Annotated in this window: 73 protein-coding genes; 48 read left to right on the plus strand and 25 right to left on the minus strand. The window is 66.8% G+C overall.

Annotated features, from left to right (window positions below; genetic code table 11):
- The first annotated feature begins 325 nt into the window (after positions 1-325).
- Positions 326-643 carry a PE domain-containing protein gene (locus tag ACWELJ_RS05975; RefSeq protein ID WP_452365059.1) on the plus strand — a complete coding sequence of 106 codons (318 nt, stop codon included), beginning with the start codon at positions 326-328 and terminating at the stop codon, positions 641-643.
- A 22-nt stretch (positions 644-665) separates the two neighbouring features.
- Here ACWELJ_RS05975 and ACWELJ_RS05980 read toward each other — a convergent pair whose 3' ends face one another.
- From ACWELJ_RS05980 to ACWELJ_RS06015, 8 genes are all read right to left on the minus strand, one after another.
- The gene (locus tag ACWELJ_RS05980; RefSeq protein WP_452365060.1) at positions 666-953 is read right to left on the minus strand and encodes a hypothetical protein; all 288 of its coding nucleotides are present in this window, start codon (positions 951-953) and stop codon (positions 666-668) included.
- Positions 954-1,031: 78 nt separating this feature from the next.
- A complete protein-coding gene (locus tag ACWELJ_RS05985) occupies positions 1,032-1,778 on the minus strand; it encodes a hypothetical protein (protein WP_452365061.1) in 747 nt (248 codons plus the stop codon).
- Entirely contained in the window at positions 1,760-7,207 is a 5,448-nt protein-coding gene (locus tag ACWELJ_RS05990) for a WXG100-like domain-containing protein (RefSeq protein ID WP_452365062.1), read from the minus strand. The genes ACWELJ_RS05985 and ACWELJ_RS05990 overlap by 19 nt, the downstream gene beginning before the upstream one ends.
- 156 nt (positions 7,208-7,363) lie before the next feature.
- On the minus strand, positions 7,364-7,816 hold the full coding sequence (locus tag ACWELJ_RS05995) for a hypothetical protein (RefSeq protein ID WP_452365063.1): 453 nt from the start codon (positions 7,814-7,816) through the stop codon (positions 7,364-7,366).
- An 84-nt stretch (positions 7,817-7,900) separates the two neighbouring features.
- Entirely contained in the window at positions 7,901-8,419 is a 519-nt protein-coding gene (locus ACWELJ_RS06000) for a YbaB/EbfC family nucleoid-associated protein (protein WP_452365064.1), read from the minus strand.
- Positions 8,420-8,422: 3 nt separating this feature from the next.
- Positions 8,423-8,731, minus strand: a complete 309-nt coding sequence (locus tag ACWELJ_RS06005) for a hypothetical protein (protein ID WP_452365065.1) — start codon at positions 8,729-8,731, stop codon at positions 8,423-8,425.
- Positions 8,732-8,781: 50 nt separating this feature from the next.
- Positions 8,782-9,891, minus strand: a complete 1,110-nt coding sequence (locus tag ACWELJ_RS06010; protein WP_452365066.1) for a hypothetical protein — start codon at positions 9,889-9,891, stop codon at positions 8,782-8,784.
- 67 nt (positions 9,892-9,958) lie between these two features.
- Positions 9,959-11,458, minus strand: coding sequence for a hypothetical protein (locus ACWELJ_RS06015; RefSeq protein ID WP_452365067.1), 1,500 nt, complete (start codon positions 11,456-11,458; stop codon positions 9,959-9,961).
- A gap of 92 nt (positions 11,459-11,550) precedes the next feature.
- On the opposite strand from ACWELJ_RS06015, the gene ACWELJ_RS06020 reads away from it, so the two are divergent.
- The 4 genes from ACWELJ_RS06020 (at position 11,551) to ACWELJ_RS06035 (ending at position 14,956) form a co-directional block, all read left to right on the plus strand.
- Positions 11,551-11,775: a hypothetical protein gene (locus tag ACWELJ_RS06020; RefSeq protein ID WP_452365068.1), complete on the plus strand. Its 225-nt coding sequence runs from the start codon at positions 11,551-11,553 to the stop codon at positions 11,773-11,775.
- Positions 11,772-12,212 carry a hypothetical protein gene (locus tag ACWELJ_RS06025; RefSeq protein ID WP_452365069.1) on the plus strand — a complete coding sequence of 147 codons (441 nt, stop codon included), beginning with the start codon at positions 11,772-11,774 and terminating at the stop codon, positions 12,210-12,212. The genes ACWELJ_RS06020 and ACWELJ_RS06025 overlap by 4 nt, the downstream gene beginning before the upstream one ends.
- Positions 12,213-12,294: 82 nt before the next feature.
- A complete protein-coding gene (locus ACWELJ_RS06030; RefSeq protein WP_452365070.1) occupies positions 12,295-12,579 on the plus strand; it encodes an immunity 49 family protein in 285 nt (94 codons plus the stop codon).
- Positions 12,580-13,000: 421 nt separating this feature from the next.
- Positions 13,001-14,956 (plus strand): serine/threonine-protein kinase, encoded by a 1,956-nt coding sequence (locus ACWELJ_RS06035; RefSeq protein ID WP_452365071.1) that lies wholly within the window; start codon positions 13,001-13,003, stop codon positions 14,954-14,956.
- Positions 14,957-15,042: 86 nt separating this feature from the next.
- Here the strand turns inward: ACWELJ_RS06035 and ACWELJ_RS06040 are convergent, their stop codons facing one another.
- The 5 genes from ACWELJ_RS06040 to ACWELJ_RS06060 form a co-directional block, all read right to left on the minus strand.
- Complete coding sequence (locus tag ACWELJ_RS06040) at positions 15,043-15,264, minus strand: hypothetical protein (RefSeq protein WP_452365072.1); 222 nt, start codon at positions 15,262-15,264, stop codon at positions 15,043-15,045.
- Between the two features lie 63 nt (positions 15,265-15,327).
- A complete protein-coding gene (locus tag ACWELJ_RS06045; RefSeq protein ID WP_452365073.1) occupies positions 15,328-15,831 on the minus strand; it encodes a YbaB/EbfC family nucleoid-associated protein in 504 nt (167 codons plus the stop codon).
- A gap of 2 nt (positions 15,832-15,833) precedes the next feature.
- On the minus strand, positions 15,834-16,154 hold the full coding sequence (locus tag ACWELJ_RS06050) for a hypothetical protein (RefSeq protein WP_452365074.1): 321 nt from the start codon (positions 16,152-16,154) through the stop codon (positions 15,834-15,836).
- Positions 16,155-16,227: 73 nt separating this feature from the next.
- Positions 16,228-17,769 carry a hypothetical protein gene (locus ACWELJ_RS06055; RefSeq protein WP_452365075.1) on the minus strand — a complete coding sequence of 514 codons (1,542 nt, stop codon included), beginning with the start codon at positions 17,767-17,769 and terminating at the stop codon, positions 16,228-16,230.
- 102 nt (positions 17,770-17,871) lie between these two features.
- Entirely contained in the window at positions 17,872-18,726 is an 855-nt protein-coding gene (locus tag ACWELJ_RS06060) for a hypothetical protein (RefSeq protein ID WP_452365076.1), read from the minus strand.
- 267 nt (positions 18,727-18,993) lie between these two features.
- Here ACWELJ_RS06060 and ACWELJ_RS06065 point away from each other — a divergent pair, with 267 nt between their 5' ends.
- Positions 18,994-25,173 carry an alpha/beta hydrolase gene (locus ACWELJ_RS06065; RefSeq protein WP_452365077.1) on the plus strand — a complete coding sequence of 2,060 codons (6,180 nt, stop codon included), beginning with the start codon at positions 18,994-18,996 and terminating at the stop codon, positions 25,171-25,173.
- Positions 25,174-25,178: 5 nt separating this feature from the next.
- Entirely contained in the window at positions 25,179-25,538 is a 360-nt protein-coding gene (locus ACWELJ_RS06070; RefSeq protein WP_452365078.1) for a hypothetical protein, read from the plus strand.
- Between the two features lie 45 nt (positions 25,539-25,583).
- Here ACWELJ_RS06070 and ACWELJ_RS06075 read toward each other — a convergent pair whose 3' ends face one another.
- Positions 25,584-25,754 (minus strand): hypothetical protein, encoded by a 171-nt coding sequence (locus tag ACWELJ_RS06075; RefSeq protein ID WP_452365079.1) that lies wholly within the window; start codon positions 25,752-25,754, stop codon positions 25,584-25,586.
- Positions 25,744-25,995: a hypothetical protein gene (locus ACWELJ_RS06080; protein WP_452365080.1), complete on the minus strand. Its 252-nt coding sequence runs from the start codon at positions 25,993-25,995 to the stop codon at positions 25,744-25,746. Before ACWELJ_RS06080 ends, ACWELJ_RS06075 begins: the two co-directional genes overlap by 11 nt.
- 175 nt (positions 25,996-26,170) lie before the next feature.
- Between ACWELJ_RS06080 and ACWELJ_RS06085 the strand changes: the two genes are divergently transcribed.
- The 19 genes from ACWELJ_RS06085 (at position 26,171) to ACWELJ_RS06175 (ending at position 43,886) form a co-directional block, all read left to right on the plus strand.
- Positions 26,171-27,016 carry a helix-turn-helix domain-containing protein gene (locus ACWELJ_RS06085; protein ID WP_452365081.1) on the plus strand — a complete coding sequence of 282 codons (846 nt, stop codon included), beginning with the start codon at positions 26,171-26,173 and terminating at the stop codon, positions 27,014-27,016.
- A gap of 12 nt (positions 27,017-27,028) precedes the next feature.
- On the plus strand, positions 27,029-27,379 hold the full coding sequence (locus tag ACWELJ_RS06090) for a DUF397 domain-containing protein (protein WP_452365082.1): 351 nt from the start codon (positions 27,029-27,031) through the stop codon (positions 27,377-27,379).
- Between the two features lie 60 nt (positions 27,380-27,439).
- Positions 27,440-27,823, plus strand: coding sequence for a hypothetical protein (locus ACWELJ_RS06095; protein WP_452365083.1), 384 nt, complete (start codon positions 27,440-27,442; stop codon positions 27,821-27,823).
- 405 nt (positions 27,824-28,228) lie between these two features.
- Positions 28,229-28,990: a hypothetical protein gene (locus ACWELJ_RS06100; protein WP_452365084.1), complete on the plus strand. Its 762-nt coding sequence runs from the start codon at positions 28,229-28,231 to the stop codon at positions 28,988-28,990.
- 34 nt (positions 28,991-29,024) lie between these two features.
- Positions 29,025-30,746 (plus strand): hypothetical protein, encoded by a 1,722-nt coding sequence (locus ACWELJ_RS06105; protein WP_452365085.1) that lies wholly within the window; start codon positions 29,025-29,027, stop codon positions 30,744-30,746.
- Positions 30,743-31,531 carry an ESX secretion-associated protein EspG gene (locus ACWELJ_RS06110; protein ID WP_452365086.1) on the plus strand — a complete coding sequence of 263 codons (789 nt, stop codon included), beginning with the start codon at positions 30,743-30,745 and terminating at the stop codon, positions 31,529-31,531. Before ACWELJ_RS06105 ends, ACWELJ_RS06110 begins: the two co-directional genes overlap by 4 nt.
- An 85-nt stretch (positions 31,532-31,616) precedes the next feature.
- A complete protein-coding gene (locus ACWELJ_RS06115) occupies positions 31,617-31,982 on the plus strand; it encodes a hypothetical protein (protein WP_452365087.1) in 366 nt (121 codons plus the stop codon).
- 23 nt (positions 31,983-32,005) lie between these two features.
- Positions 32,006-32,293, plus strand: coding sequence for a YbaB/EbfC family nucleoid-associated protein (locus tag ACWELJ_RS06120; RefSeq protein WP_379105180.1), 288 nt, complete (start codon positions 32,006-32,008; stop codon positions 32,291-32,293).
- A gap of 108 nt (positions 32,294-32,401) precedes the next feature.
- Positions 32,402-32,716, plus strand: a complete 315-nt coding sequence (locus tag ACWELJ_RS06125) for a hypothetical protein (protein WP_452365088.1) — start codon at positions 32,402-32,404, stop codon at positions 32,714-32,716.
- Entirely contained in the window at positions 32,713-34,044 is a 1,332-nt protein-coding gene (locus tag ACWELJ_RS06130; protein WP_452365089.1) for a hypothetical protein, read from the plus strand. Before ACWELJ_RS06125 ends, ACWELJ_RS06130 begins: the two co-directional genes overlap by 4 nt.
- Positions 34,045-34,078: 34 nt before the next feature.
- On the plus strand, positions 34,079-34,393 hold the full coding sequence (locus ACWELJ_RS06135) for a PE family protein (RefSeq protein ID WP_452365090.1): 315 nt from the start codon (positions 34,079-34,081) through the stop codon (positions 34,391-34,393).
- 15 nt (positions 34,394-34,408) lie between these two features.
- The gene (locus ACWELJ_RS06140) at positions 34,409-35,443 is read left to right on the plus strand and encodes a PPE domain-containing protein (RefSeq protein WP_452365091.1); all 1,035 of its coding nucleotides are present in this window, start codon (positions 34,409-34,411) and stop codon (positions 35,441-35,443) included.
- Positions 35,440-36,228: an ESX secretion-associated protein EspG gene (locus ACWELJ_RS06145; RefSeq protein WP_452365092.1), complete on the plus strand. Its 789-nt coding sequence runs from the start codon at positions 35,440-35,442 to the stop codon at positions 36,226-36,228. Before ACWELJ_RS06140 ends, ACWELJ_RS06145 begins: the two co-directional genes overlap by 4 nt.
- Positions 36,229-36,321: 93 nt before the next feature.
- Entirely contained in the window at positions 36,322-36,624 is a 303-nt protein-coding gene (locus tag ACWELJ_RS06150) for a WXG100 family type VII secretion target (protein WP_452365093.1), read from the plus strand.
- A gap of 68 nt (positions 36,625-36,692) precedes the next feature.
- Complete coding sequence (locus tag ACWELJ_RS06155; protein WP_452365094.1) at positions 36,693-37,007, plus strand: hypothetical protein; 315 nt, start codon at positions 36,693-36,695, stop codon at positions 37,005-37,007.
- Positions 37,008-37,125: 118 nt separating this feature from the next.
- Positions 37,126-38,685 carry a type VII secretion protein EccB gene (gene eccB, locus ACWELJ_RS06160; protein WP_452365095.1) on the plus strand — a complete coding sequence of 520 codons (1,560 nt, stop codon included), beginning with the start codon at positions 37,126-37,128 and terminating at the stop codon, positions 38,683-38,685.
- A 226-nt stretch (positions 38,686-38,911) separates the two neighbouring features.
- Positions 38,912-40,090, plus strand: a complete 1,179-nt coding sequence (locus ACWELJ_RS06165) for a DUF7373 family lipoprotein (protein WP_452365096.1) — start codon at positions 38,912-38,914, stop codon at positions 40,088-40,090.
- On the plus strand, positions 40,087-41,967 hold the full coding sequence (locus ACWELJ_RS06170; RefSeq protein WP_452365097.1) for a serine/threonine-protein kinase: 1,881 nt from the start codon (positions 40,087-40,089) through the stop codon (positions 41,965-41,967). The genes ACWELJ_RS06165 and ACWELJ_RS06170 overlap by 4 nt, the downstream gene beginning before the upstream one ends.
- Entirely contained in the window at positions 41,964-43,886 is a 1,923-nt protein-coding gene (locus ACWELJ_RS06175) for a serine/threonine protein kinase (RefSeq protein WP_452365098.1), read from the plus strand. Before ACWELJ_RS06170 ends, ACWELJ_RS06175 begins: the two co-directional genes overlap by 4 nt.
- 270 nt (positions 43,887-44,156) lie before the next feature.
- Here the strand turns inward: ACWELJ_RS06175 and ACWELJ_RS06180 are convergent, their stop codons facing one another.
- Complete coding sequence (locus ACWELJ_RS06180; protein WP_452365099.1) at positions 44,157-44,360, minus strand: DUF397 domain-containing protein; 204 nt, start codon at positions 44,358-44,360, stop codon at positions 44,157-44,159.
- Positions 44,350-45,252 carry a helix-turn-helix domain-containing protein gene (locus ACWELJ_RS06185; protein ID WP_452365100.1) on the minus strand — a complete coding sequence of 301 codons (903 nt, stop codon included), beginning with the start codon at positions 45,250-45,252 and terminating at the stop codon, positions 44,350-44,352. The genes ACWELJ_RS06180 and ACWELJ_RS06185 overlap by 11 nt, the downstream gene beginning before the upstream one ends.
- A gap of 412 nt (positions 45,253-45,664) precedes the next feature.
- Between ACWELJ_RS06185 and ACWELJ_RS06190 the strand changes: the two genes are divergently transcribed.
- A complete protein-coding gene (locus ACWELJ_RS06190) occupies positions 45,665-45,889 on the plus strand; it encodes a hypothetical protein (protein WP_452365101.1) in 225 nt (74 codons plus the stop codon).
- 554 nt (positions 45,890-46,443) lie between these two features.
- Here the strand turns inward: ACWELJ_RS06190 and eccE are convergent.
- Positions 46,444-48,141, minus strand: coding sequence for a type VII secretion protein EccE (gene eccE / locus ACWELJ_RS06195; RefSeq protein WP_452365123.1), 1,698 nt, complete (start codon positions 48,139-48,141; stop codon positions 46,444-46,446).
- A gap of 542 nt (positions 48,142-48,683) precedes the next feature.
- The gene (gene eccA / locus ACWELJ_RS06200) at positions 48,684-50,519 is read right to left on the minus strand and encodes a type VII secretion AAA-ATPase EccA (protein WP_452365102.1); all 1,836 of its coding nucleotides are present in this window, start codon (positions 50,517-50,519) and stop codon (positions 48,684-48,686) included.
- A 210-nt stretch (positions 50,520-50,729) separates the two neighbouring features.
- On the opposite strand from eccA, the gene eccD reads away from it, so the two are divergent.
- The 4 genes from eccD to ACWELJ_RS06220 are packed head-to-tail and all read left to right on the plus strand — an operon-like array spanning position 50,730 to position 59,215.
- Complete coding sequence (gene eccD / locus ACWELJ_RS06205; protein WP_452365103.1) at positions 50,730-52,151, plus strand: type VII secretion integral membrane protein EccD; 1,422 nt, start codon at positions 50,730-50,732, stop codon at positions 52,149-52,151.
- Positions 52,148-53,623: a type VII secretion-associated serine protease mycosin gene (mycP, locus tag ACWELJ_RS06210; RefSeq protein WP_452365104.1), complete on the plus strand. Its 1,476-nt coding sequence runs from the start codon at positions 52,148-52,150 to the stop codon at positions 53,621-53,623. Before eccD ends, mycP begins: the two co-directional genes overlap by 4 nt.
- Before the next feature lie 18 nt (positions 53,624-53,641).
- Positions 53,642-57,664 (plus strand): type VII secretion protein EccCa, encoded by a 4,023-nt coding sequence (eccCa, locus tag ACWELJ_RS06215; protein ID WP_452365105.1) that lies wholly within the window; start codon positions 53,642-53,644, stop codon positions 57,662-57,664.
- A gap of 48 nt (positions 57,665-57,712) precedes the next feature.
- Entirely contained in the window at positions 57,713-59,215 is a 1,503-nt protein-coding gene (locus ACWELJ_RS06220; protein WP_452365106.1) for a serine/threonine protein kinase, read from the plus strand.
- 299 nt (positions 59,216-59,514) lie between these two features.
- Here ACWELJ_RS06220 and ACWELJ_RS06225 read toward each other — a convergent pair whose 3' ends face one another.
- Together ACWELJ_RS06225 and ACWELJ_RS06230 are read right to left on the minus strand one after the other, a co-directional pair.
- A complete protein-coding gene (locus tag ACWELJ_RS06225) occupies positions 59,515-60,198 on the minus strand; it encodes a GNAT family N-acetyltransferase (RefSeq protein ID WP_452365107.1) in 684 nt (227 codons plus the stop codon).
- Positions 60,195-61,058, minus strand: a complete 864-nt coding sequence (locus ACWELJ_RS06230; RefSeq protein ID WP_452365108.1) for a GntR family transcriptional regulator — start codon at positions 61,056-61,058, stop codon at positions 60,195-60,197. Before ACWELJ_RS06230 ends, ACWELJ_RS06225 begins: the two co-directional genes overlap by 4 nt.
- A gap of 154 nt (positions 61,059-61,212) precedes the next feature.
- Here ACWELJ_RS06230 and ACWELJ_RS06235 point away from each other — a divergent pair, with 154 nt between their 5' ends.
- Positions 61,213-61,719 (plus strand): DUF4254 domain-containing protein, encoded by a 507-nt coding sequence (locus tag ACWELJ_RS06235; RefSeq protein WP_452365109.1) that lies wholly within the window; start codon positions 61,213-61,215, stop codon positions 61,717-61,719.
- A gap of 100 nt (positions 61,720-61,819) precedes the next feature.
- Here ACWELJ_RS06235 and ACWELJ_RS06240 read toward each other — a convergent pair whose 3' ends face one another.
- A complete protein-coding gene (locus ACWELJ_RS06240; RefSeq protein ID WP_452365110.1) occupies positions 61,820-63,643 on the minus strand; it encodes a serine/threonine-protein kinase in 1,824 nt (607 codons plus the stop codon).
- 270 nt (positions 63,644-63,913) lie between these two features.
- The gene (locus ACWELJ_RS06245; RefSeq protein ID WP_452365124.1) at positions 63,914-65,215 is read right to left on the minus strand and encodes a MinD/ParA family ATP-binding protein; all 1,302 of its coding nucleotides are present in this window, start codon (positions 65,213-65,215) and stop codon (positions 63,914-63,916) included.
- A 2,961-nt stretch (positions 65,216-68,176) separates the two neighbouring features.
- Here ACWELJ_RS06245 and infA point away from each other — a divergent pair.
- The 13 genes from infA (at position 68,177) to ACWELJ_RS06310 (ending at position 78,535) form a co-directional block, all read left to right on the plus strand.
- Positions 68,177-68,398: a translation initiation factor IF-1 gene (gene infA / locus ACWELJ_RS06250; RefSeq protein WP_040804562.1), complete on the plus strand. Its 222-nt coding sequence runs from the start codon at positions 68,177-68,179 to the stop codon at positions 68,396-68,398.
- 119 nt (positions 68,399-68,517) lie between these two features.
- On the plus strand, positions 68,518-68,631 hold the full coding sequence (gene rpmJ, locus ACWELJ_RS06255) for a 50S ribosomal protein L36 (RefSeq protein ID WP_033085975.1): 114 nt from the start codon (positions 68,518-68,520) through the stop codon (positions 68,629-68,631).
- Between the two features lie 179 nt (positions 68,632-68,810).
- Complete coding sequence (rpsM, locus tag ACWELJ_RS06260) at positions 68,811-69,182, plus strand: 30S ribosomal protein S13 (protein ID WP_326309472.1); 372 nt, start codon at positions 68,811-68,813, stop codon at positions 69,180-69,182.
- Between the two features lie 9 nt (positions 69,183-69,191).
- Positions 69,192-69,605, plus strand: coding sequence for a 30S ribosomal protein S11 (gene rpsK / locus ACWELJ_RS06265; protein ID WP_213557959.1), 414 nt, complete (start codon positions 69,192-69,194; stop codon positions 69,603-69,605).
- A gap of 21 nt (positions 69,606-69,626) precedes the next feature.
- Entirely contained in the window at positions 69,627-70,232 is a 606-nt protein-coding gene (gene rpsD, locus ACWELJ_RS06270) for a 30S ribosomal protein S4 (protein WP_452365111.1), read from the plus strand.
- Positions 70,233-70,351: 119 nt separating this feature from the next.
- The gene (locus ACWELJ_RS06275) at positions 70,352-71,410 is read left to right on the plus strand and encodes a DNA-directed RNA polymerase subunit alpha (protein ID WP_379280322.1); all 1,059 of its coding nucleotides are present in this window, start codon (positions 70,352-70,354) and stop codon (positions 71,408-71,410) included.
- Between the two features lie 52 nt (positions 71,411-71,462).
- Positions 71,463-71,960, plus strand: coding sequence for a 50S ribosomal protein L17 (gene rplQ, locus ACWELJ_RS06280; protein ID WP_452365112.1), 498 nt, complete (start codon positions 71,463-71,465; stop codon positions 71,958-71,960).
- A 69-nt stretch (positions 71,961-72,029) separates the two neighbouring features.
- Positions 72,030-72,965 (plus strand): tRNA pseudouridine(38-40) synthase TruA, encoded by a 936-nt coding sequence (gene truA / locus ACWELJ_RS06285; protein ID WP_452365113.1) that lies wholly within the window; start codon positions 72,030-72,032, stop codon positions 72,963-72,965.
- A 275-nt stretch (positions 72,966-73,240) separates the two neighbouring features.
- Positions 73,241-74,209, plus strand: a complete 969-nt coding sequence (locus ACWELJ_RS06290; RefSeq protein ID WP_452365114.1) for a helix-turn-helix domain-containing protein — start codon at positions 73,241-73,243, stop codon at positions 74,207-74,209.
- Between the two features lie 229 nt (positions 74,210-74,438).
- Positions 74,439-75,419, plus strand: coding sequence for an AraC family transcriptional regulator (locus tag ACWELJ_RS06295; protein ID WP_452365115.1), 981 nt, complete (start codon positions 74,439-74,441; stop codon positions 75,417-75,419).
- A gap of 81 nt (positions 75,420-75,500) precedes the next feature.
- A complete protein-coding gene (locus ACWELJ_RS06300; protein WP_452365116.1) occupies positions 75,501-76,355 on the plus strand; it encodes a nitrilase-related carbon-nitrogen hydrolase in 855 nt (284 codons plus the stop codon).
- Between the two features lie 100 nt (positions 76,356-76,455).
- Positions 76,456-77,448, plus strand: coding sequence for an AraC family transcriptional regulator (locus ACWELJ_RS06305; RefSeq protein ID WP_452365117.1), 993 nt, complete (start codon positions 76,456-76,458; stop codon positions 77,446-77,448).
- A 79-nt stretch (positions 77,449-77,527) separates the two neighbouring features.
- Complete coding sequence (locus ACWELJ_RS06310) at positions 77,528-78,535, plus strand: nitrilase-related carbon-nitrogen hydrolase (protein WP_452365118.1); 1,008 nt, start codon at positions 77,528-77,530, stop codon at positions 78,533-78,535.
- A gap of 169 nt (positions 78,536-78,704) precedes the next feature.
- Here the strand turns inward: ACWELJ_RS06310 and ACWELJ_RS06315 are convergent, their stop codons facing one another.
- Positions 78,705-79,058, minus strand: a complete 354-nt coding sequence (locus ACWELJ_RS06315) for a metal-sensitive transcriptional regulator (protein WP_379105240.1) — start codon at positions 79,056-79,058, stop codon at positions 78,705-78,707.
- A gap of 94 nt (positions 79,059-79,152) precedes the next feature.
- Here ACWELJ_RS06315 and ACWELJ_RS06320 point away from each other — a divergent pair, with 94 nt between their 5' ends.
- The 3 genes from ACWELJ_RS06320 (at position 79,153) to ACWELJ_RS06330 (ending at position 82,002) form a co-directional block, all read left to right on the plus strand.
- Positions 79,153-79,968 carry an S-methyl-5'-thioadenosine phosphorylase gene (locus ACWELJ_RS06320; RefSeq protein ID WP_452365119.1) on the plus strand — a complete coding sequence of 272 codons (816 nt, stop codon included), beginning with the start codon at positions 79,153-79,155 and terminating at the stop codon, positions 79,966-79,968.
- Positions 79,969-80,156: 188 nt separating this feature from the next.
- A complete protein-coding gene (locus ACWELJ_RS06325; protein WP_452365120.1) occupies positions 80,157-81,416 on the plus strand; it encodes an NAD-dependent epimerase/dehydratase family protein in 1,260 nt (419 codons plus the stop codon).
- Between the two features lie 22 nt (positions 81,417-81,438).
- The gene (locus ACWELJ_RS06330; protein ID WP_452365121.1) at positions 81,439-82,002 is read left to right on the plus strand and encodes an NADPH-dependent FMN reductase; all 564 of its coding nucleotides are present in this window, start codon (positions 81,439-81,441) and stop codon (positions 82,000-82,002) included.
- A 6-nt stretch (positions 82,003-82,008) separates the two neighbouring features.
- Here ACWELJ_RS06330 and ACWELJ_RS06335 read toward each other — a convergent pair.
- Positions 82,009-83,038: type VII secretion protein EccE (locus ACWELJ_RS06335; RefSeq protein WP_452365122.1), on the minus strand; the 1,030-nt coding region annotated here is incomplete at its 5' end.

The following is an 83,038-nucleotide window of genomic DNA, read 5'->3' on the forward strand; positions in this document are numbered from 1 at the left end:
CATGTCCAGCAGGATCATGAAGTAGCCGGCGCAGAGAGCTCCCAACGCGCCCCACGGATTTCGTTCCGTCGCCACGGGACATCCCCCATTTCTTTAGTGCGCACCAACCTGGTGACCGGTGAGCACGGCGACGAGGTCGTGGGCGAGCTCGGCTACACGGGCGTGCCGGTGATCGGCGCGGTCGGGACCAACGGCCCGCGCCCCGCACAGTGATCGACGGTACGGACCAGTGATCGACAGCACGGATCTCGTGATCGACACCGCGGAAACCGGCTCGGTGTCCGTCGGTGCGACACGGTAGGATTCGCGGCGAAAGGGAGGGACGATGAGCGAATTCAACTTGGGCGGTGTGCGTTTCGACGCGGACACGGTGCTGGCCGCGGCCGCCGACCTGGAAGCCGTGGCGGATCGCCTGGAGGCCGCGCTCGGCGCGGACGCTCAGGCCCTGGCCGTGCCCGCCGCGGGCTCGGACAAGGTGTCGCTGTCCGCGGCCGAGACTCTCAGCGCCGTCGGCGCGTCCTTCGTGGATCAGAGTGGCGGCGGCGTGGACGAATTGCGCAAGCTGGCCGCGGTCGTCCGGCAGCAGGCCGCCGCCTTCGGCAAGGTCGAGGCCGACAACTCGACCGACTTCACGAACCTCTGATCGGCCGGCGCCGGTCCGGGGATCACTCCGATTCGCGTGAGCGAGACTCCATCTCGCTCAGCATCGCGTCCGTCCGCGCATGCCATCGGGCCGCGTTGCTGCCGTCCAGTTGACCGGCGAAGGCCTGGCGCGCGGTCGCCACGAGATCATCGGTGGCATTCGGATGCGCGCGGGCGATAGCCCGGAGTGCGGTCCGGGTCTCCTCGTCGAGCCCGGTCGAACTGCGCAGCCCCTGCCCTTCCAGTGCGCGCGCCAGCATGCTCTCGAAGTTCAGCTTCAGTTGTTCCTGGCTGGGACGGCCATGCCGCACGTCCGTCTCCTTCTGCTCCGGCGTCCGGACCATCGTATCGGGCGGGTTGTCGTCGCCGCGGCTCCAGCCGGCTGGGCGTCAGAGCGTGAAGTGACGGGGATCGCCGGAGGACAACCGCCAGTCGTCGGCGAGCAGCGAGTCCAGTGCCGCCTGGAGCAGTGCGTGCTCCGGGCTCCCCGCTTCGAGCCACCGTCCCCAGTTCACATCGAGGGTGAGGACCAGGATGCTGTCGAACCAGATCCTGAAGGTGACCGGTGGCAGGTAGGGCGCGGTATCGGGGAGCGGGCCGAGCCAGGTGGTTCCGTCCGCCTCGGTGGTCACGGGGACGGTCAGGGCGTCGTCCCACAAGGTGACCTGGAGGGAGTCCGGGTTCGGCGATTCGCCGGTCCGGATGAAGCGGGTAGCGGTACTCAGCGGGGCGACGCTCTCGAACATCACGAAATACCCTGGCGGGCAAGTGATCGTGTCCAGCGCCTGCCGGTAGGTGCCGATCAAGGCCGCATCGGTGAGGACCGGAAACCGTGTGACGACAGCCGGATCCGGGCCGTCGCCCGGCGGCACCGTCGTATCGGCCCGCAGCACTTCCCAATACTGGTCGGATGGCCGCGGGTCGTCCACATTGATGTAGGTGTCCTCGATCGCGCAGGTGAACCAGAGATCGAAGCCCGCGGGGCGCACGACATTCGAGAGATGGTCGCGCACGCGCAGCGCATCCGCGAACAACACCTCGGAGCTCTCGACCTCGGCGGGAAAGCCGCGGGTGAAGGTCAAACTCTCGCCGTGCGGCCGATACTCGCTGAAACCGATCACTGAACCTTTCTCCATCCATCACCGTCTCGGACGATCTGTCCCAGCAGGTTGCCATTCTCGTCCACGAAGCGGACGGCATCGAGATTGGCCAGGTTCGGGTGCAATTTCTTGTTGACGGTGAAACCTCGTGCCAGCTCGTCGAGCAGGTTCCCGGCCTTGCGGACAGTGCCGTTCGGGTCGACGATCTCATAGTCCCATCCGTTCGCGCCGAACCGACGTTCATTTCCGCCGCCCAGCGGCTGGACCCGTCCTTCCGGTGGCATCTCGGGCATGACCACCGTGGTCTCGGCGGACGGTATCCGGTCCGGCACCGGCGCTACGGCCTTGTCCGCCCCGTGCAGTGCGGCGCCGTGCATGCTCGTCGCCTGCTCGGGCAGATGTTTCATCCGTTCGATCTCGACACGTCGCTCGATCGTCGTCGACCCATTGTTCGTGGTGCGTTCGACGAGGATGTCGAACGACTTGTCGCCGGACACACCGGGATTGAAGCGGACGCTCAGCTCCGGGTCGTGCCGGACCTCGCGGGACAGGCGGTCGAGTTCGGTGAGCTCGGCGGCCTTGTCGAGCACCTGGTCCATATCGCTCACTCGGGCGCGCGGGACGGTCTCTCCCATCCAATCCTCGAGCCCGCCCACGTTGCCGCCATCGACTTCGCGGTTGACCAGGTCCGTGAACTTCCGTGCCAGGTCGGGGCGCCCGGCGTTCTCCAGCGCGGTCACGATGTCGCGGGCGTCGTCGTGGAAGTTCCCTGGGTATCCCGCGAGCTCCTTGATCGGCTCGGGCGCGGGCGGGTTCTCGCCGGGCCCGGCGACATCCTCCGGACGGGGCAGCAGATGCTCGTGGTTCTGCTCCACATACTCGGCGAGCGCCGCGTCGTGCTCGTTGAACGACTGCCACGCCCGGTCCGCCCGGTCGCGCAGGCCGATACTGTCGACGAGTTCGCCGAATTTCGCTCGTAGTACAGGCAATTCGGCGGCCCGCGCGGGATCGTTGGTGGCCGCGAAGATGTCGTTGACGTGCGCGCGGACCTGTTCGAATCGATCCTTCAGCTGCTCGTGGCCGGGAGCGACTTCGGCGGCGCGAGGCAGGAAGTCACGCGAGTATTCCGCGAGGTAGCCGGACATCGCCGGGTCGTGCCGGTCGAACAGCTGCCACATGGCGGCGCTGTTCTCGGAGTCACGCAGACCGAGACGGTCGAATTGCTCGGCGAATCGCTCCCGGAGGTCCGGCAGTTCGGCGGCCCCGGCGGGATCGGCGGCGGCACGGTCGATTTCCGTCGCCAGGCCGCGCAGGTTGTCGAAGCTGTCGCGAACCTCCGGTGTCAGTTCGCCACGGTCTCGCGGCTGTTCGGGCCGGGCCGGGTCAGGGGGCGTCGACCCGGGATCCCGAGTCGGTTCGCCGGGGATTCCGCTGCGCGCCCTGGCGCGTCTTTCCGGAGGCTCCTGCCCCTTCGGCGCGTGCTCGTCCGGTAGCCCCTGCTGTGTCGCCTCCCAGAATCGCCCGCTCACATTGCGTTTGAGTTCGGTGCTGAGCGCCGTTTCCTCCGGGTGCATGGCCCGGTTCTCGTCCTTGGCTAGGGCCTTGAAGTCGCGTTGCACCTCGTAGAGCGCGTGCTCGTAGCTGGCGACGGCGTCGATATGGCTCAGATGCAGGCGCAGTTCGGCGATGTGGCCGTTCTCCAGCTGGACCTTCATCTGCAGGTCGCGGTAGCCGGAGGGCGTGGGGCGGTCGAAGCGGTCCTCGAATTCGACGATCCGGACCCTGGGGTCGTTCTCGATCATCTCGAGTGCGCGGTAGGCGTCGGAGACGTGGTCGAAGACGATCTTCGCGCCGACCAGGTCGGTCAGACGGGAGACATCGCCGTCGTATCCCTTGACCTTGTCCCAGGCCCGGGTCTCGTCCTTGGGGGCCTCGCGCCAACCGGGTTTGCCCTCGGTCTCTCGCGCGATGTCGCGGACGACGTCGTTGAGCGCGTCCTGGGAGGGCCGCCAGATGTCGTACTGCTTGCGCAGGAACTCGCGCTGGTATTCGGGATCGTCGAGTCTGCTGTAGTCGAATTCGGGTTGCCTGCGCGCCGATTCGGGCACGTCGCTGACCGCGTCCCGGATCTCGTGCGACATCGCCCGCTCCGCCGGGGTCAGCGGCGTCGGCTCGATGTGAACCGGTTCCGCCAGCGCCGCTTCCGGTCCGCGCTCCGCGACCGCCTTGACGGCATCGTGCAGGACGGGCAGGCCATCGGGGTGGGTGAGCAGTGACGCCAGCGTCTTCGGGCGTTGCAGCAGCGAGTGTTCGAGGTGCTGGTCGTTCCGGAGCAGTTCGGCCAGCTCGGGATGCTGCGGCAGCAGATCCCGGATGACGGCGCTGACCGGTGTGTCGACACCGTTGATCGCGGTGGTGACGCCGAGTTCGTCGGCCCGGTCCAATGCCGCCGCGACGCGAGGCTGCTCCAGGTAGCCCTCGGCATCGGGTGCGGACGGGCCACCGGTCTCGCGCGACTCGGGCGCGGGACCCTCGTGCTCGCCACCCGGCTCGGAGGAACTGGGAGACTTACCTTTTCGCAGCCGCGGGTCCTGGATCGCATCGTCGGGACGATGCTTGAAGCCATCCGGCGTGCTCGCGTGGTCGCGGGCGCTGTCGAGGAGGTGGTGGTACAGGACCCGGGCGGGTTCGGTCGCGCCTTCGCCGTGATACCGGACGTCGGTGAACGCCTCGGCCACGGCCTCGGGGCCGTCGAATCTGCCGTTCTCGTCGAAGCTGTAGCCGCTGAGCTGATCCAGCCAGTCGTGGAACGCGTCCTTGTCCATCCCGCCGCGGGTGGCCTCGAAATGATCCGCGAGAGCCTTGTACGCGGTCAGCTCCGCGTGCTCCTGGGACTCGATGGCGAGCACATGCCCGAACTCGTGCACCAGCGTGGAGTGGATCGGACGGTCGGCGGACCCGGGGACCAGATGGCCGTCCGCCTCGTCTTCCGCGATCTCGCGGGCCATCCGTTCGGGATCGAGCGCGTAGTCCCGGTCCAGGACCACCTCGTCGGTGTACATGCGGCCGGACGGGCTGTGCCCTTCGTAGGTCGCCGCGTAGGTGCCGGGGTCGCCGATCGAGTCGATCGAGACCTTGCGCAGATCCACGTCCTTGTAGCGGGTCAGCATCTCGTCGATGGCGCGGGCGAATTCGCGCGCCACCTCGGGGTCGAGTTTCGGGTGGTCGAAGCCCGACACCTCGAGGCCCCACTTGTCCGCCAAGGCGTCCGCGACCTGCTGACTGTCCCGGTGCGACCATTCGTCTTCCGGCCGAGGCGACCAATCGCCGTCTGCCGGTCCGGGTTTCGACGAATCGGCCGGCGTGTGCGGATCGTGGGCGGCGAGGGCTTTCGAGTTCTCGCGAGCCTTCGAGCTGTCGCGGGTCTCGGGCTTCGCGGCGTCCGGGGTGTGCGCCCGCGCCTCATGGCCGCCCGTCGGCGTCACGACGAGAGCGGGTGCGAGGTCCGGGTGTGGTGGCGAGCTCGAGGCCGGATCGGTTTCGTGCGCCGCGTCGGCGCTGTCGGGACGCCCGCTCTCCGGGTGTTCGCGCTGAGTCTCGTGCCGCGGCTTGTCTCGCGGTTCCTGGTGGTCCCCTGCGTCCTTCGGTGTCTGCTCGCCGTCCTTCGGTGTCGGCTCAGTGCGATCCGATGTCGAATCCTGCGGCCGGTTCTCCTCGGTCCGAGGGTCCGTCCGCGATCGGTCCGGTTCCGGTGACTTGCCCGCTGGATCGCTTCGGTCCGTCGGCTTGCCCGCCGGAGACTGCTCTGGCTTCGCGCCGGATTCCGCTGGGGTCGCACGCGTGTGGCTGTCGGAGGCGACGTCGGCGGCTCGGGCTTCGGGACCGCGGCCCAGTGGCGCGGCTCGGTCCTGGGCGCCCGCGACGAGATTGCCGCGATGGTCGGTCGCGGCCGTTGTCGCGCGCGGCGCCTCACCGGCTTGTGGAGTGCCGGCACGCGGTGCGGTCGTGTCAGCGGGCTTGGGGGTTGCCTCGCCGAGCTTGGCGCCCGTCTCGCCCGCCTTCGGGCCCGCGTCGCCGAACTTGGCGCCCGCATCGCCCAGTTTCGCCCCGGTATCACCGGTTTTCGGGCCTACGTCGCCGGTTTTCGGCCCCGCATCATTGAGCTTCGTGCCCGCATCGTTGTGCCGCGGACCTCCGTCGCCCGTGGTCGGTGCGTTGGTCTGGAGATCATTGCGCGGGGCTTCCGCGGCGGGTGTGGCTCGCTCCCCGGTCGTGGCGTCGGCCGGGGCGTGGCTGACCGGTTGTTCGGACGCCGAGGCAGGGTGAACATCGTGCGGCGGTGCACCGTGTTCGGGCTGCTCGCCCGCCACCGTGGTCTCGGGTGCGGGGGCGCGGACCTCGGGTTCGGGGGTATGCGGGGTACTGCCGTCGGGACCGCTCCTGGCCGTGGTCGCCGGTTCGCTGGGAGCGCTGTGGCCGTTCTCCAGACCATGGTTGGCTCCGCCGCCGACACCCATGGCCAGGCCGCCGATCAGCAGCTCGGTATGGAACGTCTTGTCGACCTTGCTCCAGTCGCCGCCGTTGTCGTAGAGCTGGGTCGCGAGCCCGGTCCCGTACATGCCGAGGGCGCCCATGCCGCCGCCGACGCCGCCGGCGATGGCTCCGCCCAGCTTCGACGGAAGCCGCGTATCCCGCAGCAGGTCTCCCACTTTCGCGTGGAACGGTGCGCCGACAGCGCCGCCCACTCCCCACTGGAGACTGGTCTGGAAGGTCTGCTTCAGGTTGAAGCCGTCGTCGCGGTGGCCCTCCAGGATCTGGATGAACTGGGTACCGGCATCGAGCCCCGCCCCCATCGCGCCCGCGCCGAGACCCGAGATCAGCGACTTTCCGCCGTACTTCAATGCGGTGTTGAGCAGCGGCCGCGTCGCCGCCTGCGCCGCGAGCTTTTCGCCCAGCGGCACCGTGATCTCGCGCAGCAACGGCTTGGCGAGGGCTTCCAGGGCGGCCCGGGCTCGGAGCAGTCCGATCCGCTCCATGACCTGTTCGGCGAAGATGCGCAAGGTTCCGCGCGCGGTGAGCAGCACTTCCGGTACGAGTGCCTCGCCGAACAGGGTCATGCTCAGCTGGAGCACGGTGTACAGCGTGAGCAGCGCGAAGATCTCCGACTGGATCTTGGCGTACTCGATTTCCGTTGCGGTGGCGCGCGTATCGTGGCCGAGCTGGTTCAAGCATTCGACCAGCTTCTGGATGGAATAGTCCTTGCCGTCGAACAGCGTCGCGAGCTCGGCGCTGACCTGCACCGCGCCGTCGCTGTCGTAGAACTGGGGGAGCTTGCCGGTGACGGCCCGCAGGTCGGGTTCGAGCTTTTCCAGGTCGGCGGCGGCCTGTTTCCAGGCGTCACCCAGATCGAACAGTGCGTCCTGATCGCCCTTCGGATAAGACATTCCGAAGTTGAGGGCCGCCATCAGCCAGTTCGGTAGGTGGTCTCCAACCCAGGTCCATCCGGACAATCATCGGCCTCCACTTCACGGCTGATCGTAAGGTCCGGGCTCCCAACCGGATTGGAAGAATCTTCGCGTCACCCTACCCAGAGTGCTTCTGCCGGTCCAATTCTCGCGAGATTACCGGGCGTCGCCCACCCAGGTATAGCGGAAGGTTGGGGCCTCGCCCGCGGTACGCCGGGCGAACTCCTCTTCCCAGATCCGAAAAGTCGTGCGGTAGAGGCCGGCGATCCGATCCCGCTCCTCGGGGACGATTCGCCGCCTTTCCCGCTCGGCCCGATCGAATATCGCCTCCACCTCGCGGTACATATCGAATACCGGGCCGTCGCCGCGGAGATACGTGCTGCGCGCTTCTTCGGTCGCGCGGATGAAACGTTCTTCGGTCAGCTCCGAGAAGTCCAGGTCCGCACCGGGTTCCAGGACCGCGTCGATATCCTCCGCCGACGCCGGTTCGAAGGCGCCGGTCCGGATGTTCAATCGCTGACCGACGACCATGCCGTGTTCGGGTTCCTCGAGGCGAATGGTGCCGTTGCGGAACCGGAAGAAGGATGGCGACTCTTTCAACCAGAGCATTGCGCCTGCCTTTCGGGATCTTCCGCGCGGTCGAGGCACATCATCGCATCGGCGGGCGTCGCGCGATCATTGGCCCGGCGTCGATCACCAGCCGGGTGTCGCGGCATCCGAATGCGCTCGGGCCTGGGGATCGTGCTCGAACTCCTCGACATTCTCGAATCGCGGTCCGGAATCGACATCGGGTTCCCGGCGTTCGGCGGCATTCGGCGGCGCCATCGAAACTTCCGGGGGAGTGGGCATCATGGCCTGGATATCGGGCATGAGCGGAAAGACCTCGGACAGTGTCGGCATCTTGGCCTTCTCGGCCTGCAAGGCCGCCAGGATCTCGTCCGACTTCTGCCTTACCTGGACTGCGGCTTCCTGCGCGGCCGCGGTGACGGCGGCGGCGATCTCGGAATAGGTCAGTTCGTCGATGTCATCGGAGAATTCGGTCTTGATGACGGCGCCGTCCGCATTGACGGTGACCGTGACCCGTCGCCCACCGGCCCGTGCGCTGGCCGTCAGCCGGGCTCGGTCCCGCTGCGCTCGCGCGACGGCGGCGAAACTGCTCTGCACCATCTCGGCCAGGTCGGCCAACTGCGCTTTCGCGGCCTCGTTCGTCATGGATCAGAAGCCGTTCTTGTTGGCTTCTTCCATGTTCTCGAACTTGGTCGCGGCATCGCGCAGGCCCTTCGAGTATTGCGCCAGCAGCGTCGTCTTCGACCCGAGCGCGGCCAGCAGACCGGGCTTGCGCGCGTCGTATCCGCTCTCGCCTTCGGCGAACTTGTCGCCGAATTCGTCATGACCCCAGACGCCCTCATGAGCGTTCGCGGCCGCGGTGATCGCGTTGAGAATGCCCGTGACCTTGGTGTTCACATCATCGAGTCCACCTGCGACGGAACGCATTCCGGCGATCTCGACCTCAACCTTGCTCATGTCGAACCCCCAATGTTCATCCAGCCATCAGGTTGCGATCATATACGCGTCTACTCGGCGACACCTGCCAAGATCAGCTGAAAATAGGCGCTGTCGAGATCGATCTCCGGGCCCACCAAGGACCGGGACAGCAGTGTGCGCGTCACGGCGCCGGTCTCGGCCGCGGCGATCAGCGCGGTGAGCCAGGACGACGCGTTGCCGCCGAGTACCTGTATCAGCACGTCGTACACGGCATCTTCGTTCCATACGCCGGGGAGCGCGTCCTGTACGACATGCGCCTCCGGGGACTCGCCGCGGTACCACGCGTGGCCATCCCACCAGTAGCAGAACGACATCAAACCGTTCGCCGCCCTGGGGCTCAATACCGGATCGGCGACCCAGCCCGGAGCTCCCCGATAGAACTGCGGCATTGTCGCGCCGCCGTTGTACACGGCATCCAATTCCGGTGCGTTCCATATTCCGCCGGAAAGCACCGCCCTCCCGTGGGGCAGCCGATGCAGCGTCGAGCCGCTGCGAGTCCGGCCCTCGAACCAGCCGAGGGCGCTCGTAACTCGCGGTCCGAGCGGGGATTTCACAGCCACGAACGCGGCGGAGACCACCGCCCACCGCGCCCACAGGACCGGGAGCGGCGGAAGTCCCTCTCCGGCCGGAACCGCCGACCACCCGCTCGTGGTGTCGGCGTGCGTGGCCGCGAAGGCGGCACTCGGTGTCCGCACCTGCCGATCACCGTGCCCGATGTACGCGGCCAGCCACACCGGTAGCCGATCACGCGGATATTCCAGCAGGTCGGCGAGGTACGCCTGCGGGGGGAACAGCTGCTGGTCGGGGAAAGGCTCAGTGCCGTAGTCGTATTCGATCCGTGCTGGACCGGTCGTGGTGACGGCGGCGAGAAACCGCCACCAGGGACCTTCCGCCGACGCCGCCGCCAGATGCCGAGCTTCCCGCAGCAATTCGACCGCACGCCGCGACAGCGGCACCTGCGCCGCCCGCTGTCCGTCCGACACGATGACCTGCGCGGCCTCATCCGTGACGGTCATCGCGACGGCCGCTTCGAGCCGATCGAACCCGTCCGGGATCATGGCGAGAAGTTCGTCGGCTATCTGGTCGGCCACCTGTTCCGCGGTGCTGCCCGATTCGGGCGCGGCGATCGTCGCGGCCATTCGGAAACCGACATCCGGCGACTCAGCAGTCGAATTGTCCTGACTCACACTGTCCCTCGCTATCCACTCAGCTTCCGGTGATCACCTGAATAGCAGCCCGCTGAGCCGCCTCGCCGACCTCCCCAACCCGAAACCCGCGATTCGCGATGTGCCGCACAAACTCCGCCTCCGGCGCCAGCCCATGCTTGTGCAGATAGTGCGGCACCGCGCCCGCCCACACCCACACCCCGTCGGTCCGGAAGTTCAACGGCACATCCCGATCCCCAGGCGCGAACTCATCCTGCTCGAAGCTTCGCGCCGCCAACACGATCGGTGCCGACTCCAGATATGCCAGCACCGCCGTTCTCGTATTCCCCTCCACCGCAGGCCGATCCACGACGGGCCGCCCGCCGGCATCCTTGCCGTCATAAACGCGCGCCATCCGCGGCGGCTGCACGGCAGTCTGCGCCGGCTCGATCTTGACGGTCGTCTCCACGGTAGGCCCGGATTGCACGGGCGCGAAGGGATTGGCCGGGGGAGTGGATGCGAACGGATTCGCCGGCGGAACGGGCGCGAAGGGATTGGCCGCCGGTGCGAACGGGTTGTGCGCGGCATTCATCGGTGCGTAGCTCGCCCGAGGTTGGACCGCCACCCGTGGTCGCGCCGACTGCGCCACCAGCCCCGCAACGGTCGCGGCAAAGGACATCAGCAGCGCCAGCACCATCATGATGAGGCCGATGTTGAGGTATTCCCAGAAGTTGGGCCCCATGATGGCGAAGGTGGAAGTCAGCCCGGTGATCTCGCCCGTGAAAATGAGCGCGGCGGCGGCCGCACCTGCCGGGCGCACGGCCGGATTCCGGGCGCCCGCACCCGCGAGTAGCGCGATCGCCACCACGGCCACGATGATCAGCACGAGCACGAAATGCACCAGAAGCAGCGGTGCCGATCCGTCCGAGTTCGTGCGCCAGATGGATCTGAAGCCCGAGCTGTCGCTGATCGCCGGCTTGAACGACCCCACCAGCTCAACGACCGCCGCGACAAGTAGGAACACGCCGCTGACCCGATCGGCTGCCCCACCGACTGCCGGATCGGTCTCCTGCGGCGCACCGCGTTTCGAGACCACGGCATCACGCAACCCGCTCACCAGCGTCGCGATCGCGACCAGCGTCGCCAGCGTGAGCACCCAGAATCCCGCCGCCGGTGAGATGTTCTCCTTGAATCCCTGCGCGTAGGCCATCACATCCACCGACGCGATCGACAACACCATCCCACCCGCGAACGCCGCGACCCACAACAAGACGCTGCGCCGAGCCCCCACCACGAGCAGTATCCCCGTCCCTCCCGCTACGAGCATGATGAGCACGTACGGCGCAGCGGAAAGCCAGTCGGCAAACCTAGGTCCTCCGCTCCCTTTCCAGACGGAGATTTCCCACGAACGACTTTGGAACTGAACGTTCGCCACCGGCAGCCACAACACCGCGAACACCAACGCCGCCGCCGCGATCAACAACCCCCCGGTGATCCGCCCCGCCCCCGCGGTCCCCGTTCCGCCGGCACCCGCAACGCCGTCATTCCGCATATAGCTCATAGCTCCGCCCATACCTCCCCGCGTGATCCTGCGACCCTAATTGCCCCGCTCTCCCGACGCCAACGAGAGCATCACCCGAGTAGGGTCCGACCATGGACCAGCAGGAGTTCGACCGCATCGCCCGAAAAGTCATGCAGCGTCGCAAGCCCCTCACCCCAGCCGACCAGGAACGAGCAGAAGCCATCCGTCGGCATACGGCCGACCTGGAGAACAAGGGCCGTCCCCAGGCCAGCGAGGATCAGATCAAGATCTGGCAGGCGTGGGGGGAGTCGGAGATTGCCCGAATCAACCGGGAACAGGGCGAGGCGAGTAGATGACGGAGTGTGATTCGGTTGAGCCGCTCGAACACTCCGAGGCCTTCGGCGCGATAGGGCGCGCGATCGCGGAGGATGCGCCGGACGGCTGGCAACAGCTTCGCCTGGACTACAGGGCGACCATTCAGATCGAGGCGGCTCGGATGCAGGCTGTCGATGCCGCTGGCCTGGTCTCCCATATCGAGGTACCCGATGCGGCTATGGACTGCCTCACGGAACTGCGTTCCGCGATGTATCAGCCGGGCACAGGCACCTGGTTCACCGCTCGATTCGTTTTGGACCTGGCCGGCGAGTACTCGGTGGAGTTCGACTACGAAAACGAGCCTGACTTCATACCCCAACTGACCGCCGGCGCGTACGCATTGGATCAGGAGTACTTCCCGCGGGACGCGGACCACACTCCAGATTGGCTGAGCGCCAAGCTGCGTGCGATCGAGTAGCCCGCAGCCGATTCGCGGGGCGGACTACTCGCCGCTCGGGTCGCTAGGCTCGGGTGCGCAACGTCAGGGGAGGGGTGCGCGGATGACAATCGTTTCATGGCAATTGCCGCTCTTCTACAGATTTGTCGAAGAACAGCGTGACGAGTTCAATATTGCTCTGGCACAAACTTTTCGGCTGCACAGTATGTTCTGGGCTTCGGACGAGGACGACCGCCGGAATCAACGTGCGGGCATGATCGCCGTGGGCCCACTGGCCATGGCCTGCCTGGCATTCGATGCCGATTTCGAGCTCGATGTCGAGTCCGACTACTTGCCCCGACACATCGTGCGGCGAACCTGGCTGGGCGAGGGGATGGGGCTTCCGTGAAGAGGGTTGAGCGGGAGGCGCTTCAGGCCATCGGCCGCGCCCTGATGGAGTCGGCGTCGGACAGCTGGGTTGAACTCCGGTACGAATATCGGGCAACGATCCAGATCGATGGCGATCGACTGGAATCCGTGTCGTCGGACGGTCTGATCAGCAGAGTTTCCGCCCCGTTCGCCGTCATGGAGCAACTCTCGGACCTCAGGTCCGCGATGTTCGAGCCGGAGGTCGGAACCTGGTTCACGGTGCGACTGGTGGTCGATTGTGACGGAGATTGCCGGGCCGACTTCGATTACGACTGTGAGCCCGGCTTCGTTCCGCAACTCACGGCCGGCGCCCTTGGATGTGCCGATCGCGGTGACGATCTGCACCCGGTTTCTCCGCCGCCTATGCTGTGCACGCATTGGATCGATCGCCAGGGGGGACAGTGGCTCAGCCAGTCGTTGGGCAGGCATTCGCGGAGTACACGCTGGACCGGATGCTCGGGCAGGGCGGGATGGGTGCCGTGTACCTGGCTCGCCATCCACGGCTCCCGCAACAGGTCGCACTGAAGCTGTTGGCCGAGGGGGTCTCATCAGACCCGGAGATTCGACGGCGGTTCGATCAAGAGGCGAATGCCATTGCGCGGTTGGACCATCCGAACATCATCGGGATTCATGATCGCGGCGTGCACGACGGGCATCTCTGGATTGCGATGCGCTATGTCGAGGGAGGCGATGCGTCCGGACTGAATCCCCGTGAAGTTTCCGTGGAGCGTGCGATTCGGATCGTCGCCGAGACCGCTGCGGCGCTGGACTACGCGCACAGCCGCGGTGTCCTGCACCGGGACGTCAAACCGGCGAACATTCTACTGTCAGCCGCGGATACGGGTCGGCAGGAGCGCGCGGTCCTCACCGACTTCGGGATCGCTCGCTTGCTCGACGCGAATACACAGCTGACGTCGACCGGAGCCTTCTCCGCGACATTGGCTTACGCGTCACCGGAGCAGTTGTCGGGCGAGGTAGTCGACCATCGAAGCGACCAATACTCGCTCGGTTGCACTCTTTTCGCGTTGCTTTCCGGACAACCCCCGTTCGTCGCGACCAACCCGGGACAGGTTGTCGCCGGTCACCTCAGTCGACCGCTTCCTCGTTTGAGTGAGATTCGCTGGGACGTTCCGCCCATGCTCGACGATGTCCTGGCTCGTGCGACCGCTAAACGGCCCGTCGATAGATTCGCGAACTGCGGGGAGTTCGCCGCGGCCGCCTACGCCGCGATCATGGCTTCTCGGCCGATGTCTCCGCAATCGAGATCGATGCCGACGATGGTGGCACCGCAACGCAGCGGTGCGGGGAGCGGGCCGAACGCCGGAGCGCCTGTGGCGGTTCCGCCGACGCAGAGATTGATGGGCGGATTGTTGGTCGCTGTCGCCGGCTTGTTCGCCGTCGCGTCATTGCTGACGCTATGCACCCGAAGCAGCAAGTCCCGCAACTACGGGACCAGAGTCGAGGTATGGGACTCCTGGCGGCACACAGCCATCCGCGGTATGGGGTGGGCGGCGCACCTACTTCTTGGTTCCTTTGCGCTTTGCGCAATCGCGGCCTGCTTGTCGGGTCTCTTGTTGCTGCTGGGTGCTGGCCGTAACCGTCGATGGGTACGAAGGTTCGGGGCGGTGGCCTCTGGCCTCGCATTCGGCACCGCCGCCACGGCGGTCCTCTTCGTCACGTCGATGCAGGCAAGCGACACCAACGAAATGACAGAGCGGCGATACGCGAACGGCTACACGGAAACGCTTGGAGCCTTCGCCACCACACCGAAGGCTGGATTCTGGGTACTGATAGTGGCTGCGATCCTGTCTGTAATCGCGGCTCTGTCAGGAATTCTCGCCACCCGATCTATTGGCGGGGATCGCCGTCGAGGTGCCGACATCGTGACTGCCCTCCTCCTGATTCCAGGAACCGGGCTCGCACTGGCCGGGTCGGTCACGACTGTGGACGAAAACCATCACCGCGGCCTGCCGACGGTTCTCGTTCCCGAGAACAGCGCATCGACATCCTGGCCGATGAGCGGGGCTCTGCTCCTCGTCGCGGCCCTCGTCCTCGTGGCGGCGATCGGATTGTGCAGCAACGCCGAACGCATGCGGCCGACCCTGCGATTGCTCGGTTGTCTCGCCGCCGGCGGTCTGGCTGGTGTGCTGGTGACCACTCTGCTGGAGGCGATCTCGCAGATGCTTTTGACTCACGACTGGCTGCTGCATTTCGATCCAAGTTTCTGGTGCAGCACCGCCGCGCTTGTCCTCGCGACCGGAGCCATGGTGGCAGGTCGAATCTCGGACGTGGGAGCTCCGGCGACGTCGCGCCGCCGACCTAGGGCGAGTGCTTCAGTCGCGCAGCACGTTCCGTGAGCTTTCGATACAGCTCCGCGCGCCGATGGGCGGCATTGCTTCCATCCAATTGCCCGCCGAATGCGTGGCGCGCGGCTTCCACGAGTTCATCGGTAAACCCCACGGTTGCGGGGGTCGAATTCGGTTCCGGAGATTTCATCGTGGAACTTGCTACCCGCGAGGACTTCTGGATCGGGTGAGGCGGCGCGCAATGTCTGTCGGGCTTCTTCAAAGATGTTCTTGTACTTTTCGAGCTCCTGAGCTATGGGCGGCACGATTCCCGCCTCTTCGGGCGTGGAGAAGGTTCTGCCGGCGATCTCTTTGCTCATCGCAGCCCGAGCTCATTGGCGCGGTCAGCCGTTGACGGACGATTCGAAGCTGCTTCCACGGAGTCACCAGTCGTCGGCGCGAATCCGTCCGGGTGTGATGTCGTCCAACTCCTCGACGTCGGTGAACGTCATCAGCGGCTGGTTGTTTTCCTGCCGCTCAGGGGAATTCGGGGGAGCGGTGGAGGCGGGGATGGGTTCGGGGATGCGTTCGGTGAGGTCGGGCATACCCTCGATGAGGTCGGACATCTTCGGCATGCGGCCGCGGCGTTCTTGGATCGGGCTCAGGAGTTCGGAGCTCTTGCGGGCCAATTCGGTGGCCGCGGCTTGGGCGGCTTCGGTGATGGCTTTGCCGAGCTCGAGGAGTGGGAGGTCTTCGAGTTCGGGGTCCAGGCGGGTTTCGATGACCGTGCCGTCGGCGTTCACGACTACGGTGACCCGCTTCTGCAGGGCGTAGCCGGTGGCCATGAGTTGGGCACGCTTCTGCTGCATTTCGCCGAGGACCCGCATTTGCTGCTGGAACTCGTCGATCATCGACGCCAGTTCGGCTTTCGCGCTCTCGTTCGTCATGGTTACTTGAACGCGCCGGCGTTGTTCTGGTCTGTGCCGTCGAGCTGCTTGCCGGACTTGGTCTGGCCGTCGGAGTTGTCTCCGGCGTTCTTGGCGAGGGTCTCGGAGAGTTCTTTCAGCGTCTTGCGGGCCGCCTTGTACCCGGACCCGTTCTCGGCGCCGGCGAATTGCTCACCGTAGGTGTCGTTGCCCCACGGTTCGCCCTTGCCGCCGAGGGAAGCCATGAGGCTGTCCACCACGGTGCGCAGTCGCTGGTTGACGTGGTCGGTCTTGACGGCCGCTTGTCGCAAAAGCTCCGGATCGACCTCGACTTTGTCCGTCATCTGGTACTACTCCTCCCCGTAAAACACTGGCGCCGACAGTAATTGGGCATCGCCGTCGATGCCACCGCGATATTCAGCCGCGCTGCCGTGTCCGCTCCCGGAAACGCTGCGTGAAGCCGGCGATGTACACGTTCGGCGGAACCGAGGACGACGACGCCTCGATCACCCCGTCGTCGGCCATGTAGTAGATGGCGCGGCCGATCATGATCTCGCCGGGCCGGGTGGGCACGAAAACCATCCAGCCGTTGTCGATTCGCTCGGCGGTCAGCTGGTCTAGGGGGTATCCGCTGGTGTCGGTCCCGCGCGTGAGGATGAAGCGGCGTACCTGTTCGATGGCGTCGATCCGGCTCAGCGGCGGCGCGGTGACGAAGGTCCGCAGGCCCGCCAGCGTGAACTGGTTGAGCGCCGAGTCCACGTCGTGGTCGGCGGGATCGAAGACCGCGGCCACGGTCTCGTAAGTCACCACGCCAGCCTGGGCCGCCGAAACCAGGTTCGCGACAGCGGATTTCGTGGTGTCGGTGATTGTCTTGCCGGCCGAGTCCATTACCTGCAGGATCGTGTCGACGGTCGAGCCGGTCGTCCAGATCCCAGGCACGGCGGCAGCCACCCCGGGGCCGAGTGGCGATTCGCCGCGGAACCACTGCCCGTCCTCCCACCAGTAGCAGAAGGTCAGCTGCCCGGTCGCGGCCCGCGGATTCAGCACCGCGTCGGTGACCCAATCCGGTGCGCCCGCGTACAGATTCGGCAGGGGAGCGCCGTCGTTGTAGACGGCATCGAGCTCGGGCGCGTTGAGCACCCCGCCCGAGATGACGGCCCGATCGCCGGGCAGTGCGTACAGTGTGCTCCCGCTCCGATTCGAGCCTTCGAACCAGGCCAGTGCGGGCAGTATCCGCGGACCGTGCGGAGCGTCCAGGGCGACGAACACCGCCGCGAGAGCCGTCCAGTTGGACCAAGCCAGCGGCAGTGGCGGGAAGACCTCGGTGGTCGCCTGCCCGCGGATCTCCTTGGCCCGATCTGACCGAGCCTGCTGGGCCGCGACCCGCGGCGAGCGCAGCAGCCGATCGCCGTGACTCACATACGCGGCCAGCCAGACGGGTAGTCGTTTGCGGGGATACTCCCGCAGGTCCGCCAGGTACGCCTCGGCCGGAAACAGCTGATCGTCCGGAAACGGCTCGTCGCCGTAGTCGTAGTCGGTCTGCACCTGGCCCGCGTTGTTGAGGCTGATTCGCATCCGCCACCACGGGCCCTCGCTCATTCGGGCCGCGATCTCGCGCTGCTCCTGCACGAGCAGCAGGACCGCTTCCGCCGGTTCGGCCCGAAAAGCCTGGTCCCCGGCCGAGTACACGACGCTCCAGGTCTTGACGGTGACGGTCCACGCGAAGGTGGCATCGACGCGCTCCCAGCCCTCCGGCGCCGCGGCCGCGAGTTCACGCGCGATGCGGTGGGTCAATGCCCGGGCTTGCTCGACGATCTGACCCTCGTCGGGTACGGATTCCGGTCCCGGATGCGACACGACACTGAACCCGATATCGGACTCCTGATTCGCCTGCGCGAACCCGGCCATGAACGACTTCATGAATTCGTCGTCCGGACTTCCCGCCTGAGGCCTGTCCACGCTTCGAGCTCCCCTCCTCGACCGCCGCACGTTCCACCCGGTCGGATACCTGTGCGACCTTACACATTCGAGGTGCTCGTGTCGGCCCCGGCCGAGGTTAGCTCAGTGTTCGCGGGGGCTGATGTGACCGTCGTCGCGGATGTGTAGCGCGTCCAGCCCTGCGGTGGGCCCACCGCTGATGGCGACGTCCCAGCCGCCCTCGGTGCGCTGCGGCGCGAAGGCCATGGCGTCGGTGTCGACGCCCGCGCCGACGAGGTACAACCGAACCCGGTCGGCGGCCTCCGATTCCAGCAGACCACCGGGCGGAGCGTCATGGACCGGCCAGGGGCGACGCCGCCGGAATCCGAGGCGTTCGATCTCGCGGCCCTGCTGTTCCTCCAGGTTCTCGCCGCGCCCGCGTGCCAGGATGCTCCACACCGCGTCGCGCTTGTCCCAGCGGTAGAAGAAGGCGCGGCTGGTCACCTGCAATCGCGCCGAGATCAACCCGGAGTCCTTGCGTTGCTGCACGTCGATGCGGGCGCTGTGCCCGTGTCGATCGTCGAGCAGAACCTCCAGATCGCGGCTCTTGGCCGACGAATCCTCCCGGGTCTTTGTCACCACGGTCGACGGCATGGCCGCGAATCGCCTTATTATGTCGTCGAATTCGGCCGGCGGGCCGGAGAATCGGGCGCTGATCTGGTGGATCCGCCCGTTGAAGCCCTTGTCGACGCGGTTGAAACCCTCCCCGACGAGAATGGCCTTGTCCCAGGTTTCGGCCCCGTCGAGCTCCGGTTCGAACCCCAAACCCTCGAGCAGCGAGACCAGCTCCCGGGCGCGGTGCCCGCCCTGCGCGATTACCGCCGCGGCTTGGCGTTTGCTGATCGGAGTCAACGTCGAGGCGAATCCGCCCCGATAGCCGGTGTACTCCTCGGAACCGATCCGGCGCACGCCCTGAGGAATGAACCACAGTGTTCGCACGGCGACATCCCTTCCGCGTCGGTCCGGCCCCGGAATCTTGCCGCCGACCATAGCCGATCAATAGCGGCATGGCGCCGCCCCAGTTGATCCTCGGCGCGTTCTATGGCAGCGTGGCGCGAGATCGCGAGCTGTCACGGCGTGAAAGGCGCTGCCGGGCAGCGGATCAGTAGAGCAGGTCAGCGCGTATTCGGGGGCGGTCGTGAGGTCACGGGGGTGTCTGGTTGAAACCGCTACCGGGCGAGTGATTCTCGTCGCAGGCGGTCAACGATGATCTGGGAGCCGCCGCTCGCGGGGACCCTCGGGTGGCTGGTCGGCATGAAATGGCCGGACGGCAACGAGGACTCGATGTGGGCGATCGCCGACGACTGGAAGTCCAGCGCCGAGGACTTGCGGTCGATAGACGCGGACATCGACGCGGCCATCGCGGCGGTGCGCGTGGCCTATCCCATCGGCGACGGCGGCGACCAGATCATCGCGCAGTTGCAGAGCATGCGAACCGGCGACCAGTCGATCGACAAACTCGCCGAATGGTTCGACACCATCGCCGGCACGGCGGAAAACACCGGAACCGAGCTCGAGTACACGAAGCTCATGTTCTACACCACGCTGGTCACGCTGGCCGCCGATATCGCCGCGGCCTGGCTCTTCCCGCCGACCGCGCCGCTGGCGGAAGGCGCGGCGATCGGCATCGGTCGCATCGCGGTCCGCATCCTGACGCGACGGGCGATCGATTTCCTCGGTAAAGAGGGACTCGAGGCCACCAAGATCTCGCTGATGCGGTTCGCCTTGAAGCAGACGCTCGTCGGCGGTGCGCTGGGCGCTTTGCAGGACGGCGGAATTCAGGCCTATCAGCATGAATTCGGCCGCCGGAGCGAGATCAATACGCAGCAGCTGCTGCTCTCGGCCGGTGGTGGGGCGGCCGGTGGACTCGTCGCGGCTCCCCTGGGCAAATGGCTTCCGCAAGCCATGGTCAACCGGATCGCCAAAGCGCCCATCAAGCAGATCACCGCGGAGAAGGCCGCCAATCTGCTCGGCGGCGGCATCGCGGGCGGGGTGGCCGGCCTCGCCGGCTGGGCGGTGAGCGGCGGCGTCACACACAACTGGCATTTCGATCCTCGCGTTGTCACCGCGGGTATCGCGGGCGGCACCCTGCCCGGCATGGCGCATGAGGGCAAATCGCCTTGGAAGGGAAGCCCGGACAAACTCGGGGTCACCAGCCCGAAGGTCGATGGCTCGCCGTTGGCGGTCATGGATAAGCAAGTCCACCCGTCTGCGGCCAAAGACATTGCGCTCACCGAGAATTCGACCCATGACGTGGCTCTGTCCCATGGGAAGGAAACGGGCGGAACGACTCCGGGTGAACATCCGCAGGGCAGACCCACGGATTTACAGCCACAACCCAGCGATTCGGGGAAGACCAGGGAGTCCCTCGCCGGTGTGCCCCAAACAGATCCAGTCACGCAGCTTCCCGTCCGCAACGGCCCGGTCGTCGATGCGCGACCGATGGAGAGCCCACAGCACCACAATCCCTCGCACGCGCCGGTCTCGGGTGAACCGAAGCCGGTTCCGGCGGCGGCTCCGCGGACGGAGACGCCGGTGGTTTCCCGGCCTGAGACCGCGGCGGCGCCGCGCGGGGATACACCGGCTCCTGCCCGCGCCGATGCGCCGGGCACCCATACCCCGCCCGCTGAACAGCGAGCATCTCCCGCGGCGATCCGTGACGCGGGGAGCCAGCCGGCACCGATGGCGGCTCGGGCCACCGGCCTCGAAGTACCCACCGGTCGCGTAAGCGAGCGCGCGGATCTCGCGGATCTCGCGGATCCCGGACGCACGGTCGAGTCCACCGCGCGCCCAGAGCGCCGCGAACTCGTCGGTGCCGGTGTCGGGCTCGAATCCCGCATCGGTGCGCGACCCGAGCATCCCGCTGGGGCGCCGGAACAGCATGGCCCGCGGCGCGTCGGCGATCCGACCCCCGATTCGCCGAGGCCCGGCGATCATCCCGTCGGCGACCAGAGCGCTCGTCATACGGGTGATCCCGCTGCGGAACGGCCTGTGCTGCCCGAGGATTCGCCGATTTCGGAGGCCGAGCACGCGCACGCGCGCGAAGCCCTCCAGCAACTGCACCCCGATGGCTCACCCGAGCATCTACTGCATCCGCAGGAAACCGATATCGCAGGCGCGCACAACCGGGCGACCGAGAACCATGAGTGGTGGCACGGTCTGACACCGGAGCAGCAGCACGCGATGATCAAGGCGCATCCGCACGAGATCGGCAACGCCGACGGCCTGCCGCCGCATGTTAAGGACGAGGCCAACCGGCTCGCTATCACGCGAGATCTGAACGCGCTGCACGAGCAGAATCCGCGCATCGACAAGTGGACGAGCCGGTTCACCGATCCGGAGAACTTCCGGCAGTGGAAGAACCTCGAATCCACGCGCAAGGCGCTGGAGGAAGCACACGATCTCGCGGCCGCGTACGTCGACAAGTTCGGCGGCGAAGAACCGCCGGTACACGTGCTGTCCTACGACTCCAAGGAGTTCAACGGCGAGGGCCGGGCCGTCGTGGCCTTCGGCGACACGTCGAAGGCATCGTCGGTCTCCTTCCATGTCCCCGGCATCACGACCACGGTCCGCAGTCTGGAAGGCAACCTGAAGAACGCCTTCAACCACATGTGGGAGACGGCGCAGCGCACCCAGGATCCCGACATGGTCGCCTCCATCGCGTGGATCGGTTACGACGCTCCGAGTGGATTCCCGAAGATCGTCCGCGAGATGACCGATACCCGGATGGCGCAACGAGGCGGGCAACTGCTGGCCCGAGATGTAGCCTCCTTCAGTCAAACTCGCCGATTGGGTGCGGAGCTACCCGGCGGTCACCCCACCCCCGACGTTCACCTGTTCGGCCACAGCTACGGTTCCACGACCACCAGCTTCGCGGGCGCGGGCGGCCGCCTGCACGGGGACATCTCCACCATCACTCTGCTCGGTTCGCCCGGAGCAGGTCCAGTCGGCCATGCCGCGGATTTCGGCATCGGAGCGCACAATGTATTCGTCGCCAGCTCCTCCCGCGACCCGGTGACCTGGATCGGCGCGAACACGCTCGGCGAAATCGGCCGTGTCGCACCGAAACTCGGCATGGGTCTGGGCATGGACCCCGCGATCGAAGCCTTCGGCGCCCGCCGCATCGCCGCCCAATTCCCCGGCGGCGTCCACACGTTGAGCGACATCTCGACGCACACCGGCTACTACAACCACATGGATGAGGGACGCGCCGTCCCGAGCGAATCCCTGCACAACTTCTCCCGGATCGCATCCGGCCAAACCCCGCACCTCCTACCGGAGTACTCCCGCCCTGGCCACGAAGACCTCAACGCCAGGCAACGCACCCTGGGCTCCAGCCCCCACGACCCGGCCCGCTTCCGCGCCCCCGAGACCGAAGGCCATCAGGGCGAACACCCCTACGGCTACGACGATCTGGTCCACGCCAACCGCACGCTGGACCCGCCCCCCACCGCTCCCGAACGCACCCACACCCAAACCAACGACTGCGGCCCCCAAGCCCTCCGCCAGGTCCAGGAACTGACCGGCAACCCCAATATCCACGTCCCCGACGACCCGACGATCGCCGACCACGGCATGACCGCCGCGGAACTCGAGAACGCGGCCGGCGCCCACCTGGACCGCCACGAAACCCTGGGTTCGATAGCCGACCAACTTCATCGACTCGGCGACGGCGCGACCGCCCTGGTCGTGGACGAATTCCACGGCCCCACAGATGCCAACGGAGTCGGCGCCCACGCGTACACCGTCACCAACGACGGCGGCCGCCTCGTAGTCCACGACAACGCTGTCCCCGGCGACTCCCATCCCTTCCCGCCGGACCACACCAACGTCAAATCGACTCACGCGATCGTCTATGACTCGCAGGGGAATCCGGTGCGGCCGCTCGAAACCGCCCCGCGGGAGAATCCTGTCGGTCAACGGCCGGAAGCCCGAATCGGTCAGCCGGATTCGCACCCTGAGGGGCTTGAGCACGCGAACCCTGCCCACGCCCCGGACGGCACCGAGCCCGCACGCCCGAAGCTGCCGGTCGAAGACAAGCCGTACTACGCGAACCCGCGCTACGAAGACCTTACGGCCTCGCACGAATACGCCGCGAAGAACAAGATCAGCCACGGCGAGGTCCAAACCATCCGAGACTTCGAGACCGGGAATCATCCCGAGATCTCCCGGCTCACCGATGCCGAACTGGACGCGATCCGCCGCAACCAGGGGTTCAACCTCAACGAGCCGGTCAACGACGGCACCCGCAACGGGAATCCCGCAACCTTGGCCGACCGCGATGTCGAAATCCGCACGCTGATGTCTGCCTACAACAAGCTTCCCGACTACGAGGGCATCGTCCACCGCTCGCTGCGCATCGATGACCCCGCAAAACTGAGGCAGTTCCTGGCCGACTACTCCGTAGGCAGCCGCCCCATCGATGCCGGCTTCGCCTCCTCCGACAAGGACAGTTCGATGCCGGGGGGAAACATCGAATTGACTATCGAGTCCCACACCGGAAAGGACATCTCCTGGGCAAGCCTGTCTCAGGACGAGGTTGTCTTCCCTCCGGGCACCAGGTTCGAAGTCATCCGCCGTGAGTTCATCGACGGCAACTACCACATCCAGCTCGAAGATCTAGGAAGGACACCGGATGGCCATCAGTCCCGAGGAGATGGAGCAGATAGCACGAGAAATGCTGGGGCCCACGATGAGGGACGAGATCGACGACCCGGAGATCCGGGCACGAGCCGACCGCAACACAGCGAGACTCCGCGAGAAGAACGCGAAGGGACGCCGCCCGGCCACCGAGGACCAGATCAAGATCTGGCAGGCGTGGGGCGAGTCGGAGATCGCCCGGATCAACCGGGAGCGAGGCGAGAACACCTAGCCGGCGAGGATTCCGCCGCACCCACCCGCGCCGTCGATCCCGAACAACGCTCGCCCAGCGCCCATTTCGACCCGGCACTGGAGCGGCCGTCCACACTGACCCCGCACCTGGCCTCACGTTTCGAGGAAATGCGGGCCGCCGCCACTGAGATCGCAAAGGCTCATTACGAGCCGGGGCGTGTCGCCGAATTGCCTACGCTCCGTGAGAAATTCGTCCAGATATTGGATCGCGCAGGGCTCATGGACCCACACGAGAGCGTGACTCCCTGGCGACTTCTCAAGGAATACGATCCCGCGCTCGCCCGCTACTTCGAGCAGCACCACGAGACCTTGCTGCCGAAGGCAACCGAACCCGCAACCCACCCCACCGAATCAGAAAACCGGCCAACCGAATCCGCCCCCCGTCAGAACGAACCCAACTCACACCAGGATTCGTCTCACGTGCTCCCGGATCACACCCCTGTCGAAGATCCGCTGTCTCACTTCGGGGAAAAGACCCCTGCGGGCCTGTCCCTCCACGACGAACCCGAACTGCGTGAGCTAGCCCGCCAGGTCCCCGAGGACCCTCGCTTCTTCACCATTGACGCCCACCTGACCGAACGCGGCACCGTCCTACTGGACGGTCGCGAATACACGATGGAACAGCTGGCCGCCCGCTTGAATTCACTCGGCTACGACGGCCGCCCCATCCGCCTGATCGGCTGCGACGCGGCGTCCACCGAAGCCGCCGCCCGCCTGGCGAAAGCCACCGGCAAACCCGTCCTTGCCCCCACCAAACCGGCCTGGACCGACCACGACGGCCGCGTCTACTCCTCCACCGCCGACGTCACCCCCGAAGGCACCCGCCGTCCCCGCATCCCACCGGATGGAGATTGGGAACTCGTCCGCCCCGACGGCACCAAGGCCAGGGTCTCCAGCGACGGCTTTGTCCCAGGCACCCGTGAGGAGGACAAGTACGGACTCGATCCGGACAGTGCGCGGGATAGGAGTGGGTCACTCGACGAGGCCGAACTGCGCCGGGTCACTGAAATCTATGAGGCTCTCGGCGAGGAGCCGCCCCGGGTGAACATCGGCGAGAACGACGCTGCCTACTCGGCTGGCGGCGCGCACACTATCGAGCGCCACGGCCCGGAAGTGCCGCTGAACAGGGTCGATGCTCCGCCGGGGGACCGGACCATCGAAGGCCGAATCTATGGTGATCAGCCCTGGGGCCCTCAGCAGAACTGGTCGTATCGCTGGACGGACGTGTCGACAATGAACCGCACGATCAACGACTACCTGAGGGCCAACTGGGAGAACATCCGCACCGATCTCGCTCTTAACGGCGAGCATTCGGCAATCTTCGATGCAGGGCACAGCGTTGGAGAGGGCTTCTACAACCAAGGTATGGGAGGGGTTGGGCCACGGTTGGCGCACTACACGCAGACCAGTCACGCCAAGGTAGTCCTGACTCTGATCCCGGGTACCCCGCCCTCGTTCATGGTACTCACCGCATTCCCTTCCGGATTACCCTGATCGTTATGGAGATTCCTGAAGCGTTGCGTGCACGGGCGAACCAGCCACCGCCCCCCGCGATTGATCAGGTTCGTGAGTTCCTGAGTAGTTATGTTGCGGACTCTGTCGGTCTGGACGAGGTACGCGCGAACATGGCCCGATTGGCGCAAGTCAACCGAAGGACCGTGGAGCGCAAGGCGGAGGCCATCGAAGCGTTGCTGGCCACTCCTCAGCCAGAGGGCACGCTGTCGTGGATGGTGGCCGCTGACGGAAACTGGGTTCTTGACGACGAGACCTCCGATGCTGCGGCGGAAGCCTGGCTCCGCGACATCGCTGCACTCATCTGGAGTGTCCTTGCCGAAACAGATAACCGCAATAACGACTGACCGCGTTTGTGGCACACGAAGGCGGGCTAAACCGTCGCGCCTCGGTCAGGGGGTGAATGGGTGGCCGCGGTGGTTTTCGCAGTCCAGGCGTGCGCGGATCTCGGCGACAGTCGTGCCCCGGATCGGGTGTCGACGGGATCGGCCAGCAGAGAACGGCCAGCCGAGGACGGTGCCGAAGCCGGTGCCGATGAGCAGGCAGGCAACTTCACTGATCATCGCCTTCTCCTTCATGATTCGCGCCGCTGCGAGAGCTGACGGTGTGCATTCTGAGCTCTTCGAGCGCGTGGCCGCCTACTTGCAGAAGGGTCTGTAGCGCCGCGCTGCTGACGAAGAGTTCGAAGTCTCCGTGCTCACCGAAGATGAGTGTGACCGCGTGGTCCTCGGCGTGTACGACGGTGCGGATGGGGCATCGGTCGTCGGCGCTGGCCCAGCTGCCGACCTTCAACTGCTCGAACATGGCCGTCCTTTCGACGGTTCGGGCTGGTGCGCAAGCAATCTGAGATCAGGATTAGCGTGAGATGTGGCGAGCGCCACACCTCAAGAATAGGCTGATATATCAGCCAATTCAATGGGTGCGTCTGAATGATGTTGATCGGCAAGGTGATTCGTTGTGCGTACGAAGGGAAGGCGAGATGGGGGAACGTTCCGATCCATCGGCTTTGCGATTCCTGATTGGGCATGAGTTGCGGGTCGCTCGTGAGCGCGCCCGGGTCAAGCAGAGTGAGGCCGCGAAGACGATCGGGTGCAGTCAGCCGAAAATCGTTGCGATGGAATCCGGGAAGTATCTGCAGCAGCCCGATGACGTCACCGCACTGCTGAAGCTGTATGGCGCTGATGTGGCCCAGGTCGACCGGCTCGCGTCACTGGCCGGTCAGGCCGATCAGAAGACCTGGTGGGCACCGTTTTCCGAGGTGCTACCGAACTGGTTCAAGACCTTCGTGGGCCTGGAGGGTCTGGCCCGAAGCCAATTCATCTATCAGACCGTCACATTCACCGGGCAGCTGCAGACCAGCGCCTATGCGACGGCACTGCATGAGGGTAGCCCGCTGGTCGCCTCGGTGGATGTGCCGCAGATCGTGCGGGCCAGAATGGCTCGGCAGCGGCTGATCGGCGCCCGCCCGATGGGCTTGAGCTCCGTCATCGAGGAAGCGGTCCTCGACCGAGTGGTCGGCACCGCGGTCACGATGCGCGAGCAACTCGCGCACCTGTCGCGGCTGATGAAGCATGACCACATAGACATCCGCATCCTGCCGACCAGGAAGTATGCCCACGCCGGGAACGTTACCGAGTTCACGCTGCTGCAGTTCGCCGAAGCTCAGACCGTCGGCTACATCGAGTACCCGACCGGCGCTCTGTACCTGCAGGATTACGATGGGGTCGCAGTGTACGAGATGCTGGCCGGGCAGCTCCTTGCGGCGGCGCTATCGAAAAGTGAATCCGCCGAACTCATCAGGAGCCGCGTGGCCGGGATGAAATGAGGGAGTCGGTCGATGGCCCCGATCAGTCCTGTCGGGTGGCGCAAGTCCAGCTACAGCGGAAGCAACGGGGGCCAATGCGTCGAGGTCGCCATCGCAGCCGGGACGGTGCGGATTCGCGACAGCAAGTATTCCGGATTGCCGGAACACCGACCGATCATCACGGTGCCGAGTGATCTATGGGTTGAGATGCTCGACTTCGTCCTACGTCGAAGTACGGGTGAAGCCGGGATGGGTTTGCATGTCGAGCTCAGTTCTTCCGGCGATGCGATATTGAGTCATAACGGGATCGTGCTGGCGTTCACGGCCGCGGAGTGGGACGCATTCCAGCAGGGCATCATGAACGGTGAGTTCAGCGCCTCGTAGGACGGGGCTCTGATGCTTTGTGCGATGCTGGTGGCAGGACAGGGGCGGAGGTTTCCAACGGTGAGTGCCGAGTTCGACGAGCTACCACGGCTTGCACGTGTTTACGACGGCCGAGATGACAGCGGTCGTCCGATCGCAGTTCGGGAGCCGCTGCCGGCGGATCTGAGTGACCGCATCCTCGCCTACCTCAACTCGGCTCCGATCGTCCTGGCCGCACGCAGCTTCGAGGTTGACGAATTCGCCCCGTCCGATCGCGATGTGCCGCTGACCTTCCGCACCGACGGCGTCTGGATCTGGGCCGGCGCGGTGTCCCACTACCTCCGTAAACACGCCCTGCCGCCGGACCCAGAGTTGGTGAGCCACATCATCAGTCGCGAATATCGGCTCAGCGAAGTCACCTCAGAGGCGAAGGATCAGGCAGTTCGCGTTATCACCATGGGGTAGCGGGAGCCAGTCATGATCCAGGTGGAAGTCGACCGCATCGCAAGGATTGGCATATGCCGGAACATGATTCGGTCGAGCCGATTGGCCATGCAGAAGCCCTCGGCTCGATAGGGCGCGGTCTATCGGCCGTCACACGGAACTCGAGACCGGAGTAAAGCTCACCGACGGTAAGGTACGTGGTTGCGCCAATAGGATCTGAGTTGCGGCTTCCATACCACCTGCGCGGGCCGTCGGCCAACTCCGAAGGGATCCGGAGGAATTGGCAACCTGCTCGGAGTAGAGCTGTCGCTGTGAGCGTGTCAGCCGGGTGCGCGTGCGTGGAAAGCTCGGCAATTTACTCCATGGTACGGTCGGGCCATGTCGTCACCGGGGGCTGGACAGTACAACAATGGAACTGCATCGGGTGTGAGCACGCCGGCGCCTGCCGGCTGGAACGCTCAGCAGCCCGGTCCGGCCACTTCCCTGGCTTATGGGCCGCAGCAGAACGTGCAGACATCTCCGTTCGACGTTCCAGGCTTCCTGCAACAGCCGCAGCGCCGCAGTTCGAAGTGGTGGGCGTGGGGCCTTGGTGGCGCGGTGCTGGCATCGGTGGTATGGGCCGGAGGCATCTTCGCGTTCAGCGGCAGCGGCGGAACCGATCTCCGTGGCTACCACTATGTTGAGAACTTGTGTGGTGCAACAGATATCGCGGCGCTACGCGGTGTGGGTTACGAGATCTCCAGCCGGGGGACACAGTATCGTGGTACGACCTCTGCGGTGATCGACACGATGAATTGTCAATTCTCATTGGATAACACCAAGAACACCGCTGCGGGCGCTCTGTTTTCAGCCACGGCCACTCTTCATAAGAAGAATGATTTTGCGGCCGAGTTCTCGGCGGCGAACACGGGACCCGTCATGACGTCGGATGGCTACAAGGTCGAGATTACCAGGTTGTCGGGCCTTGGAGATGAGGCGTATGGCAGGGTCGAAACCGGTCCCAACATCCCGGATGGTCGCGTCATCGCGGTGAGTGTCAGGGACGCCGGCCTCATTTTCGAGATCTCTGCTGCGCAGCCGATGGTTTCATCGACGGCGGCGTCTGATCCCAACCATTTTTCGGTGGACGCAACAGTGGAGATCCTTCGCTCCGTCGCGAAGGCTACCATGGTTAATTTGCGGTCATAGAGAAGATTTCGATCAACTGTGGGGAGCTTGATCCATGACTGGCGATAAAACTCAGATCGCAAATTTGAAATCACCGGCGCAATCGGGAACGCTGAAATTCGACGATTCGGCGGTTGCTGACATGGTGAATGCTTGCAACGGGCTTCTGGGAAAATTCATCGGCCTTCAGTCGTTCACCGACCGGCTCACCGGTCTGAAGGCGTTCGCGGGGCCTCCTGAGAAGTTCTTCTCGGGAACCCGGCTTGCTGATGAGTATTCCAGCAAGGGTGGTGATCTTGCGGATGCGATCAAGGAACATATTGCCATCCTGGATGACTTGGTATTTACCTATAAAGCCGCTGGAAAGTCGTATGCAGGCGCCGAAACCGAATCGGTTCAGAACTTCGAGAACATCCAGCGCCCGGTTGGTGCCAGCTTCTCCAGTGCGCCGCCCGATCCCGCCAAGGTGAAGGCGCCGGGGTTTACCTCGAAGGACCCCGCCAATGTGCAGGCGACGGGTGTACACGCGATTTCCGCGGAGACGCCGACCTCCAAGCAGTGGATCGATCTGTACGATCTGCGGATGAGCATAGATTCGGCTTCGGTCGCCTATGTTGGTGAGCTCTGGAAATGGATTGCCGGCCAAATAAATGACGCTCTCCCAGATTTCACGAACAAGATCCAATCCACGAATAGCAAGTGGGATGGATATGGCGCCGACACTGCGCGGAGTTCGACGTCCTCGTATGCTGATTCAGTGGGCAAATTCTCCGTTGCGCTGAAGGCGGTCGGTGATCAGATTGTCTACATCTCAGGATGGCTCGAAGAGGCAAAGAAGAACATGCCGCCGAGTGCCAACAATCCTGCCGGTCAGATAATAAGCTGGCCTACCGGGATGAATTTGCAAGCCGGTGTTCAGATGTCTACGACGATGTTCACTGACGATACGCCCAAGTATCAGGAGAACTATCGCAAGACCTACGTCGCGGGGATCGCTGACTACAACGGGGCGATGTTGTCGATCCCGTCACCGAATACGCCGGTGACCCCGCCGACTGTTCAGCAACCAGGGTCGCCGAGCAGTACCGATCAGAACGGTGGCGGTAACCCGTCATCTCCGGGCTCGCCGACGGTGCCCAGCCAGCCGAACATCGACAACAAGCAACCGGAAACACCGAACAAAGATCAGCCGACGAAAACGCCGACCACCGACGATACGTTGAAGACGATCGCGCAAGAGTTGGCGACAACGGCCCAGACAGTGGCGCAACAACTGACATCGGCCGTCTCGACTGGAGTGCAAGGACTGGAATCGATCGCTCAACAGGTCGCGACCACCGTTCAGCAGCAGCTGTCGACCACCCAGACGCCGAAGCAGCCCGACGATCAGAAGGAGACGCCCAATCCGCTGACCAATCTGTCGTCTCTGCTGACGCCGACAGGTAGTACGTCCGGCCCAGGCGGTCCGGTCGGAACATCGACTGCCCCCAAGTCTCCAGAATCACCGAAATCCCAATTGTCCCAGCGGACAACGGTCGCGAACGCACAGCAAGAGGAATCTGTCACCGCGACCACTCGGGCGGGTGTCGCGGCGACGGCCACTTCATCGAGCGGCGCGTCGTCAGGGATGCCGGGCATGGGTTCGATGGGGCACGGAGGTGGCGCCACGGGTCAGGCGAAGGAGCACAAGCGGCCTACATTCCTCACCTCGGCTGAGCATTTCGACGAGGTTGTCGGCGAAGTACCCGATGCCGTCACGCCGGTGGCCGAGAAATGAACCGTACCTGGCAGTTCGGCGACCTCGAGTTCGTCGTGCTGTGGGAGCAACTCCAAGGCGATTTCCTTCCGCACCCGTTCTTGTTCACCAGCCGGACGCCGCTATATGACGACTATCTTCGCGAGAAGCGTGAAGTCGCGGAGCAGGTGAGTCAGAGGTTGGACGGGTCCATTGCCGAGGTGCTGGACGCCGTCGCGCACCCTGATATCCGCATCATCGTCAATGGCTGGGATGTCCAAGAGGCTGAACGTCCGGACGGGCGAATCAGAATGATCGCCACCCGTAGAGGTGACAAGGGCTACCTGGTTACGCAGGTTCCCGGCGAAACCGTATTTCACAGTGGTGGATTCACCATCATTGAATGCGACCCGATCAGGCTTGCGGACGCGGTGGTTGCAGCCTTGCCGAAGGCCACGCCGGGCGCGGACGCGGAGATCCAGCTCACGCCGCCAGATGTGCGGCACGACGATTTCGATTACGAGTACGGGCAGTCGCGAGTGAGTGCTGACCCTGTAGACGGAGTTGCCTACGGGGCCGCACGCTTCTTGAACAGACCGCCGGCGGTCGTAGGAGCCATCGATGTAGTCCAGGGGTCGTCCGTATTCGGTCCGCGTGGAATCAGCAGGCACCGGCTGGAGTGGCGTGATCTGCTCGACGACGGACGGTATGCGATCGGGCACGTAGCACCGTGGAAGGCGATCGCGGTCGATGCTCAGAAACTGACCGCGATGATCAACGTTCGTATCGCCGAGGTGATTCGAGTGATCAGGGACGAGCGTGGGTGAGACGCCATGAGCCCGGGAATATCGATGGCTCTCGTCGGCTACCGTATGGTACTCATACGCCAAGCTAACTGGGAGGGAGTTCGCCGTGACTGAGGTGGGGGCGGTCGGTTCTGGCGCGGGTGAGGGGGAATGGGCCTCGCTGGTTGTCGCCAATACGACCGGGTCGATTCGGGTGCGGACCACCAATCAGGGTTTGCCGCTGGCCGTGAAGGTCGAATCGGCTGAGTTGCATCGGGATCCGGCGCAGTTGGCGGGGGAAGTTCTCAGGCTGTGTCAGAAGGCGGCCAATCGGGCCGGGCTCGCGCTGCGGAAACAGTTGGAGGAGGCCGGGCTTGATGCGGCGGGGCTGGCCAGGGCCGGGCTTCCGACCGAGGCGGATGTGGCTCGGCAGGAGATTGTCGAGGAGCAGGACTACGATACTGAGCCGCAGAGTTGGCTCAGGACGGTGTGAGAGGGGGGCTCGTGGTTTCGTCGATGGATGAGTTGCAGGAACAGGTGCGGCGGCAGCTGTATCGGTTTCAGGACTTGGCGGATCAGATGGCGGCCGTGCGCGGGCGGGAGACGTCCGAGGATGGGGCCGTGACCGCGGAGGTCGACGGGAACGGGGCGCTCAAGGACTTGCAGTTCAGCAGTGCGGTGTCGCGGATGACGCCCGCGGAGTTCGAGCAGGCCGTGGTGACGACGGCGGCGCAGGCGGCGCGGCGGGCGTTCGAGCGGCGGGCCGAGATCGTGGACCGGTTCAATGAGGAGATGGCCGAGTAGGCCGGTCTGTTAACAGAACTTTGCGCCAGAGTTTGCATCTTGCGGTCTGGCACAAGAAATTTCGTGCTTGTAGTCTGAGCAAGATCATAGGTAGTGGGAGGGACACTGATGGTTGACCACGTCGCGGCGGAATTCACGCCCATCTTGGCGTACGGCACCGAGAAGGCCGGTATCGCCGCGCAGGTCGCGGGGGCGGCGGCCGCGGATGTGGGTACCGCGATGGCGCAGGCGGTTCCGGTCTTCGGGTTGATCGGTCAGGAGTTTCTGGCGGCGTTCGCGGTCGCGCAGGGCAACTTCCTGATGTCCTCGGCCGAGATCGCCGCCGTGCACGCGAACACCGCGACCGCGGCGTACGCGGCCGTCGGCACCTACGGCACCAATGAGGTGACCTCGGCGGCCAGCTTCCTATCGACGATGCTGTGACCAATCCGTCGAATCCGACCGTGCTGGACGGGCTTCGCGGCAGTCCGATCGGTCCTTACCTCGATACGCCGGTGTCGGATGTATTGAGCACCATGGGATTGCCGCAGCTACCACAGCTTCCGGCGCTGCAGCTGCCGGATCTGTCGGGGCTGCAGCTGCCCACCCTGCCGACCATCGACCCGACCGCGCTGATCCAACCGGTCACCAGCCTGCTGCAGTCGTTCGGGACGGGCAGCCTGAGCAACAGCAGCTTCAATCCGGCGACCATCCTGACCTCCCTGGTCAGCGCGCTGACCTCGGCCATGTCGGCGAGCAAGTCGGCGACCAGCACAGTGATGAACACCTGGTCGAGCGAGGCCGCGACCAAGGCTCAGGAGACCAGCAATCTGGTCGAGACGCAGAGCGGGACCGTGGCCGCGCAGGGTGCCCAGCAGCACGCCATCCTGATCGCCGCCGAGGCCATCGTCGGCGAGGGCTATGCCGAAATGACCGCTCTCATCGGGCAATTCATCGCCCAGGTGACCGCGGCGACCGCGCTGATCGCCACCCCCGCCGGGATTCCGTGGCTGATCGCCACCGCGACCGAGACCATCAACGCGGGCCTGGCCATCGCGGCCAAGACCAAACTGCAGCTCGCGGGCAGCACCGCCGAGATCGTCGAGGCCGGGACGAAGATCATGATCGCGGGCGCGCCGGTCGCGTCCAATATCTCGAACCTGGTGAACATGGTCGGCACCGCACTGCAGCCGATCTCCAGTGTCGCGCCGACGGTCGTCGAGAAGGTGGCCGAGAAGGGCGCGACCGTGTTGTCCAGCGGCGTCAGCGATCTCAGCTCCGCGCTGACCAGCAACAACAACACCAATACGAACAACACGAACAAGACCACCACGCAGACGCCCTCGACGACCACCACCAAGACCGACGAGGCCAAGAAGACCGAGAACCCGGACGGCACCAAGATCGACGGTGGCGGCGGCAGCCCGCTCGCCACGCTGCTCGGCGGCGGTGTGCCCACCACCACGACTCCGGCCAACACGTTGGGCAGTAGCCGGATTCCCACCGGTGAGGTCACGTCCGGGGCCGGCGTGCCCAAGACGGTCACCGAGGCGAACGGCCGCACCACCGCGACCACCTCGCCAGGCATGACCGGCGCGGGCGCCGCGGGCCGGGCCGGCGCCGCGGACGAGGAATCGACCACGGACCGCTCGGGTCTGGTCACCGGAGCGCACGGCGACGAAGTCGTCGGCGTCATCGAGGGCGTGGTCCTCCCGGTGGTCGGCGCGATCGAAGCCATCGACGAGCCGCCGGACAAGGCGCTCACCCTCTAGATTTCGAATTGCCAGGGGACACAGGAGGATTGGCATGAGCATCAACGCATTCGACGGTCTGCGCTTCGACGCCTCGACGGCCCGCGACGCCGCGGCCCAGCTCGACGCGCTCGCCGACCGCATCGCGGGCGGGCTGGGCGTGGAGCAGGCGAAGCTCGACTTCGCGCCCGCCGGCGCCGACGAGGTGTCGCAGCGCGCGGCGCAGACCCTCAACGCGGTCGCCGCGTCCTTCGTGGCCTCCGGCGGCGACGGCGTCACCGAATTGCGCAACCTCGCCTCGACGCTGCGCAGCCAGTTCGACGCCTTCGGCAAGGTCGAGGAGCAGTCCGTCCTAGGCTTCGCGGGCTGAGCGGAAACACTCCTGATGCTGGAACCGACGAAACCCGGCTTCACCGAGACGGTTTGGGAATCCCTGCCGCCCGAGCAGCTGGCGCGTGACCTGGTGACAGGGGCGGGTGCCATACCCGCCGCCGAAGCCGGTCTCGCCTGGACGCGCTTGAGCGCGGGTTTCGCGGCAGCCGCACTCGACTACGAGCGGATCCTCGTAATCCTGGACAGCGCTTGGGAATCCAAGAACAGCGGTCCGTTCATCGAGCGCATCAAGGCGCTGCGCGACTGGCTCGGCGCATCCGCCTCGGCCGCGGCCGGCAACGCCACCCAGGCCGAAAGCCACGCGGCGGCATATGAAATCGCCAAACTCGCCATGCCCAATGTCGACGAGGTCGAGAAGCTGAAGGACCTCCAGCAGCTCATGCAACAGGTCGGCCTGGCCGCCGGTCTGCCGCTACTGGGTGGGCTGGCCGGAACCGAGGCCGACGCGGAGAAGGCGAAGGCCGAAGCGGCGCGAGTGATGCGGACCTACGAGGCCGCCACCGAATCGCTGGCCAAACCGTGGGAGCACCAGGCGCCGCCGCAGGTGACCGCCGGCCTGACTCCCAGCGAGCAGCCGGCCGCACCCGTGGAAACCCCGGAAGTGCCGGCACCGGTCACGCCCTCGCTGTCGTCCCTGTCCCTGGGATCTCTGAACCTGCCGCCGATGCCGCTGACGCAGTTGCGCACAACCGCTGTCGAAGCGAAAGAAACTACGACGCAACGCGTTGTGACACAGCCTGTTACGGTCCAGTCGAGCGGCACCGCCATGACGCCCACGGCCGTGGGCAACACGGGCCAGGACAGCGACGAGGAGCACACCCCGCGCGCTGGGCTCGTGGGCGCGCCCACCAGCGACGCCGAGCTCGGTCTCACGTCCGGTATGCAGGCCGCACCCGCCGTGCTCGGCGGCATCGACCCGGCCGCGCAGCGAGCGCCAGTCGACATCGCCTTCAACGCAGGTAGCTCCGGGGGCGAAAATCGCTCCGCTGCAGCGAATTCCGGGACCAGTGAGGGAGCGTCCGTATGACGACCCTCACCAACGACGGCATGATCGCGCTGGCCGGCCATCTGGGCGTGCAAACCCTGCCTCTGGTGCTGGCCATCGGTCCGCGGCAGCACACATACCCGGAGTGGGAACAGGCGCAGCACCTAGCCCGCACCGACCTACGCGCCCGCCGCATCGTCGACGCCCATGGTGACGTCGACGCCGTCGCTGCCACAGCTCTTTTCGTGCTATCGCAGCCCGACCGCGAACTAGCCATGCGGGTCCATACCACCGACGGCCCCATTCGCGTCTGCGTCGCCCGTCGCGCCGAGGACCACGCCGTCGCCATCCGCCGGGGCGACACCCTCGACATCGGCCCCTTATGGTCCGACGGCTCCGGGGCTTCCCTATCCCGTCCACTCCTTGACGCCCTCGGCCCCTGCCCGCCCGCAGACTTATCGGCGTTCAGCGCAGAATCGGCGGATCTCGCCGAACGACTCAACGCCGCAACAACTTCCGAAGACTACGCGAGCACCGTCTACAACCTGGGCGTCCCCGACACCGACGCCACCGCTTACGGTCTCGCGCTCTCGGCCACCCACTCCTACGCCGAAATCGTGGCCTACGCCTACGCTGACGGCCTCACCGATCGATCGCCCGGAGCCGTCGCGGTCTACGACACCGCACGGGGCCGCATTGTGGCCGCACCGGGCGTCGCCCCGGACCAGCAACTCTGGTCCACGCTGACACCGGGCAGTGATCACCGTATCGCGCAGTCGATTGCAGCCCTGATCGACTCGCTGCCCGGGGGGAGGTGGCTGTCGTGAGTCCCGCGTGACTTGTGCAGCTGATCAACCCCGAACCGGTGGTGCGCAACGCATCGCCTCTATCCATTCCGAACAAAAGGCAAGGTACAGACGATGGTTGCAAATGAAGCGGAAGTTGCCAAGGCTGCGCAGAGCCACATGGCCGACGTGGTCGCCTCGATCAAGGACATCCTGAGGAAGATCACCGACCGGGTGGATTCGTCCAAGGAAAGCTTCTCCGGTGACGCGGCCGACGCTTTCAAGTCCGCCGCGGTGGCGTGGGATGACGAAGCCGCGAAGCTGAACAAGGCCATGGACGACTTCCAGGACAAGGTCGGTCAGGGTACCGACGTGTTCAGCAACGTCGACATCACCAACAAGGACGACTTCGCGAAGGCTCTCACGAACCTCGGATAGTCGGGCCCACCTTCGCTACAACTTCTCTACACCACAAAGGATTACAGATGCTTTACGACAAAGCTGGCATGACCACCCTCGTGCACGACCTGCGGCAGTACCACAAGGATCTGGTTGCTGTCGCTGGCGACGGCACCGCCGCGATCGACACCTCCAGTGACCTCGGACAGGCCGTCGAGAAGCTGAAGCAGGCATGGTCGAACCCGAACAGTGGCGCGGAGAACGGCGCGCTGGAAGGTGTTATCGCCGCGAAGTCCGAATGGGACCAGGCGTACGCCGAGAAGTGCCTGTCGACTCTGGACGCTGTTGCGACTGCCGTCGAGAGCGCCCTGAACAATGCCCTCTCGGCCGACCTCCGGGTCCGGAACGCGTTCGGCCACTAAAGAGACGGCCGGTGTCACGAACGGCAGCGCACTCTCACCCTTGTGAGGTGCGCTGCCGTTGCTCGGTGTCCAGTAATCTACGTGCCCGTAGTTCCCGGTTCGATGGAGGATTTGGTTAGTGCCAGCCCAATTGACCACCCGTGCCCAGGTCAATGGGTACCGCTTCCTGCTGCGCCGACTCGACCACGCTCTGGTGCGGCGCGATGTGCGGATGCTGCACGATCCGATGCGGTCGCAGTTCCGGTCACTGATGGTCGGGGCGGTCCTTGCGGTGCTCGTGGTCGCGGGTGCGGCGATCATGGCCTTCATCCGTCCGCAGGGTTCTATCGGCAACGCGAATATCGTGATGGGCAAGGACAGTGGCGCCCTCTATGTCGTCGTGCGGGACAAGGACGACAAGAACAAGATGACGCTGTTCCCGGCATTGAACCTCGCCTCAGCGCGGCTGCTCACGCAGACGAGCGAGACGCCCACATCGGTCAAGGACAGCAAACTCAACTCGGTCCCGCGTGGGCCGATCCGCGGCATTCCCGGCGTGCCGGCTGCGCTGCCGGGCAGCGGCCAAGGCACCCGATCCCAGTGGACTCTGTGTGACAAGGTGCCGCTGTCCGCCTCCGGTGGGGCCGCGTCCTCGACCGGGGCGGAAACCACCGTCATCGCCGGGGACCTGCAACTCAATGACCACATCAAGGCGGCGGATCCGGGGACCGCGGTTCTGGCGAAGAAGACCGACAGCCAGAAGAAGGACCACACCTATCTGATCTACGACGGGAAGATCGCGGAGATCAACCCCGACAACGACGACGTCACGAAGAGCGCCCTCTCTCAGGTCCTCGATATATCCAACACGCGACCGATTTCGGCAAACCTCGTGGGCGCGGGCGTCAGCGTCCCGCCGCTGGTCGCGCCTACAGTTCCACGCGCAGGTGAGTTCGCTCAGGGTCGACTGAGCAACGTGAAGATCGGCAGCATCATCCAAGTTCCGGCACTGGATGGGTCCGGCCGCTCCGACCTGTATGTCGTGTTGGACAACGCCATTCAGCGGGTCTCACTGTTCACTGCCCAGTTCATCACGTTCGCGAGCTCCCAGAAGAACATCGACGGTTTCGTTTCCGTGACGCCGGACGCGATCGCGGGCATCCCACAGAAGCACGGGAATGACAAGATCAACCCCGGCCTGCCGGTCGATGACTTCCCCAGCGCGGCACCGAAGATCATTTCAGCCGCGGAGAATCCGGTCGCCTGCATCACCTGGGCGAAGAAGAACGGTCTCGGCAAGGATCAGGCGGATGCCACCGAGGCGACCACGGACTGGGCAACGACCCAACTGGTGATCGGCACGCGTTACCCGCTGGGGGACTCACAGACCCCGGTGACCTTGGCCACCGCCGATGGTTCCAGCGGTAGTCGCGTCGACCGGGTTTATGTTCCGCCGTCCACCGGAGAGTTCGTGCAGGCCACCAAGATCAAGCCGGGCAGCCCGGTGCGCGATGGTCTGTATTACTTGGGTGACAATGGAATCCTGTACGGCATACCGGATTTCAAGACAGCGCAGATTCTCGGGCTTGGTGTCAAACCGCATCTCGCTCCGTGGGAGATCTTGGGGACATTGGTGCCCGGACCCACGTTGTCCACTGATGACGCGCAGAAGAGCTGGGATGCGCTACCGACCCAGTAGAGACAATCCGCGGCCACTGCGCAACCGCAACCGATGATGCACCGGTAGTGCGGACCGGACTCGATCGGAGCGAGTGACATCCACACCGTGACGAATGGTCTTGTCACCCTTCCGATGCTAGGTTGAGCTGAGCCTGGGGCAGTGCCACACGGCGGATAGTACGAGCTAGAAGCTCGAATTTCGGAGGGTCCGCCGAGCGGATGCGGGGTGGGCCTTGGAGGGGTGGATGCGGTTCAGGCTGAAGAGAGCCGCCGCGGTAGCGGCTGGGCTCGTCATGCTGGCGGGGGTAGCGGCCTGCGGCGGAAGTTCGCGGGATACAACGGATTACGGTCCGTACTCGGGTAAGCCCAGCGATTCCGAGTTCGACCAGAAGCCCAGCAAGTCCCGGGGCGTGCTCGTGGAGTCGTTGCGGTTGGGCGAGCGCATTCTGTACGGGACGGAGATCGATCCGGAACTGAAGGTGGGGCGTGGGGGCGGTGTGTTCGCCAACTATCTCGGCCTGGACCATTCGGTCATCTCCGGACCCGAGTCGAACGCCGCGAATGGTCACGGCCCGCTCGCGGCCTTCGGCGCCCTTGCCGCGAACAAGTCCAACGCGGCTGATCAGTCCGAGAAGTTCCTGGCCATATCGCTGATCGAGTTTCCCGATGACGCGGCGGCGGCCGCGGCGGCGGCCGATATGGATCGCGCCGACTTCCAGGCGAACGCCGACAACACACCGGTGGCCGTGGATGCCTTTCCGTCCGCTATCAGTCATTGGCGGCCCGGCGTTCCCACGCTCGGCAGCGTCATGGCCTACAAGTCGCTGGTGATCCGGGTCTACGCGCAATTGCCGGATCCCGATCTCGGGCAGCTGGTCGATATGGTCACCCGGTCGTACCAGCGGCAGATCGAGCTGCTCGCGAACTACACGCCGACCCCGTCGGCGGAACTTCCCAATCTGCAACTGGACCCGGACAAGTTGTTGACCCGGATCGTTCGGACCGAGGATCCCACACCGGCCGCCATGAAGTTCGCCGTCTGGGGGGTGCATGCGTTCGCCGCGCTGTTGGGTAGCCCGGCGGCGGATGCTTCGGCGCAAACCGATCGTGGCGTCACCGCAGTGGGAATTTCCTACAACAAGCGCCTGTTCAAGATGCGCGACGAGGCCGCGGCCAAGAACTACGCTGGATATCTTCGCGATCAGCAGACTGGCACAGAGTCTTCGCCGGTGCCGGGAGTGTCCGGACTCTCCGACGTGACCTGCAGTCAGCTTTCCAAACCGGCAACGAATTCGTTGGAAGCCAGACGTTTCCGTTGCGTCGTGACGCGCGGCGAGTACGCGGCCGTGGTGTACAGCAATACCGATACCGATGTCAGGCAACTGGCCGCCGCACAGTACTCGGTCATGGGAGGGACGGCATGAAGGCGCTGATGCCGCAGGATCCGAAGTGGCTCGGGCGCAATCGCACTATCGCGGTCATCGGTCGGGGTGGCATGGGCCGAGTACTGCTGGGTCGTACGCCGACCGGGCGACTGGTGGCGATCAAGCAGATTCACCAGCACCTGGCCGGCGATCCCGAATTCCGTGGCCGGTTTGCTCGCGAGGTGCAGGCCTGTCGCCAGCTCACCGGTGCGTACACCGCCGCTGTGGTCGACAGTGACACCGAGTCCGAGAGTCCGTGGCTGGCTACCGAGTACATCGATGGCCCCGACCTGAAGACTGTCATCGATGAGTGCGGGCCGATGCACCTTGGTGGGCTGCGGCTGCTCGCCTCCGGGTTGGCGTCGGCGTTGCTGGAGATCCACCGCTCCGGGTTGTTGCACCGAGATCTGAAGCCGGGCAACGTACTTCTGACGCGCGAAGGCCCTCGGGTCATCGACTTCGGCATCGCGCGCGCACAGGACAGCGACGCGCTGACCGCCACCGGGACAGTCATCGGGTCGCCGGCGTACATGGCCCCCGAGCAGGCCGAGGGGCGTCCGCTGACGTCCGCCGCCGATGTCTATTCGGTGGGCGCGATTCTGGCAATGGCGGCGACGGGTTCGAGTCCCTTCCCAGGTGCGTCGACCCCGCAGATCCTCTACAGCGTCATGCACACCATGCCCAATACCGAGGGCGTACCGCCTGGGCTGCGCGAATTGGTGGATGCGTGCCTGTCCAAGGATCCGGCGCGGCGGCCGACAGCAGAGCAGTTGCTGGACGCGGTGGGCCGGATCCAGTCCGAGCCGGTGTGGCCTGCACCGGTCAGAGACCGGATCGACGCGCACCGTGCCGACTCGGACTGGTGGGTTCAAACGTCCGAACGGGAGTCGAAACGCCAAGACGAGTTGGAACAGGCCAAATCTCGTCGACGCGGAATGCTGAGATGGGCTGCGGCAGCGGCGGCAGCGTTGGTGGCAATCGGTATCGGAACATTCGGCGTTCGCGAACTTTCCATGCAGAGTGGGCATTCGCAGCCGATGGCCGATCCGTCGCTGACGGTCACGACGATGGAGCTGCAGCAACTGGATGTCTGTAAGGTGCTCGATCTCGTGACGCCGAAGCTGGGCACACGCGTCAAGGATCCGCGCAAGGAATTCTCGGGCTGCTCGACTTCGGTGACCGACGCGGATAATCACAAGATCACTGTGGAACTGGATAACCTCACCTCCGCCGATGAGATCGAGGCTGTCAAGAAACCTACCGGTCAGAGCGTCGGCTGGGTCCCGATCCTCGGTTATCCGAAGCAGTTCGAGACGTGTGACCGTTCGGTCATCACACAGAGTGGCGGCCGCAGTGCATTGACCGTCATGACGTATCCGCCGAAAGGTGTTGACGGCTGCCCGATGGCGGAGAAGGCGATTACGGCCATTGTGCAGCAGCTCACCGTGTATGCACCACAGCTGAAGCTGCCACAGAATTCGATCTTCCGCGTCGATCCGTGCGCACTGCTGGATCCGACGCTCGCGGGCAGCCTTGCCGGTGACCCGGCGCGGCGGGCGCGCGAGGCGGCCGATTGCTTCTACGAGGGCAGCACCGGAACCGTTGAAGTCATGCTGCACGAGACTTACCGGCTCGACAAGGACCGCAGCCGGTATCAGACCGTTCAGATCGGGCAACTCACGGCCTATATCGAGGACACCTGGACGAAGAACCCGGCCAGCAACTGCGAAGTGGAATACATGGTGCGGCCGACTACCAACGACAATGCCGAAATCGTCAAGGTCCGGATCAGCGACTGGGCCCGCGGGGATACGGGTGCGTGTGACAAGGCCAAGAAGCTTGCCGCCGACGTCTTCCCTCGACTGCCGAAGTCATGATGGTCAAGCCGCTGGACCCCGCCGAGCCCCGGGTCATCGGTCGCTATCACATCCTGGGAGTGCTCGGTTCGGGCGGAATGGGCCGAGTACTGCTCGGAATCGGGCCTGACGGGCGTTTCGTGGCGATCAAGCAGATCCATCAGCACCTGCTGGGTGAACACGAATACCGGGCGCGCTTCAGACGTGAGGTCAACGCGAGTACCCGGGTGTCGGGAGCATTCACCGCGCCGGTTGTGGATTTCGACGTTGATGGTGGAAATCCGTGGCTGGCTTCGGTATTCGTGGCAGGCGTGCCGCTGGACAAGGCGGTTGCCGATTACGGCCCGTTGCCGCCGTCGGCTGTCAAGGCCTTGGCAGCCGGCTTGGCGGTGGCGTTGCAGGACATTCATCGGGTCGGGCTCGTGCATCGGGATCTCAAGCCGGCGAACGTGATACTCACGACTGACGGTCCCCGGGTGATCGACTTCGGTATCGCACAGCTCCATGAGAACCCGAGTGGACTGACCGAAACTGGTTCCGCATTGGGCTCTCCTGCCTACATGTCACCGGAGCAAGCCTCCGCGGAGCCGATCACGCCGTCCAGCGATATCTTTTCACTGGGCGCGCTACTGGTCATGGCAGCGACCGGGAAGAGTCCGTTCGCGGCCCCTTCCATGGCGTACACGTTGTTCAATATCGTGCACTCGGAACCGGATTGGGAACAGGTGGCGCCGGAACTACGGCATCTGGTAGCTCCCTGTCTGGCCAAGAGGCCACAGCATCGGCCCACCACCGGGCAGCTACTCGACCAAATCGGCTGGCTGCCAGAAGGTGCTGCGCCATGGCCGGGACCGGTTCACGCCGACATTCAACGACAGCTCGCCGGACTCGCGGCCTTGACCGCGAACCCTGACGCCACCGTGATGGTCTCGGGCAGAGGCCACGAGGCTGCTGTCCGTGGTACGGGATTCACCGTGGCCGAATCGCCGAGATCGGGCAGGGTGGCGTCGGGGGGACGCACGATCGCTCGGCGCGCGGGATTGGCGGCGCTGTTGGTGCTGCTGTTGGTCGCTGGCGGAATCACCTGGATTCGACTGTCCGGCAGCGCAACCGGAACGTCGACCGCCGCGGCGATGCTCGCCCGACTCCGCAATGCTGATGCGTGCGCATGGCTTCAGCAGTCGATGCAGGGTTCGGTCCCGCCAGAATCAGGCTGGCCGAGCGACGTCTCGACCTGGAAGACCGATACCTATCTGAGTTGGGAATGTGCGGCCACATCTGCCGGCCAGTCCTTGACGGTAAAGCCCGGCGAGAATATGGCGCTGCTCAGCGGGACCGGCCGAAGCGTGGACGGCCTGCCGATCCTCGCCTCCGAGGACACCAGTACCTTCGGATGCGAACTGGGTGTCGATCTGTCCGGCACGAACCAAAAATGGGGCATCGTAGTCAGGCTGAACAAGGCGGCCTCATGTGACCTCGCCGAGAAGGTCCTCACCCGCCTGGTCGCCACGCGCAATTCGCCGCCGCAGCGAGCCGATACCGCATCACTGGGCCGGGTCGATACCTGTGGCTTGCTCTCCAACGAGCTGTTGGACACGACGGTCGGACCGATTTCGGCAGCACCGTCGTATGTTTCGGCTCACGAATGTCACTGGCAGGGCACGTCCGAGGTGCGCCTTCAGTTGAACCTCGTGAAACCCAATGAAGTCGCTACCACTTCGCCGATCGATGTGGGCAACGGCACCATGGTCATCCCTCACAGCCACGTAGTGGACTCGATCTGCGTACTCGAATACCCGTATCGCACAGCTGGTGACAAGACCGAATTGGTCGAGTTGGAACTGCATGGCGATGGTAAAGGTGACGACTTGTACCAAAAGGAATGCACCGCAGCGAAGTCCATCATGCAGCAGGTGATCGGCAAGCTCCCCAAGCGCTGAGCTGTCCGCTGGAATCGCCGCGGATTGAATGGTGGCGCCTGAGGTCCTAACCTCCGGCGTGCAGGGTGTATTGGGTCGGGTTGGTGGGCGCATCGTGGCAATCCGCTGCGTGACGGAGCTCCGCTCTCCAAGGTTCGAGTCCCGTACGCCGACGCTGCCTCCACTCAGGTGCGCGGCCTACGCGAACGTCTCCCCGCCCTGGCTCTTGAACCAACGTGCTGTGGATAGATTGTTCATGGGCTTGGTTTCCCCTCGGCACCTGTCCTGGAATCAGGGCCGGCTGAACGAACCTCCGCTGATGCCGGCGGTGAAGGCGTCCCATTCGTCAGGTGCGAAGGTCAGTACCGGGCCGGTGGGGTTCTTCGAGTCGCGGACGCCTACCTTGCCGCCTTCGAGGAAGGCGACCTCCACGCATTCCCCGCCCTGCGAGCTGTAACTGGACTTGAACCACATGGCTCCGCGATCAACGTTCATGCTCGTGGCTCCTCGCTATCTCTCGGATCATGTCGCGGCTCGAACGGGCATCCAAGCTGGATTCTTGGAGGATTCGGAACGCCTTGCGGAATCTCGTTACGTCTGTGCGGTTTTCGAGATACGCGCTACCAGCGTAGCCCTCGCAGTAGACCTGGGCAGGTTCGAGCATCTGTGCGCCGTAGGTGCCGCTCCCGAAATCCATGATCGTGAACGGCGGCACCGCGGCTCCCAGTGGGAGTCCTGCGTGGAAGGGCAGCACCCGGACGTCGATGTTGTCGAGCAAGGACACCTCGGCGACGTGTCGACACTGTGCCGCCATCACTCTACTGGTGCCCACCACGGTCCTCAGAACGTTCTCCTGCAGGACGATCCGCATTCTGGTCGGGCGACGTGAGCGGGTGAGGATGCGCTGTCGCTGCGCCCGGACCCGGATGCGTCGCGCGAGTTCGTGCTCGGTGTCATCAGGGAAGTTGAGCTGGTCCAGTGCTCGCGCGTAATCGGCGGTCTGGAGAAGCCCGTGCATGATCAACGGCTGGAAGACCGTCAAGGATGTCGCGCTGGACTCCAGCCCGACAAACAAGTTGGCCCATGCGGGGATGAGGTCGCTGTACGCCTGCCACCAGGACTTGGCTGGTGTTTGCGTGGCCAGCCCCTTCGCGACGGCGGTCGTGTCCTCGTCGAGGCCGTACGCCTCACAGATCGCCAGAATGTCGGTGACTCTGACCTTCTCGGTCTCGCCTCGTTCGAGTCGGCTGAGCGTGGGCCGACTCCACTGCACCAGGCTGGCGGCCTGTTCGAGATTCATCCCCGTCGCCGACCGCGCTTCTCGCAGCATCCGGCCGAGTTGGCGGCGCGGCAAGGTGGTGTCGGTGTCCTCCGGTTCGTCCGCCATGCGCCTGCCCTCTCATCAGGTTGCGTCGTTTATCTCGGACCGAGAAGAGCGTATGCGTGTCGTGAGAAGCGACCTGGGGTTTCGCGCTAATTTCGCGGATCGACTCGCCGTGCCGGTCCAGCTTCCGCTTCCGGCGCATTGTTTCGCCATCGGGCGACAACCGGTCGCCGTCGATCGGCTCGAAACATGTGGGAGGTCGTAATGGCTTGGGATGCATGGGCATTGCTGTCGATCATCGCACTGTGTGTCGCTGTCATGGTGTGGTCCGGCTGGGGCTTCTACTGGGACAGCCGCTCGGATGATTCCACCTTCTTTCGGCTTCGACTCGCCGGAGGCGGATTCGTCGACGTCCCCCATCGGGTCGGACAGCGCGCTGGGAGACACCGTTCCCGAGGTCGGAGGTGATCGAACCATGAACCCCGCCGAAGTGGCCGTCTTGTCCGCGCTGTACCCCGACAGGAGTCTGACCGCCGCGCAGATCCAGCAGCAATCGACGCTGACCAGCTGGCGAACCCGAAATGCGCTCGCCCAACTCGAATTCCGTGGCTTGATCCTGCCCAGCCGTCCCCGCGGCCGCTGGCGGATCAGCGGTCGGGGCCGCATCGCACTGATGACGAAAGGGAAACGCTTCGCGTGAAGCGAAGCGCCGTCGCCGGATGCGGGCCGGCTGAGGCGGCCGATCCGATCACCGATTCAACCCTCTCGCGCGGCCGGCGAGTCACGTGATAGATACGTGGAGACCTTTGCTCCACGAACAAATTACGTCTCGCATTCCGCGAGGGACGCGCAGAGAAGCGGCATCTGGCGCCGGTCTATACCGAAAGATCAACCCTTGCAGGGAACCTGTGTCGAATGGCAGCACAGACCGGTGATGTCTACGTGGGAGATCTCCGAGGGTATTCATCGGTAGGTCTCGTGGAACAGGAGGCCAACGACAACCAGACGGTCGACAAGCTGGTCCATCTCGGCCCCGTCTGGGGCTTGAAGATCTCATGGACTCCACGTACGGCGGGGGTGAGGACACTCATCTTTATCTCTTCCGGCCATTACGATGGATCCGCGATCGATTGGGTGCGTGTCCGCGTCCGCTAGCCCACGAACCGGCAGCCTTCGCGAACTGTGTGCAGCGCCGACCGAGACGTCCACAATGCCGAGTGTCGCGCCGACCGAACCGGCCGGCGCGACCGGTGATCAGCGCCGGGCCGAGGCTCCACTCAGGTAGTGCTGTTCCGCCGGGGTGGTGACCATCATGGCGGTGGTCATGGTGGCCGGCGTGTGGACCGAGATCGTGTGCGGTGCGTCCGGGTGTTGGACGATCGTCACGTCGGCGTCCGGCTGGTAGTCGGCGGGGATCGCTTCGTGGATGGTGACGACGGTGGCCGAGCCCGGGGGAGCTGTGGTGGGGACGCCGTCGAAGACGATGACTGTGGCGGCTGGGCTGGCGAGGCGGCCCGTGACGGCTGTGCCTCGGGAGCTGTGGGTTACCGAGGAGGCCAGGGAGAGGGCGTGGGGGGCGGCGACATTGGTGACCATGCCCTGCCAGGCCCAGGGGCGGGCGGTGTGGACCACCGCGCCGGCGCCGAGGGCGATGGCGCGGATGATCACCTGTTGGGCCAGTTGGAGACTGGCGATGATGTCGATGCGGCGGGAGCCGTCGCCGATCAGGGGGACGGCGATGCCGCTGCCGGTGGCGTCGGCGCCGATGAGCTGGCCGCAGCCGGCGGTGGGCATCGTGATGTCGGTGAGGACGTCGACGGGGCCGCGGTAACCGGAGGGGCGGATTTCCTGGGTGCCGTAGGAGAGGATGTCCATGAGGGCCCAGAGTTGGCGGCGGGGGAGTTCCTTCAGGCCCGGCACGGGGGGTTCGCCGTGCTCGTAGGGGGTGTCGTAGCGGACTCGGGCGTCCACCTCGACGATGGCGGCGGGCTGGCCGGGCTTGGCGCCGGGCTCGGGGACCGGCTGCAGGCGGACGGTGACGGTGGTGGCGAGGCTGCGGACCGCCCAGATCTTGGCCAGGCCGTCGGAATTGAACAGCTGCGGGTCGATCTGGTAGCTGGTCAGGTGAATACCGTTGTGCTCCAAGTTGTCCGGATGCTCGGTGAACTCGGCGACGGGGATGCCGCGGGTGAGTTCGCGCAGCGCGGTGGACATTTCGGAGGTGGTCAGGACCGAGGCCGTGATGCCGTGCCCGGCCAGGCGGTTCGCGACCCGGCGGGTGGCGACCAGGGCCGAGCGGAGCGCGCCCTCGGGGCCGCCGCCGCGATTGTCGACCGCCTTGGCGTTGTCGAGCGGGTTCAGGCGCAGCACCAGCCACATGGTGCGGTGGGCGATCGCGGGCAGCGGGCCCAGGATCTCGTCGTAGAGGCGGCCCAGCGGCGCGATGCTCGCCGCGTAGCCGGAGATCACCGCCTCGGTGCTGGCGGTGCGGGTGCCGGTGCTGATCACGTCCACCGAATGCAGCTCGACATCGTATTGGCGCAGGCAGGCCGCGATCTCGTTGAGCGGCAACAGCTGATCGGTGCTCAGCGAGCCGCGGCGCAGCAGGGTCAGTGTGTCCGGCGGCGGGTCGATGCGGAGCATGGTGGTCAGCAGGGTGCCGTCCCAGCGCAGTCCGCAGCTGCCGCCGTCGGGGAGCGGAACGTCGACCGCGGCGTTCTCGTCGAGACTCGCGCGCCGGGCCTGCTGCCAGCGATAGGTCGCCCAGCGGCCCAGCCGCAACCCGATCGGCACGCCGCCCACCGGGATCAACAGGATCAGCGCGGGAATCAGGCCGGCCGGGAGCGCACCCCACCACGGGGCCTTCAACGCCACCGCGAGCAAGGAGAGCGCGACACCCAGCAGCGCGGCCGGAATCACCAGGCGCAGCGGCAGATTCCGTAGCAGCCACAGATCGTCCGAACGTAGTTCGGTGGCAACGGCATTCGCGGCAGCCGCCGGGTCGGGTCGCGGTGTGCGCCGACCACGGGACCGGGGCTCGGGCTCCGGAGCGGCCGAGTGGTCCGGCTGCGATCCCGACGGTCGCGGCGGCGCCGGAGGAGCCTGAGGCGGAGCCGGAGGAGCCGGAGCGGGCGGCGGCACCGGCCGCGGCGGCGCCGCGACATTCGAGGTGCGCTGCACGAAGTCGTCGAACTCGCGCCCGAAACCGCTTCCCCCACTGGATGAATGGCCCGGCGCACCGGGCGCCCGGCCGGGTTCACCGTAGGCCGGGCCGGGTTCGCCATACGACTGGCCGGGTTCGCCATACGGCTGACCGGGGTCACCATATGGCTGGCCGGGTTCGCCATACGACTGGCCCTGATCGCCATAGGACTGCCCGGGCCCACCCGGTCCGTACCGCTGGGGTGGACGGCCCTGCCGCCCGTCCCCACCATTTCCGCCCGGCACATAGCCGCCCGCTCCCCGCGGAAAGTCGTTCACAGTTCAGTTGCCCCTCAGTCGGCGGCCGACGCCAGATTCAGCGAGGTGAGCAGGGTGCTCAACGCGGCCTTCATGTCGGGACCCTCGATGCGCATGAGCACCGATTCGTCCACGGCGCTCAGATCGATGGATTCGTCGTTGGCCAGCCGGAACTCGCGTTCCTCCTCGGCCGCCTCGATCAGGTTGCGGATGAAACGGCCGTTGCCGGCCACGTCGACGCCGCGACGCGGTTGCCCGCTCTGATCGGTGCTCTCCATCGTGTAGAGCTTCTGACAGGTGCTGACCAGTGCGGCCAGCGCGTCCTCGGACAGGTCCGAATCTCGTTTGGACGCAACGACTTCGCCGATCGCGCCGAGCTCCTCGGCGGTGTAGGACGGGAACTGGAGCCGCTTGGCGAAGCGGGAGGCCAGACCGTCGTTGGCGGCCAGGAAACGATCGATCTCGCCGTCGTATCCGGCGATGATCACCACCAGGCGGTCGCGGTCGTTCTCCATGCGGGCCAGCAGGGTGTCGACGGCCTCGCGGCCGAACGCGTCACCGCCGGAGAGCCCGGTCTGGATCAGGGTGTACGCCTCGTCGATGAACAGCACGCCGTCCATGGCGGTGTCGATCAGGGCGTCGGTCTTGATGGCGGTGGAACCCAGGTGCTGGCCGACGAAATCGGAGCGCTTGGTCTCGACCACCTTGTCGGTCTTGAGAATGCCCAGGCCGCAATAGATCTTGGCGACCACGCGCGCGATGGTGGTCTTACCGGTTCCGGGCGGACCCGTGAAGGCCAGGTGCTGGCCGCGCGCGGAGCTCGAAAGCCCCTTCTCGGCGCGGATCTTCGCCAGCTGCGCACTCGACTGCAGCTTGGCCACCTGGGTTTTCACCGCCGCCAGGCCGATCTGCTTGTCCAGTTCGGCGCGCGCCTGGGCCAGGATCTCCTTGGCCCGGTCCTCGTGCTCGGCGGCCTGCTTCTCCTCCAGCGAGGGCGCCGACGCCGGATCCCAGCGATCGGTGCGGGCCTCGATCACCTCGCGGGTGGTGAGGGTGATGCGGTAGGTGCGGTCGCGCATGGCCGCGGTGTTGGCGTCGAAATCCGGTGCCTGCGAATACACCTTCTCGAACAGCGCCTGCGCCTCGTCGGCCGCGCCGTTCTCGCGCAGGCACAGGCCGCGGCAGAACATGGCCGCGGTGCGGGCGGCCGGAATCGGGCCCGCCTCGGCGGCCTCCATGCGCCGGATCGCCTCACCGAACAGGCCCAGCTGCGCGCAGGCCGTGCCGACCATCACATGCGCGCCCGCGGCCAGGTACGGGTCCTCCCAGCTGTCGGAGCCGTTCAGGACGGTCATCACGTCCGGCCAGCGCTGGGTGTTGTAGTGCAGGATGCCGCGCACGTATTTGGCGATCCGGCCGTCGATCTCGAAGTCCGGTTCCGAGGCCCGCGCGCGGCGGTGCTTGTCGAGTTCGTCGAGGACCTGCTCGGCCTCGTCGTACTGCTTCTCCGAGATCAGGTGCGCCGCCCACGCCAGATGGGTCTCGACGAAACTGGACAGCGGATAGTCGATGTAGAGGCCCGGCAGAAAACGTCCAGCAAGCGTCCGCGGCGGCAGGCCCAACCGGCGCTGTTCCCGGCCCAGCGAGACGGTGCTGCACTTGTACAGGTTGCTCAGAACATCCGTGGTGACCTCACCGGCGGCCGCGCGGCCCAGCCAGGCGTCGGCCATGGTGGGGTCCCATTCGGTGGCGCGCTGGAACGCCAGTTTCGCGTAGTCGAGGTCCCGGTTCGATTCCTGGCCCTCGATGCTCAACCCCAAGGACAGCACCCCCGCATCGAAGGCGCGTTGGGCCTGGCGAGTGTCGATCATCCTAGTCGAACCCCGAATTCGTCGAACCTGGTTGGTCTTTCGTTCACGTTCCCCACCCACACCACGCGAATCGCACGGCTGCGGACAGTCGGATACATTATGGTTAACCGCCCTGGGCGGGCAACTGTTGAGAGCTATAGGGGAGCAGTTCAGCAAGTGACAGCACAGTCGATCAGCGGCCCGCGGGCGGCTGAACCCGAATTGTGCCGAGTGTCCGTCATCGGGGGGAATACCCAGCTCGACGTCGGTCTGCCGGCCAACGTGCCGATCGCCGCGTTCATCGGTGATCTGGTGCGTCTCATCGAATCCCGTAATCCCGATCCGATCGGCGGCGATGAGGGTGGCACGCCACTCCAATCGCAGCATTGGACACTGGCCAAATTGGGCCGCGACATGATCGCGCCCAGCCAGACCCTCAATGACGCCGAGATCTACGACGGCGAATTGCTGGTGCTGCGCGCGGTTTCCGCCAAAGAAGCGCCCGCGCTGTTCGATGACGTCATCGACGCTGTGTCGAGACTCACGGCCGAGGAGTTCCGCAGCTGGTCGCCGAGCGCGGCCCGCTGGACCGGCCTGATGGCCGGAGTGGCCGCGGTGGTGTTCGCGGTCCTGCTGGCGCTGCTGTCACGGTCGGACGGCGACAACTACGTCGCGCCGCCGCTGCTGTTGCTCGGTGCCATCGGGGCCCTGGTCGCCGGGGCGATCGCGCTGCGCAAGTACGCCGACGAGCTGACCGCCACCGTGCTCACGCTGTGCATGCTGCTGCTCACCTTCGGGGGTGCGGCGCTGGCCGTGCCCGGCTCGCTGGGCAGTCCGCACCTCATGCTCGGCGCGGCCGCGACTCTGCTGCTCGCCGTGGTCGGCTACCGCATCATCGGCGCCGGAGCGGCGGTGGTGTCCGCGGTCGTGACCGTGGTGCTGCTGTCCGGACTCGGCGCCGCCGTGCGCATGATCTGGGACGCCGGAGTGCCGAAAGTCGCTGCGGGCGTGCTGGTCGCGTCGATCGTGCTGCTGTCGATGGTGCCGCGACTGGCCGCCATGCTGGCTCGACTACCCGTGCCGCCGGTGCCCACCGCGGGCGCGGCCATCGACCCGGCCGACCACGAACCCCGGCCCACCATCGAGGGCATCGGCGCGATCGGCGCCACCGTGCTGCCGTCCGCGCACGGGCTCGGGCAGCGTGCCCGCACGGCCAACCAGTTCCAGACCGGCATCGTGGTCGGCAGCGCCATCGGCGCGGTCGCCGGTGCGCTGGGCACGGCCGATCCACTGAATTCCGGCCGCTGGCAGGGCATCGCGCTCGCCGTGGTCGTCTCGATCATCCTCTGCCTGCGCGGACGCTCGTTCGCCGATCTCACCCAGGCCGCCACCCTGATCGTCAGCGGCTGCGTCACCTTCATCGGACTGGCGGTGCTGCTCGCGGTCGCCGACAACGGGATGCCGCTGCTCTCGGCCGGACTGCTGCTGGCCTTCGCGGTGGGCGCCGTCGGATTCGGCGTCATCGGCCCGCACGTCGAGGTCACCCCGGTCACCCGGCGCTTCAACGAGATCTTCGAGTACGGCCTGATCTGCTCGATCGTCCCGCTGGTGCTGTGGGTCATGGACGTCTACTCGACGGCCCGGAACATATGATCGGGCGTCCTGGAAACTGGGCGCGAACACTGTGTGCGGCAACGATTCTCGGCGGAGCGCTGCTGGGGCCGCAGGCCCCGGTCGCGAATGCGGCTGTCAGCCGGCCTGATCCCGACCTGTCCCATCTGGGGGAGGCGCAGGGGCTGGCCGGTAAGCCCGCACCGCCGGTGCCGACCCAGAAGAGCGCTGTCTGCGCGCAACAGTCACTCAAGGGTGACACGCCGCGCGATGAACCCGTCGCGCAGAAGGTGCTCGACCTGCCGTCGGCCTGGCAGGCCAATCCCGGTCCGAACCGCAAGGGCGCGGGGCAGAAGGTGGCGGTCATCGACACCGGCGTCAACCGGCACCCCCGGCTGGCGAACCTGCAGGGCGGCGGCGATTACGTCGCCGAAGGCGACGGCACCAGCGAGGACTGCGACGGCCACGGCACTTTGGTGGCGGGCATCATCGGCGCGCAGCCCAGCCCGGACGACGCCTTCGTCGGCGTCGCGCCGGACGCGGAGATCCTGTCCATCCGCCAGCTCAGCGACGCCTACAAGGCCAAGGACTCGGCAGGCGGGGATACGCCCGGCAGCATGAGCAAGTCCGGTTACGGCAATATGCAGACCCTGGGCGCGGCCGTGGTGCGCGCGGTGAACATGGGCGCCACCGTCATCAATATCTCCGAGGACGCCTGCACCGCCGCGGGCGGCGACACCGCCGACGCGGTGCTCGGCGACGCGGTGCGCTTCGCTTTCGAGCAGAACGTGGTCGTGGTGGTGGCCGCGGGCAACGTGGACCAGAACACCGGCTGCGGAACCCAGAACGACGCCTACACCGACAACCGGACCAGCTGGAGCAAGGTCAAGACCATCGCCAGCCCGGCCTGGTTCGACAAGTACGTGCTCCCGGTCGCCTCGATCGACCCCAACGGCAGCCCGTCGAGCTTCTCGCTCTACGGCCCGTGGGTGGGCGTCGCTGCCATCGGCACCAATATCGTCTCGCTCGACAACAAGCCCGGCGGGACCGGACTGGTCAACGCCACCGGGGTCGACCAGGGCCAGCAGGTGCTCAACGGAACCAGCTTCGCGGCACCCTATGTGGCGGGCCTGGCGGCGCTGGTGCGAGCCAAGAATCCGGACTGGACCGCGCGGCAGGTCATGAACCAGATCATCCTCACCGCGCATCAGCCCGGGACCGGCCGCGACGACCGCGTCGGCGCGGGCCTGATCGATCCGGTCGCCGCTCTCACCGCGCACTTCCCGGACTCGGTGCTCAGCGCGGACAACCCGGTGCTGCCGAACCATGCTGGGGCCGACAAGCCCCATGCCTTCCCCACGCCCGAAAAGCCCGCCGGCCCGCCGCGCCTGCCGCGCCTGGTGGCCACCGTCGGCACCATCGTCTGCCTGTCCGCGCTGGGAATCGGTCTCGCCGTGTCGATTCCGTTCCGCCGCCGCCGAAGCGACGACGAGCTGCCCGACCTCGATTCCTAGACGACCGGAGATATATCCATGGCTACCGAAGGTTTCGTGCGCCGGCCCCGCATCGCCCCGCCCCGCGCGCCGGGTGGTGAGATGGCGCTGACCGCTCCGCCGGAGATCCCCCGTCCGGTCGCCGCGCCGCTGATGAGCAAGCTGATGCCGGTCGTCATGGTGGTCGCCATGATCGGCATGCTCGCCATGATGAGCCTGATGGGGCGGTCCATGCTGACCAACCCGTACATGATGATGATGCCGATGATGATGATCATGTCGATGGCCGGCATGCTCATGGGCCAGCGCGGCAGCAGCAAGAGTTCGGCGGAGCTGAACGAGGAACGCAAGGACTACTTCCGCTACCTCGACCAGACCCGCCGCGAAGTCCGGCGCACCGGGCAGAAGCAGCTCGAGACCCTGGTCTGGAGCCACCCCGAACCCGCCGACCTGCCCTCGATCGTGGGCACGCGGCGCATGTGGGAGCGGCGGCCCGCCGACCCCGACTTCGGGCACGTGCGGGTCGGCATCGGCACCCACCGGCTGGCCGCCAAACTGGCCCGGCCGGAGACCGGACCGCTCGAGGACCTGGAGCCGGTGTCGACGGTGGCGTTGCGTCGTTTCGTGCGAACGCATTCCGTGGTGCACCACCTGCCGACCGCGGTGTCGCTGCGTGCCTTCCCGGCCATCAATGTGGAGGGCCCGGTGGAAGACACGCGCGGGCTGGTGTGGTCGATGCTCATGGAGCTCACCGCGTTCCACGGGCCCGATCACGTCGCGGTCGCCATCGTCACCGCCGAACCCGACTGCGAGGCCTGGGCGTGGGCGAAATGGCTGCCGCACGTTCAGCATTCGAGCGAACGCGACGGGATGGGCGCGTCCCGCATGATCTACGGCTCGCTCGGCGAGCTGGAGACCGCGCTCGCCGACGACCTGCTCGAGCGCGGCCGGTTCATGCGCAACCCGCAGCCCACCCAGGGGCGGCTGCACCTGGTCGTCATCATCGACGACGGATATGTCAGCGGCAGTGAGCGTTTGATCAGCGAATCCGGTCTGGACGCGGTCACCGTCATCGACCTGAGCGCCGCCGAGAACAGCCTGGCCGCGCGGCGCGGACTGCAGCTGGTCGCCACCGGTGGCGAGGTGTTCGCCAAGAGCGCGGCCGGCACCGAGAAGTTCGCCAACGGCGACGCCGTGACGCTGGCCGAGGTGGAGTCCTTCGCGCGCAGCCTGGCGCGTTTCCGGATCGCCACCGCGGCCCAGATCGTCAGCCTCGGCGACAACACCACCGCCAGCGACCCCGGCCTGATGAACCTGCTCAAGATTCCCGACGCCGCGCAGATCGACCCCGCCAAGGTGTGGCGGCCACGCGCCGGACGCGAACGACTACGCGTGCCGATCGGCATCACCCCCGACGGGACGCCGGTCGAGATCGACATCAAGGAATCCGCCGAGAACGGTATGGGCCCGCACGGCCTGTGCATCGGCGCGACCGGTTCCGGTAAGTCGGAATTCCTTCGTACGCTGATTCTTTCGATGGTCACCACGCACTCGCCCGACCAGCTCAACCTGATCCTGGTCGACTTCAAGGGTGGCGCGACCTTCCTCGGCATGGACCCGCTGCCGCACGTGGCGGCGGTCATCACCAACCTCGAGGAGGAGCTCGAGCTCGTCGACCGTATGCGTGACGCGCTCGCCGGTGAGATGAACCGGCGCCAGGAACTGCTGCGCTCGGCGGGCAACTTCGCCAATGTCGTCGAATACGAGAAGGCGCGCGCGGCCGGGGTGCCGCTCGACCCGCTGCCCGCGCTGTTCGTGGTCATCGACGAGTTCTCCGAATTGCTCTCGCAGAAGCCGGATTTCGCGGACCTGTTCGTCATGATCGGCCGCCTGGGCCGGTCGCTGCACGTGCATCTGCTGCTCGCCTCGCAGCGGCTCGAGGAGAACAAGATGCGGGGCCTGGACTCGCATCTGTCCTACCGCATCGGTCTGCGGACCTTCTCGGCCAACGAGTCGCGCGCGGTGCTCGGCATCACCGATGCCTATCACCTGCCCGGTATCCCCGGTTCGGGTTACCTCAAGAGCGACGCGTCGGATCCGTTGCGGTTCAACGCGACCTACGTGTCCGGGCCCTATGTCGCGCCGCGCTCGGCCCGCCAGGCCGCCGACGGCTCCACCGTCGTCGAAGCGCCCCCGCGCGAATTCACCGCCGCCATGGTCGAGATCCTCGAGCAGCCCGAGCCGGAGACCCCGCTCGATCCGCTCGATCTGCTGCCGCCCCCGCCGCCCGCCGGTGACGAGGGCCTGCCCGACAGCCTGCTGCAGACCGTCGTGAAACGCCTGACCGGGCACGGCCGTCCGGCCCACGAGGTGTGGCTGCCGCCGCTCGAGGAATCGCCGACGGTGGACATGCTGCTGCCGGATCCGGACTGGCGTTCGCCGGTCAACCGGCACGGGCAGCTGTGGATGCCGATCGGCATCATCGACAAGCCCTACGAGCAGCGCCGCGACGTGCTCACCATCAATCTCGCGGGCGCGCAGGGCAATGTGGCCGTCGTCGGCGGTCCGCAGTCCGGCAAGTCGACCACGCTGCGCACCATCATCATGTCCGCGGCGGCCACCCACACGCCCGAACAGGTGCAGTTCTACTGCCTCGACTTCGGTGGTGGCTCCATGGCGGGTCTGGTCGGGCTGCCGCACGTCGGCTCGGTCGCGGGCAAGCTCGACTCCGACCGGGTGCGGCGCACCATCGCCGAGCTCACCACCCTGCTGCGCGAACGCGAGGAGCGCTTCGCCGGGCTGGGCATCGAATCCATGGCCGAGTACCGCCGGCGCAAGCACGCCGCGCAGAACTCGCCGCAGTCCGACGACCCGGTGCTGGCCGACCGGTTCGGTGACGTGTTCCTGGTCATCGACAACTGGCAGGTCGTCCGCGAGGAGTTCGACAGCCTGGAACCGCTGGTCGGACAGCTTGCCGCCCAGGGTCTTTCGTACGGCATCCACGTGATCCTGGGCGCCAACCGGTGGGGCGAGATCCGGGCCTCGGTCAAGGACATGATCGGCACCCGCATCGAACTGCGCCTGGGCGACCCCTCGGACTCCGAGATGGGCCGCCGAGTCGCGGTCAACGTGCCGCTCAACCGGCCCGGCCGCGGTCTCACCTCCGACCAGCTGCACATGCTCATCGCCATGCCGCGCCTGGACTCCGACACCAATGCCCAGAACCTGGCCGAGGGCGTCGCCGCCGCGCGCACCGAGATGCAGGCCATCTGGGGCGAACGCCGCGCGCCCGAGGTCCGCACCCTGCCCGGCAGCGTGCCCCGCGAGCACGTGCTGGATCTGATTCGCCGCCACGGCATTGCGCAGGGGCCCACCAAGGTCGCCATCGGCATCGGCGAATCCGAACTGCAGCCGATCGTGCTGGACTTCGCCGCCGACCCGCACTTCATGGTCTTCTCCGAAGTCGAGTCCGGCAAGACCACGGTGCTGCGCAACATCATTCGCGGCATCGCCGAGAGCTCCAACGCCGACACCGCCCGCGTCATCCTCATCGACTACCGCCGCACCCTGCTCGGCGTGCTGGAGGGCGACCAGCTCGCCGGCTACTCCACCTCCTCGCAGACCTGCGGCGGCATGATCAAGGAAGTCGTCAACTACCTGTCCAAGCGCATCCCCGGCTCCGACATCACCCCGCAGCAGCTGCGCGACCGGGACTGGTGGACCGGCCCCGAGATCTACGTCGTGGTCGACGACTACGACATGGTGGTGGCGGGCGGAAACCCGCTGGGCGCGTTGATCGAACTGCTCCCGCAGGCCCGCGACATCGGCCTGCACGTGGTCATCTCCCGCAATATGGGCGGCATCTCCCGAGCCCTCTACGACCAGGTCCTCGGCTCGATGAAGAACCTCTCCGTCCCGGCCCTGCTCATGAGCGGCTCCCGCGACGAGGGCAAGCTCATCGGCGACATCCGCCCCATGCGCCTGCCGCCCGGCCGCGGCATCCTCTGGTCCCGCTCCCGCGGCGACGAGATGATCCAGATCGCCGACCTGCCCGGAATGTAATCCATTGCGCTACAAAGGGATAGCCTCATGATCGTCGGACCTGGTTCCGTGCTCGGCGGCTATCGCATCGAACGCGCGCTCGGCAGCGGCGGGATGGGCACGGTCTATCTGGCCGCTCACCCCGCCCTGCCCCGCCATGACGCCCTCAAGGTTCTCTGGCCCCACCTGGCCGCCGACCCGGAGTTCCGCGCGCGTTTCGAGCGGGAAGCGAATCTGGCCGCGACACTGGACCATCCGAACATCGTCACGGTCCACAACAGGGGCGAGGATCAGGGCTTTCTATGGATCGCCCTGCAGTACGTACCGGGCACCGATGCCGCGACCTCCCAAGCACACGAGCCCCGAGCCATGACCGCGGCCCGCGCTGTGCACATCGTCACCGAGATCGGCAAGGCCCTCGACCACGCACACCACCGGGGCATGCTGCACCGCGACATCAAGCCCGCCAACTTCCTCCTCGCCCCGCAGCCCGACGGCTCCGAACGAGTCCTGCTGGCAGACTTCGGAATCGCCAAGCCCACCGATGGCGGCACCGAACTGACCCGCACCGGTGCCTTCATGGCCACCGTCGCCTACGCCTCCCCCGAACAGCTCACCGGCGGCACCCTCGACCCACGCAGCGACGTCTACAGCCTCGCCTGCTCCTTCTTCCGACTGCTCACCGGCCAGAACCCATATCCGGGTACGGAGGCACTCAATGTAATGCTGGCCCACCTCAACGACCCGCCGCCGCGGGTAACGGCCTCGTGTCCCGACCTCCCCGCCGCGATCGACGAAGTCCTGGCGCGCGCTCTCGCGAAGGTTCCGGCGCATCGGTACGGTACCTGCCGCGAATTCGTCGACGCGGCCACCGAGGTGCTGTCCGGCTCTGCCGCGAGAACCGCACCCACGATGCGCAATGTGTCGGCCGCGCCGCCGTCCGTTGTGTCGAAGCCACCGGTCTTGACGCCAATGGACAGGCCGTCGTTCACGACACGCGATGTGCCGGGATCGGATCGTGTGGCCAAGCGACTGGGAATGATCATCGGGATCGTGCTCGTTGTCGTCATCGTCGCGATGCTCGGGTGGGCCTTTCGGAGCGAGGATGACGGCACCGGCTCGGCGGCGGAGACGATACCCACAACCATTCATGGGATAGGCACCACATCGCCAGTGCCCAAGGGGTTGCCGGATCCCTGTGGACTGCTCCAAGCGGGAGTGACCGACCGCTACTTCCTGGCACCGCAGGGGTCTCCGTCCTACACCGCCGATCAGCGTCGATGCCAGTGGGCTCCAGCTCAGTCGGCAAACGTGGGCGCCGATATCTCGGTCGTGGCACAGCGGATCCCATCGGACCCGGCCAGGCAGCAGGTGCGAGTCGCAAACAAGGGCGACGCGCAGGAGGTCCGAACCGCCGCCGATGCGGACAAGAACTACTCGACATGCGCGGTCAGTTGGTCCACCTCCTACGGCTACATCAAGGTCGCGCTGAACAACTACAACGAGACGCTCGACATCGACCAATTGTGTAAGCGGACTCTCGATCTCGCGGCCAGCGTGTCCGGCTCGTAAAGGGGCTGAGTCGTTGAGGCCGCGCTCAGGTTGGGTTCGGGGCCGGGTTCGGCGGCCAGGCTTGGGTGGGGCGGGCGAGGGGTGTTGGCCGAGGGACCAGGTGGGGGCTGGCCGGGGCGATCACCGCCCCCGTTGCGCCCCAGCCGATTCGGCGGCCGATCCCACCTTCCCTACTCACTCTATCCATTCCTTTTCAGCTCCCGAAAACCGGAGTGCCGCAGCCTAACTACCGTGGGTTGCCCACCGTGTGCCCCGAATTGTGTGGGGGCACGCGCCTGCGTCGCCCCGCCACAGCCGGGTCAGGTGGTGGCCGCCGGGCCCGGCTCGGCGGTCACGCCCGGGTGGGGGCGGACGAAGGGGTGCTGGGTGAGCGTCCAGGTGGGGGCCGAGGCGGGATCGATGGTGAAGCGGGTGGTTTCGCCGGCGGCCAGGGTGAGGGTGGGCCGGACCAGGTCGTGAGACCAGGCCGAGGTGGGGCGTTCGAACAGGGCGCGGGACGGGCCGGTCGCTTCCGGGCCCGCGATCCGTGCCAGCCGGAAGCCCGCGCGGCGGTAGTAGGCGTGCAGGCCCTCGTTGGTGGTCCAGGCGTCCAGGCGGACCCAGCCGCGATGCTGGCGGCGGGCCAGGTGGGCGGCGTGCGCCAGCAGCGCTTCGCCGACGCGGATGCCGGCGAAACGCAAGTCGACGATCATGTAGTGGATGATCACGGCATCGGCCAATTCGCCGGGGGACCAGAGGTTCTCGTCGGCGCGGTCGTTGACGGTGATGGTCCCGGCGGGTTCGCCGTCCACCTCGGCTATCCAGGTCTCACCGCGCCGGACCGCGTGGGCCACGGACCGGACGAAGGTCTCGATGGGCAGACCGCGTCCGGCCCGCGTCCACTGGTCACTGCCGCGCGCCGCCAGCCAGCTGGTGCGCTGCAACCGGAACCGGGTGATGGTCCCCAGATCCGCGACGCGGGCCCGACGCAGATGCGGTTTCATGGCGAACCGGGTAGCAGGGAATTACCGAAGGAATGGGAATTACCGGTCGGAAAGGGCGCTCCCAGAGTTTTACGAATAATGTCCGTTCCTTCGTCATCGCCCAATTCGTATGCCAATCGGTTGCGGGCCGCAGTGGAACGATGACGGGTCACTCGAGTGACGCGATCATGATTGGCTCCGATGCGTAAATGATCGAGAAGAATGGTGCCTGGACCGACGCCCAATAAAGCCGCTTCCTCGGCCGTGGCGGGACGGGAAACGACGGTGTCGCGGTGCGCCGTCTCGGCGTACCCGCGGTCGGCGAGGCGCCGCGTCGTCCCCTCGGGGATATCGTGCGGCGCGTCGATTCCGGTGGCCTCGGCCAGATCTCGCGGATAGAAGCTGACCTCCCATGACCACGGTTCGTTGTCCAGATACTGCATGATAGTGCGCGAAACCACCCATTCGTCGCGCGCCACGCCCAGCCAGTGCGCAACCTCCTGACTGGCCGGTTCCATTCTCGCGCTGAACTGTTTGGACGGCTCGCGCCCGGCGGCGCGCGCGATCTCCGAGAAGATGTCGTGGGCCGCACGCGGCCGGTCCGGCCGAATGTGGTTGGTCACAACCGATTCCAGGACCTCCTGGCTGCGCACGATGGTGCCCCGGGAAGTCGCTGTATAGACCAAATTTTCGGCAACCAGGAGTTGAATCGCATTGCGAGCCGTCGTAATCGAGACCTGCATCTGGTCGGCCAACTCATTGTGACTCGGTAGTCGATCGCCCGGTTCCCACTTGCCGGCGCGGATCTCCTCGCGGAGGAGGTCTGCGATCCGTTGGTATCTCGGACCGTCCGCCATCTCGCTCCTCGGTTGTTGCTTCAAGGGTTGGAAGTCTACTCCGGTAGTTCTACTGCCGTGTAAGGCTTGACAGCAGCATTCTGAGGTTTATTGTAATGAACGTCCTGAATGCGGTGTTGTTATACGTCGAAGAACGCGAGGCAACGTGGCAGGTTCGGAGACATCAAACACGGTCGTTGTGGCATTGCCCGACGTGTCCTGTTCTTATGTGGACTTGGAGGCGCAGCCACTGGCTTCCGGCCTATTGCCGACCTCCGACCTACTCCTGCGCGCTTGTCGCGGTCACCGGGTCATCGGCGGACCCCTGCTGTGGTTCGCCCACGATCTCGCGGTGCTGCACGAGCGGCGAGTGGTCGGGCGCGGTGGTATCGGGCCGGAAACCGATCCGACCTCGATCATCGAAAACAAGCGTCGCCGAATCGAATTGGTCATGGCCATTGACGATTGGATCGTGCGCTCGGTACCCCAGCATCGGCTGGGTGCGACCTTGCACACCGAAACAGTCGGATCGGTCATCGACCGGCTCGCGGACGCATCAGTGAGAGCGCATCACGCGTTGATGACCCTTGACGCCAATGATGAAATGCTGCACGGCGCTTGGCACCATTTAGCCGAATTGTCGGACGCCTACGACGATCTCGTGCGAGACATTCTCGCCGGGCGTCGCCGGCTGCCCGCCTGGTAAACAGCGAGACCGATGCGCGGTCCGGGCCCGAGGGCGGCCCGGACCGCCATCTTGCGTTTCCGCGCAGTACGCGCGAAGTCGCGATACCGGTAGCGGGCGGCTACTTCGGCAACTTCGGGACCGCGTCCGCCAGGAGTTTCGCCGCCTTGCCACACGCGTCCGGAGTGGCCGACTGATCCGACACCTGCAGTTTCAGCTGCTCGGCATTGCCCTTGTCCGTCGGGCGCACGAGGTAGGCGATATTGCAGTCGTTCGGGGTGCGGGCGCCGATCACGTAGGTGGTGTAGTCGCCGGTCTGCACGGCCTCGTAGGCCCAGTCACCCTGATCGGGGCGGGACTGGTCCACCAGGTCGACGCGCACCCAGCCGGTGGGGCCGACGGCCGCGCAGGCGTGCGGGGAATGCTGGCGGTCGGAGACCTCGCCGGTGATCTCCCGAATCGTATTGTCCGGCAGCACGGAACACGGGTCCACGCGGAGCACCGAGCTGGACGCGGCCTGACGCTGCGGGACCGCCGCCGAGGAGAGACGGTCGGCCACCGCGGCCAGGGCCTGCTCGGCGGCCGTGCAGGCGGCGCCGGGCTCGGCCGCCGGATCCAGCTGCTCGGCCGACATGCGCAGCGGCACATTGCCGCCGGACTTGGCGACCAGCACGGTGTCGCATTTGTTCTCGACCGCACCCGAAGTGAGGATCGTGCCCCAGCTCGCGGTGTGCGTGGTCGGCTTCAGCTGGTCGACGCCGATCGCGCCGTCGGGAATATCGAAGGTGAAGTGGACCTTCCGCTGCGCGGAGTCCAGGATCGTGGCGGCGCAACCACCGCCCGGCTGCGATTCGGGATCGGCCGTGCGGGCGCCCAGCTTGCCGGGCAGCGCCTTGTCGATCACGGCGCAGGTGTCCAGCAGCCGCAACTCGGCGGCGGTCAGATCCAGGGACGGATCCGTGCGCGGCTGGGCCTGGCCCTCCGCGTCGGAGGAGCGGGTCAGGGCGAACAGTGTGCCGCCCACCAGCACGACACCGGTGACGGCCGCGGCCGCCAAGCCGATAGTGCGGCGGCGGCGATCCTCCAAGCGCGCCATCTGATCCCGGTAACGAGTCTCCTGCTCGCCGCTCGACGCCCACCACTCGGCGTCGACGCGGTGCGCCTCCAGGAACTCCAGCACCGGCGGCGGCCAGGCCGACTCGCCGGGGATGCGCTCCGCCTGATCCAGCAGCTGCCGGGCCGACGGGCGATGCGCGGGGTCGGCGGAGAGGCAGGACTCGACCAGCTTGCGCAGAGCGTGCGGGACGGCCTGCAGATCCGGTGTCGCGGACACCGATCCGGTGGCGGCCAGCACCAGCAGCATGCCCACGGCGTAGATATCGACAGCGGAGGTCGCCGGCTGGCCCTCGGCCTGCTCGGGCGCGAGGTAGACGGACGCGTCGGCGGTGGCCGCACCGTCCTCGCGGGCGCGGGTGATGCCGAAATCGACCAGGCGCGGGCCGTCCGTGGTCAGCACGACATTGCCGGGCTTCAGGTTCCGGTGCACCAGGACCGCGCGATGCACCTCCAGCAACGCGCTCGCCAGGCCCGTCGCCAGCAGGCGCAGACCCGGCAGCGGCAGCGGGCCGCAACCCGCGACAACCGTCGCCAGATCGGGCGCGGGCAGGTATTCGGTGGCCAGCCACGGGCGTTCGGCGTCGGCGTCACTGTCCACCACCGGCGCGAAGGCCGCGCCCGTGAGCTGTTTGCCGGTCTCCAGCTCGCGCTGCAAACGGGCGCGGAACTCCATGTCCACCGCCTGCGCGCGGTGAATCCGCTTGACCGCCACGAGCTTTCCGGTCGGCGTCCGGCCCAGGAGCACCCGGCCCAGCTCACCCGTGCCGATCACCGCGATCATGTGGTGCGGGCCGATCCAGCGCGGATCGTCGGGCAGCATCGCCTTCATCGCGGAACCACCGGGCTCGGCGCGTGCGGACAAGGTGCGGCGGACAGGCCGCGGACATTACGCATCCAGGTGTACTCCGAGTTCTCGCCGGTTGGCCGCGAGGAATTCGCCGGACAGGGCGGCAGCGCGATCGAGCCACAAACTAGCACCCGTCCGGTGCCGTGTCATGCGCAGCCGGCCCGGCCGGGCCCACCGCCACCGCTGGTCCACGCCGCCGCGGACCACGGGTCGAAGCCGCTGCCGCCGAACGGCTTCGGAACCGCGGCCTGCTCAGCCCCGATAGTGACGGTGGTCGGTCCCGAAATCGTCGGCGACCGTGGCCGCCAGCTCGACATAAGCGCGCTTGACGGGCTTGCTCAGCCGATGCAGATCGATCTCCGCGCCCTCACCCAGGTGGGCGTCGTAGGGGATGATGTGGACCGCGCGGCAGCGGGACAGGAAGTAGTCGCGCAGCTGATTGATCCCGACATTCGGGGCGCCCGGGCGAGGCAGGTTGATCACCACCACCGCATTGCGGACCAGATGGTCGTGACCGTGCAGGGACAGCCAATCCAGCGTCGCCGCCGCACTGCGCGCGCCATCGATCGCCGACGACGAGATCAGCACCAGCGAATGCGCCAGATCCAGCACACCCGCCATCGCCGAATGCATCAGGCCGGTACCGCAGTCGGTGAGAATGATGTTGTAGAAGCGCTGCAGGATGCGCGCCACCGCGCGATACTCCTCCTCGCTGAACGCCTCCGACGCCGCCGGATCCCGCTCACTGGCCAGCACCTCCAACCGGCTGCTGCCCTGCGAGGTGTGCCGGCGCACATCCGAGTACCGCTGAATACGCTCGTCCAGCAACAGATCCCGCACCGTCGACCGGGTCTGCAACGGCACCCGCTGCGACAGGGTCCCGAAGTCCGGATTCGCGTCCACCGCGATCACCCGGTCCCCGCGAATCGACGAGAAGATCGAACCCAGGCCCATGGTGGTCGTCGTCTTGCCGACGCCGCCCTTCAGCGACAACACCGCGATCCGGTAATCACCGCGCACCGGCTGCCGAATCCGCGCCACCAACTCCTGCAGCCGGCGTTCTTCCGCCGACATACCGGGATTGATCGCGCCACCCGACATGTGATGCACGGCCCGCCGCCACCCCGAACCCGGAGCCTTCTTCGCCCGGCGCAACGGCACATCATCCAACGACGGCGCGGGACCACCGCCATACCCGGCCGGACCCCGAACCCCCTGCGGCGGCCCGGCCTGAGCCGGAGCTCCGTACTGGCCGGGCGCACCGAATCCGGGCTGCACGGAACTCATCCCGTACTGCCCGGGCACATGGCCCCCCGGCTGCGCGTTCACCTCACCCCAGACGGGTGCGTCCGGACCGGGCTGCCCCGGGAAACCGGGCGCCGCGGCCGGACCGGGCTGACCCGGCACGCCCGACGGACCAGGCCCACCCGGGTAGCCCTGCTCCGGCCCCGGTGCGGCCCAAGGCATCTGCCCACCCTGCGGGCCACCGGCCCCGGGACCCCAAGGCGCCTGCGCCGCACCGTCGCCCGGCATACCCATCCCGGGCTGCACCATCCCGTCGGCCTGCGGCCCGTTCAGTCCGGCGGCCGCGGCCACGGACATCGCGGCATTCGACCACGGGTTCGCGTCCAGCCCAACCCCATCCGGCCCCGAGGCGGCCGAGTGCGGCTCGACCTGCCCTGACGGGAAGCCCAGGGGTGGAGTCGCCAGCCCGGAATCCGGCTGCGCCGCGCTGACCGGGTGCCGGCCACTGAGACCTGCGGCCGCGGCCTCGGACAGCGGCGCGTTCGCCCACGGATTCGCGTCCAGGTCCTCGGGATCCGCCGCTTCCGGCCCGTCCGCCGAGCGGCCCTGCCCGGCAGGGAACCCCGGAAGCATGCCTGGAATACCGGAACCATCCCCGGTGGGAGCGCCCGAATGCGGCCCGGCCTCGGCCTGCGGTCCGTTCGCCCACGGATTCAGCTGCGGCGGAACAGGACCGCCGGGAAACCCCGGGCTCGGCTGCATCGGCGGAACACCGGAGACGGGCGCCGGCGGCACACCCTGCGCGCCGGGGAATGGGAAAGGCCCCGGTGCCGGCGGCAGCCCCTGCCCACCAGGAAAGGTTCCCGGAGCGGGCGGCAGATTCTGCCCGCCGGGGAACGATCCTGGCCCGGGTGACAGGTGCCCGGCGGCGTTGGACTGGTGTGGGTTGGGCCCCTGCGGACCATCCGGGATCTGCGGCAGCGGACCGGAACCCGGTGCGAAAACACCAGGCGGTGCCGGCGGAATGTCCGTGCGCGGGTCGGCGGGCGGCGGGTTTTGCCCGCCGGGGACCGGTGCCGACGGCAACTGCTGACCAGCCTCGGCGGACAGCTGATGGCCGCCTGGGATCTGCGGCAGCGAGTCCGGACCCGGCGCGGAAGCCCCGGGCGGTGCCGGCGGAATGTCCGTGCGCGGGTCGGCGGGCGGCAGGTCCTGTCCGCCTGGGAACGGCCCCGGTGCAGGCGGCAAGTCTTGACCGGCGTCGGCGGTCTGCTGCGGGACGGCCGGGATCTGCGGTAGCGGGCCGGAATCCGGTGCTGAAACTTCAGGCGGCGCGGGTGGGATGGTGAGGGATGGGTCGGCGGGCGGGACGTCCGCCGCGCGGTGGCGGCCCGGCGTCATCGCCTGATCGAAGTCGTCCTCGGAGTCCGGGGTCTCGCCGGGAGCGGCCTCGAGTTCGGCCAGTTCGGCGTCGAGCAGTTCGTGTGCGGCGGCGGTCGTATTCGGCACCGGAGGAGCGTCATTGCCGGTGGCCGGGCGGTCGGCCGCGGTCGGTCGGGGAGCGCCCGGAACCGGGAGTGGCTCCGGTCCGCTTGTGGTGGAGCCCGTTTCAGGGGCAGGCGGCAGCGGTCGTCGGGTCGTCGGGTCGGCGGGCGCGATGATGCCGGAACCGGTCGCGTCCAGATCGCCCGGAGCCGGCGGCAGCGGCGGCTGCGACATCTTGGGGGTGACTTCGGGATCGGCCGCGAGCGGGTCTGCCTCCGGGCCGCCGTCGGACAGTTCACCGGGGGCCGGGGGCAGCGGCGGACGCGCGGTGCGAACTACGGGATCGCTTGCCGTGGAGGCCATTTCGCTCGGAGACGGCGGCAGTGGCATCCGTGTGGTCGGGTCCGCTGGGCGCCGGGCGGGAAGGGCGGCGTCAGGGTTTCCCTCGGCCGGCGTGCCCGCGAGGGACGCGCCTGCGGGCTGCGCACCGATCGGCGCTGCCGCGGAAGGCGTCGGGGGCGCGGACAACCGCGGGCCCTGCGGTGGCGTCAGCGGAGCCGAAGAAGGACCGGGCTGAGCGGGTTCGGGCGCAGTGGGCGGCTGAGTGGGGTCACCGACGAGTCTCGGTGGTTGGCCGGGTGCGATGGGTCGGCCATTCGGCGGAACCGATTCCGCACCTTGGTTATTCGCGGGTTTCCCGGCGTCCCGACCGGCCTGCTGAGCTGCGCTCTGCCCGTTGGGCGGCTCAGCGCTTGGGGCCTGGCCGACCGGAGTGAAGGGCGATCGGCCATTGGGCTGAGAAGCCTGCGGCGCCTCGCCGACGGGTGTCGGGCCGTTGGGCTGCGGTGGCTGCTGCATCTGGCCGGCGGGCGGCTGTGTGAACGGCGATTGGCCATGGAGCTGGGGAGCCCGCGACGTCTCTCCGGCGGGTGTCGGGCTATTGGGCCGCTGTGTCTGGCCGGCGGGCGGCTGTGTGAAGGGCGACTGGCCATGGGGCTGCGGAGCCTGCGGGGCCTGGCCGTTCGGGTGCTGGGGGGCCGGGTTCTGGCCGATGGGGTGGCGGCCGGAGGGGGAGGGCGGCGGGGTCGGCTGGGCGCCGTTGAGCTGCGTGCCGTTCGAGGGGAGGTTGAAGTGGGTGCCGGGGTCGCGGGTCGGCATCGGGGTGGGCGGAGTCGGCTGCTGGGTGCGCGGCTCTGCGGGACCGGATGGGGGAGCGGACGCGGGTCCCGGGGTGCGGGGGAGGGGAGCCGCCGGTTCGGGGGCCGAGTCCTTGCGGGGTTTGCGGCGGCCGAAGAGGCGGCGGCCGCCCTTCTCCTCGGGGATGAGGTCGTCCTGGGGGAGGTTCTCGACGGGGGCTTCGTATCCGGTGTCGGTGACGTCGCTCTCGGAGAGCCAGGGCGGGAGCATCGGGAGTCCGTCGTTCTCGCGACTCACATCTACCCCCGGGTGCCTCGATCTATCGTGCAGGACACGGCGTAGTTTAGCGATTCCCGGGGACCGCGCGCCCGGCGTGTACCGGCCGCCGGCGGCCGGACGCGGCCCGCGTGACCGGGGAGGGGCATGTCACGGCACCCGTATTTGGCCGGATCTGGGGCGACGGGTAAAGTAGGTCGCTGGTGACTTACATAGTGGCTGTGGCATGTCTTCGTGCCGCCTCCAGTGAGTATGTCACCGGGTTGGCCACAGTGCACCAGCAATCCATCGGTGCGCCTGCGAAACTCATGGCCGACCTGCCGTAATGAGCTTGAACCAACCAGGTTCAGCCTAACCGGGATCGCGGAGGATATGGCGAAGAAGGAAGGGGCCATCGAGGTCGAGGGCCGGGTTATCGAGCCGTTGCCCAATGCGATGTTCCGGATCGAGCTGGAGAACGGGCACAAGGTTCTGGCCCACATCAGCGGCAAGATGCGGCAGCACTACATCCGCATCCTGCCCGAGGACCGCGTCGTCGTGGAGCTCTCGCCCTACGACTTGACCCGCGGCCGCATCGTCTACCGCTACAAGTGAGTCGCTCCCCGCGGAGCGCGAAGACTTCCGGGACGATATGTCCCGGGTTTCCCCGGTCGAACTGACCGGGGAAAAACTGTGTTCACGGCCAGTGAACACCAACCCAGATTGGATCTGACGTGAAGGTTCAGCCGTCCGTCAAGCCGATCTGCGAGAAGTGCAAGGTGATCCGCCGTCACGGTCGGGTCATGGTGATCTGCGAGAACCTGCGCCACAAGCAGCGTCAGGGCTGATCTCCGCCAAGCACCGAACGCAGTTCGGATTGGCAATAAGAAGCACTCCCAGCGCCAGTCGCCGTCGCCGAGTCCCGTAGGGGACGGATGGCGGCCTACCCCCGGTACGGAGGCCGGGGCCCCACTCACGAGGGGACGGCCAGGGAGCAGACCTCCGCAAAAGTAAGGAAACGCCAACCATGGCACGTCTGATGGGCGTCGACCTCCCGCGCGAAAAGCGCATGGAGATCGCGCTGACCTACATCTTCGGCATCGGCCGTACCCGCGCCAAGGAGATCCTCGCGGAGACGGGCGTCAGCCCGGACCTGCGGTCGAAGGACCTCAGCGATGACGACCTGACCAAGCTCCGCGACTTCATCGAAGCGCAGGACTTCAAGGTCGAGGGTGACCTGCGCCGCGAGGTGCAGGCCGACATTCGTCGCAAGATCGAGATCGGCTGCTACCAGGGCATCCGCCACCGTCGTGGCCTGCCCGTGCGTGGCCAGCGGACCAAGACCAACGCCCGCACGCGCAAGGGTCCGAAGAAGACCGTCGCCGGCAAGAAGAAGTAGGGATAGCGCATGCCTCCGAAGAGCCGGGCCTCGGGCCCGAAGAAGACTCAGAAAGCGCGTCGCCGGGATAAGAAGAACATCCCGCACGGCCACGCTCACATCAAGAGCACGTTCAACAACACGATCGTGTCCATCACCGACCCCGAGGGCAACGTCATCTCCTGGGCGTCCTCCGGCCACGTCGGTTTCAAGGGCTCGCGTAAGTCGACTCCGTTCGCCGCTCAGCTCGCCGCCGAGAACGCTGCCCGCAAGGCGCAGGAGAACGGCGTCAAGAAGGTCGACGTCTTCGTGAAGGGCCCGGGTTCGGGCCGCGAGACCGCGATCCGTTCCCTCCAGGCCGCGGGCCTCGAGGTCGGCACGATCTCCGATGTCACTCCGCAGCCGCACAACGGCTGCCGTCCGCCCAAGCGGCGTCGCGTCTAGCGGGAAAGGAAGAGTAGAAAAATGGCTCGTTATACCGGCCCTATCACCCGCAAGTCGCGTCGTCTGCGTGTCGACCTCGTTGGAGGCGACCAGGCGTTCGAGCGTCGTCCTTACCCGCCGGGCCAGCACGGCCGCGCGCGGATCAAGGAATCCGAGTACCTCATGCAGCTGCAGGAGAAGCAGAAGGCTCGCTTCTCGTACGGCGTCATGGAGAAGCAGTTCCGCAAGTACTACGAAGAGGCGAACCGCCAGAAGGGCAAGACCGGCGACAACCTGCTGCGTCTGCTCGAGTCCCGGCTGGACAACGTCGTGTACCGCGCCGGTCTGGCCCGTACCCGTCGTGGCGCTCGTCAGCTGGTCTCGCACGGCCACTTCACCGTCAACGGTGTGAAGGTGGACGTGCCGAGCTTCCAGGTCTCGCAGTACGACATCATCGATGTCAAGCCGAAGTCGCTGGCCATGTACCCCTTCCAGGTGGCGCGTGAGACCGTCGGCGATCGCCCGATCCCGGGCTGGCTGCAGGTCGTTCCCGGCCGTCTGCGGATCCTGGTGCACCAGCTCCCCGAGCGTGCGCAGATCGATGTTCCGCTGCAGGAACAGCTGATCGTCGAGTTCTACTCGAAGTAATAGGTGCGCGTACGCGTGCCGCTGGTTGTGGCCCTGCTCAGTTCGACAAGCACAGGGTCAGGGCCACAACAGCTCCCAAATAGTGGGCGTCAAATAGTGGGCGTCCGAAGGAGGAAGAAATGCTGATTTCACAGCGACCGACGCTGACCGAAGAGGTCGTGTCCGAGAACCGGTCGCGGTTCACCATCGAACCGCTGGAGCCGGGTTTCGGTTACACCCTCGGCAACTCGCTGCGGCGCACCCTGCTCTCGAGCATTCCGGGTGCCGCGGTTACCAGCATCCGTATCGACGGCGTGCTGCACGAGTTCACCACCGTCCCGGGCGTGAAGGAGGATGTCACCGACATCATCCTGAACCTCAAGGGCCTGGTCGTGTCGTCCGAAGAGGACGAGCCGGTCACCATGTACGTGCGCAAGCAGGGCCCGGGCACCGTCACCGCCGGTGACATCGTCCCCCCGGCGGGCGTGACCGTGCACAACCCGGACATGCACATCGCCACCCTGAACGACAAGGGCAAGCTGGAGATCGAGCTCGTGGTCGAGCGCGGTCGCGGCTACGTCCCGGCCGTGCAGAACAAGGCGTCGGGTGCGGAAATCGGCCGGATTCCGGTGGACTCGATCTACTCGCCGGTTCTGAAGGTGACCTACAAGGTCGAGGCCACCCGTGTCGAGCAGCGCACCGACTTCGACCGGCTCATCCTGGATGTCGAGACCAAGAACTCGATCTCCGCGCGGGATGCGCTGGCGTCGGCGGGCAAGACCCTGGTCGAGCTGTTCGGTCTCGCGCGCGAGCTGAACATCGAGGCCGAGGGCATCGAGATCGGCCCGAGCCCGGCCGAGGCGGACCACATCGCCTCGTTCGGCCTGCCGATCGAGGACCTGGATCTCACCGTTCGGTCGTACAACTGCCTCAAGCGTGAGGGTGTGCACACCGTCGGCGAGCTGGTCGCCCGCACCGAGTCGGACCTGCTGGACATCCGCAACTTCGGTCAGAAGTCCATCGACGAGGTCAAGGTCAAGCTGCACTCGCTCGGCCTGTCCCTCAAGGACTCCCCGGCTTCCTTCGATCCGTCCTCCGTCGTCGGCTACGACGCGGCCAGCGGCACCTGGAGCGACAGCGGCTCGTTCAGCGACACCGACAACGGCGAGCAGGACTACGCCGAGACCGAACAGCTTTAGGCGGCTCGGGGCCAGCGCCCCGGATCTGCCTTAGACACAGGAGATTCCAACCATGCCCAAGCCCAAGAAGGGTGCCCGCTTCGGCGGGTCGGCGTCGCACCAGAAGGCGATCTTCGCCAACCTGGCGACGGCGCTCTTCGAACACGGTCGTATCACGACCACCGAGGCCAAGGCCAAGGCGCTGCGCCCCTACGCCGAGAAGCTCGTGACCAAGGCGAAGGGCGGCACCCTGGCCGACCGTCGCGAGGTCATGAAGGTGATCCGTAGCAAGGACATCGTCCACGCGCTCTTCGCCGAGATCGGTCCCTCGTTCGAGGGCCGCGACGGTGGCTACACCCGCATCATCAAGACCATCCCCCGCAAGGGTGACAACGCTCCGATGGCGATCATCGAGCTGGTCCGCGAGAAGACCGTGACCAACGAGGCCGATCGTGCCCGTCGAGTCGCCGCTTCGCAGAAGGCCACCGAGGCTCCGGCCGAGGCCAAGGCCGAAGAGGCTGCCGCCGAGGCTCCGGCCGCTGAGGCTGCCGAGGAGAAGGCCGCGGAGTAATACTCCGGGTCCTTCGGACCAACGAGGGGTTTCCGGGGCTTCCCCTGAAACCCCGAAGGTGGACATCCCATGAGTGAGCCCGCCGTCCCCTCCGGGTCGGCGGGCTTTCTCCATGTTAACCAGGAGATCGCTGTGACCGTGGAGGATCCGACGCCCGAACCGGTTTCGATTCGGGTACGGCTGGACATCAGTTACGACGGCACCGATTTCACCGGCTGGGCCCGTCAGCCCGGCCTGCGCACCGTGCAGGGCGTGCTGGAGGACGCGCTGTCCAAGGTGCAGCGCGAACCCATTCAGCTCACCGTGGCCGGACGCACCGACGCCGGCGTGCACGCGGAAGGCCAAGTCGCGCACTTCGATACCCACACCGAGGTGGACGGCCCCAAGCTGGTGCACCGGCTGGCCCGCTTCCTGCCCAAGGACGTGCGGGTCAAGCAGGCCCGGCTCGCCCCGCCGGACTTCGACGCCCGCTTCTCGGCGATCCGCCGGCACTACGCCTACCGTCTGACCACCGCGCCCTACGGTGCCGAGCCGCTGCAGGCCCGCGGCGTGGTGCCCTGCCGTCCCGGCCCGGACGTCGAGGCCATGCGCGAGGCCTCCCGAAAGCTGTTGGGCCTGCACGATTTCGCCGCTTTCTGCCGTCGCCGCGAGGGCGCGACCACCATTCGTGAGCTGCAGCGCTTCGACTGGGTCCAGGACGGGGATCTGCTGACCGCCTATGTCAGCGCGGACGCGTTCTGCTGGTCCATGGTCCGCAGCCTGGTCGGCGGAGTGCTGGCCGTCGGCGAGGGCCGCCGCACGCCCGACTGGATCGGCGGACTGCTGAACGAGCGCGAACGGGCCAGCGCGGTGACCGTGGCCCCGGCCCACGGGCTGTCGCTGATCGCCGTCGACTATCCGGCCGACGCTGATCTGGCCGCCCGCAATATCCAGACGCGCGAGGTTCGCACCGTTCCCGGTCCCGTGGGCGGCGGCGCCGATCCCGAGGGCTGCTGCGGGGACTGACCCCGCTTCCGGCGTGCCGCCCGCTCGGCGCGCCGTCTGATGTCACCGGCCCCACCCGGTTTCTTCCGCACCCGCGACCACGCTTCCGTCGAGGTCGCGGGTGAAATGCCGCGCGCGCGATCGCGGATCGGTCGCGCGGATGAAAGTGCAAGTCCGGTATGAAGATTCGCTGTGCGAGTTGCGGGCAATGCGCCAATTCGGGCGGTGGGGTGAAAGTTGGATGTTGTTAAGGGAATTCGGGGATCGGGCCGGGTACGGGATGCGAGAATCGGGCAATGAGGGGCGGCGTCGAGCCCTCGGTGATGGAGGTTCGCTCCACACCGGAGGTTTCGCAGCAGGAGACTTTCGAGGAATGGGAGGCCGTGGTCGCGGCGGCCTACGTTCCGCTGGTGGTGACACCGGTGGTGCGGTCGGGGGAATTCCGGGCGCGCATCGTGCAATCGCGATTCGACGGCATCGATGTGTCGATGGTGACCGCGAGCGGGCAGCATCTGAGCCGAATACCGCAACTCATCCACGATCCCGAGGAACCGGTGCTGTTCGCCTGCGTGACCACGCACGGTCACGGCTGGCTGGAGCAGGACGGGCGGGTGGGGGAGCTGGCTGACGGCGGGCTCACCCTGCACGTCAGTTCCCGGCCCTTCAGCGCGCATTTCGAGCAGTCCTGGGGTGTGGTGGCGGTGCAGGTGCCGCTGGCCGAGGTGGTCTGCGCGTCGGGTGTGCCGGCCGACCGGATGCCGACCGCGGTGCGCTTCCCGCCCGAGGGCGCGGCCGGGATCGTGGGCCGCTTCTTCTGCGGCATGGCGCAATTGCAGTACACCGCACCGGAACAGGCCGCGGTGCTGGCCAAACACGGTACGGGCCTGCTGGCCTCGGTGGTGCAGCTGGCCGCGGGCGACCTGCCGCGCGACGAGCCCGCGCACGCGTTGGCCAAACAGCGTGCGCTGGCGTTCATTCAGCGGCATTACGCCGATCCCGAGCTCACCATCGATCAGGTGGCGGGCGCGTGTTCGGTGTCGCGGCGCACCCTGTACCGCCTGTTCGAGCAGGGCGAGGACGGGGTGGCGGCCATGTTGCGGCGGATGCGGGTGGAGCGGGCGCTGTCGTTGATCCGGACCGATCCGACGCGGCCGCTGTTGTCGGTGGCGCGGTCGGCGGGGTTCGTGTCCGAGCGGCAGTTCTATCGGGCCTTCAAACGCGAAACCGGTATGACCCCTGGCGAATTCCGGACTCATCATGCCTGATCAGGAGGTGTTTCACGGCTGACCTGAATGGGCAGTGAGCTGGCACGGGTGGGCAGTCACAGGGGCGCGGCGACGCGGCATACTGGTGACGCGCCGCCCGGTCGCCGCCTCGAGCCGCCGGTGACCGGGCCGGCGAGCTCATGGAGCAATCGGGCTGGTTGGTCTGTTTTGTCGGATCAGTCGGCTTCATTCCCATTCTCCCGGCGGCCGCTAGTGGAATGATGCAGGTGTGGGTACCGCTTCCACGGCCAGCGCCGAAGTCCGTACGACCTCAGAGGTTTCCGCGCGGCAAGCCTTCGAGCAGTGGGAGGCCCTCGTCGCCGACGCCGTGCTGCCCTCGATCGTCGAACCGATCGGCACCGGACCCTGGCACGGCAAACTCCGCTATACCCAGTTCGATCGGTCCAGTCTCACGCTGATGACCTCCAGCGCCCAGCGGGTGGTCCGCACCAAGCGTCAGCTCGAGCAGGCCGCCGGAGACTTCCTGCTGGTGAACATCGTGGTCGAGGGCTCGAACTGGACCTCGCAGAGCGGCCGGATCACCGAGGGCGGGGCCGGGACCATCGCCTTCTATGACAGCGCCCGCCCGATCGAGAGCCGGACCACCGAGAACGCGGTCTCCACCATCGTGCGCGCGCCCCTGGGAGAGGTGCTCGACCACGCCGGTCTGGTGCGCGACGAGCTGCCCATCGCCCAGGCGATGCCCGTCACCGGGGCCATGGGCGTGGTGGCCGATTTCTTCCGGGGGATGGCCAGGCTCGGCGCGGACGGAACCGGCCGTGCGGCAGACGTTCTCGAATCGCAGGTCACCTCGATGCTCTCGTCGGCGTTGCTGCTGGCCAACGGGCATTCCGTGCCCGGGCCCGCCGACTCGGTCTTCACCCGCCAGCAGGTGCTGGCCGTGCTGCGGCAGCGCTACACCGATCCGGACCTGACCGTCGACGAGGTGGCGCACGCCTGCCTGGTCTCGCGGCGCACCCTCTACCGGGTCTGCGAGGAGATCGGCGGTCCGGCCGCGCTGGTGCGGCAGATGCGGGTCGAGCACGCCCGCAGACTGTTGCGGGCCGACCCGGCCCGGCCGCTCTCGGCGATCGCGGCGGCATCCGGTTTCGCCACGGACCGGCACTTCTACCGGGCATTTCGCCAGGAAACCGGCGTGACGCCGGGGCAATTCCGGTCGCAATTGGACACAGGCACGCGTCGTCGGTAGCTCGGCACGGTATGTCGCTGTGACCGGCTGGCGTTCGGCGAAGGGTGATTGCACATCATCCGATCCGTCGAAGGAGCCGAGGTGCCCACGAAGGTGCGAGTCGCGGCTGTCCAAGCCGAGCCGCGATGGCTGGATCTGCCCGCCGGGGTCGGGCAGGCCATCGGGCTGATCGAGGACGCGGCCGCGGGCGGTGCGCAGCTGGTGGCCTTCCCCGAGACCTTCCTCCCCGGCTATCCGTGGTGGCTGTGGCTGGAATCGGTGAGCTGGGGCGAGGGCTTCTTCGCGCGCTATCGCACCAATTCGATGACGGTGGGGCGCACCGAGTTCCGGCGCATCGCCGATGCCGCGCGCCGGCATCGCATCCATGTGCTGCTCGGCTTCAGTGAACGCTGTGGCAGCGCGCTGTACATGTCCCAGTGCCTGATCGATGACCGAGGGGTACTGCTCGGAGTCCGCCGCAAGCCCGAGCTGACGCCGTTGGAGCACCAGATCTTCCGCTCCGGCGAGCCCGGCGAGTCGCAGGTCTTCCGCACCGGCATCGGCCGCATCGCGGTGCAGGGCGGCTCCGAGCAGTTGCATCTGCCCGCGCGGCCGGAGCTGGAGCGCACCGGGGCGCAGATCCATGTGGTGTCCTGGCCGGGTTTCATCGTGGCGCGGGACGTGGATTGGGGCGTGCGGGTGAACAACGCGGCCACGCTCTGGTACGCCGTGGTCGGGCAGTTGAACGTGATCGCGGCGTGCTCGGTGATGGATGTGGCGGGCAGCGAGAGCCGCCGGGGTGCGGAGCCGGCCAAGCAGCTGGTGCCGGGGCCGGGCGGGCACGCGCGCATCTTCGCGCCGGGTGGTGAGGAACTGGCGTCACCGCTGGGCGGGCACGAACAGGGTTTGCTGTACGCCGATCTGGAACTCGATCTGAGCTTCGAGTCCGCCGCCTGATTCGAATCCCGGTTCTACCGGTTACTGGTTCGTACCAGTTCGGTCCATTGGCTGGAATTCGTTCGATCTGACACACTCTCCCCAGTATTCGGCCGTATACGTGGCCGCCATTGTCATCGAGGGATGGGGAGTGGAAGGGTTACCACCGGTCAACCGGATCGAGGTTCGCTCCGGCCAGGAACAGACGTCGACGGAGGCATTCGAGCGCTGGGAGGCGCAGGTGAGCGCCTCTTACGTACCGCTGGCGGTTGAACCTATACCGAGTGGTCGCTTTATAGGTTATATAGAATCCGCGAGCTACGGCGACATGGATGTGTCGGTAATCGGATCGACGCCGCAAGTCATTCGCCGCACCGGCGGGCTCATCGGCCGCAGCGCCGACGAATATCTGCTCGCGAGTATTCCGACCGTCGGCACCGCGCGCTTGTGCCAGGACGATCGGGTCGCCGATGTCGGGCCCGGCGGAATCGTGTTCTACGACAGCACCCGTCCCTATCGGTGGGATGCGCCGGAGCGGTTCGAACAAGTCGTGGTACAGGTCCCGCTCAGCCGACTACGCGAACGCTACGGCATCGACAGTCTCGAATTGCCCACTGCGACAGTATTTTCGGCGAAAACCGCGCCCGGACTCGTGGGCAGTTTCTTTCGCGGGCTGGCCGAATTGCAGCACACCGATCCCGCGAGCGCCGCGCTATTGTCCGCTCCCGGAATGGATCTGCTGGCCGCGGCCGCGATCGCGGCGTCCGGTCGCGCGCCGCATGACCAGTCGGCGGACGCGCTCAATCGGCAGCGGGTCCTGAACTACATGCGCGACCACTGCGCCGATCCCGATCTCGGAGTCGACCGAATCGCCGAGGGCTGCAGAATGTCTCGGCGTACGCTGTATCGAGTGTTCGGTGAGTTCGAGGGCGGACCGGGAACGGTGTTGCGCCGCATGCGCATCGAACGTGCTTGCGACCTACTGAGAAATGCGCCACAGTTGCCGCTTTCGGCGGTGGCGAAAGCGGCGGGATTCCTCACGGAGCGTAGCTTCTATCGAAGCTTCCGTCTGGAAATGGGCACAACTCCGGGAGCATTCCGCACGCTGGCATGATCAGTCGGTCATTCGGCACTCGTCGCCATTGTTCGGCCACCAATTGTTGGCAAGGCTGCTGTTGCATGAGGGAAAAGCGATGAGGACTACGGTGCGAGTCGCCGCCGTCCAGGCCGAACCCAGCTGGCTGCGACTCTCCGACGGTGTCGATCAGGTCGTCGAACTGATCCGGGCGGCAGCGGTACAGGGCGCGCGGCTGGTCGCATTCCCGGAGGCGTTTCTCCCGGGTTATCCGTGGTGGCGCTGGATCGATACCAATCAGTGGAATGTCGAATACTCGACCAGATGCCGCGAGAATTCGATGACGCGGGACGGCGCGGAAATGCGCGCGATCACCGCTGCCGCCGCCGCGCATGACATTCACGTCGTACTCGGATTCGGTGAGCGCCAGGAACGCCGAATCTATATGTCACAGGCCGTGATCGACGATTCCGGGCAGTTGCTGTCGGTCCGCCGCAAGGCCGGCCTGAACAGCGTGGAACGCAAGATATTCGCCTCCGGAACCCCGAATCTGCCTGCGGTGCACCACACTCCGATCGGCAAGTACGGCGCGCTGTCCGGGCAGGAGAACCAGCGGCCGCTGCTCACCCGTGCACTGCGCGCCGACGAGGAACAGATCCATGTGGCCGCCTGGCCCGGCAGTCCCGACGGCGACGCGGTCGGACCGGATTCGAGCACCACGCTCAGCCGCATGTACGCGCTCGAGGTCGGCGCGTACGTGATCGCACCCACCGCAGTGATCGGTGACGCCGCGTTCGGCGGCGTGGGCAGCGCGCGGCACCACGGCGGACCCACCGGATGCGCCCGCATCTACGGCGCCGACGGCGGCGAAGTGGTCACCCCGCTCGCGGAGGGCGAGGAGGGCATTCTCTACGCCGACCTCGAGATCGCCGTGACGCTTGCCGACAACCAGCCGTGCGATTCCGTCCGCACCACCCGCGACCGCAAGGACAACACCCGCAAGGACAGTGCTCCCACCCGGCGCGGCTCTCGTCGCGTCGCCGCGGGCTGGCAGTCCGGCCCGGACCGCTGGGCCCTGCCGACGACGTCCCTGAACGCCTACCCCGGCGGCACCGCGGCCTGCTGAGTCGGCGACTGGCGCGGCCCGCTGACTGGAGCGGCTCGCGCGGCCTGCTGGGGCGAGCGGCTGGCGTGGTCTCCGTCGGGCGGGGCCGCTGGGTAGCGCGGCGGGGCGCCCGCGGAGTCGGCGGCGTGAAAGGGGTTTCAGGGGAAGCCCCTGAGAGCTACGGGAGTTGCTAACTCCGCACCAGGCGCGCGATGGCGTCGGTGGCTTCCTTGATCTTGGCCTCGGCCTCGGGGCCGCCGGCGACGGCCGCGTCGACCACGCAGTGGCTGATGTGATCCTCGAGCAGGCCCATGGCGACCGCCTGCAGCGCTTTGGTCATGGCCGACACCTGGGTGAGGATGTCGATGCAGTACTTCTCCTCCTCGACCATCCGCTGCAGGCCGCGGGCCTGGCCTTCGATGCGGCGCAGGCGCTTGAGGTAGTCGTCCTTGGCGGTGATGTAGCCGTGCGAGGCGGTGTCGTGGCAGGACTCGGCGGTGTCGTGCCCGGCGGCGTCCTGGGTCGCGATCTTGTCGTTGGTCACCTGCGCTGTCCTCACTCCCGGGGGAAATACCCCCCTAGGGTACATGCTTCGCCCTGCTACCACCACTCACGGCCGCGTGCGCAAGAATCGGGGCATGAGTTCGGACGCACGGGCAACGCTCGCCATCATCGGAGGCAGCGGCTTCTACGACTTCTTCGGCGATGACGCGACCACGGTCGAGATCGAGACCCCCTACGGCGCGCCCAGCGCGCCCATCACGATCGGTCAGGTGGAGGGGCGCTCGGTGGCGTTCCTGCCCCGGCACGGTCGCAAACACGAGTTCTCGCCGCACACCGTGCCCTACCGCGCCAATATGTGGGCGCTGCGCACCCTGGGCGTGCGTCGCATCTTCGGCCCGTGCGCGGTCGGCAGCCTGCGCGCCGACTGGGGGCCGGGCACCATCGCGGTGCCGGACCAGCTGGTGGACCGCACCTCCGGTCGCGCCCAGACCTTCTACGACGCCGGCGGCGTGCACGTGTCCTTCGCCGACCCGTACTGCGAGGAGCTGCGCACCGCCGCCATCGCCTCGGTCGGCGACGATCTGCCCGCGCACGACCACGGCACCATGGTCGTGGTGGAGGGCCCGCGCTTCTCGACCCGCGCAGAGAGCCGCTGGTTCGCCGGGCAGGGCTGGGAGCTGGTCAATATGACCGGGCACCCGGAGGCCGTACTCGCCCGTGAACTCGAGATGTGCTACTCCGCAATCGCTCTGGTGACCGACCTGGACGCCGGGCTGGAGTCGGGCGAGGGCGTCAGCGCCGCCGACGTGTTCGCCGAGTTCGAGCGCAACCTGGTGCCCTTCAAGGCCATGGTGCGCCGTGCCGTCGCCGCCGTCGAGGGCGACGACACCTGCGACAAGTGCCGTGTGCTGACCGGCACCGGCGTGCAGCTCCCGTTCGAGCTGCCCTGATCCGAGCCCGGCCGTAGCGGCCGGTCGCGCGTGATCGCCGCCCGAGCGACCGGGGTACTGCGTTGTACCCCGCGGTGCGTCATTGCACCTGCTCGTGGCGGCGTTCGCGGGTAGCCTTCGGTTGCCGCACAACGTCTATCCATCAATAGGCCTTCGGGTTACGTCCGGCCATGCCCTAGGCTGGATTCATGAATGCGGGCGGTCGTGACCCCCTGCGTGTCCTGGTGACCGGGGCGGCCGGTTACCTGGGCTCCCATGTCCATCGGGCCCTGCTGGCCGCGGGGCACGAGGTCATCGCCATCGACGCCCTGCTCGAGACCGTGCACGGTCCGAATCCCGTTGTTCCCGAGCATGTCTCGCGGGTCGACATCCGTGATCAGGGTGCGCTGGAACCCCTGCTGGCCGGTGTGGACGTGGTCTGCCATCTCGCGACGGCGGTGCCGCTGCCGCAGGTGCGCGGCGCGATCGAGCCGGCGCGCGGCGATCCCTCCAATCCGGCTGCCCCGCAGGATGTTCCGCATTCGAGACGGGTGGCCGGGGACGGGCAGCGCGGGCGTGAGGACTCCGGGCACGGGGCCGGGCGCTGCGTGCGCGCCCCGGTCGGCGCGGGCCGCGGCGGCACCGAGCGGCCGGGTGCGGAGGGTATGCGCTGGGCCGCGCTCTACGCCGCGCACAATGACGTCGGCACCGCCGTACTGCTGGCCGCCATGGAACGCGAGGGGGTGCCTCGCCTGGTGCTCGGGTCCTCGGTGGCCGTATACGGTGAGGGCCGGTACCGGGGGCTGCGCAGCGGGCCGTTCTATCCGGGCCTGCGGCGGCGCGGGGATCTGGACCGGGGGTTGTTCGATCATCGCGCGCCGCGTTCCGGGGAAGTGCTGACCTGGGAGCCGATGGGGGAGGATGCCCCACTGCGGCCCCGGAGCGCTTACGCCGCAAGCAAAGTCGCGCAGGAGCATTACGCGCTGGCCTGGGTGGCCAATACCGGTGGCCATGCCGCGGTGCTGCGTTATCACAATCTCTACGGCGATCCGGTGGCCGACGGACGGCGGGTGCGGTCCGCGGAAACCGGTGTGGTGGCGCGCTTCCGGGCCGAACTGGCGGCGGGCCGGCCGCCGCGGGTGTTCGAGGACGGCGGGCAGGTCCGCGACTTCATGCACGTGCGCGACGCGGCGCTGGCGACGGTGGCCGCGGTGGAACGCCCGATGCCCGGGTTCGTGCCGTTGAACATCGCCTCGGGGCGGCCGCTGACGCTGTGGGAGGTGGCCTCGACCATGGCCAAGGCCGTGGACGGGCCGGCGCCGGTGGTGACCGGGCAGTGCCGGGTCACCGATGTCCGGCATGTGGTCGCGCACCCGGAAAGAGCCCGGCACGCCCTGGATTTCACGGCTCCCACCACCCCCGCCAAGGGACTCGCGGAGTACGCCGCGCGTGGCGCGGGGCGGCGCTGACCGAGCCCGATAGGCTCACCGCATGGACACCCCGCTGCGGCTCGAGGTCATCGTCGCCAGTGTGCGGCCCAAGCGGTTCGCGCCGGTGGTCGCGGACTGGTTCCTGCGCCGGGCGCGGGCGGACGCCGCGTTCGAGGTGGGGGTGATCGATCTGATGGACACCCCGCTGCCGGTGGATCTCACCGAGACCGACGAGGTGCGGGCCTTCCAGCGGCGGGTCGAGGCCGCCGACGCGTTCGTGGCGGTCACCTCCGAGTACAACCACGGCTATCCGGCGTCGTTGAAGACCGCCTTCGACAGTGTGAAGCGCGAATGGCGTGGCAAGCCCATCGGTTTCGTGAGTTACGGCGGCCTGTCCGGCGGCCTGCGCGCGGTGGAGCAGCTGCGGCAGGTGGTCGCCGAGATCCACATGGTCTCGGTGCGGGAGACGGTCAGTTTCCATGAGGCCAAACGCAAGTTCGACGCGGACGGGGAGACCCGGGACGGGGCCGCGCTCGATGCCGCGGATCGCATGCTGCGTCAACTCGCCTGGTGGGCGACGGCTGTGCGTGCCGCCCGCGCCACGAACCCCTACCCGGGGAGCTGACGGGCGCTACGGCGTGACGGCGGCCGCCGCCCCGGGCAGGCCGAGGTAGGCGGACTCGCGGGGGATGGAGACCAGAGTCAGCGAAACCTCGGTGGCGCCGGTGCGCAGGATGATTCGGTTCCCGGCGGACCCCGGCTGGTGGATGGACAGGTCGGGCGCGGCGCCGGGCCAGCCGAGCGGGTCGTCGGTCAAGTAGATGGTGGTCAGGCCCGCGTGCGGGGCCGGTGCGAGGACTCCGTCGACCATGGTGGCCGTGAAATCGGCGTCGGACTGATGGGTTTCGACGGCGAGGGTCAGGCGTTCCGGATCGCCGATGGCGGTGACCAGCCGCCGCCAGGCCTCGGGACGGTCGGTGCGGATCAGGACGCGTTCGCCCACGGCCAGGGCGCGGAAGATCAACTGCCGCGCGAGATACAGCTCGCCCGCCACGTACACGCTCGAAATGCCCTGGCCCACCAGGCGAATGGCGACACCATTGCCGTCGTCGTCGGAACCGAGCAGCTGCCCGCAGCCCGCCGAGGGCAGATGCAGCGCGCCGAGCGCGCCGATGTCGCGGAGTTCGGCGGGCACCGTGTCGTCCAGGCCGGGCACCGCGAACGGCAGGTGGGCGAGCAGACTCTCGCGGTGGCGGCCGTTCATGGAGATCATGTGCCGCCGCACGGGTTCCTCGGGCAGTTCCCGGGTGGTGAGCCGCCAGGCCGCACCGATGCGCACGGTGCCGGTGCCGCGGCCCGGGCGCAGTCTCACGGCCACCGTGGTGCCGTGCGAGGCGGGGACCCAGAGCTGGGCGAGCAGGTCCGAGTCCAGCCGCCGGGGGTCCACCGCGGCTCCGATGTTCACACTGTCGCCGAGTTCGGCGTACCGCCAATGCTGGGTCAGGGCTTCGGGATCCACGCCCGCGGTGACCCGCAGGGCGGCCTGCCGGATCTCGGGTGCGGTGAGCAGGCGGGCCGAGCAGCCGCCGTCCTCGAGGACGCGCACCACGCGTTCGGTGGCGATGGTGACCGCGCGGCACGCGCCGGGCAGGCCGCCGCCG

It is taken from the genome of Nocardia sp. NPDC004582, from assembly GCF_053602115.1.

Bases quoted from the DNA above. Each gene is read 5' to 3' on its own strand.
- ACWELJ_RS06325 (WP_452365120.1), top strand. From the start codon at position 80,157: ATGAATGCGGGCGGTCGTGACCCCCTGCGTGTCCTGGTGACCGGGGCG.
- ACWELJ_RS06070 (WP_452365078.1), top strand. From the start codon at position 25,179: ATGGAGATTCCTGAAGCGTTGCGTGCACGGGCGAACCAGCCACCGCCC.
- ACWELJ_RS05975 (WP_452365059.1), top strand. From the start codon at position 326: ATGAGCGAATTCAACTTGGGCGGTGTGCGTTTCGACGCGGACACGGTG.
- ACWELJ_RS06010 (WP_452365066.1), bottom strand. From the start codon at position 9,891: ATGGCCGCGACGATCGCCGCGCCCGAATCGGGCAGCACCGCGGAACAG.
- eccCa (WP_452365105.1), top strand. From the start codon at position 53,642: ATGGCTACCGAAGGTTTCGTGCGCCGGCCCCGCATCGCCCCGCCCCGC.
- ACWELJ_RS06050 (WP_452365074.1), bottom strand. From the start codon at position 16,154: ATGACGGACAAAGTCGAGGTCGATCCGGAGCTTTTGCGACAAGCGGCC.
- ACWELJ_RS06075 (WP_452365079.1), bottom strand. From the start codon at position 25,754: ATGATCAGTGAAGTTGCCTGCCTGCTCATCGGCACCGGCTTCGGCACC.
- ACWELJ_RS06030 (WP_452365070.1), top strand. From the start codon at position 12,295: ATGACAATCGTTTCATGGCAATTGCCGCTCTTCTACAGATTTGTCGAA.
- ACWELJ_RS06110 (WP_452365086.1), top strand. From the start codon at position 30,743: ATGAACCGTACCTGGCAGTTCGGCGACCTCGAGTTCGTCGTGCTGTGG.
- ACWELJ_RS06125 (WP_452365088.1), top strand. From the start codon at position 32,402: ATGGTTGACCACGTCGCGGCGGAATTCACGCCCATCTTGGCGTACGGC.
- ACWELJ_RS06120 (WP_379105180.1), top strand. From the start codon at position 32,006: ATGGATGAGTTGCAGGAACAGGTGCGGCGGCAGCTGTATCGGTTTCAG.
- ACWELJ_RS06275 (WP_379280322.1), top strand. From the start codon at position 70,352: ATGCTGATTTCACAGCGACCGACGCTGACCGAAGAGGTCGTGTCCGAG.
- ACWELJ_RS06040 (WP_452365072.1), bottom strand. From the start codon at position 15,264: ATGAGCAAAGAGATCGCCGGCAGAACCTTCTCCACGCCCGAAGAGGCG.
- rplQ (WP_452365112.1), top strand. From the start codon at position 71,463: ATGCCCAAGCCCAAGAAGGGTGCCCGCTTCGGCGGGTCGGCGTCGCAC.
- ACWELJ_RS06180 (WP_452365099.1), bottom strand. From the start codon at position 44,360: ATGAACGTTGATCGCGGAGCCATGTGGTTCAAGTCCAGTTACAGCTCG.
- ACWELJ_RS06005 (WP_452365065.1), bottom strand. From the start codon at position 8,731: ATGAGCAAGGTTGAGGTCGAGATCGCCGGAATGCGTTCCGTCGCAGGT.
- ACWELJ_RS06065 (WP_452365077.1), top strand. From the start codon at position 18,994: ATGATCTGGGAGCCGCCGCTCGCGGGGACCCTCGGGTGGCTGGTCGGC.
- ACWELJ_RS06045 (WP_452365073.1), bottom strand. From the start codon at position 15,831: ATGACGAACGAGAGCGCGAAAGCCGAACTGGCGTCGATGATCGACGAG.
- ACWELJ_RS06145 (WP_452365092.1), top strand. From the start codon at position 35,440: ATGACGACCCTCACCAACGACGGCATGATCGCGCTGGCCGGCCATCTG.
- ACWELJ_RS06135 (WP_452365090.1), top strand. From the start codon at position 34,079: ATGAGCATCAACGCATTCGACGGTCTGCGCTTCGACGCCTCGACGGCC.
- ACWELJ_RS06000 (WP_452365064.1), bottom strand. From the start codon at position 8,419: ATGACGAACGAGGCCGCGAAAGCGCAGTTGGCCGACCTGGCCGAGATG.
- ACWELJ_RS06015 (WP_452365067.1), bottom strand. From the start codon at position 11,458: ATGAGCTATATGCGGAATGACGGCGTTGCGGGTGCCGGCGGAACGGGG.
- ACWELJ_RS06320 (WP_452365119.1), top strand. From the start codon at position 79,153: ATGAGTTCGGACGCACGGGCAACGCTCGCCATCATCGGAGGCAGCGGC.
- ACWELJ_RS05990 (WP_452365062.1), bottom strand. From the start codon at position 7,207: ATGGCGGCCCTCAACTTCGGAATGTCTTATCCGAAGGGCGATCAGGAC.
- rpsM (WP_326309472.1), top strand. From the start codon at position 68,811: ATGGCACGTCTGATGGGCGTCGACCTCCCGCGCGAAAAGCGCATGGAG.
- ACWELJ_RS06105 (WP_452365085.1), top strand. From the start codon at position 29,025: ATGACTGGCGATAAAACTCAGATCGCAAATTTGAAATCACCGGCGCAA.
- mycP (WP_452365104.1), top strand. From the start codon at position 52,148: ATGATCGGGCGTCCTGGAAACTGGGCGCGAACACTGTGTGCGGCAACG.
- ACWELJ_RS06290 (WP_452365114.1), top strand. From the start codon at position 73,241: ATGAGGGGCGGCGTCGAGCCCTCGGTGATGGAGGTTCGCTCCACACCG.
- ACWELJ_RS06225 (WP_452365107.1), bottom strand. From the start codon at position 60,198: ATGAAACCGCATCTGCGTCGGGCCCGCGTCGCGGATCTGGGGACCATC.
- ACWELJ_RS06175 (WP_452365098.1), top strand. From the start codon at position 41,964: ATGATGGTCAAGCCGCTGGACCCCGCCGAGCCCCGGGTCATCGGTCGC.
- ACWELJ_RS05995 (WP_452365063.1), bottom strand. From the start codon at position 7,816: ATGCTCTGGTTGAAAGAGTCGCCATCCTTCTTCCGGTTCCGCAACGGC.
- ACWELJ_RS06190 (WP_452365101.1), top strand. From the start codon at position 45,665: ATGAACCCCGCCGAAGTGGCCGTCTTGTCCGCGCTGTACCCCGACAGG.
- eccA (WP_452365102.1), bottom strand. From the start codon at position 50,519: ATGATCGACACTCGCCAGGCCCAACGCGCCTTCGATGCGGGGGTGCTG.
- ACWELJ_RS06085 (WP_452365081.1), top strand. From the start codon at position 26,171: ATGGGGGAACGTTCCGATCCATCGGCTTTGCGATTCCTGATTGGGCAT.
- ACWELJ_RS06155 (WP_452365094.1), top strand. From the start codon at position 36,693: ATGACCACCCTCGTGCACGACCTGCGGCAGTACCACAAGGATCTGGTT.
- ACWELJ_RS06140 (WP_452365091.1), top strand. From the start codon at position 34,409: ATGCTGGAACCGACGAAACCCGGCTTCACCGAGACGGTTTGGGAATCC.
- ACWELJ_RS06240 (WP_452365110.1), bottom strand. From the start codon at position 63,643: ATGAAGGCGATGCTGCCCGACGATCCGCGCTGGATCGGCCCGCACCAC.
- ACWELJ_RS06025 (WP_452365069.1), top strand. From the start codon at position 11,772: ATGACGGAGTGTGATTCGGTTGAGCCGCTCGAACACTCCGAGGCCTTC.
- rpsK (WP_213557959.1), top strand. From the start codon at position 69,192: ATGCCTCCGAAGAGCCGGGCCTCGGGCCCGAAGAAGACTCAGAAAGCG.
- ACWELJ_RS06090 (WP_452365082.1), top strand. From the start codon at position 27,029: ATGGCCCCGATCAGTCCTGTCGGGTGGCGCAAGTCCAGCTACAGCGGA.
- truA (WP_452365113.1), top strand. From the start codon at position 72,030: ATGAGTGAGCCCGCCGTCCCCTCCGGGTCGGCGGGCTTTCTCCATGTT.
- ACWELJ_RS06330 (WP_452365121.1), top strand. From the start codon at position 81,439: ATGGACACCCCGCTGCGGCTCGAGGTCATCGTCGCCAGTGTGCGGCCC.
- ACWELJ_RS06080 (WP_452365080.1), bottom strand. From the start codon at position 25,995: ATGTTCGAGCAGTTGAAGGTCGGCAGCTGGGCCAGCGCCGACGACCGA.
- infA (WP_040804562.1), top strand. From the start codon at position 68,177: ATGGCGAAGAAGGAAGGGGCCATCGAGGTCGAGGGCCGGGTTATCGAG.
- ACWELJ_RS06245 (WP_452365124.1), bottom strand. From the start codon at position 65,215: ATGGTGCAGCCCGGGATGGGTATGCCGGGCGACGGTGCGGCGCAGGCG.
- rpsD (WP_452365111.1), top strand. From the start codon at position 69,627: ATGGCTCGTTATACCGGCCCTATCACCCGCAAGTCGCGTCGTCTGCGT.
- ACWELJ_RS06310 (WP_452365118.1), top strand. From the start codon at position 77,528: ATGAGGACTACGGTGCGAGTCGCCGCCGTCCAGGCCGAACCCAGCTGG.
- ACWELJ_RS06165 (WP_452365096.1), top strand. From the start codon at position 38,912: ATGCGGTTCAGGCTGAAGAGAGCCGCCGCGGTAGCGGCTGGGCTCGTC.
- ACWELJ_RS06020 (WP_452365068.1), top strand. From the start codon at position 11,551: ATGGACCAGCAGGAGTTCGACCGCATCGCCCGAAAAGTCATGCAGCGT.
- ACWELJ_RS06150 (WP_452365093.1), top strand. From the start codon at position 36,322: ATGGTTGCAAATGAAGCGGAAGTTGCCAAGGCTGCGCAGAGCCACATG.
- ACWELJ_RS05985 (WP_452365061.1), bottom strand. From the start codon at position 1,778: ATGGAGAAAGGTTCAGTGATCGGTTTCAGCGAGTATCGGCCGCACGGC.
- ACWELJ_RS06185 (WP_452365100.1), bottom strand. From the start codon at position 45,252: ATGGCGGACGAACCGGAGGACACCGACACCACCTTGCCGCGCCGCCAA.
- ACWELJ_RS06170 (WP_452365097.1), top strand. From the start codon at position 40,087: ATGAAGGCGCTGATGCCGCAGGATCCGAAGTGGCTCGGGCGCAATCGC.